We start from the raw sequence: 100564 nt of genomic DNA, 5'->3' as shown, positions 1-100564 counted from the left end.
GACTCAAATTCTAAAAAAGAAAAGTCAATCGATTAGACGGTGGATTTATTATTGTCAAAATAATATAGTCTTTAAAAGGTTTTTATTTCAATAAAAATAATTTGAATTTACTTTGCACTTGATATAAATCAAGTGCTGAAAAACCTGTTATCATTTATGATAAATCGACTTATTTAGCTTAGGATTGTCATGATTATCGAGCGCGGACAGATTCAGCAGGGCGGCAAATGGCGCGGCGCATTGTCTTATGTGTGGGGGATTTTTCCTGCCCTTGCCACGATTGCCGGCGTGTTTGCGCTGTGGCATTTGTCTTACGAGCATTTGGGCGCGCTGATTTTGCCGGCGCCTTTAGATGTATTACGGCGCGTGTTCGGCATTTTGCAGGAAACCTTAGGACGGGAAACTATTGCCACAACGATGTATCACGGCGCTTACGGCTTGTCTTTGGCAATCATATTAGGCATTAGCGGCGGTTTATTGGCGGGCATGAGCCGCACTTTAGCGCTCTTGCTGCGTCCTTTGATTACGCTGTTGCTGGGTATGCCGCCGATTGTCTGGATTGTACTGGCGATTTTTTGGTTCGGCATGGGCTCGACCAGCGCAATTTTCACAGTAGCGGTAACGGTGCTGCCGATGCTCTTTGCTGCGGCGATGATGGGCATGATGAGCATGAGCGAAGAATTGAAAGAAATGCTGAAAGTGTATCGTCTGCCTTTTGCGGCACGCCTTAAGCAATTGTATTTGCCGCATTTAAGCCAGCAATTGCTGCCGGCTTTGATTGTTGCCACCGGTTCGGGTTTGAAAATTACCGTGATGGCGGAGCTTTTGGGCGGTAATCAAGGCATCGGCTCGGCATTGGCAAGTGCGCGCGCGATGTTGGACACCACCGACGTCATGGCTTATGTGATTATCATCATCTCATTGATTATGTTTGTGGAATACGCGCTCTTAGAACCGCTGAAGCGTTGGATTCTGCCTGTCCGCAGTCGGGGAAATTAAGATGCTTATCGCTAACGCTATTAGTATAGAACTCATGACCGCGCCGATTATCGACAATCTGTCGTTTCAGATTGCGCGCGGCGAATGTCTTTGCTTTGTCGGGCCGTCCGGCTGCGGCAAAACCACCGTCTTGCGCGCGATTGCCGATTTGCAAACCCTGAAAAACGGCAGTATCAGCCATGATTTTCAGCGGCTTGCCTTTTTATTTCAAGAACCGCGTCTATTGCCTTGGCGTAATGCGCTGGAAAATGTGGCGATTGTCGCGCCCGAACGGCAAGCCGAAATTGTGCCTTTATTGCAGCGTTTGGGCTTTTCCGCATCGGATTTTGCCAAATATCCGCATGAACTTTCGGGCGGTATGCGTCAGCGCATCGCCTTGGCGCGGGCGCTGATTATCGAACCCGATTTGCTCTTAATGGACGAACCCTTTTCCGCGCTTGACCATCAATTGCGTCGCCAATTGCAGCAGCTGATTGCCGAAAAAATCAGTGCCGGCATGGCGGTCTGTTTGGTCACCCATGACCGCGACGAAGCCGTCTTGCTGGGCAGCTGCATTCTGCGTTTGGACGGCAAACCCGCCACCGCGCTGCAAAGCCTGCATTTGGATATGCCCTATGCCGCGCGCGATGAAGCATGGATACGCCGCCAAGTGCAAAGCCCCTTTTTCGCCCATATCCGCAGTGGTGAGGAAATTCCCCTGCTATCCGATGCCGAGGATAAATCATGAATCATTATTGGCAGAAAAGCCTGCAACACCCTTTCCGCCTGTTTTTCCCCTTGATTAGCTTTGCCGTGCTGATTGCCCTGCTGCCTTGGCTGGCACTCAGTTTTCTACCGAGTCAGGCGGCACATTTTCCCCTGCATTGGCACGCCTTTGCCTTTGTTCATCTGACAGGCGGCGCGGCATTTGCGGGGTTTCTGCTGACCGCCTTGCCCGAATGGACGGACGACCGCCGCAAATTGCACGCGCACAGCATCCGACTGCTCGTTTTATGGGGCATCGCTTTGTGCGGACTGTGGCAATTAAGCATCGGCGCATGGCTGATTGTGCCCTTTTGGGTTTATCTCTTCGCCTTAACCGCTTCTTTTGTTTGGCGTAATAAAGACAGCCGCCAGCTTAGCCTCTTATTCTGTCTCAGTCTGATTATCGTGCTGGCGATAGCTTATGCCGCTAACGGCGAAGGACGCTATCTGCATGCCGGCGTGGACGCCATGCTGCTGGCGGTCGCGATTATCAATTTTCGCGTGGCGCGGGCAATCGGCAACCAAGCCTTAGAAGACGGCGGACGGCTGGACGAACGTTTTATCCCCAATCCTTATTATAAAAATCTTTCCTGTTTTTGGCTGGCGGCAGCGACCGCATCCGGCCTAGCGGCAAGCCATAGCGTGCAAGGCTGGCTGTATCTGGCGGCAGGCACGGCATTTGTCGCCCGTCTGCATGATTTTCATCATCTGCGCCTGCTGCGCTTTGCCTATGTGCGCGCGCATTATGCCGTCAGCCTAAGTTTGGCACTGGGTTACAGCGCTTTGGGCGCGGTACTACTTTTGGTACCGGCTTACAGCAGTTTTGCGCGGCATTTTTTGGCAATCGCCGTCTATCTGTTGATGATTTTGACCATTATCAGCATTGCGGGACAGCGACACAGCGGCGTAAAACTGCATTTTCATAGCGATATCCGCCTTGCGCTCACGCTGCTGCTTATCGCCGCCTGCGCGCGCGGCATCTATTCCGCCTTTGAGCCGAATATAAACGGCATCTACCGCCTGCCTGCCGTGGCGATTGCTGTCGCTTTTATCGTTTATTGCCTGCGCTATCTGCGTATTTTTGCCCGCAATGAACCGCGTTAGTAAGGATTGTGTGGGCAACTTATTGCCCAGGCAGTTTGATACACGCCGCGTTATTTTATTTTTTTCAGATCGGATTGAATCCGAGAACTATGGTTTAAGCAATGTCGGATACGAGTATCCGACCTACTATAGGTCATAAGTTTTGCGACAACTAAAACTAAGCATACAGTTAAAACAGATAACCAAAAAGATTTTATAGTGGTTTTGAGTTCTTTAAGCGCTTCTTTGGGACGAATGCCCGTACCAATAATAGTAAGAATAATGGTGATAAAAATAGCAGTACCTACAACAGAAACTAAGGAGATGTTCAAGGTAATAGGTGCGCCACTTGGGGTGGTTTCCAATAGTTGGAAGGAGAGATTGGTAAATGCAAAAGGGGCATCAGTTTTAAATAGGGCTTTAAAAAATGGCATGCCCCATAAAATCATGAATGCGCTTAAAACACTAAAGGGAGCCCAAGCTTTGAAAATAGTTCCATACGATGGGAGATTTTCTTCTGTATCAACTTCAGGTTGGCTTTGTGTTTGTTCTGAATTTGCATTAATGCGAAAAATACACGCTGGCTGCCAGTTATGTGCTAGGAATGCGAGCGCAGCAAGTGTTGATAGAGAGGCGCAAAGAGCGGCAAGCTTTGACCCTAGAAATTGCATAATGCTAACTTGTAACGTAGTGAAAACAATAGAAGTTACTAAAATAGCAGGTAGAGTCTCTTTTATGCCACGAATGCCGTCTAACAAGAAAACAAGTAAAAAAGGCACGCTAAAGTAGATAAATGGCAAGGTTAGATTGGTAGCTTGTGCAAATCCTTGAACAATACTTGGGAGAACTGCTTCGACTGGGAGTTTAAAAGTAAATACAGCTATGACTAAACTTACAATAGCTATAAGCCCAGCTGCGTTATATCCTTTTAATTTTAATAGAGTTAATCCAATTAAAAAAAATAATAATTGGAATACAAGCAATCGCTGCTGAAATAAAAATATTACCAAAGGGATTAAAATAATCTAACTGCATAAATACTCCACTTATCTAAAATTAAACGCTTGTAAAAACTGGTAGTAAAAAATAAATTTATATCTAATTTTTACTTTATCTTATTTTGTTAATATTGTGAATATTTTGAGTGAAAATTTTGTTAGTCTTTTAATCTACAGTGAAAAGTTTTGCTTTTAGGGGTGAAAAGAACATGTGATGGCAGCAACGAGATAGGCTAATATTACTTTTGTAGCGTAGATTTAAAAGGGTAAAGATATGAAAATAATGGCTTCTTAAAAATTTAGTCTTACAAATGCAATTATTAGGTGATGTATATGATATCTGCAGGATACTTTGTGCGTTAGATATTTTAGATTTGAGTGGGTTTAATATTTTTTAGAAGAATATAACTGTATACTAAATACTAAAGTTTATCTAAAGCCCAACGCGCTTTAACATTAATTTCTAAATTATCATCAATGCCACGTGGATATTGCAAACTAGCAGCAAAGGCAATCATTAGGGCATTATCTGTTGAGAGTGCTTGTTCAGGAAAAAATACTCGTCGCGTAGTATTGTTCACTTCATTTTGCAATGTTTGTCGCAAAAGTTTATTTGCACTAACGCCTCCAGCAATCACTAAATCACGATAGCCCGTCTGCTGCCATGCACGCCGACATTTAATCAAAATAGTATCAATAATTGTCTGCTCAAAACTAGCGGCAATATCGGCGCGTATTTCTGCCATATTAGGTTGGTTTTCAATAAGTAGTCGAGTTTGTGTTTTTAACCCACTAAAACTAAAGTCTAATCCTGGGCGGTTAGTCATAGGACGGGGTAATTTGAATTTCTTTGGATTGCCTGTCTCTGCTAATTGAGCTAATTCAGGACCACCAGGGTAGGGTAATCCCATTAATTTTGCGGTTTTGTCAAAAGATTCACCTACTGAATCGTCTAAAGTTTGCCCGAGAATCTCATAGTTTCCAATAGCTTTAACCGCTACTAGTAAAGTATGCCCACCAGAAACAAGCAAAGATAAAAAAGGAAATTCAGGTTGTTCTTTAGCATAAAGAAGCGGAGATAATAAATGCCCTTCCATATGATGGATTGCCATAACAGGTTTTTTTTGTGCAAAAGCTAAACCTTTGGCAAAGGTAGCTCCAGTCATTAATGCCCCTAATAAACCAGGGCCTGCTGTATAGGCAAAAATATCAATATCAGTAAGCGAATATGTACCGCTCTTTAATGCTTGTTGCAATAAAAGAGGCAAACGGCGCAAATGATCACGCGCTGCAAGTTCAGGAACTACGCCACCATATTCACGATGCAATGGGATTTGTGAATAAATCTCGTTGGCTAATACACCTTTTTCAGAGTTATAAATGGCAATAGCAGTTTCATCACATGAAGACTCAACAGCAAGAAAAGTAAGAGAAGAATTAGGCATAAATCATATGTCCAAAATAAAATAAGCTAATTTTTTCAAATTAGCTTATTAAAAATCAAGTAAACCAAAAATTATTAGCTTAATAATAACATTCGCTTAGCAATTCGTTCAGCAGCTTTATTTGCGCCATGCAGCATATGTGCAAGCATAGTAGCTTTATTGGCTTTAACCATTAAAATCAAAGAACTATCTTTATTAGGAGAAATTTCTCTGATATAAACTTTCCCTTTACTACTATCAATGGTAATTGCACTACATTCTTCTAAATCAAATTCACTGACTAGTGAACTACCTAGGGCAAATAATGAACTCCCCACAGCAGATAATTTATCTCCAGATTGATTATCTACATTATTTGTAGCAACAGCAAAGCCATCTGATGTAGCTAAAATAACATCTTGTACACCGTTAGTATCTTGTGCAAATTCTGCTAATACCTGTGTGCAAAAGTCAACAAATGCTTTATTTCGATAAGATTCTAAAGAAGCCATTTTCTCCCCTTAATATAAATCTGCTTCAATGGAAGCAACTAATGTTTCAACTAAAAGCAATACATCATCGCGCTGGCGTGCATCTACTTCAAAAATTGGGAATGTAAAATCTCTTTTCTGCATAATATCAAAACATTCATCCATAGTAAGATGACCTTTTAAATCAGTATGGGTAATGCCGACAATGATTTTATCCATGCCATGTTTATGAAAGTAGTCAATATAATAAGGCAGCTCTTCTGGAGATTTTTCTGAGGAACTATCAATTAAAATAATAACACCCAAAGCGCCTTCTGTAACAATGCGCCAAACAAGCTCAAAACGCTCTTGCCCCGGTGTACCATATAAACCTATTTTAGTATCTGGTGGCAGTAAAATCTGACCATAGTCAATACCGACAGTTGTTAATAATTTACCATGAGACTTACGGTCAGTATTTGAAACATCAGTTGATACGACTTTTTCATCTGAAAGACTACGGATTGCAGTGGTTTTCCCTGCACCCATACTTCCAGCAAAAATAATTTTAAATTCTTGCATAATAATTTACTTCCTACGTCTTAGCATGATTACTTGGTGATTTATTAATTATTTAAAATCCAAGAGTTTTTCTAAGGCGACTTAGTAACCCTTTTTTCTGTTCTACTATTTCTTTATTTTCTTGTTTAACAGCAACTTTATTTGTAGTTACATTATCAGCTTCTTTTTCACTAATTGCTTTTGCCTGACCTGCATTTTCTGTTGCGTATAAAAATTTACGAATAAGGTCTAAATCATAATGCGTTTTTTCTTGTAAAATTTTAGCATTTATTGGGGAATGTTGGGAAGAGGCTGCTAGTCTTAGTGCTTGACTACGTCTAGACTTACTCAATGGCTGAGGCCATCTAATCATTTGGTAGTATGTTTCAGATTTTATGTCTTCGCTAAGAGTGGAATCTGATTGCCATAAGCTTTCAAATAACCATAAATCTAATTTCAGATGACGTGCTGAGTCAGGGATATCGGAAGAACTAACTTCCATCCATTGCCATCTTTCAATTCCTGGCGTGTTTTCTCTAGGATAGTTGATAAAAACGGTTTCTTCTGAGGGAGAAATCCATGCAATGCTATCATTATGCTCTGCACGAATAGTGGTATTTTTTTCGATAAAATCAAATCAAGTAGCTCTCTATAAGATGAAGACTGAGTTCCTTGATTTTTTAAACTAGAAGTGTTGGTTGTACTATAATTTGAGCCTAAGAGCTTACTCAACCAGTTTTTAATGGTATTTTCATCATTCGTTCGAAGATCTAATGCTGGAATATTAGAGTATTCTCGAGCAGACTCGTGTCCTGCATCTGTATTGTAGGCGCTAACGACAGGTGCTTTTACAACTTTTATATATTTATGAATTTGAGGGGTATCTAAAAATGATGCATTAATAACCACACCAGTAAGTTCTTTAGCGGTAGCAGTAGTCCAAGTTAATGAAGGAACAGAATATTCTTTCATAACAGCCTTAATCCTATCTTCGGTGGACTTGGAAAACCCTAGAAGACAAATAAAATTACCTTGCATGTTTTTATCCATTATAAAACAAAAGATACTGCCCTACAGTATTATCTTTACTAGAGCAGTATCAATTTTACGATTAACTTATGAGAAATCTAATTCTTTCTCAAAAGAACGCAATTGGTGACGAGCCATTGCAAGGTTAGCACGACCACGGTCTAACACAAGGTACAAGAAAAGAGTACTATTACGCTCTAAAGGGCGAAGTAAGTGGTAACCTTTGCCTAAAGTGATAAGTAAGTCTTCGATATCATCTTTGAGGTCTAGTGTAGCAGCTACACGACGTTTGGCGTTTAACACTTCTGTGTTACCAGCAGCAGCTAATTCTAAGTCAAGGCCACTACCTTCGGTTGCTAAAGCAAGACCACTTTCAGTATCAACTAAAGCGCCAGCTTTAAAGCCATCGATTTCTGTTAACGGCGATAAATCAATTCTAGCCATATTTACTCTCCTAAATTTAAAAACAAAATAAATCAAAAACTAAAAAATAGCCTGCTTCTGCTCATTACTGTAGCTTTATAAACAAACTATACTTTAATTTTTACATAACCGCTAGCTTAAGCTAATCCTAGTGTATGATATCTGTTAGGTATCATGCTTACAATTTTATCATTTTATTTTATTTTTATGAAAAAAATTATAACCACGCAGAAAAAAAACTTAAACAAGCTGAGCGCGATTATAGCACAAACATTGGGAAGTGGCGTAATCTTTTTGTATGGAGATTTAGGAGTAGGGAAAACTACTTTTGTGCAGTTTTTTTTACAGAATCTGGGATACACCGATGTGGTAACAAGCCCTAGCTATGGACTTTTGAATGTATATCAAGTACGCGGTAAAAAAATATTGCATGCTGATTTATACCGTTTATCTGAGCCAGAAGAGTTGCTTTATTTAGATGTTACTGAATGGCAAGATATGGCTGATGTGATTTTTGTGGAATGGTCAGAAAAGGGTGCTGGGTTTCTACCACAACCAGATTTAGAGATTTACTTGTACTTACTAGATAATGGAGAGAGAGAAGTGGTTCTTTCGCCACGCTCTGAAAAATGCCTTGCGCTTTTTAAAACGATTGATTTTAGTGGTATTAATGAGAATGTTTAGTTTTTGAAGAGGTTTTGACGTTATAATAGCGTCCTTTTATCTTTCTAGTTTAGAAGTTTTTGCTGATACTTTGTATAGGATGGTCAAATGTGGTTGCATATTTTTAGGTTATTAGCGCCGTTATGGCTTGTTTTGTGGATGCTCCCTGTGCAAGCGGTTGTAATTGAAGGGGTGCGTTATAATCGTTTGCCCGATAAAGTTGAAATAATCTTTGAAGTTTCTGATAAAACTTCATTTAAGCAGTTTGATTTATCAAATCCTCCACGAATTGTACTGGATTTTCCAGCTTCTGCGGGGAAAAGTCATGATGGTTTGACTATTAATCAAGGGGCGGTTAAGGGGGTGAGGATTGGTTTGCGTGATAAAAAAACGCTTAGAGCGGTTGTAGATTTAAATAGTGCTGCAAAAGCAAATATATACACGCGTCCCAATCAGAAAAAACGTACTTTATCAGTAGTGGTAGAAATTTACGATAATATCGCTACTTCTGCATTGGCATTAGAATCTATGCAAGAAAGGCGCGCGCCTGAGTCGATATTTTCAGGTGGGCCACTACCTTCTGCTCAATCTGTGCAGAATGCTTCTTTGTTTGATAGCGCTTCAATTGTTAGGGAAAATACCTTATTGCCTTCTGCTACTAGCCAACCTATTCAAGTAGAAACACAAGTAAATTCACAGGGAAAAGTCGTTCAACAAACGCTTACCAATCCCCCGCCAGCCGTGCCTATTACTAGAAAAACGATTGTAGTTGCAATTGACCCGGGGCATGGGGGAAAAGACCCTGGTGCGCGTAGTGTGGCGACTGGTCTATTAGAAAAAGTTGCTGTTTTGCAAATTGGCAAACGATTGCGCGATGCGATTAATGCTAAACCTGGTTTTAGAGCAATTATGACGCGTGATAAAGATGTTTATGTTGAATTATCACAACGTCGCGCGATTGCACGCGCTAATAATGCAGATGTTTTTGTATCCATTCATGCCGATGCAGTGGAAAATAATTTTAATGCGCGGGGTTCATCTGTTTATATCTTATCAACAAAAGGCGCAACCTCTCAGTTGGCTAAGTATTTGGCTAAAAAAGAAAATGCGGTTGATTTGCGCTGGGGGGTAGATGTTAATCGCTATGATGAGGATGTGCAGCAGGCGCTTTTGGATATGCAACAAGACGCAACTTTAGAAGCCAGTCATATTTTAGCGAAACAAACTCTTGAAAAGCTTGGAAAAATTGGAAGCGTGCATAAGTCTAATGTAGAGCGTGCAAATTTTGTGGTGTTGCGCTCACCAGATATTCCTTCGATGTTAGTTGAAACGGCGTTTATTTCTAATCCCAGTGAGGCTAAATTATTGGCTTCTCCTAGTTACCAGCAAAAGCTGGCGCAGGGAATTGCAGATGGAATAGAGCTTTATTTTAAAGAGCATATGTCTTTAGGTCGATAATATTTTGAAATGTTAGCGCTTTAAGATGTTTGAAAGACTGTTTGATTAATTAACTTATTGCATTCATATAAAAGTCAGGGATTTATGGCATCTATCGGCATAGTCATTCAAACGTATTTGGTTCGTGTGCTAGGTTTATTTTTCCCTATGCGACATTGGTTTGGGCTGATTAATGCTAAGAATTTGCGAAGAGATTTTTGGGCAGGGCTTACAGGTGTGGCGATGGTATTGCCACAGGGAATTGCTTTTGCGCTAATTGCGGGTTTGCCTCCTGAATTTGGTTTGTATAGTGCGATTGTGGTGCAAGTCATTGCTGGGTTATTTGGCAGTTCTCGGCATATGGTTACTGGCCCAACAGTTGCTTTATCGATAGTAATTCCAGGAATTATCGCACCTTATGCGGTTATTGGCAGTCCACAATATATTGGTTTGACATTGACGCTAATGTTTTTAGTAGGGGTCATTCAATTATTATTTGGTTTGTTTCGTTTTGGCAGTTTGGTTAATTTTATTTCTCATACGGTTATTATTGGGTTTACGGCTGGAGCAGGATTGCTCATTATTTTGGCGCAGCTAAAAACTTTCACAGGCATTCGATTGCCTTCTGGTTTATCACCTTTAGAAACGCTTTTGGCATTGCAGGCGCATTGGCAGGAGTTTCATTATTTAAGTATTTTTATTGCAAGTGTTACGTTGGTTAGCGCGCTTTTGTTACGTAAATTCAAACCACGTTGGCCAGGAATGTTATTGGGCTTATTAATCGGTGCATTGGTCAACTATCTACTTGCGGGAGCGGAAAAAGGGGTTGATATGTTGGGCGTTTTACCAGCTTCTATGCCACAAATGACGCTCCCTTATTTAAGTTTTCCTTTGATAACAAATTTATTACCTAGCGCTTTTGCTTTAGCATTGCTGGGTTTGATTGAGGCGGTATCGATTGCGCGCTCAATTGCGATACGCTCGCATCAACGTATTGATGGCAATCAGGAATTTTTTGGGCAAGGTTTGGCAAATGCGATTGGTAGTTGCTTTTCTTGTTATGTGGGGTCAGGGTCATTTAATCGCAGTGCCATTAATTATGATGCAGGCGCAAAAACCCCAATTGCGTTATTGATTACCTCAGGATTGATTTTATTAATTTTGATTTTTATCCCTCAGATTACACGCCATTTGCCAATGCCTGCGGTAGCGGGCGCTTTAATGTTGGCAGGATATAACTTGTTTGATTTAAAGCAGATAAAAATTATTGCTAAAACCAGTCGTAATGAATTGACCATTATTTTGGTTACGTTTTTATCAACATTGCTATTAAATTTGGAATTTGCGATTTATGTAGGGGTGATTTTGTCGTTGGTGTTTTATTTGCAAAAAATATCGCGACCAGTGGTTAGCTTGGTGGACTTCTCGCAGGTCTATGAAAAAGATGAAACGATTGATGATTTTCCTTTAACTGCTTTGCGCATTGATGGCTCATTATTTTTTGGCTCGATTGACCATGTGCAAAATCGTATGATTGAATTGAGTTCTAATAAGGAGTGGAGAAATGTGGTGATTTTAAGTGAAGGGGTAAATCAACTTGATATTGCTGGAATTGAATTTTTACTCACAGAACGAAATAAGCTGCGTAAACGTGGTGGAGACCTTTATATTATCGGTATGAAATCGCATGTTCGTAATAAATTGCGCGCTAGCCTTATTGGGCGATGTTGTCAGGTAGTGATAATCTTTTTGAGAGCACTTATATAGCTTTTCGTAAAATTTGTAAGCGTTTAGGGATTGAGAACTATCGACAATATATGAAACATTTATTTAAAGACTACAATCGTTTATAGGCGTTTGAGTTTATCTATTTACTGGAGGTTTTATGAAAAGATTGACCGCAATAGTAACGCTATTAGTAGCTGGTTTTGCCTTAGCTGGTTGTCAGAGTGCATCTACTGCTAGCTCTAAACAACAGAATAAAACCGATACAACAATGCAGGTTAAAGATGCAAGGCATACTTTGGACTGGAAGGGCACTTATCAGGGGGTCTTGCCATGTGCGGATTGCGAAGGGGTGGCAACCATGTTGGTATTAGAGCCATCTCTGGAGTATTCACTGCGTACGCGTCTGTTAGGTAAAGAAGATTTGGATAAGAAATTTGAGGGAAGTTTTTCTTGGCAGGACGATGCGCATATTAGTCTCTTACCTGAGAATGGTGTTTTGCAGGTTTATCGTGTCCATGAGGGCTTTTTGGAGCTAGCATTGCCTGATGGCGGGCGTATTCCAGTGCAAAATATTGAGTCTTATCGTCTTTATAAAACCAATTAATTATTGCCAAATAGGGGTTATATAAAGTTTATAGATTTGATTATGGGTTGAATTTGTAGGATTTATTTTATAAGAAATTAGGAATGCTATCGGATTGGGCGTATTCGCTTAGCTGGTAGCGGTTTCGGTGAAGATAATCCAACCAAGCATGAAGCGCTTGGTTGGATATTTTTTTTGTTGGCGCATTTGTTTGATGGGGGGGTGTTTATCAAGCAGTGCTTCGCATAATCGGGCATCATGATAAATGCGGATAATGTGATTGGGGGTAAATTTTTGTGGTTTTTTGTGATGAAAATAATGCCCTAGAAGCCATTCGCTGGTGTAATTATGTAGGCTGATGCGATGTAAATAGGCAGGAGGGCGGTTGGCGCTTTTAAGAATATGCCAGCCCGATGTTTTTGGTAGGTCAGGCAAGATAAGGCGGAACAAAATATAGTTTTGCTCGTATAAATGGAGAAGAGAATGGGGTTTGGGTTGGTAATAAATCATTTTATTATCAATAAATTAGATTATAGATTGCGTTGTTTTGTTATGCGCCATAAATTCAAGAGTCAGGATGTAGGGTTTTGATATAGGTTCTTGAATTGCGTTGATAGTTATAAGCTTGTTTTTTAACGCTGGGGAGTTCATCAAGATTAGCGGGTTGAAATCCACGTTCTTCAAACCATTGTGCGGTATGGGTGGTGAGAATAAATAATTTTTCAATATTCTGCTCACGTGCTTTGCATTCAAGGGTTTGCATAAGATTATCAGCACGTTGATTTTGCCGATAGTCTGGATGAATAACAACACAGGCAAGTTCTGCCATTTTTTCTTCGGGATAGGGGAATAAAGCAGCACAACCGATAATCGTGCCATCGCGTTCAAGAACGTAGAAATGCTGGATTTCATTTTCCAAATGTTCGCGTGAGCGTTTAACGAGAATGCCTTGTAATTCTAGGGGGCGGATAAGGTCGAGCAGTCCGCCGATATCATCAATTTGTGCACGGCGCAGATGGTCGTAGTGGTCGCTGGTTACCATGATGCCGACACCATCTCGGGTAAAGAGTTCACAGAGTAGCGCTCCTTCGCGGTCGCGGTCGATCAGGTGAACGCGTTTAATGCCTTGTTCGCAAGCGTGGGCAGCGGCATTTAGGCGTTGATTCATCCATTGTTCGCCGTTGAAAGTGCGCGCTTGTGCGGGGGTGAGTTGGCGTAGTTGCTCACTGAGTTTGTAATGTTCAACGCCATCGCTAACGTATATTAATTTATCAGCATGGATGTTAATGGCGACTTGGCTGGCGATGTCTTCTGCGCTTAGATTGTAGATGTAACCTGTGGGGGAATAACCCAGTGGGGAGATAAGGACGATTTCGCCTAGCTGGAGATGATGGCTAATGGCTTGAGCATTAATACGCCGTATTTCACCTGCAAAACCAAAATCTTGTCCATCAATTACGCCGACTGGTTTGGCAATAATAAAATTACCGCTGGCAACGCGTAATGCAGCGCCTTGCATAGGGGAATTAATCATGCCCATGGAAAGGGTGGCTTCAATGCGCAGACGCAAACTACCAACCGCATCAAGAATTTCAGGCATCATGGCTTTGCTGGTGATGCGTTTATTGCGGTGAAATTGAGAGGCTAACCCAGCGCGCTGGAGGTGAACATCGATTTGATGGCGCGCACCATGCACAAGAACTAAATGCACGCCTAAACTGTGCAAAATAGCGCATTCATGCAAAAATTTTTTTAAAGGTGCGGCGTTGATGTCGCCATCAAAATACAAAACAAAGGTTTTATTGCGGTGAGCGTGAATATAGGGGGCGGCTTGTAGGAAAAACTGCAGAAACTGGACGTTATTCATGGCTATGGTTAGTTTGCACTGGGGGGAGCTGCTTTTGCTTAATTTATCTAAAATACCATTGATGAATTTATAGCTTTCTTGTGCGCCAAAGCGTTTGGCAAGTTCAATGCTTTCGTTAATGGAAACGGTGGGATGAATATCAGGTCGGTTAAGAATTTCATAGGCGCCAATCCATAAAATCGCCCGTTCAACGGGGTCTAGCGTATGGAGTTTTCGGCTCATTAGGGTTTGATAATGCGCCTCTAGTTGCTCTTGGTTTTGGGTAATGTATTCATAGGCTTCATCAAAATAATGTTGGTCAATTTTTCCAAGACGGAGGTCAATAATGCGATTGTGATAAATACGCTCAGGGGCATCATCAGCTAGCTGCCATTGATAAAGCAGTTGCAGAAGTTGACTGCGTGCGCGGTGGCGTTGTTCAATGGCTTGGCGTTTGAGATTGGGTTTTGTATTCATGAGAGATGTTTAAAAGTTTAATTGTATGGGGGTATCGCCTGTTTGCATATGCCCGATAATAAAGGCTTGTTCGCCTTGCTGGATAAGGGTTTGCATAACGGCATCGCTTTCACTTTGTGGAACAATAAGCACAAACCCCACGCCCATATTGAAAGTGGCGTAGCATTCTGTGCGCTCAATATGAGCAAAAAGTTGTTCAGCTAGGGGCAGAGGGGGGATAGCGTTGGTCTCTACAATAGCGGTTAGTCCTTTACCATAGGCGCGCGGAAGATTTTCAGGTAGTCCGCCGCCTGTGATGTGCGCTAGCCCATGAATGCGGTGATGTTTTAGCGCTTCTAATACGGGTTTGACATAGATTTTGGTTGGGGTAAGAAGAAATTCACCAATAGTAGTGGGGTTTTCTGCATCAATCGGAGCTTTTAAATCAGTGAAAATTTTGCGCAATAGGGAATAGCCGTTGCTATGAAATCCTGAGGCGGCGAGCCCAATTAGAACATCCCCTGCTTGCACACGATTGCCGTCAATGAGTTGGTCTTTTTCAACAACCCCAACAGCAAAGCCAGCAATATCATATTCACCTTGCTGATAAAATCCTGGCATTTCTGCTGTTTCACCACCGATTAATGCCGCTCCTGCTTGTTGACAACCTTCTGCGATGCCTTTGATAAGGTCTGCGGCAATAGTTGGTTCAAGTTTGCCACAAGCTAGATAATCTAAAAAATATTGTGGTGTGGCGCCATGGCAGAGGATATCGTTAACGCACATGGCAACGGCGTCAATGCCAATGGTATCGTAGCGCTCAAGGGCAAAGGCAATTTTTAGTTTTGTCCCCACGCCATCTGTGCCTGAGACGAGAATGGGATGTTTATAACCCGATAAATCATAAAATGCGCCAAATGCGCCAATTTGTCCGAGCACTCTGGGATTATGCGTGGCTTGGGCAAAATCTTTGATGCGTTGAACTGTTTCGTAGCCTGCCTCTTTATCAACACCGCTAGATTTATAATCCATGCTCATACCTGCTCCTTAAATTGTTGTAAGCGATTTAGGATCTCTTGATAGGCTTGGGTGAGTGTAAGTCCATCGAGATTGCGACGGAAACGGTCTTTATCGAGCTTTTCTTGGCTTTGGCTGTCCCAAAGACGGCAGGTATCAGGTGAGATTTCATCGGCAAGAACAATGTTGCCTTGGCTATTGATTCCAAATTCAAGTTTAAAATCAATTAGGCGTACACCGCAGGCAGCAAATAGGGCGACAAGTAACTGATTGATTTGGCTGGTGAGTTCGTAAATGGTATCGAGTTGTTCATAGGTGGCGGCCTTGAGCGCGACTGCGTGGTCGTCGTTTATCAAAGGGTCGCCTAGGGTGTCGTTTTTGTAGCAGAGTTCAAAAATGGTATTGGGGGGTTCTTGTCCTTCTTCAAAGCCTAGACGTTTTGCCATTGAACCTGCAATGATGTTGCGGGTAATTACTTCTAGCGGAATGATTTGGACTTTATCGCAAAGTTGTTCGCGCTCGTTTAGACGCTGATGAAAATGCGTTGGGATGCCAGCTTGATTGAGTTGTTCGTAGAGAAGTGCGCTGATGTGGTTATTTAGAATGCCTTTGTCGGTGATGATGTCGTGTTTTGCGCCGTTACCCGCGGTGGCGTCGTCGTTGTAATGAATGATAACGCGCTCTGGGTGGTCTGTTTGATAAACGGATTTGGCTTTGCCTTGATAGAGAAGAGTTTGTTTTTGCATGAGGGGTCTCGTTGGGTTAGAGTTGAGCGTTTTGGGTTGCGCCGTAAATGAGATAGGCATTGTAAGCGATAAAGAGGATTAATAAAATCCACCTTCATAGCGGTTGATATGCGCGCGACGTTTGTAGAATTTAAAGCTCATAAACAGTAGCAGTAGTGTTAAAAAGCTCATCACGAGAATATCACGCGAGAAGACTTCCCCGCTTAGACGGATGGGATGAATAACGCCTGCAATGCCAACGACGGCGAGGGTGTTGAAAATATTTGAGCCGATGATATTGCCAAAAGCAAGGTCATGTTGATTTTTGCGCACTGCGGCAATAGTGGAGGCGAGCTCAGAAGGAGGCATGCCTAATTTATAAGCAACAACGCCTGCGCCTTCTACAAAATAATCAGCACTCCAAACTAATAGAATTAATCCAATGATGATGGCGACAATGGCTAATAACATAATTTTTCCTTGCTTGAATTTTGCTTAAATAATGAAGGCGGTTACGCGCTGTGCGGGTCGGCGATTATAGATTATGCTAGGGGTTTTTCATAGCGCTGGCGTTAGTCATGGCAGGATTGGCTGTTGATTTTGATATGCGGTGCGATGAGATAAGCCAGTGCAATATCATCAACGCAGGAGCTTTCGCCTGAAAAGACGAGGGTGTGTCCGTCTCCTTCGCGCGTAATAAGTGGGGCGTGGAAGAAATTAGCCATAATTTGAGCGTTGTGGTGAGGGGTTGTGGGGTCGTGTCGTTGTGCAACAAAAAGCAACGGCGGGAGTTGGTCGCTGACTTTGGGCGCAGCGGGGGTATCACTGCCATTGGTTGGCCAATAAAAACAGGTGTCTAGATAATCATCGTCTTCTAGTGAGGCATAGTTATCGTAGGGAGAGGCTTGATCAACTATTTTGCTCTGGGCGATATAGTCGCGACGGTTGCGGTTTTTTGGGGCATCATCAGTGCAGTTGATGGCAAAAAGTGCGATATAGCTGTTGTCAATGTAGGCAGTGTCGCTTTCATCTGTATCATCGCTATCTAAGAAATTTAGTTCATTGTAGAGCTTGGTTTTGCCTTGGCTGAGTTGGTTAAGTAGGTCAATATTATCTTGCCAGTGGTATGACCATAGGAGGTTGTCTTGCATAAGAAATAGAACATCTTCAGCACTAATGGGTTTTCCAGCATTGTCTTCAAGTTGTTGTTCGTCTATGTGTGTAAGCAGTTGGTGCAAGCTTTTATTGGGGTTTTTATTAGGGCTAAATGGGCAATTGTTTTGGCTATAACAGTACTGAACAAAGCGTTCAAAAGTTTGTTGGAATCCTTTTTCTTGGGTGATTAAGGCGCTGAAGTAGTCTTCGCTGGTGTTAACAACGCCATCAAAGATGGCAGCACGAATGGCGCTGGGGTAGCGCTCGCTGTAGCGGGTGAGGACTTTTGTGCCATAGGAATAGCCTAAAAGGGAGAGTTGTGGTTCGTCTAGCGCTTGGCGGATGGCTTCGATATCGGTTACAGCTTCGCGAGTGCCAATATGGGCGAGGAGGTCTTTACCGCTTTGTTTGATGCAGGCGTTGACGAGGTTTTTAGCGTTGTTTTCTTCGTCCTCTTCAAGCTCACAGGAGAGACTAGGGGTGCTGGGGCTAATGCCACGTGGGGCATAACCGATGATGTGAAAATAGTGCCAGAGAGCGCTATCTTCTGCTAGGTCGTTGAAAATACCTAAAAAATCAAGGCTGTGCTCCCCAGGCCCGCCTGCAATGATGAGTAGGTTGCCAATAGGTTGGTCAGATTGGGCAGGTAGACGAGTGAGGGCAAGTTCGAGAGAGGGGGAGTGGGTTGCGTTGGGATTTAGGGGAACTTCTAGGGTGGCGCATTCTAAAATATCGGCAAAATTTTCAATTGGCCAATCATTATAGGTTGTTTTGCTATCGCAGGGTTGCCAATCTAATTTTGTGTTTGGGGCGGCATGTGCGAGAGGATTGAGAAAAAAATTGGCAATAATGAAGATGAACGCGCATGGGTTGAATTTGGTTTTTAGGGTCATGGTTGTTCCTATTTGAGGCAATGAAAGGGGGAATTTTATAATTTATTTTTTATGATGTTTTGTCTATTTTTAATTTGTTAACTAAATTTACTTAGGAGAGAGAGCGCATTTTGCGATGCCGCAAGCGGCTGGCTTCTTTATAGCGGATATTGGCTTGGTCGATGAATTGCTGTTGGGCGCTGGGGTGGTGTTTGGGGTTTTTGCGACGTTTATAACTGCCATCAGGTTGCATATGCCATGCACTGGGGTCGTTGAGTTGGGTGGTGAGAAAGTAGTTGAGTTTGTGGCGGATGTGGGGCGCGCAAATGGGAATAAGAACTTCAACACGACTTTCAAGATTGCGGTGCATTAAATCCGCTGAGCCGATGAAATAGTTTTCTTGCCCTTGATTGTAAAAATAATAAACGCGGGCGTGTTCTAAAAATCGCCCTACGATGCTAATCACGCTGATATTTTCTGAAAGCCCTTCCACGCCTGCGATGATACGGCAGCTATCGCGGACAATGAGTTGCACACGACAGCCTGCTTGTGAGGCTTGATAGAGTTTGTTAGCAATATCAACGTCTTCTAGGGCGTTGGTTTTTAAGCAGATGGCGGCTTTTTTCCCTGCTTTGGCCTGTTCGATTTCGCGCTCAATATAAGACAATAGCGCGGGTTTCATTTGTTTGGGGGCGGGGAGGATTTTTTGGTAGTGGCGGTTGGGCGTGTAGCCAGTGGTGAGGTAGTTAAAGAGTTCGGTAAGATCTTCGCCGATTTCTGGCTCGGCGGTGAGAATGCCAAAATCACTATATAGGCGGGCGGTGCCACTGTGGTAATTGCCTGTGCCGATGTGGGCGTAGCGACGCAGTCCGTCATAATCTTGGCGGATAACGTGAATGAGTTTGGCGTGGGTTTTCAGTCCAACGATGCCGTAGGTAACGTGAATGCCAGCTTCTTCTAAATGATTTGCCCAGCGGATATTGGCAGATTCATCAAAACGAGCCTTAACCTCTACCACAACGGTAACTTGTTTGCCGTTATGAGAGGCATCGATAAGGTAGTCGATAATCTTAGAATCTGCGGAGGTGCGGTAAAGCGTCATTTTAATGCCAAGAACTTTGGGGTCTTGGCTGGCATCTTTTAAAAAGCGCTCAACGGAGGATTTAAACGATTCATAGGGCAGTTGAATTAAAAAAGGCCCAGAACGACGGATGGCATGGAATATGTTGTCTTCGCCATGGAGATGTTCGTGGTCTAGTGGGGTGTGCGGTGGGTCTTTGAGGTCGGGGCGATTTAGGCTATGGAGTTCGAGTAGGTCGCGTTTGGCGATAAGCCCTTGGACTTCAAAGGTATCTTTGTCTTCATTGAGATTGAGTTCGGCGGCAAGCATGCCTTTATGAATGGGGTCAATGCCACTGGCGTATTCTAAGCGCACGATAGGCGCAAAGCGACGTTCACGTAGTTCGTCTTCAATAAGCTCTAGAAGGTCTTCTGCTTTTTCTTCGTTTTTTTCTGTAACGGCATTGCGCGTGACTCGAAAGAGGTCGACTTTTTCAACAATCATATTAGGGAAAAGAAGGTCTAGATTGCTAATAAGAAGGTCTTCTAAGGTAATAAATTGAGTGTTTTCATCTTCTGTTGGCACATGAATAAAGCGCTTGCCCCCTTGTCCAACAGGGACTTTAACGCGCGCCATGGAGGTGCGATTTTTATCAGGGTAGCGAAGTTTAATCAGTAGATTGAGCGAGAGATTGGAGACAAAAGGGAAGGGATGGGCTGGGTCGATGGCTTGTGGGGTAATCAATGGATAGAGATTGGCGATAAAAACTGGCGCAGGGTGTTTTGTTGTTCGGGATTGAGTTGGGCAAAGCGGGTGATTTCAATATGGTTTTTCTTTAATTGGTTTTGAAGGGTTTGCCAGATTTTATGCATTTGGCAGATAAGTGTTTCAATTTTGGCGTATGCCTGTGTGATTTGTGTTTGCGGGGTGCGCCCATCAGCGCTGAGGCTGGTGAGATTGGCGCCAATTTGTTGTTTGAGCCCCCCAATGCGCTTCATAAAAAATTCATCAAGATTGGCATGGACGATGGCTAAAAATTTCAAGCGTTCTAATAAAGGATTATGCGGATCGTTGGCTTGTTGAAGAACGCGACTATTAAAATCAAGCCAAGTTAATTCGCGGTTTAGATAGATGCTTTGAGGGTCGGCGCTTTCAAGGTCTATGAGATTCATAATGAATTGGCTTTATTTGGGTTGATGCTATCTAGCAGGGTTTGATGGGCTTGTTGTTCTTGCGCATTGAGGGTAGCGCTGCGCCAGTTGTGAGGTTTGAGAGGCGCGGTGTGGGCGTTGCTGTGGTGAGTGTGTTGGAGATTAAAACTAAGGTCAGTTTGTCCGCCTGTGAGTTTTAAATATACCTCGGCAAGCAGTTGGGCATCTAGCAAGGCGCCGTGAAGTTCGCGTTTGGAATTATCGATATCAAATCGTTTGCAAAGCGCATCTAGGCTGTTGCGTTGTCCAGGAAATTGTTGGCGTGCGAGGGTGAGGGTGTCGGTTAGGGTGAATTGTTTTTCTAGCTTGGTTGGGTTGCCAATGAGTTTAAATTCTTGATTTAAAAAAGCTTGGTCAAAGGGGAGATTGTGGGCAATCAGTTCATCGACGCTTTGTAAATAGACGAGAAAATCATCGGCAATTTGTGCAAAGGTGGGTTGTTTGGCAAGGAATGTATCGCTTAGTCCGTGGACTTTGAAGGCTTCTTCGTCTACGGGGCGTTCTGGGTTTAAATAAACATGAAAATGCCGTCCTGTTGGACGGCGATTTTCTAGTTCAATGCAACCAATTTCTATAACGCGATGGTCTTGGCAGACGGCGCCTTTTTCAGAGCGCCCTGTGGTTTCGGTGTCAAAAATAACTTGGCGCATGTTTATTCAATGGGCTGTATTTGGCGGCGGCGGATATGGAGTTCGCGCAATTGTTCCTCGCTCACTTCCGCTGGGGCGTCGGTGAGTAGGCAATAGGCGGTTTGCGTTTTTGGAAATGCCATTACATCACGGATAGAGCTGGCTTTTGCCATGAGCATAATAAGGCGGTCAAGTCCAAAAGCAATGCCACCATGCGGAGGGCAACCGTATTTGAGCGCATTGAGTAGGAAACCAAATTTTTCTTGTGCTTCGTCAGCGTCAATGCCTAGACTTTTGAAAACGCGCTGTTGCATCTCTTGGCGGTGAATCCGAATCGAGCCGCCGCCAATTTCTGTGCCATTTAGCACCATATCATAGGCGCGTGAGTTAACTTTGGCTGGATTTTGGTCGAGTTCGTCGAGGTCTTCGGTGTTGGGTTGGGTGAAGGGGTGGTGCATGGAATACCAACGGTTGGTCTTTTCATCAAACTCAAACATGGGGAAGTCGGTAACCCATAAGGGCGCCCATTCATGCGTGAGTAGGTTAAGATCATGCCCGATTTTTACGCGTAATGCGCCTATGGCATCGTTTACAATGCTGGTTTTGTCTGCGCCAAAGAAGATAAGATCGCCATCTTGTGCTTGAACACGCGCTATGATGGCAAGGGCTACTTTATCTCCTAAAAATTTGACGATGGGCGATTGTAGACCTTCCACGCCTTGGCTGAGGTCGTTTACCTTAATATAGGCAAGACCTTTTGCGCCATAGCGTCCAACAAATTGAGTATAGGCATCAATTTCTTTGCGCGTGAGTTTGCCACCTTGTGGAATGTTAAGCGCAACAACGCGTCCATTATCTTGTTTTGCAGGGGTGGCAAATACGTTGAAATCACAATCAGCTACCAAATCATCAATATCTTGCAACTCTAGCGGAATGCGCAAATCAGGTTTATCAGAGGCGAAACGGCGCATGGCTTCGGCATAGGTCATGCGTGGGAAGGGCTCATCTAAAGAAACATCAAGATGGTCTTTAAAGACACCGCGCATCATCCTTTCCATTAAATCCATTAGGGTTTGTTCGTCGATAAAAGAGGCCTCAATATCGAGTTGAGTAAATTCTGGTTGGCGGTCAGCCCGTAAATCTTCATCACGAAAACAGCGCACGACTTGATAGTAGCGGTCAAATCCGCTCATCATGAGCAGTTGTTTGAAAAGTTGTGGCGATTGCGGTAGGGCGAAGAATTTGCCTGCATGTGTGCGCGAGGGGACGAGATAATCACGCGCGCCTTCGGGCGTGGCTTTAGTGAGCATGGGGGTTTCAATATCTAAAAAGCCATGTTCATCTAAGTAGCGACGCAATGAGGCAATCACCCGACTGCGCAATATGAGATTTTGCTGCATGGTTTGGCGACGCAAATCGATGGTGCGATGGCGTAGGCGCACTTCTTCAGAAAGGTCTTTGTCATCAAGTTGAAAAGGTGGGGTTTCAGAGCGCGATAAGATGGTCAGCTCTTTTGCGAGAATTTCAATTTTACCGCTAGTGAGGTTGGCGTTGGTTGTGCCTTCAGGGCGGGGACGAACTTTGCCTTCAATGGTTAAGCAGTATTCATTGCGCACTTGTTCTGCGTTGGCAAATGCTTCTTCTGTGTCAGGGTCGATAACAACTTGCACAAGTCCTGAGCGGTCGCGTAAATCAATAAAAATAACGCCGCCATGGTCGCGACGACGATGAACCCAACCGCTAACACGGACGATTTCACCGTTTGCTTGTTCTGTTACTTCACCACAGTAGTGCGTTCTATAGTTCATTGTGTTTTCCTATCGCTAAATCGAAAATAGATAAAAAATAATAGACTGGTTAGACTGAATGCTCCGAGAAGGGCGCTATAAACAATGAGTGTGTTCATGCCGAGAAAATCGTTATGAAACAATTGCTCAGGAAGATGTATAAGATAATCAGACCAACTTAAATATAAGCGCATAATCTCAGGTGCAAACCAATAACTTAATGCTAATCCCAAATAACTACCCATTATCATGCCAATCAGTGTTAGACAGGCGATACTGAGTAGGCGTTTGATATTGAGCGTTCTATTAGGCATGAGGCTTGCAAAAAGCTAGAGATTATACCGCTTTCAGAGTTAATGTATAGGGTGGCGCTTAATGCAGAGAATTCAAAGACGGCGCAAAAAAATCGGCGCCTGATAAAGCGCCGATGGTTGGGAGCGTTTATTATAAAATTAGTTTAGCGCTTTTCCGCCCATAAAGCCGATATGGTTTTGATCAAATTGATAGCCATTAATGGTTTCGCCTGTTTTATTGATTTGCTTTAAAACGCCTGAAATCTCTTCAGCGTTTTCGCCATAAAGTCCAGCGTTGTAGACCCAGTTTTCGCCTGTGCCAGTTGCGCCGCCTTCAAGTTTATTGCCTTGTAATTTGGCTTCGTTTAGGCTGAATTTGCCATGTTTTCCGCTTTGTAGTTCCCCTTTACCAATTTTTTTATCAAAATCGATGGTGTAGCTAAATTCGCCATTTTGCGTGCTTCTGTCAAATACTGTGCCGACGTATAAGGCGGTGCCTTTTTCGGGCATGTGTTTTACAGGAATACCGCTATAAAAGCCTTCACTGCCTAGGTTGTGATAAAGATTGGCGGCAAAAGAATGTAACCCTTGATAGCTTCGTAAGTGTCCTTCGCTTTTCTTTTGTTTGTTTAGGGTTTTTGTATAGGGTTGGTCATTAAATCCAGATTCAATGATGTGTCTAAAATCAAGGGAGGCATAACCATCGGCTAATCCTTCGCTTAGTGTTTTGCCATTGACAATCACTTTTTCGCCTTGTTTATAGTTTTGGTTGTGGTCTAGAAATATTTTGGCGCTATCGAGATGGGCAATTCGCGCCAGTTCTTGAGGAGTTTGTTGGGGGATTTGGGGAGGGGTTTGTTGGCTCATGTCGTGATTGTTTGAGCCACCGCAAGCGCTTAATCCTAAGGAAAATGCGCAGGCGAGGGTTAGGGGTAGGGGATTTTTTATATTAAACATGTGCGACCTCTAATAAGCTAAAAGGGGGGTCATGATACCGAAATTTCTGCTTGGGCGGTGGATTTTTCTGTTGGCTTGACAGAGGATAAATTGCTCGTAATGATGGCGATTTTAACCACACTACTAGAGGAATGTATGCAAAGAAGACGTTTAATTAAATTAGGGGCGGGGAGTATTTTGGGCTTGAGTGTGGCGCGTTTGTCTTGGGCGGAGGTTTCGGCGGCGGCAAATCTGCGCATTATTGCAACGACGGATGTGCATAGTTTTTTAACCGATTTTGATTATTACCGCAATGAGACAACCGATAAATTTGGCTTCACACGAGCCGCGACATTAATTGCTAAAGCGCGTGAGGAGGTGGTTAATAGTGTGTTGGTGGATAATGGTGATTTGATTCAGGGCAATCCAATTGCAGATTATCAGGCGGCTGTGGGGCATGAAAAAGGAGAACCGCATCCTGCGGTGATGGCGCTTAATGCAATGAATTATGATGTGGGCGGTTTGGGCAATCATGAATTTAATTATGGGTTGGATTATTTGGATACGGCGACTTCGCAGGCTAAATTCCCAATTATTAACACCAATGTGATGCGTGCGGATACGGGAGAGCCACGCTATCAGCCTTTTTGGATTGAGAAAAAATGTTGCTAGATGAAAACGGCGCGCAACAGGAGATTCAAATTGGGTATTTGTCTTTTGTGCCGCCGCAGATTATGTTGTGGGATAAGGGGCATTTAGACGGTAAGGTTGTGGTGCAAGATATTGTGCAGTCAGCGAAAAGTTATGCGCCTAAGCTTAAGCAAATGGGGGCGGATATTGTGATTGCTTTGGCACACACTGGGTCTTCAAGTGAGCCTTATGAGGTGGGCGCGGAAAATTGCGCGTTTTATTTAGCGGATGTGGCGGAGATTGATGCGGTGATTTTTGGGCATGCGCATCGGTTGTTTCCGCATGAGGAATTTGCCGAGGTGGAAGGGGTCGATATCAAAAAAGGTACGGTTTACGGCACGGCGGAATCTATGGCGGGATATTGGGCTAATCATGTGAGCGTGGTGGATTTGTCGTTGGCAAAACATGAGGGTCGATGGGTGGTGATGGACGCGCGTGCGCAACTCTATCCAATCTATGATGCGCAAAATAAGGTGGCGCTTACACAAAATCACGCGGAAATGGCAGCATTATTAGCGCCTGTGCATGAGAAGACGTTGGCTTATGTCTCTCAGTCTATTGGGCGAGCCAGTGCGGATTTATTTAGTTATTTGGCGTTGGTGCAGGCTGACCCAACGGTTGGCATTGTCAATCAGGCGCAGACAGACTACGCGCAAAAAGTGATGGCACAATTGCCCGAGTTGGGTGGATTGCCCGTGTTAAGTGCGGCAGCGCCCTTTAAAGCGGGTGGGCGTAAAAATGACCCTGAAGGCTATACGCAAGTAGAAAAAGGCGCCTTGACGTTGCGCAATGCAGCGGATTTGTATCTCTATCCTAATACGCTGGCTGTGGTGAAAATTACAGGCGCGCAATTGAAGGAGTGGTTGGAGTGCAGTGCTGGCATGTTTAATCAGATTGATAAGGAGAGTACACAACCTCAGACGTTGATTAATTGGGAGGGGTTTAGAACGTATAATTTTGATACGATTAGTGGCGTGCGTTATCAAATCGATGTAACGCAGCCTGCGCGCTATGATGGTGATTGTCAGTTGATTAATGCTAATGCAGAGCGGATAGTGGGGTTGTCGTATCAGGGGCACGCGGTGTTACCTGAGGAGGAATTTTTAGTTGCAACCAATAATTATCGCGCCAATGGGGGTAAGTTTGCAGGGACTGGGAGTGAGCAAATTGTGTTTTCCGCCCCTGATGAAAATCGCCAGATTTTGGCTAATTATATTAGCGAGCAAACGCGGTTACAGGGTGAGGTTAATACAGCGCTGGAGAACAACTGGCAGATTGCGCCCATTCAAACACAGGTGCCGTTGGATGTGCGTTTTGAAACAGGCGCAAGCGCGCAAGCAGAGGCGTTTATTCAAGATAATGCGCATTATCCGTTAGAGCGGGTGGGGCAAGACGAATTGGGATTTGCTATTTATCGCATTGATTTGCGCGCAAGTCGTTAGGTTGAGATTTTGTTGACGGAATCGGCGCTGATGGGCGCCGATTTTTTTATGCGTGTTGCAAACGCGGTTGGTTAGGGCGTTAGAAGCGCATGCAGGCGTTTTATGAGCTCATCGGCGTTGTCTTTGCTAAAAATAAGCGCGGGGACAAGGCGGATAACTTTTTCTGCAGTTACATTTAAAACAAGTTGTTGTTCATGCAATGCTTTATGAGCAAGCTGGTCAATGCTTTGTTTGAGTTCGATGCCGAGCATGAGCCTTGTCCGCGGATTTCTACAATATTGGGATGGGCGTTAAATTGTTGTTGCAGTTGGCTGAGGAGGTAGGCGCCTACGGTTTGGGCGTTTTCGATTAGTTGGTCGCGTTGATAAATCTGTAGGAGGGTGTTGACGACGTGCATAATCAGCGGCGAACCGCCAAAGGTGGTGCCATGGTTGCCAGCTTGAAAGAGTTCGGCGGCAGAGCCACGCGCTAAACAAGCGCCTACTGGGAGTCCGTTGCCCAGTCCTTTGGCAAGGGTGAGTACGTCGGGGGTAAGGGAATAATGTTGATACGAAAACCATTTGCCCGTCCGTCCCATGCCTGCTTGGATATCATCAATTATCATCAGCCAATTGTGTTGGGTGCAAAGTTGGCGGATGTGTTGGATAAATTGAGGGTCGATTAGATGGATGCCACCTTCACCTTGTACGCATTCTAAGAGAATGGCGACGATGTTTGCATTGTCAGATACGCGTATAAGCGCTTCGAGATCGTTATACGGGAGGTGGAGAAATTGGGGAAGCAGTGGGGCAAAACCTTGCTGGATTTTGCTATTGCCTGTGGCGCTCATTGCGCCAAAGGTGCGCCCGTGAAAGCTATGAGTGAAGCTAATCACAATGGGATGCTCGATGTTGTGTTTGCGCGCGTGTAGGCGTGTGAGTTTAAGCGCGGCTTCGTTGGCTTCTGTACCAGAATTGCAAAAAAAAGCGCGTTGCATGCCGCTGAGTTCGCAAAGGGTTTGCGCGGCTTGTTCTTGTGCAGGGATAGGGAAGAGGTTGGAGGTGTGCCATAGGGTTTGCGCTTGGTGATAAAGTGCTTGGGTGAGTTCGGGGTGTGCGTGCCCGAGTCCACAAACGGCAATGCCTGAGAGCGCGTCTAGGTAGGCGCGCCCGTCATTGTCGTATAACCAAACGCCTTCACCTTTGACAAAGGTTTGATTGAGGCGGTTGTAGGTGTGCATAAGGTGGGTCATGGTGGCGCTCTTTTTCATTGTTGGGAATTTGTGTATAGTAATCACTCCTTATAGAAAAACCAAGAGGTGGCGATGGATACGGTAGCAAGAATTAAAGAGCAATTAGAGCAAAATCCTGTATTGTTATATATGAAAGGGACGCCGCAATTTCCGATGTGTGGCTTTTCAGCGCGTGCGGTGGCGTGTATGAAGGCAGAAGGTCAGCCGTTTGCTTATGTCAATATTTTGCAAGACCCTGAAATTCGTGCGCAATTGCCTAAATATGCCAATTGGCCAACATTTCCGCAGTTGTGGATCAAGCAGGAGTTGATAGGCGGTTGCGATATTATTGAAGAAATTCATGAAAATGGTGAGCTTGCGCAATTGCTTCAGGATATTGAGTGGCCGTCAGCGCAGGAGTGATGCGTTAGGCTAATGGAGTGATAAATAGATGAAGCCTCTAGTTTTTAGGGGCTTTTGTTTTACTGGGATAAAGGTGGTGGGATGAAAAAGTTAATGAAGTGGGGAGCGATTGGTTTAGTTGTGGGCTATGCGGTGGTGGCTTTGGGGGATGGCTTATGCAGTTGGTGGGCAACTATACGCGCAGGTTAGCCAGTTTTTTAGCGCAAAAGAGGTGGTGTTGGTACAGACGGCGCAAGGGCATTTGGTGGCGGCGCTTAAGGCTTATGATAAGGGGATTTTATCCTCTAATGCAGAGGTGGCGGTGTCGTGGCATCGTGAGGATGGGGTGGTGTTTGCTCAAGATTTTGAGCTGGTGATTGAGCATGCGCCGTTTAGCACAACGCTATTAGATTGGTTTGTGGTTAAGGTGCAGGGGATTACGCCGCCAAAGGGAGAGATTGGCGAGCTGTTGCCACAGGATTTTATCCATGCGCGCTTTTCCAAGGCGGTGTTTGCTTCTATGACGGATCAATTACAAGTGGAATTAACGCCTTTTGTGCGGTCTTTGCCAGAGGATATGGTGTTTGATTTTAAGGGGATGCAAGGGCAATTTGTGGGGTCGGTGTTTGATTTAGGGCGCTCAGAGTTTCAGTGGCATGGGAATGGATTGGGGTTGACCTCACAACAGCAGCAGTGGGAGGTAGAGCCTTTTACGGTATTAGCACAACCATCACAAGCACAAGCCATACAGCTGGATTTACCGCATTTTGCGCTGGTGTGGGGAAATGCTGGGCAAGAAGAGCGCTGGTCGGTAGCAATTGAGCAGGCAAGGGTGCGGGCGCAGGCGTTAGCAGACGCTCAACATGAAATGCCATGGGTGGAATTTGAAGCGCAGGCACTTACTCTAAACACATACGAGAGGCAAGCGATGCAAAACTTAAATGCCGCATTTGGCTTTTATCCGCAAGATTTAGGCGATTATGCCTTGAAATGGTCGCTTAAGACAGATTTCACGCTCTCTGATGCGCTGGTTAATCATGGATTGGCGCAGGTGGTGGTAGCGCAGCTCAATGAAGTGGAGATGCAGGCGTTGTTGTATCCTTTTGAGGGCAAATGGTTGCAGGCGCGCTTAGCCAATCAGCTACCGCAGTTGGCGCAAGGGTTGGCGAGGGGAGGATTGCCGTTGTTGCAGGATTGGTTGTATGGGTTGATGCGTGAAAATAGTTTGAGCCAACCAATGCAGGCGGATTTGGCGCTACGCTTGGCAAAAGATGGGCAAGATAAAATGAGTCTACGCGCAAGCATTGAGGAACATTGGCAAAGTGAGAGGCAATGGCAAGAGGCGATGCAAAATCATGAGCAAGTATGGAAGAAATATTTATACGGTAGCACAATAGAATTGGCGATGGATAAGCGCTTGATGAAGAAAATATTTTGTTCTTCTGCAATGAAAACGTCCTTACTTTGTAAGGCGCAACATTGGTTGGGATTTCAGTGGTCGGGTCAGGAGGTTGCGCAACTAAAAGCACAGATTAATCGAGAGGCTATTTTACTTAATGGGCAACGAATTTTGCTTAATGGACAACGGATTTTGTAAAAATAGCGCAGAGGGAGGAGGATTAGAATGAAAGCGGTGGTATTGGCTTTTTTTCGCGTAGGGGTGTTGCTATCGGCAATGGGCGCTGGAGCAGCATTTTTAACTTTGGAAAATGTGCAATTGGGTTTTATTTTACTGGGGTTGATTATTGTGCATTTGGTTATTGCGATGTGGACGGCTAATAAAGCCACCAGTTATACCGCCTATGAAGAATGTTTTGCAGATATTGTAGGCGATATCATGGGTTATAGTCTTTTAGTCTTGGCGCTGGTGGCGTGGTTTGTTGCGCCATTTTATGTGGTTATCCCCATTACGTTGATGCATTACTACATGATTATGGGATTTCTAGCGGTGATGATGTGCATTGCGCTTTTTGAAATGATGATGACCATTCGCGCGTGTTTGATTGCACTTGAGCGCCAAAATCCTGTTGCAGCTTCTGGCGCATTCAATTAAGTAGAGGTTAACAATGAGATTGCAGATAATAAGTGAAAGTTATTATTATTTCAGAAATCTAATTGCTACTGCTAAATCAAATAAGATTGTTTCCCATTAACTTTAAAAATCAATTAAAAACAATAGGTTAAAAATAATCTTTTTATCTGGATAATCATTTATCATAAAAATTTGACAGCCTAAGGAAAGATTCTATACTCAGCGCCTTTTAACCCTTATGGAGAATTTTATGAAAGGCAATCAAGAAGTTATTGACTATTTAAATCAGCTAATCGCAGGTGAACTGGCAGCGAGAGACCAATATTTTATTCATTCGCGCATGTACGCTGAATGGGGTTATAACAAATTATTTACAGCGACTGACCATGAAACCGAGCATGAAAAACAACATGCAGATACGATGATTCGTCGGGTGTTAACACTTGAAGCCACGCCTGCTTGCGCCCCTCATGAGCTTAATATAGGCCGTGATGTTAAAAGCATGTTGGAAAATGATTTGGCGCTTGAATATAACGTGCGCGATGCGCTTAAAAAGGGCATTGCATTGTGTGAAAAGCATCAGGATTATGTTACGAGGAATTTACTTGTCGCGCAGCTAAAAGATACAGAAGAAGACCATGCGCTCTGGCTTGAGCAACAGTTGCGCCAAATTGAGCAAATGGGATTGCAAAATTATCTGCAATCACAGCGCTAAATCAAGGGGGATACTATGAATATTCAACCACAGGTCAATGAAACGCTGAATCAATTGTTGCGCTATGAATTGACAGTGATTAATCAGTATTTTCTTCATGCGCGCTTATTAAAACACTGGGGCTATAAAGGACTTGGGCAGCGCATTTATAAGCAGTCTATTCAGGCGATGAAAAATGCAGATGATTTAATTGAGCGCATTTTTTTACTCGAAGGGTTGCCCAATTTGCAAGACCTTGGCAAGTTGTTAATTGGTGAGGATATAAGCGAAATATTGTCTTGTGATTTGAACATTGCTAAGGCTCAGCATGAGGCGCAAGTTAAAGCGATTGCGCTATTAGAACAGGCGCAGGATTATGTGTCGCGGGCGCTGATTGAGGCGTTTGTAGAAGAGCAAGAAGAATATATTGATTGGTTAGAAACACAGCAAGAAAGCATTCAATCTATTGGCTTGCAGAATTATTTGCAGCGCGCTGTGGATTATGCGGAATAATTGCTGTGATTAGTTTGTAAATAATTTTTAAAAGCCACTGTTTTTAGTGGCTTTTTTTATGAACGGTTTTTTTGGGATAGGGCAGTGGTGGAATAGGGGACAGGCGCGTTTGAATCTCTTGCCACGTCCAAAGACGAAAATTTGGGTGTGCATCTAGTCCAACGTCTAATGCAGCGCCTTGTAATTGCAGGGCGCCGTGGGTGTGTCCATATAAATGCCAGCTGCCACGTTGGGCGTCGCGCCATTGGGCAATGGGGTAGTGGCATAGGACAATGAGTTGATTGTCGATTTTTTCTTCGTGGTAGGGTTTAACCCATTTAAAGCGCTCTTGCAGATAGGGATTGGCGAGAATTTGGTCATCATGATTGCCTGTAATCAGGCAGATTTCACCGTTGAGTTCGGCAAGTAGACGGAAGGTTTCCGCTTGGGTGCCAAAGGAGACGTCGCCTAGAAGATAAACGCGGTCGGTTTTTTGCACTTGCGCATTCCATTGCGCACAGATGGCGCTATTCATGGCGTGGGCGTCGGCAAAAGGACGGTTGCAATGGTGGAGGATATTGCGGTGAAAAAAATGAGGGTCGGAAGTGAAAAAATAACGCATGATGGTTTTTAGCTAAAAATTTGAGAGATTGTAGCCGATTTGATGGGGGTTGTGAGGGTTAGAGTAGGATGGCGGTGTTGGGGGTGGTTTGGCGGATGAGTTCGTAGGTGGCGATGGCGACGCTGTTGGAGAGGTTGAGGCTTCGGGAGTTGGGACGCATAGGGAGGCGTAGGGTTTGCTCTTGGCTGAGGGTTTGGTGGATTTCTGCGTTCAGTCCGTGGGTTTCGCTGCCAAAAAGTAGGAGGTCGTTGGTGCTAAATTTGGCGCTGTAGAGGCTTTGCTGGCTTTTAGTGGTAAACGCCCAAATGCGATGTTGGCGGGTGCTGTGGTAGAAGCTTTGCCAGTCGGGGTGGTGATGAATGTGGGCAAATTCTTGATAGTCGAGTCCAGCACGGCGTAGGCGTTTGTTATCCCAAGTGAATCCTAGGGGATGGATGAGATGGAGTTGGGCGCCTGTATTGGCGCAAAGGCGGATGATGTTGCCAGTATTGGGGGGGATTTGGGGCTGAAAAAGGGCAATGTGCATGATAGATTGTGGAGGTTATAAGAGGGTGGGCATTATAGATTGTCTTGCTTTGACTACCAAACGGTTATGGTGGGAATTTTTTAAAATTTAGGTGGAGAATTGTGCTCGATTGGTTAAAATGGCGCGGTTTATTTTGTAAACGGTTTATTAGATTGTTTTGTAAGGAGGATGTTATGTTGAAGGTTTTTTCATTGGGTTTGGCAGCGGTTGTTTTGGTGGGGTGTGTGTCTTCGCCTCAGGTGAGCAATGAGGGGAAGGTATTAAATGCGCAAGCCCCTGATGCACCAGCTTATTCAGCTTTGGATCAAGGTTCGATTATTACTTCTGGACACAGGCAGTATCGGGCGCAACCTTCTGCGGGAGAGCCACTAAAAAATGCGGCGCGTGGAACGGTAGTTGGTGGGGTGGCTGGAAATCTTTATGGTGGCAATTCTACTAGCACGGTCTATGGCTCTGTAGGCGGTGGGTTGATTGGTTTGGGAATGGGGATGTATGCGCGTTAATAGGCGATTTTTATAAAAGAATAAGCGCTGGCTTTTGAGCTGGCGTTTTTTTTGGGCGGCGTTTGATGCGCTCTAGTAAGAGGCATTGGGTGGTTAGGGGGTAATGGTGTCAAGGAGGGTTTGGGTGTGGGCGATTTGTTGTTCTAGGGTTTCTGGGCTGGGGTCTGGATGGTAGCTGAGGCTGTTTTGTGTGCGCATTTTGTATTGTGCGTGGTCATTTTGTAGGCGTTGGAAGAGGGCGTTGGTGTTGAGGTTGGGTTGGTCGTTAAACTGGATTTCGCTATGGTCTTGGTGGATATGAAGGCGGGTGATGCCTAGGATTTTGGCTTGCAGGCGGAGGTGGTTGTGGGCGATGAGGTGGCGGGCAGCGGGGGGGAGACTGCCAAAGCGGTTGATAAGTTCAATGGTGAGGGTGTCTATTTGGGAGTGGGTTTTGCTGGTGGCGAGGCGTTGGTAGTAGCTTAGGCGGATTTGTGGGTCGTGGATGTAGTTGGCAGGTAGAAGGGCGGGTTCGCTGAATTCTATTTCTAGGCGGTTGGGTTCGCTGAGTTCTTGTGGGGGTTGTCCGTTTTTGAGTGCTTCAACGGCGCGCTCTAGGAGGTCAAAGTAGTAATGAACGCCGATTTGTTGGATTTGTCCACTTTGTTCGCTACCAAGGATTTCGCCTGCACCGCGGATATCAAGGTCATGGCTGGCTAGAAGGTAGCCTGCGCCTAGGGAGTCGTGGCTGATGAAGGCTTCAAGGCGACGTTGGGCGTCTTTGCCTAGGGTTTGCCATGAGGGGGTGAAGAGGTAGGCGTAGGCTTGGTGGTGGGAGCGGCCTACTCGTCCGCGGAGTTGGTGGAGTTGGGCGAGTCCGAGTTTATCGGCGCGGTTGATGAGAATGGTGTTGGCGTTGGGGATGTCAATGCCTGATTCGATGATGGTGGTGGCGATGAGAAGGTCGTAGTGGCGGTTGTAGAAGTCTTGCATGATTTGTTCGAGTTGGCGTTCGGGCATTTGTCCGTGGACGATGGCGATGCGTAGGTTGGGTTGATTGTCTGCGATGGTGCGGGCGATGCGTTCGATGCTGTCGATGTCGTTGTGTAGGAGGTAGATTTGTCCTCCACGGCGCAGTTCTCGTTCGCAGGCTTCTTCAATGGTGGCTAAATTCCATTCGCTGATGATGGTTTGTACGGATTGGCGTCCGCTGGGTGGGGTGGCGATGATGGAGAGGTCGCGTAGTCCTGAGAGGGCGAGGTTAGGGTGCGTGGGATTGGGGTGGCGGTGAGGGTGAGGAGGTTGACGTTGGCGCGTAGGCTTTTTAGGCGCTCTTTGTGGCGTACGCCAAAGCGTTGTTCTTCGTCGATAATGACGAGTCCGAGGTTGGCAAATTGTACGTCTTTTTGTAGGAGGCGGTGGGTGCCTATGATGAGGTCAAGTTGTCCGTTTTTTAGTTTCTCTAGGCTGGCTTTTTGTTCTGCCGTGCTTTTAAAGCGTGAAACGAGGTTGATGGTTAAGCTGTAGTCGGCAAAGCGGTCTAAAAAATGGTGATAGTGTTGGTTGGCTAGGAGGGTGGTGGGGGCGATGAGGGCGACTTGTTGTCCGCCTAGGACGCTGGCGTAGGCGGCACGCACGGCAACTTCTGTTTTACCAAAGCCGACGTCGCCACAGATGATTCTGTCCATGGGGCGCTCACTTCGAAGGTCGCTGAGGACGGTTTGGATGGCTTGAGTTTGGTCGGGGGTTTCTTCGTAAGGGAAGTTGTCGGCAAATTGTTGCAAATCTTGTGGGTCGTAGTCGATGGCGATGCCTTGGGCGTTTTCTCGTTGGGCGTAGATTTCTAGGAGTTCGCTGGCGGTGTCGCGGATGCTTTGTTGGATTTTGCGTTTGCTTGTTTGCCATTGTTTGCCGCCAAGTTCATGGAGGGGGGCGGTTTCTGGGTTGGCGCCACTGTAGCGGGTAATGAGGTCTAGGTCGGTGATGGGGACGTAGAGGGTGCTGCCTTTGGCGTATTCGATGCGCATGAGTTCGTCGCTTTCTGGACTTAGGCGGGTGAGTCCTTGATAGCGTCCAACGCCATGGTCAATGTGGACGATGGGGGCGCCTAGGCTGAGGGTTTGTAGGCTTTCGATTTGCGCGCCTGCGTGGGGGTTTTTAGATTGGTGGAAGTTGGGGGTTTGGTGTCCTGCATGGAGGTCGGCTTCGGCTAGGTGGGTGGCATGAGGGCTATGAAAGCTGTATTGCAGGGGGGATTGTATGAGGGTGAGCTGGGCGGGGCTTTGTTCTTCAAATGGGGGGGTGATGTCGAGTAGTTGTGGGTTGAGTTTTTGTTTTTGTAGTTTCTCTAGCCAGTGTTCGCGGTTGCCTTGGCTGGTAAAGTGGAGAAAGAGGGGTTTGCTGGGGTGGTGTATTTGCTTGAGCCATTGTTGTTTGCGATCGTATTCGTCGCCGCTAAAGTCGATGTTGTCTGCGCTTGGGTGGTAGGGTTGCGCGGGGAGGGTGTTGAGGTGGGTCTGTATGACGTTGGGGCTAAACCATAGCGCTTCGGGGGCGAGGAGTTGGTTTTGGCGGAGTGCGTTGAGGCGTTGGTAGCGTTTTTGGCAGTAGTTGTGGTGTTTTTCTAATGCGGGTTGGGGGTCGGTTGGGCTGATGAGGTGGGTGTTGGGTGGGAGGTAGTCAAAAAGAGAGGCGGTGTCGTCAAAGAAGAGGGGGAGGTAGTATTCGAGTCCTTGGAGGGTTTGTCCGTCGCTGATGCGTTGATAAAGGGGGCTGTGGATGATGTTCTCGCCAAGTTGTTGGCGGGCGCTTTGGCGAAAACAGGTGCGCCCTGTTTGGGTGAGGTCGAGTTCGCTGGTGGGTAGGAGGCTGAGGCTTTGGTGTTTTTGGTGGGTGGTTTGGTCGTCTAGGTTGAATTCGCGGATGCTGTCTATTTGGTTGTCAAGCCATTCTAGGCGGATGGGGTGGCTGGCGTTTAGGGGGTAGAGGTCTACAATGGCGCCGCGGGTGGCGTATTCGCCTTTGGCGTTGATGTGGGCGGTGGGTTGGTAGCCAGCGTTGATGAGGCGTTGGATGAGGGTGTCGCGGGGTTGTTGGTCGCCAACGCTTAGATGGATGCCGTGGCGGTCAAGATGGGTTTGGGGGGGCGAGGCGTTGTGCGATGGCGGCGATGGTGGTGATGACGATGCCATGCTGGCGGGTGGGGAGTTCGGCTAGGGTGCGCAGCGTTCGCCAATGAGGTTGGGGTGGGGGGAATATTGGTCGTAGGGGAGGGTTTCCCAGTCGTTAAACCAATAAATGGGGTAGTTTTTGGGTAGCCAAAAATGTAGGTTGTGGCGCCAATATTCTGCCCATGGGGTGCTGGGGGCGAGCAGGAGAATGGGGTGGTCGGTGGTGAGGCTGTTTTTGAGGTTGTAGGCGAGATGTTTGATTTGGGTGTTCATGGTTAGGTTCTCTTGGTTTTGATTGGTTGGCTTAATTGTGAAGGCGACGTTGGCTACTGGCGGGGATGTTGAGGCTTTCTCTGTATTTGGTGATGGTGCGTCGGGCGAGTTGGTGTCCTTCTTCGGCTAGGAGGGCTTGTAGGCTTTGGTCGCTTAGGGGTTTTTGGGGGTTTTCTTGGGTGATGAGTTGTTGGATGCGAGCTTTTATGGCGGTGATGGAGAGGTTGTCGCCGTCGCTGTTTTCAATTTCGTTGGCAAAAAAATAACGTAGTTCATAAAGCCCTTGTTTGCATTGTAAATATTTTCCGTTGATGGCGCGGGAGATGGTGCTTTCGTGAAGGTCTAGGCGTTGGGCAATTTGTTGACGGGTGAGGGGTTTCATGGCGCTATCGCCTTGTTGGAAAAATTCTTGTTGTTGGGCAACGATGGCGCTGGCAACGCGTCTAATGGTGTCAGCGCGTTTTTGTAGCGCGTTTAAGATGAATTTGGCTTCTTGAAATTGGGCATTTAAAAGGGTTTTGTTTTGTCCTTTACTTTGTTTGAGCAGTTGGGCGTATTCTTTATTAAGGCTGAGTTTGGGGAGGAGTTCTTCGGTGGTTTCGATGTAGCTGATGCCGTTTTTTTTCTAAAACGATGATTTCAGCTTGGTATTGTATAGGGAGGTCTGTTGGGGTGTAGTGTTGTCCAGGTTGTGGGTCAAGTTTGCGCAGGAGTTCTAGGGCGTGTTGGTATTCTTCTTCGTTGATGTTTAAGTTTTTTTTGATAAGTTGTGGGTTTTTGCCAATGTAGGGGAGATAGCGAGCGATAAGGTGTTTGAGGGTGTTGAGGTGGGGGGTGTCTGTGGGGAGTTGTTGTAGTTGGAGGGTGAGGCAGTCTTGTAGGTCGGTTGCGCCAACGCCTGTTGGTTGGCATTGGCGGATTAGTTCGAGACCTTGTTTGAGTTGGGAGATGGGGAGGTTGGCGCTTTGTGCAATGGCTTTAAGTGTGTCTCTAAAGTAGCCATCAGAATCTAAATTGTAGGCAATTATTGTGGCGGCGTTAAGCAGTGTTGGGTCGTTGCTTAGGGTGTGGAGTTGTTCGATGAGGTGTTCGCTTAGGGTTGGGGTGTGGAGTTGTTGCTCGAGGAGTTCTTGGGAGTCGTAGGAGGGGTTTGGCTCTTGCCAGTCATTTTCTGGGTCGTTGTAGGGGTCGTAGTCGATTTGTTCATCAAAATCATTAGGTTCGTCGGTGGTGGTGAGTTGGTAGGGGCTGTCTATGTTGAGCATGAAATTGTGGTTGAGGATTTGGTTGAGTTCTTGTTCGAGTTCGAGGCGGTTCATGCCGAGCAGTTCGATGGCATGCTGTAGTTGGGGGGTGAGGGTGAGTTGTTGGCTTTGTTTGAGTTGGAGGTGTTGTTTGTTCATGGCGTTAGCTGAGGCTAAAGTCGTTTCCTAGGTAGGCGCTTCTGGCTTGTGGGTTGTTGATGAGTTCCTGTGGGCTGCCTGAGGCTAAGATGCGACCTTCGCTTAAGATGTAGGCATGGTCGCAACTTTTGAGGGTTTCGCGGACGTTGTGGTCGGTGATGAGGATGCCGATTTGTCGCTGGCGGAGGTGGTCGATGATGTGGCGGATGTCGGCAACGGCGATGGGGTCTACGCCTGCAAAGGGTTCATCTAGGAGGATGAAGCGGGGTTGGGTGGCGAGGGTGCGGGCGATTTCGCAACGTCTGCGTTCGCCGCCTGATAGGCTGATGCCTAGGGTGTCGGCAAGATGGCTGATGTTGAGTTCTTGCATGAGTTGGTTGGCATATTGAAGGCGTTGTTTGCGTTTGTGGCGTCCTGTGAGTTCTAGGATGGCGAGGATGTTGTCGCGGACGCTGAGTTTGCGAAAGACGGAGGCTTCTTGCGGAAGGTAGGAGAGTCCAAGTTGGGCGCGTTTGTGTATGGGGAGGGGGGTGAGGTTGGTTTGGTCAAGGTAGATGCTGCCACTATCTGGGCGAATGAGTCCGATGGTGAGATAAAAACTGGTTGTTTTTCCTGCGCCGTTGGGCCCAAGTAGTCCGACGACTTGGGCGCTTTGCACGCTAAAGCTGGCGCCGTTGACGACGGGGCGGTTTTTGTAATGTTTAATGAGGTTGTGGGCGGTGAGTTGGCTGGTCATGAGGTTTTGGGTTGGAAGGTCATGTGGACACGGCTTCCTTGGACGATTTCTTTTTTGAGGTGGTAGGTGAGGCGCTCGCCTTGGGTGTGATGTTCGCCTTGACGAACGTGGGCTTGTTTGTCGATGGTGATGGTGGCGCTTTCAAGGTCGTAGATGAGGTGTTGTCCTTCGCCATCAATGGCTGGGTCTTGTTTGGGTTGGTAGTGAAAGGTGGCGAGATTGCCCCATGCTTCTATGTGTTCGACTTGGCTGTTGTTGAGGCGGATGGTGATTTTATCGCCTTGTAGGGTCATGGCGCCTTGGCTGATTTTGACGTTTCCTGTGTAGGTGGCGATGCCTTTTTGTACGTCATATTCACCATGGTCGGCATTGAGTTCTATGGGCAGGGTTTGAGTTTGTGCCTGTAAAGTGGGTGGGAGAAGGAGGAGGCTTAACAGTAGTTTAGAATTTAGGCGCATAGTGGCTCCGTATGGCTTGCTTTAGGGTGATGGTGGGTTGGTTGATTATCCAATGTGCGCCTTGGGCGGTGGTTTGGCTTTGGGGGGTGTTGAGTTCGATGGGGGCGTTGGTGTCGAGGGTTTGTTGCTCTATTTGATAGTTAAGTTGGGGGGTTTGTAGCCAGTATTGGCGTTGGTTGTGTTGTGTGCTTTGCACTTGTACTTGCCCTTGGAATTGGAGTTGGGTTTGGGCTTGGTTAAGGTGGGCTTTTTGGGCGGTGAGTTGGATGTGTTGTGTGTCGGGGGTGTGGTAGTCGATTTTAGGGGTGTGATAGGTGGTGGCGCGTGGGTCGTTGTAGTGCGTGAGTTGATTGGCGCTTAGGATGAGGTTGGCTTGTCCTTGAGTGTCGTAGTGTATGGATATGGGATGCTCTAGGATGAGCAGGGGGGTGTCTTGGACGCTGATTGGCTGTACTTGGGTGGGGCGGTGTTGGTTGTGCCAATACCAATAGGCGCTTAGTAGGCTTAGGGCGATTAGTGAAAAGGTTGTGTAGCGCATTAGGCGATTCCAGCACTGAGTAGGTCGTGAATATGAAGGATGCCGATTAGGCGGTTTTGCTCTAAAACTGGGAGGCTGGTGATGTGATATGTTTCCATAAGTTCTAGGGCTTGGGCTGCGAGTTGGTCTGTGGTGGTGTGATGAGGGGTGGGGGTCATGAAGGTGCTGATGGGTTGGCTTAGAAGGTCGGTGTGTTGGGTTTTTTCAAGAGTACGGCGTAGGTCGCCATCGGTGTAGATGCCAAGCAGTTGGTCATTGTCGCAAATAAGGGTTACGCCGAGTTTTTTTTCTGTGATTTCAAATAGTACTGTTTTGAGGCTGTCTTGGGGTGGCTTTTAGGGATGGCTGTTTTGGTGCGCATGAGGTCTTTGACGGTGGTTAGGAGGCGTTTTCCTAGGCGTCCGCCTGGATGAGAGCGGGCAAAATCTTCGCTAGAAAAGCGTCGTGCTTCAATGAGTGCAACGGCTAGGGCGTCGCCTAGCGCTAGAGTGGCGGTTGAGCTTGAGGTGGGGGCAAGTCCAAGGGGGCAGGCTTCTCGTTCGATTATAAGGGGGAGGTGGATGTTGGATTGTTGCGCTATGGCGCTTTGGGGATTGCCTGTGATGCTGATAACGGGGATGCTTAGGCGTTGGATGATGGGAAGAAGGGTGAGAATTTCGTGGCTTTGTCCTGAATAAGAGAGTGTGAGAAGGCAGTCTTGTGGGGTAATCATGCCGAGGTCGCCGTGTTCAGCTTCTGCTGGATGAACAAAAAAGGCGGGTGTGCCAGTGCTGGCAAAGGTGGCGGCTAGTTTGGCGCCAATATGCCTGATTTGCCCATGCCCATAACGATGAGATGCCCTTTGCAATCTAGGATGGTTTGGCAGGCGCGAATAAAATTTTGGTCTAGGCTGGCACTTTGCGCACTAATGGCTTGCGCTTCTATGCTTAGGACGTTTTGCGCAGCGATGAGCCATGGATGATTAGGGGTGGTCATAGGCATATCTTTTAATGGTCGATGGTTGATGCTCGTTTAGAGCTTGCTCGTATAGGGGGAGAATATCAGTTGGCTGTTTCCAATGAGGTTGGGCGTTGGGGAATATGTTGCGGTTAAAAGAGGTGTCTATCCAGCCAGTATCGATGATAGAAATTTGTAGGTTGTCGTAGGTGCTGTGTTCGTTATGAAGGGTGGTGATGAGTGTATGCAATGCGCTTTGACTAACGCCAAATCCATGCCAATAGGCGGGTTGTTGTTGATGTTGGTCATGGGTGGTGAATAGTATTTTAGGCTGGGCGCTTGCTTGTAGGCTGGGCAGCAGGGTTTGAATAAACCATAATGGTGAGGTGAGGTTGATTTGTAGGGTTTTTAGCCATGTTTCTGGGTCGCAGTGGATAATAGGGCGTAGATTTTCAACATACATTTGCGTGAAAATAAGACCGTCAAGGGCTGGATAATCTTCTGCAATTAGTTGGGCAAGGGTTTGATATTGGGTGTAGTCCGCTGCCCAAATATCAAAGGGAATGAGGGTATGGTCGCCGTTAAGCTGAGCATCTAGAGATTCAAGCAATAGTTGCTCTTGATCAAGTAGGAGCAAGGTATGTCCTTGTTGGTCAAGATGGCGAGCAAGCTCACTGCCTAGGTCTGAGGTAGCTGCTGTAATGAGGATGGTTTTTTTCATATTAAGGTTTTTGGATTAGGCGTTTTGAGAGATTTTTTGTGCAACAAGGAGGTAGTTCACCCCTACACGGCGACTAAGCGTTGCGGTTTTTAAGAGAGGGTGATAATCCAGTCCGCTAATCGCCTTGACGCGTAATCCTGCCTGCTCACACATATTAACAAGCTCGCTGGGTTTGATAAACCAGTCGTGTTGGTGAGTGCCTTTGGGGACGAGAGAGGTGAGGTTTTCGGCAACAATGATGGCGAGGAGATAAGCCGTGAAGGTGCGATTTAGGGTAGAAAAAAATGCAAAACCATTGTCTTTAAGAAGGGCGTGAATATCTTTTAAGATGGTGCTAGGGTCAACAACATGCTCAAGCATTTCCATGCAAGTAATAATGTCATATTTTTCATTATTTTCAACACATTGAGAGCTTGATATACAGCGGTAGTCGATATGATAAGGTTGGGTTTTTAGATGGTCTTTAGCAGTTTGAATAACTGTTGGGCTAATATCAATCCCACTGACTTTTGCACCTTTAGAGACCATCGCTTCACTTAGTATGCCTCCTCCGCATCCAATATCAAGCACTTGTTTGTTGGTAAGGTTTTGATAGCGTTCGATAAATTTTAGTCGCGCAGGGTTGATGTGGTGTAGGCTTTTATAGGGACCATTGGGTTGCCAAAACTGATGCCCATGTTGTTCAAAACTTGCGATGCTGTCATTAAGAGGCGTTTGTTGTGTTGAGTTGGGCATAATAATTCCTAGGTTGCCAGAGAAATAATATAAATTCTAACATGATTGCATTGATTTGTTTTTGCGGTGGTTAGAATAAAATCAGGGTTAAAGCGTGTGTCGTTTTAACCTGATTTGTTTGATGTCGGCAAGAAGATTTAGTTGTCTTCTTCATCTTCACCTAAATAAACCCCGTAGAGAATGAGACTGTGGTCGTCTAGACTAAAACCATGCTCTTCAGCAATTTCTTTTTGACGTCTTGCAATAATTTCATCATAAAACTCCACTACTTTTCCTGTTTTTACACAGATAAGATGGTTGTGATGATCGCCAGAGTCAATTTCAAATACGCTATGATTGCCTTCAAAATTATGGCGTTTGAGGATGCCTGCTTGTTCAAATTGAGTGAGCACACGATAAACGGTGGCAAGTCCGATATCCTCGTCAGCTTTTAAAAGGATTTTATAAACATCTTCTGCACTTAAATGCTTATCGTTAGAAGAAGTCTCTTTTTCCATAATATCTAGAATTTTCATGCGTGGGCCGGTTACTTTTAATCCAGCTTTGCGAATCTGTTGGCTCATTACAAATACTCTCGTGGTTGTTGGTTATAAAATTTGGTGTTTAATTTGTAGCCATGCTTAAGCGCAACTGTTTCATTGCTTGTTGCTCAATTTGGCGAATACGCTCAGCAGAGACATGGTAAGCATCAGCAAGAGATTGAAGAGTGGCTTTTTTGTCTTCATTCAACCATCTAGCTTGAACGATTTCACGACTGCGCTCATCAAGTTGTGCAAGCCCTTGTTGGAGCTTGTCGTGCATCAGGGTTTTTTGCTCGTCTTGTGAGGCGATATCAGCAGGGTCAACACTTTGTGCGCTTAGCCATGCTGACGGGCTGTAATCGTCGCCTTCGCTGTCTTCTGTGGGGTCAAAAGAGATATCTTGCCCGTGAATTCTACTTTCCATTTCAAAAACATCTTTGGTAGAGACGTTAAGTTCATTAGCAATATGTTGCGCTTCTTCATCGTTTAACCAAGCAATACCTTTTTTCATGCTACGCAGATTGAAGAATAATTTGCGCTGTGCTTTTGTGGTGGCAATTTTAACCATTCGCCAGTGGCGGATAACGTATTCGTGTATTTCAGATTTTATCCAATGCACGGCAAAAGAAACTAGGCGCACGCCACGGTTGGGTTCAAAGCGTTTAACTGCTTTCATCAGTCCAACATTTCCCTCTTGGATAAGATCCCCGATAGGTAAACCATAGCCACTAAAACCTCTTGCAATATGAACAACAAATTTTAAATGATGAACAATAAGCGTCTGAGCCGCTTCTAATGAATGTTCGTTGCGCAGTTTATGCGCTAAACGCAATTCCTCTTCGGCATCAAGGACTGGGATCTGACGAACTTTCGCAATATATTGTTCGATATCGGTTGCGGGGGTAAGCCATTGTTCATTAACGATGAGAGCTTGAGAAGTCGTAGATGAATTATTTTTAGTTATCATAGTATGTACCTACATTAAATTTTACTCGTTGTATAATAGCGCATTTACAAAATCCATGGCGTTAAATGGTCGTAAATCTTGCGGTTGTTCGCCTACGCCGATAAAGCGGATGGGGAGTTGTAGATTGTGCGTGATGGCAAAGAGAATGCCCCCTTTGGCAGTGCCATCTAATTTAGTAATACTGATGCCATCAATGTTCATGGCTTGGTGGAATTCTTGAGCTTGGCGCAGGGCATTTTGTCCATTACCAGCATCTATCACAAGCATGGTTTCATGGGGAGCTTGGGGGTCTAGTTTTTCTAGCACGCGCTTGATTTTTTTAAGTTCTTCCATGAGATGGTTTTGGGTGTGTAGGCGTCCTGCAGTGTCAATAATTAAAATATCAATTTGGCGGGCAATGGCAGACTGCAGGGCGTCGTAAGCAACAGAAGCAGCATCAGCGCCAGTGGCTTGAGCAATGACGGGGATGTTATTGCGCTTACCCCAAATTTGTAATTGCTCAACTGCAGCAGCACGGAAAGTATCACCTGCGGCAAGCATAACTTTTTTGCCTTGAGACTGATAATAGTGAGCGAGTTTGCCAATAGTTGTGGTTTTACCCGCACCGTTAATACCCGTCATTAAAATAACAAAGGGTTTGTGAGCCTCTGTGTTAAGAGGTTGTGCATAAGGAGAAAGGAGTTCGTGCATATGCGAGAGCATAGCTGTTTTAACCGCATCAACATCTTCAACTTCATTGCGCCTTATCAGTCCGCTAACTTTTTGAATAATTTTCTCGGTTACCTCAATGCCTACATCGGCGGTGAGTAGTTGCATCTCTAGTTCATCAACCAGTTCTTGGTTAAGCGCTTTTTTGCCTAAGAATAAGTCCGCAAAGCCATCACGAGTTTTGCTTAGTCCTTGTTTTAGGCGCTGAAGATAGCTTTTGTTTTCTGCTGGTCTTACCTCTTGCTTTAAATGTTGACTTACAACAGTATTTAAATTTTGTTGGATATGTTTTGGTAGGTTAGGGGGAAGGTTAAGATTGAAAATTGGAGTATTGGACTGTGCAGCTGGGCTGGTGTTTGTAGGCTCTTCGTCTTCTAATAAATCATCTATAGAGTATTCGTTGGTTACGACAGAATTTGGCTCATTAGTAAGAGAGTCTGCGCTATCGCTATGGTTGGATTGAAGTTGTTCGATTTGCTCATCTATGATTTGAGGTTGTGCGGTTTCTAGCTCTAGGATTTGAGGTTCATGATTTTCTTGCTCAGACTCTATATGAATCGTTTCATTAAGCTGTGGCTCATGGAACTCTTTTGAGGTTTCTTCTTTTTCCTCTATTTGGTCGGTGCTGATTTCTTCGTTGGTTTCATTATCTCTGGTGGTGTCTTTGTCAGAGGAATTAGTGAGTTTTTTAAACCATTTAAAAACCATGAGAGCTCCGTTGAAGATGGGGATTGTGGCGATGGTTGCCGATAATGAGCGCGTAATATTAAAATTATTGGCTAGCAATGTAAACGGTTATTTATTTACATAGGAAGGGTCGGATGAGAGAGATTGTGAGATTTAAGATAAATGCTAGAGTGTTATTTTTAGCGGCAGTAAGTGGGTTTCTTTGGGTGGCGTTCGGTGCGGCGACTGGACATGAGGCGCTGGCAGAACCTTTTACGCGCTATTTAGAAAAAGCACAACGTTATCACGTGGTCCATACTTTGGTGCTGTTGTTTTTGAGTTTGCAGGAAATAGATGTTTGGCACTGGTTGATGGTTTCTTTGTTTGTGCTGGGAATGGTGTTTTTTTGTGGAGCGCTTTATTTAATGGCGATTTATGCTTTGGCGCTAAATATTTTAGTGCCTATCGGAGGGGTGTGTTTTTACTGGGGTGGGCGGTGTTGGCTATACAAGCGGTAAAAATAGGGCGCAATTGAAGATTACCGTGTGGCGACGATTTAGATGCTTGAGTGAGTTTGGTGCTACACTAGGCGAGTTATTTTTGCGAGATAATATGATGTTAAAACGAACGGCAGCGATACTTTTAATGAGTTGGTCAATTGTTGGATTTTCTCAGGATATTGATAATAAAAAATTTTTTCAAAATAAAGAGGCGCTCCCTGCAGAGTATACAATTTCATCAACGCAAAAACGCGCATATCGTCTTGCAAAAAATTTATTGGAAAATCATCATTATCGCCGTTTATCAACAAAAGAGATGGCTCAAGAAATACAAGATGATTTTTTAAATGCGCTTGACCCAAGCCATTTGTATTTTTTACAAAGTGATGTTGAAGAGTTCGCAAATCGGTTGGCGCAAAATGAGGGGAGGGATGCGCAGGATGATTTGAGTTTGCCGATAGATATTTTTAGGCGTTATCAGCAAAGGTCGCGTGCGCTCAATGATTGGACGCTCGCACGATTAAATCAGCCTTTTGATTTTGGTTCTTCTGAAAGCGTTACTTATCCTGACGAAAAAACACGCAAAATGCTCCCATGGTTAGCAGATGAGCAAGCAGCGAAAGCACAGCAAGAAAAGCGCTTATTAGACCAAATTATTCATTTGAAACTGGCGGGGCGCTCGACTGAAAAAGCAATTGAGACTTTAAGTAAGCGCTATAAAAGCACTCAGAAGCAGTTAGATAAATCTAAAGTCAGTGATGTTTTTGATTCTTATATGAATGTAATGGCAAGTCGTTTTGATCCACATACGGGATATTTGTCCCCTAAAATGAGTGAAAATTTTGATATTAATATGCGCTTGTCCTTAGAAGGAATTGGCGCGGTGTTAGGTTTGAAAGATGACAAAATTACCGTGCGAGAAGTGATTACTGGCGGTCCTGCAGCTAAAACTGGAAAATTATTTATTAAAGACCAAATTATAGGTGTGGCACAGGGAACAGATGGGGAGATGGTGGATGTTGTGGGCTGGCGAACAGATGAGGCTATTGAGCTGATTCGTGGCAAGAAGGGGTCGTTGGTGCGACTTTTGGTTGAGCCTGCAAACGCTGCTAAGGGCGTGCATGAGGTGGTAATCCAACGTGATACTGTCGCACTTGAAGAGCAGGCAGCACATGCTTACGTAGAACAGATAGATGGGCATAAAATTGGAGTGATTAAGTTGCCTTCTTTTTATATGGATTTTAATGGTGCGCGAAGTGGTAAAAGTGATTTTCGTAGCACAAGCGAAGATGTGAAAAAATTGGTGCAGGAATTGCAGGCGCAAAAAGTTCAAGGGATTGTTTTGGATTTGCGTAATAATGGCGGAGGGTCTTTGTATGAAGCAGTTAAAACGGTTGGATTGTTTATTGACAAAGGTCCTGTGGTTTCTATCGCGCAACCCAATAAAAAAGCACGCGCTGAATTAGATGATGAGGCGGGGATGGTTTATGATGGCCCTTTGGCAGTTATGATTAACCATTACTCAGCCTCTGCCTCAGAGATTTTTGCTGCTGCGATTCAGGATTATCAGCGCGGAATCATCATAGGCAGGAATAGTTATGGGAAAGGTACTGTTCAAACTATGACAGATTTAAACCGCTTTGTTTCTAAAGACGTTGCACCACTTGGGTATGTTAAACATACCATTGCGATGTTTCACCGCGTCAATGGTGATAGTACACAGAAAAAAGGTGTGCAGGCAGATATTACTTTGCCTGAAGGATTAGGAATTGATAAAGTAGGCGAAATGGCGGAGGAGTATGCCTTGCCATGGAAAAGTATTGCAGCAGAGAAATTTATTAAAGATGGTAGAGTAAAAGAGCCATTGCTAACCTATTTAAGAGACCAACATAAACAGCGAATGGATACACTACCAGCTTTATTGCGTTATAGTGATTATATGAATAAAGTGGCTGAGCGTAATGAACAGCAAACTTGGTCTTTAAATTTTAAAGAGCGTGAGGCACAATTTAAACAGTGGAAAGATTTTCAAGATGCTTATAATGAAAGTCAGCAACAAGCATTACCTAAATTAGCATCTGATGAAAAAGTCTTAGAACAAGTTAAAAAGAGTAATGAATTTGTTGAAGATGAAGCGGATAAAATCGATTTTGTGCCTGATATCGATTTGTTTGAAGCTTTAAATGTGATGCAAGATTATATTCAATGGCTAATCCACGAGCAGTTACAAGAAGCAGCTTAATTAATAAGGAAGATTTATGACAAAGCATAAGTTAATGGCAAATGCAATTAGAGTTTTAGCAATGGATGCGGTTGAAAAAGCCAGCTCAGGTCATCCTGGCGCCCCAATGGGGATGGCGGATATTGCAACTGTTTTATGGCGAAAGCATCTGCGTGTAAATCCTGCTGACCCCAAATGGCATAATCGTGACCGTTTTGTGCTTTCTAACGGGCATGGGTCGATGTTGCAGTATGCATTGTTGCATTTGACTGGTTTTGATGTAACTCTTGAAGATATTAAGGCTTTTCGTCAGTTGCATTCTAAAACTCCTGGGCACCCCGAGGTAGATGAAACACCAGGCGTGGAAACAACTACTGGTCCTTTGGGACAAGGAATTGCTAATGCGGTTGGCTTTGCTTTGGCTGAAGCGCATTTGGCAGCACGTTTTAATAAAGAGAATCTGACCTTGGTCGACCATTACACTTATTGCTTTTTAGGCGATGGTTGTTTGATGGAAGGGGTTTCTCATGAAGCTTGCTCTTTTGCTGGAACTTTGGGCTTAGGAAAGCTTATTGCTATTTATGATAGCAATAATATTTCTATTGATGGTGAGATTGAGCCTTGGTATAGCGAAAATGTAGCAAAACGTTTTGAAGCATATGGCTGGCAGGTGATTGATGGCGTTGATGGCATGATGAGCAAGCAATCGATGAAGCAATTACCGTGGCAAAAAATAATCAAAAACAGCCCACGTTAATTATTTGCAAAACTATAATTGGTTATGGTGCTCCTAATTTGGCTGGGAGTGAAAAAAGCCATGGCTCACCACTAGGCGCTAAGGAAATTAGCGCATTTAAACAAGCATTTGATTTGCCAGATGAGCCTTTTGCGATTCCTGATGAGGTCTATAAGGTTGCAGATTTGTCAGAAAAGGGCAGTTTGGCTCAAGATGAATGGGATAGTATTTGGAGTGAATATGAAACTCGTTATCCTGAGCAAGCAAAACTTTATCGGCGTGTGATGTCTGGGACATTACCAACAGAGTTGGATGCGGTGGTGGAAAAAGCGCTAGAGCAGTTAAATGAGGAAGCTGAAAAAATGGCTACTCGTAAAGCCTCACAGCAGGCACTAGACATTTTAGCGCCTTATTTGCCTGAATTTGTTGGGGGCTCTGCTGATTTAACTGGTTCAAATAATACTAACCACAAAGGCAGTCAAGCGATTAAACCTCATGATTTTGTTGGTAATTATATTCATTATGGCGTGCGTGAATTTGCTATGGCAGCGATTATGAATGCAATGTATTTGCACGGTGGCATTCGTCCATACGGCGGAACATTTTTAGTGTTTTCAGATTATATGCGCAATGCAATGCGCTTATCTGCATTGATGAAATTGCCTGTGGTGTATGTGTTAACGCATGATTCAATTGGTCTGGGAGAAGATGGGCCAACGCACCAACCTATTGAACAGATCGCTTCGTTACGTTTAATTCCTAATTTAAATGTGTGGAGACCTTGTGATACCAGTGAAACATTAGTCGCTTGGCATGCTTCTTTAAACGATAGTACGCCAACAGCATTGGCGTTGTCGCGTCAGGGATTGCCAGCATATACACGTGATGCAAAGACTCGTGAAAATATTGCGCGTGGCGGATATGTATTGCAGGCACAAGAGAATCCTGATGTGGTTTTAATCGCCACTGGTTCTGAGGTGGAGCTGGTTATGCAGGCGGCAGAACAGTTGAGCAAAGAAGAGATTAAAGCGCGTGTGGTTTCAATGCCGTGTGTGGAAATTTTCTTAGAGCAAGAGCTCTCGTATCGTCAGGCTGTGCTGGGTGAAAACTTACCAACATTAGCTGTTGAGGCGGGCGTTGAAGATTATTGGTATAAGATAGTAGGTGCAAAAGGATCAGTATTGGGGATCAATACTTTTGGCGCTTCTGCCCCTGCTGGAGATTTATTCAAACATTTTGGGCTAACGCTTGAAAATGTTTTAGATAAGGTTCGTAGTTTGTTAAATCGATAGGAGAAGTTATGACAATTAAAGTAGGTATTAACGGCTTTGGACGTATTGGACGTTGCGTTTTGCGTGCCATTTATGAGCGCGGTTTACAAAACGAAGTGGAAGTTGTTGCAATCAATGGTCTTAAAGATGAAGGAACACGCGCGCACTTATTAAAATATGATTCAACACATGGCATATTTAAATTTGATGTGAGCGAGACAGAGAGTACATTGACTATTGATGGTCATACCATTCAATCACTTTATCATGCTAACCCAGCAGATATTCCTTGGAAAGATTTGGGTGTGGACTTGGTATTGGAGTGCAGTGGTGTATTCAATAGTAAAGCAAAAGCTTATCCGCATATTGAAAAAGGAGGCGCAAAGAAAGTATTGCTTTCAGCACCTGGTGCAAATGATGTGGATGCGACAATTGTGTTTGGCGTAAACGAAGATACATTAAAAGCTGAGCATGAAGTCGTGTCTAATGCATCTTGCACAACCAACTGTTTAGCGCCAATTGCTAAAGTATTGCATGAGAAAATTGGTATCGAAACAGGTTTGGTAACAACTATTCATGCATACACCAATGATCAGCGCATTTTAGATACTCCGCATAGTGATTTGCGTCGTGCGCGCGCTGCTGCTGTTTCAATGATTCCAACTAAGACTGGCGCTGCAAAAGCGGTTGGACTAGTATTACCTGAGTTAAATGGTCGTTTAGATGGTATGGCAATTCGCGTGCCTACTAATAATGTCTCAATTGTAGACTTAACCTTTACTGCCAGCAAAGATGTTACTAAAGACGAAGTAAACCGTGTATTGAAAAAAGCAGCTGCTGGTGATGATAATTTGGCTAAAATCTTGGATTATTCTGATGAGCCTTTGGTTTCAGTTGATTACAATCATAACGCTGCCTCTTCTACGGTAGATTCGCTTGAAACGCGTGTACTTGGTGAGCGTTTGGTTAAAGTATTGTCTTGGTATGACAATGAATGGGGTTTCTCAAACCGCATGGTTGATGTTGCCATCTCAATGATGAAGGTTTAAGCTTAAATGATAAAAAACGCTGGTTCACCAGCGTTTTTTTATGGGAGAAAGAGAATGCGTAGTTTGCAAGATATTGACGTAAAAGATAAAAAAGTATTAATGCGCTTGGATTTAAATGTGCCGATTAAAGAGGGCAAGATTACCTCCGATGCACGGATTCAAGCGGCATTACCCACAATTAAAATGGCATTAGAAAAAGGTGGCGCAGTGATGATTATGGCGCATTTAGGGCGTCCAGTTGAAGGGGAGTATGATGAGAGCTTTTCTTTAGCGCCTGTCGCATCTTATTTGAGTGAGGCGTTAGCACAAGAGGTTAAGCTGGTTAAAGATTATTTGGATAATGCGCCGCAAGTGCAATCTGGTCAGGTCGTGTTGTTGGAAAACGTGCGCTTTAATAAAGGTGAAAAGAAAAATGATGCGGGCTTGGCAAAACAATATGCACAGTTGGCAGATGTTTTTGTAAGTGATGGTTTTGGGGTGGTTCACCGTGCACAAGCTTCAACGCATGGTGTGGCAGAATATGTTGAAATTGCTTGCGCTGGTCCTTTGGTTGCCAAAGAAGTTGAAACATTAAAATCTATTTTGCTTAATCCTAAACGCCCGATGTTGGCGATTGTTGGTGGGGCAAAGGTTTCTTCTAAGTTATTAGTGTTAAAAGCATTTATCGATAAAGTGGATACGCTAATTCCGGGTGGTGGGATTGCTAATACATTTATGGCCGCTAAAGGATATAACGTTGGTAGTTCGCTTTATGAGCCTGATTTGTTAAATGAAGCGCGCGAGATGCTGGCATTAGCAAAAGAAAAAGGCGTGAATGTGGTTTTGCCCATGGATGTTGTCGTGGCTGATGAGTTTTCTGAAAATGCTAAAACAGCGACTAAGTCTATTGAAGATGTGGCAGAAAATGAAATGATTTTAGATGTTGGCCCACAAACAGCAGAATTATTTGCCCGCGTAATTAGTGAAATGCAAACCATTATTTGGAATGGTCCAGTGGGGGTATTTGAAATGAAGCCGTTCTCTCAAGGAACTCAGCGATTAGCGCAAGCCATTGCAGAGTCTGAAGGGTTTAGTTTTGCTGGGGGGGGCGATACTATCGCAGCAATTAATCAATTTAATATTGAGGATAAGGTTGATTATGTTTCTACTGGTGGTGGTTCAATGTTGGAATATATTGAAGGAAAGACATTACCTGGACTTGCAGTATTAGAAGATTGATTATTTTCTATGCACGATAATCATTACACCACCGCTTCGGTTGTCGCTATCGGTTATGGAATGGATAGCGCCAACTGCGGGGTGGTGTAACAATAAATCTAAAACAGCGTTTTTTAAGGGGGCTTTGTCATAGCTAGGTGAGCGATTGCCTTTGCCGTGAATAATAAGCCAGTATTGCAGACGATGATTTTTTCGCTCGCTGAGTTTGTCATTTAAAAGACGCAAGGCATCATTAACAAATATACCGTGCAAATCAATAATTTGATGAGGGTTGAGATGTTTGTTTTTTAAGGCATTAAATTGTGGTGCTGGGAGATTATCAAGATTAAGCGATAATGTATGTGAGGCAATGGGTCGCTGAAATTGGCGCGTGTGTTGGGCTTGAATATGGCGTTGTTGTCGATTGTTAAATGCAGTTTTTAGAAGCTGTTTAGATTTAAGCGCATCCTTATAGTGATGTTGAGGCTTTTGGGTGATGCGTTCGACTTTGCCGATGAGTTCTGCAAAGCTTAGGGGTTGGTCTTCATTCATGTACAATCACTTGATGTTCAAAAAAGGTGCTTTATCATACACTGCTTATCTATAGAGGGAGAAACCGATGAAAATTGGGATTCATGGTATTAATGGAAAAATGGGACGGGCGATTGCACACGAGTTGGTGCATTATGAAGATTGTCAGTTAGGAGCTGCGTCGGTGCGTAGTGGGCATGCGTGGGTAGATAAGGCGTTGGGAGAGGTCAGTGATTTGCCACAAAAAACATTAAAGCCCACCGCTAATATTGAGTATTTTGTCAGTCAAAGTGATGTGGTAGTTGATTTTACACGTCCTGAGGCGGTGTTGGCTTTGCTGCCGATTTGTCAAAAATTAAATAAACCGTTGTTGATTGGGACAACTGGATTTAGCGCTGAAGGGCGTAAATGGATTGAGCAGGCGGCGCAGTCAATCCCCATTATTTTAGCGGCTAATACAAGTTTGGGGGTTAATGTGTTGCTAGAGATTGTGCAACAGGTGGCAAAGGTGTTGCCAAAAGAGATTTGGGATGTGGATATTTTTGAGGCGCACCATCGCGATAAAATGGATGCGCCTTCTGGTACGGCGTTGCGGTTGGGTGAGACGATTGCTAAGGCGCAAGAAAGTGTTTTCAATGAACGCAAGCTTTATCCTTATACACAAAAGCGCAAACCTGAATCTATTGGTTTTTCAGTGGTGCGAGGCGGTGATATTGTTGGGGAGCATACGGTTTATTTTGCTAAACAAGCTGAGCGTTTAGAGTTTACGCATCGCGCAACTGATAGACGTATTTTTGCAGAAGGCGCGATTAAAGCAGCGCGATGGTTAAAAGGTCGTTCGTCTGGATTGTATACGATGGCGGATGTATTAGGGTTTGGGACTTCTAGCGAGTTATAACTTAGATTAATTGAGGATTAAATAATGCGAGTTATTAATTGGATTTTATTGATTGTTTTGGTGGTTTGGTTTGCGTTATTAGGTATTTTTAATAGTGCAAAAGTGCAATTTGATTATGTGTTTGCGTCTGCTGAATGGCCGTTGGTGGCGGTGATGACTGTATGTTTTTTATTCGGAGCATTATTAACACTACTGCTATTTGGGGTGAAGAGTTTGTATTGGAAAGCACAGGCACGCGCTTTACAGAAGCAGTTAATTGATGAGCATCGTCAGGCGCAGGAGCTTGCTGTTCAAGCACAATTTGAGCAGGTGCAAAAATCCTAGATGGGACAGTGGCTGTTAATTGTCTTGCTGCCGTTTGCGGCGTGGTCAGGGTGGTGGTTAGGTATGCGTAAGGAAGCGCGCGAACTAAGGCAAAATAAATCGCGTGCAGCATATTTTGAAGGCATTAGCCATTTGCTTAATGATGAGACTGAGCGCGCGGTTGAGGTATTTATTTCAATTGCAGATGTTGATAAACAAGCGGTTGATAATCAATTGACGCTGGGACGATTGTTTCGTAAACGCGGTGAGTTGGATCGCGCTTTGCATTTGCATCAGCAGTTAATGAAATATGAGGCGCTAGATGAGGTACTCAAGCAGGCGGTACAGTATGAGTTGTCGCTGGATTATGAGCAAGCAGGGATGATTGCACAAGCTCAGGAATTATTGGTGGTTTTGGTGAATCATCAATACCGTTTGCAGGAGACATTACCCATTTTATTGCGCCTTTATGAGAAAACTCAGCAATGGCAGGCGGCGATTGAGTTGGCGCAACTGTGGCAGTTGAGCGGTCATGGTAATTTGTCAGCCAAGGTGGCGCATTATTATTGTGAACTGGCGTTGATTATGGATTCTAGCGCTAGGGAGGAGTGTTTGGCGTTATTGCATCAGGCGTTGCAGTATGACCGCGATTGCGCACGCGCAAATTGGATTTTAGGGGAGTATTATTTGCAAACTGAGCAATATGTAAATGCGATTCATGTGTTGCAATCTATCGCTAAGCAACGCTTAACCTTACTGCCAGATGCCTTGCCAATGCTTGAGCGGTCGTATCGTGCATTGGGGCGCTTTGATGAGTATGTTCAGTGGTTAAGTTTAATTGAGGCGCGCTATCAGAAGGTTCGTTTAACACTAGCTTGTGCCAAGGTGTTGCCTCAGGCGCAAGCCGTTGAGTTGCTACAGCAACGATTGCAAAAACAAGGGAATTCCTTATTGTTTGCAGATTATTTAAATTATCGTTTGGCAGAAGCGGATAATGCGCTGGATTTACCAGCATCATTTATTCAAATGGTCGCGCCAAAGACAATTTATCAATGTGAGGCGTGTGGATTTCGTCAGCAGCGTTTAATTTGGCATTGTCCATCTTGTGCAGCGTGGGGAAGTTTTTACGCGGTAATAGAACTTAAGATAGCCCAACGGTAGGAATAATAATGCAAAAGAGTTCGATTATTGTTGCTTTGGATTATGATAGTGCGGACAAAGCTTTGGTCTTGGCGGAGCAATTAAATCCTCAGCAGTGTTTATTGAAAGTGGGTAAAAGTTTATTTACGCGCTGTGGTCCATCATTGTTGCGGGCATTGGCGGATTTAGGGCATCGAGTATTTTTAGATTTGAAATATCATGATATTCCTGCAACAGTAGCTGGAGCGGTTCAAGCGGCGGCAGATTTGAATGTATGGATGGTTAATGTGCATGCAAGTGGTGGTTCGCAAATGTTAGAAGCCGCTGCTCGGGCATTGGCAGGTTATCATCAACGTCCGCTATTAATCGGGGTAACAGTGCTTACCAGCATGAATCAGCAAACATATCAATCTTTGGGTTTTGTGCGCTCATTGCCTGAGCAAGTCGCACATTTAACCCGTTTGACGATGGAGGCAGGATTAGATGGCGTGGTCTGTTCGCCGTTAGAAGTGCAAGCAGTTAAAGCGCGTTTCCCTCAGGCGGTTACGGTTACCCCAGGAGTGCGCCCATACTGGGCTAGTCAAGACGACCAAAGTCGGATACTTACCCCAAAGCAAGCATGCGAGCGCGGAAGTGATTTTTTAGTCATCGGACGACCAATTACAACCGCTGCTGAGCCACAAACAGCACTTTTAAAAATTATTGAGGAACTTGGTGAATAAATTACTAATTCTAAAACTATTGAGACGTAAAAAGAGGGTGTTGTTAGAGTGTTTTTTGCAAAAAGGGTATGATTCTTGCAAAAAAAGGAGCAATAATGCGCGGTTATAAAACAATTTATATTTTGCCAAACTCAATGACGACAGCAGCGCTATTTTGTGGGTTTTATGCCATTTTAGCTGCAAATGATGGGCGCTTTGGTTTTGCGGCAATGTTGATTTTTTCGGCGATGATTTTTGATGGTCTTGATGGCAGGATTGCGCGCTGGACTAAAACAGAATCTAATTTTGGTGTGCAATACGATTCGCTTTCGGATATGGTGTCATTTGGAGTTGCGCCAGCGTTAGTATTGTATGAATGGTCTTTGCATGCAGTGGAAACAACGCCCTTTTTACCAGCCAAGTTAGGTTGGATGTCAGCATTTATTTATGCAACTTGTGCCGCGCTACGTTTGGCGCGTTTTAATGTTCAGGCTGCAGAGATGGATAAAAGCGTTTTTATCGGTTTGCCTAGCCCTTCAGCAGCGGCGATAGTGTGTGGTTATGTATGGGTGGGGGCGCGCTATCAGTGGCAGGGTGAAGCGCTGGTGGTAGTGTCTTTAATCGTGATGTTGTTGGCGGGCTTATCAATGGTAAGTAATTTTAAATACTATAGTTTTAAGACTTTTAAATTACAAAGTCGCCTACCTTTTTCACGCGCTATTTTACCCGCGGCATTATTAGCCTTATTGTTTTTAGAACCATCCCCAGTATTGTTTACTTTATTTGTAGCCTATGGTGTGTCAGGGCCTATCTGGAGTATTTGGCGCTTGATAAAAAAACGGCAACTAAATAATAAATGAGCGTGGCGGTGTATTTGGAAAATCAACACATTGCGCTAGAGCTTTTGGGGTATCAATATTGGCTATCACGTGCTCAATTGCGTGATAAACACTTTAGGCGTAATCCTCAATCCGCAGAAGAGAATTCTCAAGAAAAGGTCATTCCCCCAACGCCTCAACCTGCTGTATTTAATGCACAACCTGCCATCAAGGAAGAAGATTTTATAAAAGATGAGGGCGCTAGCGTTATTGATTTGGGAAAGCAACATACTTTATCTGCTTATGGCAGCGCTACTTTTCTCACCTGTATGGTCAATAGGCAAAAAGTAATCTCAGTCTTGCCCCCACTTTGGGGAGCTGGGTCGCATTTGAATTTATGGCAGTCTCCATTGGAAGGTCAGCTATTAGACAATGCATTGCGTTATTGCCATTTGCATGAGATTGCAGACATGTTCGTAAGGGTTAGTGAGTATCTAAATACGCAGGACATAAGACTCAATTTAACGATGCAATTGCCAATCCTTGAGGCAGATTATTATCTTTTATGGACAAATTGCGCTAAACTAACCGCCTTTGATGATACTAAAACCATGAGCATTATCCATCCATATCAGTGTTTGTTCCTTCCTGAAAATAAAGCCATCTTGTGGCAACAATTACGTAGTTTGCAGGCTAAATTATGTTGAAAAAAATTGCATTGGGTTTAACGTTTATAACAATTTCGGCAGGCTTTGCACAAGGGGTAGCAAATTCGCAAGATGAGGCGTGGATTAGTGACGATTTGCGCACCAGCATTAATGATGCACCAAATGTTGGTGGCAAGTTTTTAGGCAGCGTGAGCGCTGGTACGCCAGTTAAAATTCTTGCAAAAAGCGATGATGATAAATACGTTCAGATTAAAACAGATGAATTTAAAGGCTGGATTCCTATACGTAATATCATGTATACCCCCTCAATTCATGCGCGCTATCAACAACTACAGCAACAATTAGAAACACTTAAAGTGCAAGCGCTTGAGAATGAAAACAAGCTACAAAACAGTAGTAATGTTATTGAGCAATTGCAAAATGAGTTGGTTAGTTTACGCCAGCAAGAAGCACAGGCTCAGGCTGATTTGGTAGCAATTAAACGCATTTCAGGCAATGTGGTGGCAATGGATACTCGTAATCGCGAATTACAAGCAAGCGTTGTTGAGTTAGAGCAAAAAAACTTAGAGTTACGCCATCAAAATGCACGATTAGAAGAGAAAATTCATAATCGTGAACTTTATATTGGGGGAGCGCTCGTATTGCTTGGATTTGTGTTGCACTGGCTGGCAGTTGGTTTTTTTAATCTTAACCGCAGTCAGTCGCGCTTTAATGATTTTTAACTAGGAGAGAAAAAGATGAGTATTGATATTCAAAAAATGTTAGGTGATGAAGCAGATAGCTTATTAAATTACACTTGCGAAGGCATCAAAAAAGAAGATTTATATTTGCCAGGTAAAGATTATATCGACCGAGTCTTTAGTCAAACAGACCGCTCACCCGCTGTATTGCGTTCTTTCCAACAAATTTTAGACACTGGGCGTTTAGCTGGTACAGGTTATGTGTCGATTTTGCCAATTGACCAAGGCATTGAGCACACTGCTGGCGCATCATTTGCACAAAATCCAATGTATTTTGACCCTAAAAATATCGTTGAGCTTGCTATTGAGGGGGGGTGTAATGCAGTTGCCTCAACCTTTGGTGTATTAGCAAGCGTTTCACGTCGTTATGCGCATAAAATTCCTTTTATGGTTAAACTCAATCACAACGAAACCCTCACCTTGCCTGCAAAATACGACCAAACATTATTTGCGCAAGTTGATCAAGCATTTGATATGGGGGCAATTGCAGTTGGGGCGACTATTTATTTTGGTGCGGAAGAATCTAGACGCCAAATTATGGAAATTTCTGAAGCATTTGCGCGTGCGCATGAATTAGGAATGGTAACAGTGCTATGGACTTATACGCGCAACCCTGCCTATAAACATGATGGTGTGGATTATCATACCGCTGCTGACTTAACTGGTCAGGCTAATCATATTGGTGTAACCATTGGTGCAGATATTATTAAACAAAAACAAGCAACTAACAATAATGCTTTCGGCAAAATCAAATTTAGCCACACACATGAAAATGTCTATAGCAAGCTCACCAGCGACAATCCTATTGACTTAACGCGTTATCAACTGGCTAATTGCTATATGGGACGCATTGGACTAATTAACTCTGGTGGGGCATCAAGTGGAGCAAATGATTTAGAAGAAGCCATTCGAACAGCTGTAATTAATAAGCGCGCAGGTGGCATGGGCTTAATTTCTGGACGTAAATGTTTCCAACGCCCATTTGATGAAGGCGTTTCACTCTTACAAGCCATTCAGGATGTATTCTTAGATGAGCGCATCACCATTGCTTAATTAGATGTTTGCTAAAAATTTACTGAGCGCTTGACTTATCAGGCGCTTGGCTTTGTTTGAGAAAAATCATTAATTAAATGCACCTTGTGCTATCATCCCCCACCTTTTAACCGCTATTTCCCATGATTCAATATCCACAAATCAGTCCCTATATCGTCGAGTTTGGTTTTTTTAAGCCAACATGGTACGGCATGATGTATGTCGTTGGTTTTTTGTTGGGTTATCAATTGGCAAAATTTCGCACAAAAACAAACCCACAATGGACTGAAGAAGAGGTGAGCAGTTTGCTTACTTACATTATGTTAGGCGTGATTTTAGGCGGAAGAATTGGCTATGTGTTGTTTTATGGTCTGTCTTTTTGGCGTGAGGATATTTGGTATCCACTGCGCATTACTGATGGTGGCATGTCCTTTCATGGTGGATTATTAGGTGTAATGATTGCCTGCGCGTGGTTTGCGCGTGCCAAAGATAAAACCTTTTTACAAGTTGGGGATTTTATTGCGCCACTGATTCCTGTTGGACTGTTTTTTGGGCGTATTGGTAATTTTATTAATGGCGAACTATGGGGACGTGTAACTGATGTGCCTTGGGCAATGGTTTTTCCAACAGGCGGATCTTTGCCGCGCCATCCCTCGCAATTGTATGAAATGTTTTTAGAAGGGTTGGTTTTTATTTATTATTTTATGGCTTTATAGTGCTAAACCGCGCTATCGTGGGCAGGTTTCAGGATTATTTTTATTAGGTTATGGCGTGTTTCGTTTTTTAATTGAATTTGTGCGCGAACCCGATAGCCATTTACATGATTTGGCGCAAAATTGGCTCACAATGGGGCAATTGCTGTCTTTGCCAATGATTATTGGGGGTTTGTTTTTAATCTTTCGCAATAAATCCAAAGTGCAGTTATGAAAAATTATCTTCAGCTCTTAGAGCAAATTTTACAAGAAGGGCAAAGCAAAGATGATCGCACAGGAGTGGGTACGCGTTCGTTATTTGGCGCGCAAATGCGCTTTGATTTAAAAGCAGGATTTCCTTTAGTAACGACTAAAAAAATTCATTTAAAATCTGTTATTCATGAATTGCTTTGGTTTTTAAAAGGCGATACCAATATTGCCTATTTAAAAGAAAATGGTGTGCGTATTTGGGATGAGTGGGCCAATGCAGAAGGGAATCTTGGCCCCATTTATGGCAAGCAATGGCGCAATTGGCAGGGGCAAGATCAAATCGCTACACTCATTGATACCCTTAAACACGATCCAAATTCACGTCGTTTATTGGTCTCTGCATGGAATGTAGGTGAGCTATCGCAAATGGCACTGCAACCTTGCCATGCTTTATTTCAATTTTATGTAGCCAATGGGCGGTTATCTTGTCAGTTATATCAGCGTTCTGCGGATATTTTTTTGGGTGTGCCATTTAATATTGCCAGCTATGCATTGCTAACTATGATGATTGCACAGCAAACACATTTAGAGGTTGGCGAGTTTATTTGGACTGGGGGAGATGTGCATTTATACAATAATCATGAAATACAGGCTAAAGAACAACTTACGCGCACACCTTATCCATTGCCCACCATGCAGATTGAGGCGCAAAATAGCATTGATAATTATCGCTATGAACATTTTACGCTGAGCGATTATCAGCATCATCCCGCTATTAAAGCCCCTGTTGCCGTTTAATTGAAAAGGTTGTTTTATGATTGTATTGCTTAAGATGATTCGCAACTTTTTTTATTTTGGCGTTGTACTGGCTATTTTTGGTGTGATATTGGCGTTTTTATATGCACTGAAGTTGGAAAAAGAATACAACCTAAGCGACCAAGATTTAGGGGGCGCACTTTGGGCTATACCAGCAAGAGTATATGCCCGCCCATTAGAATTATATGTTGGCGCTTCGCTAACCCCAGAACAGTTAAAAGCAGAACTGACACTTTTAAATTACACCGCGGTCGATGATATAACGCGCCTACATCAGTATAAGCAAGCGGATAATGTTATTGAATATTATGCAGATGCCTTTGCTTTTTGGGATGCAACGTTAGCGCCAAGACATATGAAAATTACTTTTTCTGGTGGCGCAATTAGCAAGATTGAAAATTTAACCACGTTAGAAGAGGTGATATTAGAGCGCTTAGAGCCTCAACGTATGGCGAGCATTTATCCATCCCACAATCAAGACAGAATTTTGGTGCATTTAGAAGATGTGCCAGAGATTTTAATTGATAGTTTAATGGCAGTAGAAGACCAGAATTTTTGGAAACACCCAGGCATTGACCCGAAAGGGATTGCCCGCTCAATTTATGTAACTTTTATTGCAAGAACAGGTTATCAAGGCGCGAGTACGCTTACTCAGCAATTTATTAAAAACCACTATTTAAGTAACGATAAGACTTTATCACGCAAATTTAAAGAAATGCTTATGGCGCTGGTGCTAGAGCATTACTCCAGTAAAGAAGCAATCTTAGAGGGTTATTTAAACGAGATTTACTTAGGACAAGATGGACAGCGCGCGATTCATGGATTTGGTTTGGCCTCTGAGTATTATTTTGGTAAAGATTTACAAGATTTGGGACTTCATGAAATTGCTTTATTGGTTGCGCTGGTGCGTGAACCAGGTAATGCTGATCCATTGCGCCATCCTGAATATGCCTTAGCGCGTCGTAATTTAATTTTAGATGTGTTAGAGCAACGCGGGCTGATTAATCAAATAGACAATGAGCTTGCCAAATCTTTGCCATTGGATGTAGATACCTCACAAAAACAATCAGACCGCATCCGTTATCCTGCTTTTGTTGATTTGGTTTTCCAACAGCTCAACCAGCTTTATAGTCAAGAGGATTTAACCAAAGAAGGGCTAAATATTTTCACCACACTTGACCCACAAATCCAGCATCAAGCGCAAAGTGCTTTAAGCGAAGGTTTGAGCGTTTTAGAAAAAAGACATGGACTGAAAACTGATTTTCTACAATCAGCATCAGTAGTGGTCAATAGTCATACAGGGGAGATTCTAGCGTTGGTTGGCTCAAGGGTTATGGGTGAGCAAGGATTTAATCGCGCGGTGTCGGCTAAGCGTCAAGCTGGCTCATTGATTAAACCCGCAGTATATTTAAGCGCTTTGGAATATCCTCAACTTTATACGTTGGCAAGCATTATTGATGACAGCGAGTTGACCTATCGTAGCGGTAGTGGGCAGAGTTGGTCGCCTAAAAACTACTCTAAGCGCAATCAAGGCAATGTTATGTTAATGGACGCGTTGATTAAATCCTACAATATTCCTACCGCACGTATTGCGCTAGATTTGGGAATCGACGATATCATCGGAACGTTGCGCCGCTTGGGCGCGCGTAATGATTTGCCACCTTATCCTTCATTATCTTTAGGTGCGGTGGAGATGACGCCTTTAGAAATGGCGCAAATTTATGAAACATTTGCTAATGGTGGGTATTACACCCCGTTGCGTAGTATTCGTGAAATCACTACTCAAGATGGTGAGGTGGTCAATCGTTTTGCTATGAGTAGCATTAAAGCGATTGAACCAACGCCGTATTATTTGTTAGTGCGAACCTTGCAAGAAATTCCACGTCGTGGCACAGCGGCTAGCATGAAAGAAAAAATTTCACCTGAATTTAATATTGCAGGAAAAACAGGCACAACCGATGATTATCGGGATAGTTGGTTTGCGGGATTTAGTGGTAATTTGTTAAATGTTGTTTGGGTGGGGAACGACCAAAACAAACCCACCAAACTCTCTGGTAGCACGGGGGCGTTGCGTATTTGGATGGATATCATGCGCCAGTTGCCGTTAGAACCGCTTAATTTGTACCAGCCTGATGGTATTGTGATGCGTGCTATTGATAAGCGCACAGGATTATTAGCAGGTGGGTTTTGTGATTCAAATGAGGTTGTTGAATTGCCCTTCATTCAAGGTTCTGAACCGACCACATATAATGATTGCAGTATAGTGATTGACCCATTTTTTGGTGGATACGACAACTCATTTTATGCCCCAACAGAGGACAATTTACCGCCACCGCCTACTTTAGAATTACAAAGCCTTCCACAGGAATCTGATTCATCAGGATGGTTTAATCATTAGCCGTTTTATTTTAGAATATTCATTATCGTGCGTTTAAGAAATTGAGGAAAAGTATATGAAAAACATTTGGTTTGCTCTTGGTGTGTCCACCTTATTAACAGGCTGTACTGGAATGATGTATGGCAGCCGTAGCGCCCCTGTTAACAATCAAAATATTTATCAAGGCAACAATGTGGCAGATGTTCATCGCGCGCCGATTCAAAATAACGCACTATTTACGCCTGCAGTGCCAACAGGCATTACAGCACAACCTGTGTATCGCAATAATCAACCAGCGCAAGTAACCCCATATGGACAAAATCCTACTTTAGCGCAACAAGCAGCCAGACCTGTGCAACTAACCCAGCCTGCTTATGCACCTCCTGCTCAACAAGCTAGACCTTATACACCCACCCAGCCTGCTTATGCACCTCCTGCTCAACAAGCTAGACCTTATACACCCACACAGCCTGCTTATGCGCCCTCAGCAAGTAATGATGGTTGGGCGGTTGCGCCTAATGCTGGCGTATATGACCAACCTAAAGTGAACGAAGTTGATGCGCGTGCACAAGCGCAAGCGTTGCGTCCTTCGCAAAATGCCACAACAAGCGTTAACAATGGGGGCACTATTGCAACTACATCTGAACCTGTATACGCACAACCTGCGCAAGTTATGCAAGAGCCCACAGCGCAAACGCCCCCAGCGCAAGCAACAACAGCTCCTGAGCAATCTCAGCAAGTTGCTTCTGCAGCGCGTCCTGATACATCAGCGAATAATGCAGGGGAGAGTACAGCGGTAGGGTCGTTACTCAAGAAAGCTTCTTCTGCCATTAGTAAAGGGGATTTAGATGGCGCGGTGGCATATTTAGAAAATGCACAGCGTATGGAACCGCAAAACAGCAAAATTTTATATGATATTGCCAATATTCGTTATCACCAAGGCAAGCATCGCGAGGCGGAATCTTTTGCCAGTCGTGCGGTACAAGTCGGTGGGTCTAATCAGATTCTTAAAAAAAGTTGGTCTTTGATTGCCAGTGCGCGTAAAGCCATGGGCGATAATCAAGGTGCTATTACTGCTGCTGAAAAAGCAACCTCTTTATAATTTAGTTTGGATTTTGCCCTCAAGTGGCGAATACTCACGACACGCTATTTGCCCCGAATGGGGCATTGGCGTCTGCGCTAAAAGGTTACCATCCGCGTGCAGGGCAATTAGCGCTTTCTCAAGCCATTGATGAAAATTTTAAAACTAATGGCGTCTTGCTTGCTGAAGCAGGTACGGGGACGGGTAAAACATTTGCCTATTTACTGCCTGCATTAGCAAGCGCTGATAAGGTGTTGATTTCCACAGCAACTAAAAACTTACAAGAACAAATTTTTATACATGATTTGCCGATTGCAAAAAAAGCATTGCAATCACCGGCAAAAAGTGGCACTGCTTAAAGGTCGGCAGAATTATTTTTGCCATCATCATTATGAGCAGATGCTACAACATCCAGCGCAAACTAAATTAGAACAAGCTCAACGGGCGGAATTGTTGCATTTTTTAAATACAACGCGCGATGGTGATTTGGTGGGATTGTCTGGTATTGGTGAAGAAGCGGAGATTTTAAGAAGCATTACCTCTACAGCGGATAATTGTTTGGGGCGTGAGTGTGATTTTTATGAGCAATGCTTTTTACAAAAAGCGCGTTTGCGCGCAAAAGAAGCGGATGTAATCGTGGTTAATCACCATTTACTCTTGGCAGATTTGGCGCTACGCAATGAGGGATTTGCTGAAATTTTGCCTGAAGTGAGTGATTTTATTATTGATGAGGCGCATCATCTGCCAGAAACGGCGATTCACTTTTTGGGTAAGCGCTTGTCTGTGCGTCAATTAGCGGGATTATTAGGCGATGTGCAAGACGCGCGCTTGCAAGAAGCGCCAGATGCACTGGATTTGAATGAAGGGATTGCACAGGCGCTTAAGAGCACGCATGATTGCTTGTTAACGGTTCATACTAAAGAAGAGGCGCGATTATTAGAGGCAAAACTGGAGCAGGCAGAGGATTTTTGGCAGGCGCTGGCTGGGGTATTGGAGAAATTTCAGCAGGTTTTTGAGAGGTTGGCTAAGGCGCGTGAGCGTGGGAAATTGTTGGCGAGTGTTTATGAGCGGGTGGGGAAGGTGTGCGAAGAATTGCAGTGGTTTTTGCATCAGCGCGTGTATTTAACGCCAGCAAAAGCGCTGGCGCGCGCGCAAGCGTTGACTGAACAGGCACCAGCAGACAAAGAGATAGAAGAAGAAAAGACAGCCTCAGAGGAGGTCGAAAATGGGGGTGGGCGGACGATTCATGCGGTTTGGTTGGAGACGAGTGCGCGTAATTTTACGCTGTGCGCAGCGCCTGTGAATGCATCAGGCAGATGGCAGGTTGGATTCGCCGTAGTGATGCGAGTTGGACGTTTTTATCCGCAACGTTGGTCGTTGATGGGAAGTTTGAGCATTTTGCGCGTCAGTTGGGTGTTTTTGAATATAGTTCGATTGTGTTGGGGAGTCCGTTTGATTATCGCAAGCAGGCGCTGTTGTATCATCCTGAGGGGTTGCCTTCTGTGAAAAGTGAGGAATATACGCAGGCGTTAATGCAGGCAATGTTGCCTGTGTTGGCGCGAAGTGGTGGGCGCGCGTTTTTATTATTTACCAGCTATCGGGCGATGAATGAGGCGGCGCAATTTTTAAAGGCGCAAACGAAGGATTATGCGCTATTTGTGCAGGGGCAAGCACCTAAGGCGCAGTTATTGGAGGAATTTCGGGTGGCGCGTCGGGCGGTGTTATTAGCCACAGCAAGTTTTTGGGAGGGGGTGGATGTACGGGGGCAGGCGTTGGTGTGTGTGATGATTGATAAGTTGCCGTTTAGTGCACCAAGCGACCCTGTGGCGAAGATGCGCCATGAGTTGTTACAACAAAAGGGGTTGTCGCCATTTATGCACGATAGCTTGCCTCAGGCGGTGATTGCGTTAAAACAAGGTGTGGGGCGGTTGATTCGTGGGGAGCAGGATTATGGGGTATTGGTGATTGGGGACCCAAGGTTGCGCCAGATGGGCTATGGTAAGATTTTTTTAGAGAGTTTGCCTGCGATGACGCGCACGACGAAGTTGGCGGTGATTGAGCGTTTTTTTGCTTTTCATGAGAAGGCGTAGGCATGTTGGCGTTGATTGTTGTTTAGGAGGTTGTGATGGGGGAGTTGGAGGCGAAGTTAGGGGAGATTGAGGGGGCGTGGTTGGCAATAGATACGGCTACACCTGCTTGTTCGGTGGCGCTTTATCGTGAGGGGGGGGTGTGGGATAAGTTTTGCGCTGATGCGCGTAAGCATACGCAGACGTTGTTGCCGATGGTGGAGGCGGTGCTTGATGAGTCGGGTTGTGCGCGGGAGGATTTATCTGGGGTGGTGTTAAGCGCCGGCCCAGGGGCGTTTACAGGTTTGCGGGTGGGTGCTTCGCTGGCGCAGGCGCTTTCTGTGGCGCTAGGGATTAAGTTATATGCGGTTTCGAGTTTGGCGTTATTAGCGGCTAGTGCTGGGGCGTTGACGGGACGGCGTTCGGTGGTGGCGTTGTTGGATGCGCGTATGGGGGAGGTGTATGCAGGCTGGTATGTTAAGGAGGGGGGGCGATGGCTGATGCGTGGTGCAGATAGGGTATGTGCGCCTGAGGCGTTGCCAATTCAATGGTGGGCGGATGCGCCGTTGGTGGCTGGGAGTGGGTTGGTCTATGAGGCTCAGCTGTTATCGGCGTTTGCACAATTGGCAGATTGTGAGCGTCGTGCTGAGATGGCGCTTAAGGCGCAATACTTGTTTGAGTTATTAGAGGATGCGGAGTGTGTGGCGATAGAGTCGGGGGTGCAGTTACGTTATTTGCGCGATGAGGTGGCTCAGGTGGGTGGTCGATGAGGCGCTTGGAGGCAGTTGAGCTGGTGGTGCGGGTGGGCGATGTTAATTATGGTCAGCATTTGGGGCATGACGCGCTGGTGAGTTTGTTGCATGAGGCGCGTGTACGCGCTTTTAGGCAGTTAGGAGGTGGGGAGCAGGATTTGTATGGGGTGGGGTTGATTGTAAGACGGTTGGAGGTGGTGTATTTGGCGGAGGCTTTTTTAGGCGAGGTGTTGAGCGTTGAGTTGGCGGTCTCTGGGGTAAAGGGGGCGCAGTTTAGCTTGGATTATCAGGTGCGCTGTGCTGGGCGTTTGGTGGCTCAGGCGCAGACGTTGATGGTGGGGTTTGATTATCAAGTGCGACGAATTCGGGCATTGCCAGAGGATTTGCGTGCGGTGTTGTTGGATTTAAGCGGGGGGTTGATGAGTAAAGAGGGCAATGTTGGGGTGGTGCGTAAGTTGATGTTGTTGTTGATGACGCTGATTGTGTTGGTGGTGTTGTTGATTGTGTTTCAGTTTACGGATGTGGCGTTTCGGGTTTGGGATCGCTTGCAACAGACGTCAACGGGGTTTTTGTTGGTTTATGCAACTGGGGTGGGGTTGATTGCTTTGCTTGGAGCAGGGCTTGCGTATCGCATTTGGACGGTGGGGCGGCGCTCAAGACGTAAGCCAGCAATGGCGCGAACGTTGACGCTTGAGGCGTTGAGGGCGCGTCGTGAACAGGCGGTGGCGCAGGGGATTGATACGAGTGCGGTGGATAGGGAGTTGGCGCAGTTGGCGTCAAAGGAAGTGTTGACGCAGACGCTGGAGGTGGCGTTTTTTGGGCAGATTAGTACGGGGAAAAGTTCGTTGATTCAAACGTTGTTGCCTCAGGCGAGGGTGGAGACGTCGATTATTGGGGGCTCTACGGCGTGCATTGAGCGCTATGTCTATGAGGATGAGCAGGGGTTGAATTTGGTGTTGCTGGATATGCCGGGACGCATCAGGCGCTGGCGTTGGAGGGGGTTGAAGAGGCGGTGCTTGAGGTGACGCGACGGGTGCATTTGGTGGTGTATGTGGTGGATAAGGATATAACGGCTTCTGATGCGCAGGCATTGGCGCAGTTGGCGGGATTTAATAAGCCGTTGGTGGTGGCTTTGAATAAGGCAAATTTATATAACGAGGCGGATTTGGTGTTATTGAAGGCGCAGATTGCTAAGCGTCTGCCTGATGAGGCGAGGTTGGTGGTGGTGGAAAGCGCTCATTGGAGGCGGGTGAAAGTGGTGAATGCTCAGGGGGAGGCGCAGTGGCAGGAACGTTTGCAAAAGGGGCAGGTGCAGGCGTTGTTGGAGGCGCTGGTGGCGTTATCTGGGCAAAGGGAGATGTTGGCGTCTAAGCAGCGTCAGGCGTTGTTGGCTTTGGCAGATGAGCAGTTGTCGCTGAAGGTGGGGGCGTATCGAAGGGAGCGGGCGCAGGCGCTGGTGAAGGCTTATGCGCGTAAGGCGATGGTGGGAGGGGTGGCAGCGGTGGGTCCAGGGACAGATGTGTTAATTCAGGGCTATTTGGGGTTGGATATGGTCAAGGAGCTGTGCAAATTGTATGAAATGCCTGTGAAGGAGGTGGATTTGCAACGCTTGGTGGATTCGGCTAGTTCGAAGGTGCGGGGGCATATGACGGTGATTTTGGCGCTGGCTGGGAATGTGTTTAAGGCTTTTCCTGGGGTGGGGACGGTGATGGGTGGGGCGTCGCATGCGCTGGCGTATGGGTTGATTTTTGAGAGTTTGGGTAAGGCGATGGTGCAGACGTTGGAGGGGGCTCAGGCGGAAAATTGGTCGAGCCAAGCGGTAGTGGATTCTTTTGAGGAGCAGTTGCAATATGATTTGGAAAACAGGGCGCAAGATTTGGTCAAAATCGCTACGGCGGGAAAGCTCTTCACCAGAAGATGATGGCTTGAAATATAGCGAGGGGAGGTCGTGGGAGGCGCGTTCGGGGGCGCATGTGGATAAGGCAAGAGGTAGTGTGGCTGCGTTGTTGGAGGATGAGCGTTTGCCCGAAACGGCGCGGGCGCGTTTGCATGAGGATTATCAGCAGTTGCAACGCTTGTTTGATAAGTTGGAGCGTGGGCATGTGCATGTGGCGGTGTTTGGGCGCGTGAGTGTGGGAAAATCGGCGCTGTTAAATGCGCTGGTTGGTGAGGAGGTGTTTGCCACGAGTGTGTTGCACGGCAAAACAAAACATAGCGCTCAGGCGCTTTGGCAGGAATATGATTCAGGTGGGGTGTTTTTATTAGATACTCCGGGGATTGATGAGGTGGATGGGCAGGAGCGAACACTTATTGCTGAAAATGTTGCAAAACAGGCGGATATTATTTTATTTGTGGTGGATGGGGATTTGACGGATGTGGAGTTTGAGGCGCTAGGGGCGTTGCATCAGGTGGGGCAGCCGATGATTTTGGTGCTCAATAAAGCCGACCAACTAACAGATTCAGCAAGGCAACAGTTGCTTTCTCATTTACAAAAGCGGGTGAGTGCGCAAATCGATAAGGATTTTGTGGTGGCTACGAGTGCTAGCCCTGAGCCTTATTTGCAAATTATTGAGCGTGAGGTTGGAGAGGTATTTGAACAGTGGGTGCGTCCTCAGCCAGATGTGCGCGCGCTAAAGGGTGTATTGTGGGGGCTTTTGAAGGCGGGGGGGCAAAGTTATGCGGCGTTAAATGCAAGTGTATTTGCCAGTGCGTTATCAGAGAAGGTGGGGCTGGAGATTGTGGCGGCGCGTAAGGAGATTGCAGAGCGTATTATTCGGCAATATGCGTTGTTTAAGTCGGTGGGGGTGGCGGTCAATCCAATTCCTGCGGTGGATTTGTTGGCGCTGGCGGCGGATGCGTCCATGGTGGTGCATTTATCGCGTGTCTATGGCATTGAATTAACGCGTAATGAGGCTGGGCAGTTAATCCGCACAATTGCAGTGCAGATGGGGATGTTGATGGGGACGGTATATGGGGTGCATGCGTTGTCGTCGGTGTTAAAAGGCTTGACGGCTGGGTTGTCTACCATTATTACAGCAAGCGCTCAGGCGGCTGTGGCGTTTTATGGCAGTTATGTGATTGGTAAGGCAGCGGAGCGCTATTTTGCTCAGGGGGCGTCGTGGGGTTCTGTTGGTGCAAAACAGGCAATCCAAGAAATTTTGCAGGATTTTGATAAAGAAGAGTTGATGAAAGAAGCAAAAATTGCGATTAATCAATATTTGCATAGAACTTCTAACGAGAAAACAGGGCGCAACACATGAGGCTTAAGGCAATCCAAGACGATGATTATTGGATGACGCTGGCGCTGGCGCAGGCGCGTTTGGCAGCAGATTATGGAGAAGTGCCGATTGGCGCGGTGTTGGTAAAAGAAGGGCGATTGCTTGCCGCTGGGCATAATTTGACAATTAGCGCACATGATCCAAGTGCGCATGCAGAAGTGGTGGTTATGCGTAGAGCTGGAGTGGCAGTAGGAAATCATCGCCTAATAAAATCAACGCTATACGTTACATTAGAACCATGTGTGATGTGTGTGGGGGCGCTATTACAGGCGCGAATTCAAAGACTGGTGTTTGGGGCGTATGATAAACGCGCTGGCGCTTGTGGGAGCGTGTTTGAATTGCATCATCATACGGCACTTAATCACCGCGTAGAAGAATATAAAGGCGGGGTGAGAGAGGCAGAATGTCGCGAATGTTTGCAGAATTTTTTTCGTAAAAGGCGGTAGAGGAGCATTATCATTATAATTTTTATAACCTACCTAGCCACCACCGTATTATACAACCCCACATAACCCTCCTTTTTATCAATCCCTGCATATTCAAGACTGGCATCTTCATAACGCTTAAATTTATACACCGCATCATTCATCACCGCTTCATCAAAAACATTTAAAGAGACAAGCAAAGAAAAGTCCGCCTGTGATAAACCTGTTACCTTAGTAAATAAATCCGGCTCTAATTCCTGAATTACGTCTTTTAAACTGTGTTCTCGATAATCGCTTAAATACATAAAAATCGGAATGCGTGTGGCAAATTTAATTAGTTTTTCTTGGATTTGTTTTCGCTGGGATTTTTGTTCCTTTTCTTCATCGCTTAATGTCTTTTTATCTTCTTTTTGACAATTCACCATCATTTTTTGGCTTTTTTCTTTTAAGCCTTTTGATTTTTTCAGAGCGGTTAATCAACACTTCAATATCATCATTTAGGTTTCTAAACTCTTCAATTTTCATCAAAGCGTCCATGGCTTCTTGATTGTTCATCAGATTTTTTAAGGTGATGTCATCAACATTGACCAATAACGCACTTTGCCAGCGTCTTGCCAATAGCGTGGCGGTTGTACCGCTCATCGCCATATCCAACAATAATTTGGCATCCACCTGTTGCATGGCACTGCCGTCATAGGCAAGCACCGGCAAAAAGGCAATAAATTCGGCAACTTTACTCTCTGGATTGCCCTCTTTTGGGTTTAGTTGATGGGCATAATCAGCGATTTGGCGTAAGGCACGATTGGGGGCAAAGTCAAAAATATAACATTGATATTTAATCACAGTTATCCCATCATCGCCTTGCACTGTCCAAGGCGTTTGCACCCGAAATCCTGCCTGAAAATAAGTCTCAGGGCTGGCACAATTTCTGAGCATAAAAATCCCCGTCCACGCAGGCACGCTAACGCCCGTCATCAGCTTACCGCAAGATAGGGTGATGGTTTTTGTACTCAAAGGATTATTGCCAATGGCATCATTAACAGGGGCTAACGCCCTATCGCCCATGCCTGCCTGATTGCCTGCCGCCACAATGATTGTGTAGTCATGATAAAATTTATTATTGGGGGCTTTTAATAAATTTGCCATGGCATAACAACTGGCAACACTTGGCAAAAACCAAAGTGTGTGCAATAAACTGTTTAATAAATTATCATCACTAAATGGCATGATTTGGTGGGTTTATTGTCATTGCTTTTTTTACAGGTCAGCTTGGCAATATGCTCAAATTTGCCATGAGTTCTGCGTTTGTATCTGCGCCTGTTTTTGCGTGGCTAAACTACTCTTTGGTACGCTCAGAACAAAAGCTGTCATCTGGCATTCAAGCGTTGTCAATCATCGGTTTTATGTTTTTGCTTGGATTTGCTTTGTTATATGTTGCCAATACTATGGGCATTTTTGGCTAGCAAGCAAATAAACTAAAAATAAAAAAAGCAGAGCTGATGATTAAGGCTCAAGCCGAGATTGGGCAGCCAAAGGCGTGCGATTGGCTGGCGTGGAAGTGATTGTTACCAAAGGCTTTGAACGCATTCACAGAACCAACCTTGTGGGCATGGGCGTGTTGCCATTGTTAATTTGGCGAAAATCGTCATACGCTCAAATTGGACGACACGAAAATTTATGGCGTAAAAGGCGAAATTAGCCCCATTGTGAATTGACGCTAACCATTGAACGCACCAATGGCACGATTGATGAAGTGCCTGTAACTTGCCGACTAGACAGCGACGCCGAAGTCAAGACTTATAAAGCAGGCGGGGTGTTACAGCAGTTTGCAGGGGAGTTTTTAAAGGGATAAATTTAAGTTAAGCCAATGAAAGAAAGGCGGTTTTTTGGTAAAATCGTCTTGTTTAAATTAGGAGGTTTTATGAAAAATATATCAGGATGTTGGAAAGCTGGTTGGGCGTTAGATGTACATACAATTCGTAGTACACCCAACCTGATGGAACATTTAATAATGTCCGTACCAAGCTTTGGTAGATTTTTTAAAGACAAGAATGGTTTTGCAATATATTGATGTTATCATCGCAACACCACCATCTCAAAATAGGGATTTTCAACCTGTGTTTGAAATAGCTAGTAGGGTTGCTTCCCAATTGGGGAAATCAATTGATTTTAACTTTGTTTTAAAAAAAAACCTACTACCCAGTTAAAATCTATTACAGATATTAATGAAAGGCAGCAAACTATATCAGGTGCTTTTGCTGTTTCTGACCCAAATAAATACCGAGATAAAAAAGTGCTAATTATTGATGATTTATATCGTTCAGGAACAACACTAAATGAAATTTCCAAAGTGCTTTATGAGCAAGCTTATGTAAACAATGTCTATGTTGTTACCTTAACCCACACAAGGAGCAATCGCTGATGTCAGGCAAAGTTTTTATCTCAGGTTCAATATCAATTAAACACATTCCGGAAAAAGTAAAAGAAAGTTTGGGTAAAATTAGTCAGGGTAATCTTACGGCACTTATTGGTGATGCAGTTGGCATCGATATTCTAATTCAAAAATTTTTCAAAAATATCGCCTATTACAATGTAAAGGTATATTCAATTTATACCCATCCAAGAAATTTAGCTACCAAACATTTTGAGACAGAAAGTATTTTTGTATCCCAAGACATTAAAAGTGGAAGAGACCGTCAAGCTTACAAAGATGCTGAGATGTCTAAGGATCGCGATTACAATCTAGTAATCTGGGATGGAAAAAGCAAAGGGAGCTATAACAACATTTTAAGAGCAATCGAGCAAAAAAAGTCTGTAAAAGTTTATTTATCCACAATTAATGATTTTTTGCCACAAAATCAGGTTAATGCAAATGAAATTCAATATATATTCTACGAAAATAATGGTTACACCGCTGCTGAAGTTGTAGAATATTTAAAAGAAGATGGTTGCGATTTCTTTAAAAATACTAGAGAATTGAATAAATATTTATTAGATAATAACATTTTAACTAAAATTGATGGTGCTTATAAACCTATTTCAATGCAAGAGCTATTTTTAATTGAAAAATATAAAGGCAAAAAAAACAGGTATTAAATTCAAAAATCCATTTATAGATTGGATTAAAAACTCTATATCAAAGAGCAATTCTGCCAAACAAGATGATTTGTTTTAGCTACAAGATAAGGAGTATCCATACAAACCCCAACCCCAGCCACCTACATGCGTGGCGGTACTTCAAAAGGTACATTTTAACCTAATCAATTTACTCAAACCATCCAAAAATTACCAAGCAGCAATATAAACACAGATTTATTTGAGCCAACCTGATCAAAACAAGGCACTAAATAGATGAAAAAGACCATTTTTAACATTGCCAAAATGGACTGCCCGTCCGAAGAGCAGCTCATTCGCATGCGTTTAAAAGATGTATCTGATATTTATGAATTACAGTTTGATATTGCTGGGCGGTGCTTAACCGTCTATCACGATAATCAAGATACAACGATTTTACAAGTACTTGAACCGCTTAATTTTGATAGTCATATCATTTCCACCGAAGTGATTGTTGATAAGATAGTGTTTAACAAGCCTGATGAGCGCTTAGAAAAAAGATTATTATATCAAGTGCTCATGATTAACTTTGTGTTTTTTATCATAGAGTGTTCGGTTGGTATTTTTGCTAATTCTATGGGGCTGATTGCTGATAGTCTAGATATGCTGGCGGACAGCTTTGTCTATATATTGGCGCTATCAGCCATTGGTATGACGCTGGCGTATAAAAAACGTGTGGCATTTTTGGCGGGGATAACGCAGATAATATTGGCGTTATTTGGGGTGATAGAAGTGATTAGGCGTTTTATCGGTGCTGAGCAGCTGCCCAATTATCAACTGATGATTGGCACGGCATTTTTGGCATTGATTGCAAACTGGCTGTGCTTATATCTACTGAGCAAAAATCAAAATAAAAGAAATCCATATCAAAGCCAGCATGATTTTTACATCCAATGACATTATCATCAATATCGGTGTGATAGCGGCGGGAGCATTGACGTTATTGACTCATTCTAGCTATCCTGATTTAATCATTGGCATGATTATCTTTGTCATTGTACTATTTGGTGCCAGAAATATTTTAAAATTGGCAAAATAATTCCTTTCACCAGCAAAGGAGTTTTTATGCAAATATCGGTCAAAGCTACCTACATACGTGGCAGTACTTCCAAAAACTTGATTTTTTAAAATGTGGTTAATGCGAGTTTGTTTATCTGGTATTTGATTTTTTAAGCCTTTATCCAAGCGTTTGACGATTTCACGCAAAAATACCCCAGATTTACACACAGGGTCTAAGAATGTCGCCTTTGGATTTGACCAAATCTCAGACGGCAATAAATCCAGCATTTGATTGGCAAGTTTTGGCGATGTGAAAACCTCATCATTAGACAGACTGGATAAACAGTCCAGCACATCAGGGTTATAGCCCAATTCAAATGGCGATAATTGACCTTGATGAATGGCATCTAGGTCTTTTGTGATGTTGCTGTCTATTTGCAAGTTGACACTGTCCATGTTATTGCTCGCTTAATTTTAGATAATGAATGGGCGGATAATCTTGAATGTGTTTGGGAATAAATCCTTGATTATCGGTCAATTGGTTGTTGGTTTTTTCTACTAAGTTTTCATAGACATAATCACGCCTTTGGATAAGCGTTTCGCTGATGAGCTTCCATTCGCTAAATACAATGGGATTTCCATTTAAATCTTTTAGCGTTAACGCATTGCCACCCACGATATTTTTTGATAATAAAAACCTTGCCGTGTCAATAACAGCAGGGTCTGTTTGTTTAAAATGGCTTTGGTAATGGTCTAGGAATAAATCCAGCAATCGGCGACGGCACTCATCACAATTATCCGCCAAAAGCTCAATGCCATAAATTGATGATATGGCACAAATGGCGTGTTTTTCATAATGAAGTTGGGCATATTTGGGGGATTTTTGGCTTTTGTTGATTTGGGAGAGTCTTAGGGCGGTCGCAAGTTTTCGCCTGAGAATTTCTGCCAAAAAATTACCTGTGCCACAGGCAGGCTCTAAAAAAGTGCTGGCGATTTGCTCGGTTTGGATTTTGACCAAATCAAGCATGGCATGAACCTCACGCTCGGCGGTAAATACTTCGCCAAAATCGGCAACTCGTTTTTTGGATTTGATTTGTTGCTTGTCATCTTGTGCTTTGGCGGCATCAGTCATTTTGCACCACCTTTTGGACACAGTTTAGAGACGAAAAAAGCCCACATAAAAGCAGGCTTTGGTAGAAAAAGAAAAATTAGGGCGTTAAGGGGTTGACAAGTTATGTCATGTGCAGATAATCGTTGACGCTTGACGCTTGACGCTTGACGCTTGACGCTTGACGCTTGACGCTAATAAAAAATTCAATTATCTTTTTGTAAGCATCATATTGATTTTCAATGAAAAATTATATTTTGTTGGATTGTCTTTATATCGGTTTTAGGTCGATATGGCGACATTTTACGTATATTTTCTTGTTGGCGCTAGTTTGATTATGTAATTAGTTTATGGAAGATTTTATCACCTGTTGATTGTGGGTTTGATATATAAGTTATTTAGTGATTCTGGGTAATAGAGGGGAGGTTTTAATGTTGTCTGATGATTTTTCAAACAGGCTTTAATCCGCTGGATTGATATCTTTTAGATAGCGCCTATCTTATAATGAAGCGTTTTTATCTTTTTTAATTATTATCTGTATTTTTTGAGTTTAGTTATGACAAATGGGTCTGATAAAGCTGTTTTCGCTGTTGAACTGTTATGCCCTGCTGGCACATTTAAGAACATGCAATATGCTTTTGCTTATGGGGCAGATGCGGTGTATGCAGGGCAAGCCCGTTACTCTTTGCGGGTGCGTAATAATGACTTTGATGAAGAAAATTTGGCAAAGGGCATTGCCTACGCCCATTCGCTTGGCAAAAAGTTTTATGTGGTGGTGAACATTCAAGCACACAACGCCAAATTAAAAACCTTTATTGAAGACATTCGCCCTGTCATTGAGATGAAACCTGACGCGCTTATCATGTCCGATGCTGGCATGATTATGATGGTGCGAGAAGCCTTTCCCCATCAAGTCATTCACCTATCAGTACAGGCCAATGCCGTGAACTGGGCAACGGTGAAGTTTTGGCAGCAGATGGGCATTAGCCGTGTAATTTTAAGCCGTGAATTATCACTCAAAGAAATTGAGCAAATCATCAAAGAAGTGCCTGACATGGAGATTGAAGTTTTTGTCCATGGGGCGCTGTGCATGGCGTATTCTGGGCGGTGCTTGCTCTCTGGCTATATCAACAAACGAGACGCCAACCAAGGCACTTGCACCAATGCCTGTCGCTGGAATTACAACACTTATAAAGCGGTAGAGAATGAAACAGGTGATGTTGTTCCTGCCAACCCAGAAGTGTTCGTCCCCAGTCAAGGCGAGATTGGCAATGTCAACCTAAATGGTGATGTCGTCATGGACGATGATTATGTAGAAAAGCCGTCCGATGAGGTTGTACTCATTGAAGAACAAGGTCGCAAGGGTGAGCTGATGGCGATGTATGAAGACGAACACGGCACTTATATCATGAACTCAAAAGACTTGCGAGCGGTGGAGCTGGTGCCTGATTTGGTCAATATGGGTGTGCATTCTTTAAAAATTGAGGGGCGTACCAAATCGCATTATTATGTCGCTCGTACCGCTCAGGTATACCGCCAAGCGATTGATGACGCTTTGGCAGGCAAGCCTTTTGATACAGGACTCATCACCGCCCTTGATGGGCTTGCCAATCGGGCTATACCGAAGGATTTTTACGCCGTCATGTCCATTCTGACTATCAAAATTATGACTATGGCTCATCTAAGACCGACAATCAGCAGTTTGTCGCTGAAGTGGCGGACATCAGCGATGAGCGCTTGACTTTGACCGTCAAAAACAAGCTGATGGTGGGCGATACCATTGAAATCATGACTCCGCAGGGGAATGTTAGCTACACGCTAACTGAGATGTGGGATAAAAAAGGCACGGTGATGGATGGTGCGTTAGGCTCTGGTTGGGTGTGTCAAATTGCCAATCCCTTTAAGGATATGGATAAAGACGTGCTAAAATTTGCCCTAGTGATGAAAAGCGTGAGCGAACCGATTTATACTTGATGAGGATTTATGGATTTTGCAAATAAGAACGTGGCTTTGTTTATCGATGCTGACAACGCCCCTGCCAAAAAGATTGAATTTATTTTAAGTGAATTGGCAAAATTTGGCTCAATCAATATCCGTAAAATTTATGGAGATTGGAAAAATCACGGTCTGCAAGGCTGGGAGGATATCTTGTTGGATAATGCTTTAAAGCCAGTTCAGCAGTTTGCGTACACCAAATCCAAAAATGCCACCGACATGGCTATAACGATTGACGTCATGGATATCTTGCACAAAAATAAAGTCGATGTGTTTTGCCTTGTATCGTCAGATAGCGATTTTACGCCACTGGTGATGCGACTGCGCCATGAGGGTAAGGTGGTCATTGGGTTTGGCGAACAAAAAACGCCAAAATCACATGTGCAGGCATGTTCAAGATTTTTATATTTGGATGGCGAAAATACTAATCAAAATCATACAGGCATGTCCAAAAAGTCAAGTAATGAGCTGAAACAAGATACCAAGCTGATGAATTTACTGCGTCACGCCATTTCAGAAGCTCAAAATGAGAAGGGCTGGGCTTCATTATCGTCAGTGGGCAAAATCATCAAAAATCAATCATCGTTCGATAGTAAAAATTATGGCTATAAACAATTGAGCGATTTGGTGAAAGCCATTGATTTGTTTGAAGTTCAACTAAACGGCAGTGATTACATCATTAAAAACAAAAAATCGCCTAAAAATTCAGCTAATACCTAAAACTATGGCACTAAAAATCACCTCCGACTGCATCAACTGCGACATCTGCGAACCTGAATGTCCCAATATTGCAATAAGCTATGACCAAAAAGGGCAAAAAACTTACGTTATTGATCCTGAGCTCTGCACTGAATGTGTGGGATTTTATGAGGAACCAGCTTGCGTTAACGTTTGTCCTATTGACTGCATTGTTAAAGACCTTAACCGCATAGAAAGCCCAGAAGAACTCAAAGAGAAATCTCAAAAGATTTGGGGGAAATAATATCAAGCCCGCTTAATGCAAATTTATTGACTTACTGGATGATGAAATAATCCATTTATGCAATGATTAAACCATGGCAAGGCGTGGTCGGTTTTTCAGTTTTAAGAATGGCTTTAGGGTTTTGAGTCAGTAAGTAGAGTATTACTGGCTTAAATTCTTTTTTGATTGGTTCTGCTGCTTTATCAGCTGTTGGCGCATCCATTCGGACGCCTGCTGCAAGTCTTGCCTGAGCGATTCGATCTCGGAGGGTGTTAACATCAGTGACGGCAAAGACGTGTCCAGCTTCGGATTGTGTGAGTTCGTTGATTCCATATCCAAATTCCTTGTTCCAAAATTCATTCATAGCATTGCCATGCTTCTGCTCTATATTGTTTAACATTTCTTGTGAAGGTGCAAGTTGCAATGAGCGCTGTTAAGCACATATACCCCTTACTTATTATCCTAATCGATAGGTATATAGTTTACCCTAAAAAGTGCTAAGCAGTAATAATCACACGTGCCAATGTTCAAGAAGATAAGGAACGTATTTACTCGCAAAAGCAAAGTCAAGACAACATGCAAAAAGAAAGAGAAGTTAGAAAACAAAAACTAGAAGAAAAAGAGGCGCGAGGGAAAAAACGGGGTTTATCAATATAGTAACTACGCCAAATTTACGCCAATAAAATTATTTCTTTAATATAATTAAAGTGGTTTGGTGCCTAAGGAGAGACTCGAACTCTCACGGTATCACTACCGGCGGATTTTGAATCCGCTGCGTCTACCAATTCCGCCACTCAGGCTGAGTGAGCGGCGATTATATCTATTTTTAAAAAAAGTGCAAGGTTTTATTGAGAAAATGATATTGGATGTTTTGGTAAGATACTTTAATTTTTGTTTTTAAAGACTTTTTAACTAATCGTGCGTAATTCTCCATCTAAATCAAAGATTATAGGTGGCGATGTAATATAGCAAGCGTTAGCTGATGCACTAGGACTTAGTGTTGTATAAAGAGTTCACCAGTACAAGACTTATCAGCGTAAGAGTATTGGAGAAAGATAGCAACTTAGGTTGTTATGGATCGCAAAGATTCCCCCCATTATATCCTTTGATTTAGTAGGGGGGTGGGTCAAAATTGACTTTCAATATAAGGATAAAATGGTTTGCCCCAGTCTTTTTGTGGATTGTCTTCAACAATTCTAATCATGACGGGCAATAAATCATCAAGCAATGCGCAGGCATCAATAAGTTGTTTGCGATTGGCTGAGCTGTTAAAAGAAGCGCCACCATGTATGATTTGATTGCGAAGGGTGTAGATGCGTGCAAACAAAATGGTTAGAATTTTATCAGTATCTTGCTGAGCCAATGCATTTTGTATTTTTTGATTGGCTTTAGAAAAAGCTTCGCGCCATGATTCTTCTGAGATAAAACCATTATGAAAATCCCAAAAGGGCTGAAAAACATAGCGGTTTTGAATAAGAGTACGGATATTATTAGCAAAGCGTTTCCAAACAAGGTTATAAATAACCTGCTCAGAATCTAGCTGGCAGACTTGTGTAATAAATCGTGTGAGTTCGATTTTTTCGGTTGAATATATTCTTGAGAGTTCGCGCGCATATACGGCATTAAAGCTAATCCATAGTGCTATAAACTGAGTATCGCTATCTTGCGCCTGAGAGGCTTTCGTCAGCCAGCTTTTAGCGCGGTAAATGCGCAAAAAATGCGGGTCAGAATTAAAAGTTTTTGTCATTATTTTTCCTTGCCAAACAAATTATTAATATCTGTTATATCATTTGTCATAATCGAAATAGCTTGCCTAGTAATGAGACTTCCTTAACACGAACCTCAAAATCATCATGCTGACAACGAGGGCAATAAGGGGGTCTTTGAATAAAATCTGTATGTGGAGGAGATTTCCACTTGCATTTTTTACAAGATAAAAAACGATAAGAATTAGGATTTCCAAACATATTACATCTTTTAATAAAAAAATAATCTTATTTATTAGGATCGTTATCTTGTAATTTTTTACAGATATCGCTATTTATTTTAATGAATTCTTGCCAAGTTAATTGTTTTGTTAAGTAGGCTTTATAATAGTCTTTTACTCTACAAATTAATGGACGTTCGGAATATATGGTGCATAAATTGCTTTGTACATCTAAATGCTGACAAATGCCATCGCCTCTATCTAAAAAAGCGGTTTGCGGATTAGTGCCGACAAGTCGGCAACATAATCCGCAGGCATTACAAGGAAAATCTTCTTCTATTTTCACAAGAATTAAGAAATTAATTTTCTGTTTTTTCTATATCAAATTTTAACTGATTAAATTTATCAGCGGCTGATTGAATTAGATTACCTTCTTTATCTAAAATAGGCGTTTCTATTGCTGCTTTAATGACTTGAGTGATTTTAGCATTTTTCATCACAATATCTTTAGCTTCTTTATCATATTTACTATAGTCTTTGCCTTGTTCTTCAATGACTTTTTTAAGTTCATTAAGATTGCGGCGAGAATGTTTACTTAATTGCGATAAAATTTCAATGCCTTTGCGTGCTACATCGCGGATGCCATTGCTAACGGCATTGGCGGCGCGAACATCTGCAGCATATTTTTCTGCTTGTGCTTTATTGCTGTAAGCATCATTTAATTTTTCTTCGGCTTTTGCGCCCATATACCAGCCAGCAACCAATAGAGCGGGTCCTGCCGCAAGTGCGCCTAGAGCTAAGGTTCCAGCAGCAACACCACCGCCACCAGCAGCAATGGAGCCACCGCCTAGCCATGCTAAAGTAGCATTTGTTGCTGCTGCACCGCTTAAACTGCTAATGGCTGTTCCTGTGCTTGCAGTTGCAAATGCCATAGTAGCGCTATAAGCACCAAAGGCGGTTATAGCGCCACTTGCTACCCCTCCACCAACACCTAAGCCTGAAGAGATAATGAAAGAGATATTTTCTTGCATTTCTTGCAATATATAGTCAAATTCTTTTAAATCAAAGTTGTCTATATTTTGCTGCTCAGCTAATTCTGCTCTACCATATATTTGTTTAAATACATCGATAAAATTCTTTATGTTAATTCTTAAAATATCAGCCTTACGTTTGCCAAGTTCATCTAGAGTCTCTTTGCACTCAGTACGAGAACGTTCCAAACGCTCTTCAGCTTTATTGACAATGGACTGTGCTGATTCGTTGACGTCGTCTGCAGTACTATTATCTGAAATGGCTTTACCTGCTTTATATAATCCTACTGCACCAACAGCAACACCGATAAGTAAAGGGATGGGCATAAATACTCCTTATTCGTTAATTATTTGATAAGCTTCTAAATTAATTGGCAACATGCGTTGTAATATATCTTCAAAATCATTTATGTATTGAAAATCAACAGTCAATAGATTGCAGATTTCTTCAATAATAAAACGTTCTTCTTGCTCAAATTGACCACTACTATAGCCTATGCCAATGAGTTCAAAAAGAAGTATTTTTTTATCTTTAGTAGTTAGATAACGGTCTTTATTCTTTATTAATTCCCTTGCAGATTTTGTAAGGATTTGTTGCCTCACTTCTGGTAGTAAAAGAATAATATGCTGAATAAGCTCTGGTGTAATATTAAATAAATCCTCTTTTTCTGAGGCGAGCACCTGCATGGCTTGTTGTTTAATTTGTGGATTGTCTTTATATTGCTCTAAAGTATCCTCAGATATTCTATTTATTATTCTTTCAAGAAAATTCCCATCATAGTCAAAGCTATTATAACTGTCTCCATCAAAACTTCCGCTATTTAATTCAGACCTATACAATAAATACATATCAATTTCTTCTTGACTAATTGCAACATAAAATTGCGTGTAATAGTCTTCATTGTAAAAATATTTATCCTTAGCTTGTAATTCCTCTTTTACAAAATCAGCAGCAGTTTCTTTATCACCACTTGCCATACAGACAATAAGAGATAAATCCCCAAATAACTGTTTCGCCTCATTACTGGATAAGTCTTTTAAAAACATAATTCCTCCTATAGTTTGATTTAAAAAATTAAGGGCTCATCAGATAGCATAATAGCGTCTAGTTCAGCTATGCTATTAATACTTAGTTTTTTGCCTAGAATATTGGCAAAATCATTCATGGCAGTAGTAAATTCCTCTATAGAGCTGTTAGGATTATCTAGTGCTGCAAACATTTTACTGCTGTAGTGTTCAAGTTCTTGCACACGTTGTGCAAAAATATCTTTGACTCTTCGCTCGAATTCTAAAGCCGATTGTTTGGCAATTTCGCAATCTTGTTCTATTTGTCTTCTGCGTTCGATAGATAAATTTTTATTCTTTAATACATCAAAAAAACTTTGATAGAACGTGTTGGTTAATGTGTAGCCAATTAGACTGCCAATCATTGCTCCTAAAACAGGCACTGGAATTGCAAGTTGTCCGATAGCTGCAAAAGATGAGGCGGATAACATGCCTGAGACGGTTAAGCTCATTTCTTGCGTCATTTCCGTGGCATTAATTTCACCTTCGGCATATTTACGAATGCTTCTACCCGCTGCTAAACAGGTTGACACCACCATGGCAGGAAATGAGGTATTAGAGAGTTTTTTAAGCCCTTGATTGGTTGATTGTTGTAGAAAGGCTTTTATGGTTGAACCTGAAAAATTGGTGCCATATCCAACGCCTGCAGCAATAGCGGTTTCTTTAGCGCTATCTAGGATGGCTTCTTTTAATTCTTTTTTACCAGTACTTGTGGCTATTAGGTTTGTAAGTATACTAATGCTTCCACCAATCAAGGCGCCCGTTTTTGCCCCTTCTATTCCAGATTGATGGCTAGTTTTTATTATTTCTTTTGCGGTGAATGTTTTAGGATTAAGACGTGCATAAATAGCTTCATCTGTTGTGAGTTTTGAGTCTCTGATTTTATTTTCTAAAGATTGATAATTCTCTGCATCTTTTTTTTAAACTATTTGCAAGATCGATATCGCCCTTGAGCTTTGCATGTTCAGCTTGTTTGAATAAAGATTTTTGCTTCTTTCTGGCAAAATTCTTTCATCTCTTCCACTTGTTCTGACGGAACATCTAAATAATCAACTTCAAGATATCGGGAAAAATCAGTTTTTCCACCGCCTTTGCCTCTGGCTATTTTTCTTAGTAGCGCTTTGGTGTCAGTTACAAATTTTTGCTGAGATCTGGCAATAATTTCTCCATTTTTTGTTTCAACTATATCAACAATATTGTGATTTTTTCCAAATCCTGATATGTCTTCGCTGCGGGAAGCGAATATACCATTCCCATTAATTTCGCTTTCTGCATTACGTCTTGCTGTGCTTATTGTCTCTGCTGCGTATCCAGCTTGTTGCTTTATATTTTGTTTTATAAAATCTGGATTGATTTTGTGGGTATATATTTTTTTTAAACTACTTGCCATAAATTGGTCGGTCTTTCCATCGTAGCCACTATAGGCAACTAAAGACTGCCTTGCGGCTTCTCCAAAGCGTTGAATGGTCTGGATATTTGCAGTGGCAGTTAGGATATTAACAGTGTTGCCAGTTTGATTATCTTCTGTTTTTTTGCGGAGAGTAGTTTTTTATCTTTCATTTTTTTCCTTGAATTTAATAATTTAAATATTGTTTTAATGTGTTTTCCATCTGCTGTTGGATTTCACTGGGGCTGATGATGTGTGCATGGGGTATCCAATATTGCACAATAGGGACAACTTCCATGGGGCTGACGTTTTTGCAGGCAAGTAGTAGGCTGCCGTCTTCTAGTTCGCGGATGGTTTCTTGGTTTGGCAGGAGGTTTCTGCGTTTAAAATAGCCTGCGGCTCTAGGGGCAATTTTAATAATAATTTCGCTGATTTGACTGCCAAGAAAAATACTGTCAGTTTGGCGGATTTTATCGAGTAGGGCGGTATCTAAGGTGAAAGTTTGCTTTTCTAGCGCAAGATTGCTGATTTGATTAAAACAGAAGCTTTTTTCTTTCCCATTATCAAGCCCAACAAGATACCAAATGCCATTTTTATTAACGAGGTGATAGGGCTCTATTTGATAGGTTTTGCTGTCTTTGGAGCGGACTTTGGTATAGGTAAAGTTAATATATTGTTGTTGTTTAATGGCTTGAGTGATGGTGTCGAATTCTTTTTGTTTGTGGCGGATATTTTCGTATTGAAAGCCTTTTATGGTGATGCTTTGTTGGAGTTTTTCTTGGAAAAAGCGTCGGTCTACTTCTGGGAAGAGTTCTTGTATGCTGGCAAAACGTGCAATGCGTTTGATTTCTTCTTGATTTAAATGACCTTGTTTGTTTTTGTCGATGCGGTAGTAGCGCGGGCCTGCTTCGGTATAGGCTAGCATGGTGAGGCGCTCATTGAGGTCGCGTTGTAGGGTGCGGATATGAACTTGATATTCTTGCGCTAGGGCGTGAATGTCGATGCGTTCGCCTGTATTGAGCTTTACGAGAATATCTCCTAGGCGAAAAGCGAGCGTATCGTGTTTTTTAGAGGTCATGATTCTTCAGTGGTTCATTAGATTTGTATAGTGTAACAAGAGGGAATGACAGGTTGTGTCGCTTGTTAGAAATTTTTTTGCGTTTTATGTGCAAGTAAGGACAAAACATGAGGCTATTTTTAAGAATTAAAGTCTTAGTATAGAACTTATACTCACTGTTTATCAAGTCGTTAATGTCCAATGATGTTGCCTAACTTTTAGGGAGGTGAGCTTTGCGGCAGGATTATTCAGAATCAATAAAAGAAATTGGGCGCGCTATTGCAAAATATCGTCAGACCGCTGGTTTGACTCAGGCACAAGTGGCGGAGTTACTCAATATTAGCAATGATGCGGTTTCGCGTATGGAGCGTGGGATAATTGTGCCTTCGGCTATGCGTTTATTGGAGTTGGCGGATATTTTTCAGTGCGATGTGGCTAGTTTGTTAGGCGATGGAAGTTTTTTGATGGGTGATCAAGCAAGGCGGATTATGAGGTTATTAACAGGTCTTGAAGAGAGGGAGCGTTTGCAGCTGCTTGAGATTGTTGAGGCGATGGTGTTGTGGTATCACAAAAGAAAGTAATTAAAAAAGCAATGCGTTGTGGCATTGCTTTATAGAGATGATGGCGATACATTAGTCGTTTAATGCATCTTTTAGTTTTTTGCCCGCTTTAAAGCCTGCTGAGACGCTGGCTGGAATTTTGATGGCTTCTTTAGTTTTAGGATTGTGTCCATCACGAGCTGCGCGTTTGCGTGGTTCAAATGTACCAAAACCAATTAAAGTGACTTTGTCGCCTTTTTGTAGGGTGTTGGTGATGTTATCAATAATTGAATCTAGTGCTTTGCCAGCTTGCGCTTTGGTGATTCCTGCATCTTCTGCAATGGCGTCTACGAGTTCCGTCTTATTCATATCCTGTTACCTTTATATGGAGTTAAAAACTTGGTTCGATGCTTGGCATCGACGGGGTGGATTTTATACCGATTAGGGGTTGTTGTGTCAAACTTTTTTTACTTTCAAAGACTAAGCAAAATGAGCTGAGATTTTTTATTGGCGTGTTGCTAAAAAGTCAATGATTTTAATGGCAATAAAATCAAATGGCTGTCTGTGGAATTTTGCCAATTTATGCGATTGTTTTGCTTAGTCTTATATGGATTTAATGATGTTTATCATTCCTTGTTTCAATGGGTTTTTTTAGGGTTTTATGCTTGCCTATGCGCTCTGTTAGGGGGAGTGCGTGAGGCTCTAGCGCGTGCTCAAAGACTTGTTCAATGCTTTTAACGCTAATAATTTCTAGTGCATTAAGGACTTCTTGGTCGATATCGCGCAGGTCTTTTACGTTATCTTTTGGGATAAGTACTGTTTTCATTTTGCTTCGTTGTGCGGCAAGGAGTTTTTCTTTTAGCCCACCGATGGCAAGCACATGTCCATGTAGGGTGATTTCTCCTGTCATGGCAATATCGCCCCGCACTGGGATTTCTGTAAATGCAGAGAGTAGGGCGGTTGCCATTCCAATGCCTGCGCTGGGCCCGTCTTTGGGGGTGGCGCCTTCTGGCATGTGCATATGGAGGTCGTGGTCGTTAAATTTAAAGGTGGGGTCATGTTTATCAAGATAACTTCTAACGACAGAAAGGGCGGCATGAACGCTTTCTTTCATAACATCGCCCATCTGTCCTGTAAGTTGGAGTTTGCCTTTACCTGAGAAAACTGCCGTTTCAATTTGAAGGAGTTCGCCACCAACAGAAGTCCAAGCCAGTCCGTTGACGCTACCAATACGATTTTTAAATTGTTCTTCGTTGCGCTGGTATTTGGCAATGCCTAAAAAATCTTCGAGATTGTCGTGGGTAATGGTAACGCTGTTAGTTTCTTTTTGGTGCAATTTGCGTACGGCTTTGCGTGCGAGTTTGCCTATTTCGCGCTCTAGATTGCGCACACCCGCTTCGCGCGTATAGTTTTCTATAATGGTTTCTATGAGATTATCTTTTAGGATAAATTCTTTTTTGTTTAAGAAATTTTCTTTGCGCTGTCTAGGGATAATATAGCGCTCAGCAATTTGGATTTTTTCTTGTGTGGTGTAGCCTGCTAGGCGGATAATTTCCATGCGATCTAGCAAAGGCGCAGGAATGTTGAGTGTGTTGGCGGTGGCGATAAATAACACTTTGGAAAGATCCACATCAGTTTCTAAATAGTGGTCATTAAAAGTATTATTTTGTGCAGGATCAAGTACTTCTAAAAGTGCTGAGGCAGGGTCGCCACGGTGGTCATGCCCTATTTTATCGATTTCATCAAGGAGGATAACGGGGTTATTACTGCCCAGTTTGCTGAGTTTTTGTACAAGTTTTCCAGGCAGAGCGCCAATATAGGTGCGGCGATGTCCGCGGATTTCCGCTTCATCGTGTACGCCGCCTAGTGAAATGCGGTCAAAATCGCGTCCTGTGGCTTCAGCGATGGATTTTCCTAGTGAGGTTTTACCAACCCCTGGAGGACCAACAAGGCAGATGATGGGCGCTTTACTGTTGTTTTTACTGCGTTTTTGCACAGCAAGATATTCAACAATGCGCTCTTTGACATCTTTTAGCCCATAGTGATCTCTTTCAAGGACAGTTTCTGTACGCTCTAGGTCATAATGAGCGCGCCGTTTTTTTGACCAAGGGAAATCAATCATCCATTCAAGATAGTTACGAATCACATTGGCTTCTGAAGACATGGGCGACATTTGCTTAAGTTTATTAAGTTCTGCAATGGATTTTCGGTGCGCTTCTTCGGGCATTTTTGCATCGATAATATCTTGTTCGAGTTGCTCGGTTTCATTGAGCGCTTCGTCCATATCGCCTAGTTCTTTTTGGATGGCTTTCATTTGCTCGTTGAGATAGTACTCACGCTGATTGCGTTCCATTTGTTGTTTGACGCGCTTGCGGATGCTTTTTTCTAGCTCGGTTTTTTCAAGCTCTTGTTCAAGTAATACAAGTAGACGTTCTGCGCGTTCCTGAACATCTAGTAGCCCTAAAATATCAATGCGTTGCTCAACTTCTAACTCAAGGTGCGCAGCAATGGTATCTACAATGCGTGCAGGGCTTTCAAGTTGTTTTAAGGTTTCAATGAGCGCATCGGCATTTTTATCGCGTTCTTTTAAATAGCGCTCGAATTGTTTAATAGCGACATGGGTTAATCTTTGAAATTCTTCGTATGAGGCGCTATCTTCACGTTCGTTTAAGCTAAGCGTGTTAGCGCTTAAGAAGATATCGTTATCTCGCCAATTTTGGATTTTAACGCGCTCTAATCCTTCAACAAGTACTTTAATGGTGCCGTCGCTTAATTTTGCCATTTGTACGATGCGCCCAAGTGTGGCGAGGGTGTAGAGGTCATCTATTTCTGGTTCTAGTTGTTTAGGGTCGCGTTGGGGGACAAGGAGGAGTTGTTGGTCGCTCTCCATGCAATGATCTATGGCTGCAATAGATTTTTCACGTCCAATAAAAAGTGGCACGATAACATGAGGATAAACAACAACATCGCGTAGAGGGAGTGCGGGATAATAATTTTTACTCATAAGCGGTTCCTTTAGGCGGTTTTGCGGATAATGGTGGGGCTGGCGGTATTGTTAATGCTGGTTTCGGTGATGATGATTTTTTCAATATCAGTTTGGTCTGGAAGATCAAACATGGTATCAAGTAGCGTTTGCTCGACAATAGAACGTAAGCCTCTGGCGCCTGTTTTGCGCTCTATGGCTTTTTTGGCGATGGCATTGAGCGCTTGTGGTTCAAATTCTAATTCGACATTTTCATAACCAAAGATTTTTTTAAATTGACGGATAATGGCATTTTTGGGTTCGGTGAGAATGCGGATAAGTGCTTTTTCATCTAAAGTATCAAGTAGTGCAATGATAGGCAGACGTCCAACAAACTCTGGATTAACCCAAACTTCACTAAATCCTCTGGCTCAACGCGTTTTAAAACGTCGCTTGTGGGGTTATCTAGAGCATTTTTACTTTGCACAGTAGCGCCAAAACCAATACCGCCTTGGTCGGTACGTTTGGCAATGATTTTTTCAAGTCCAGCAAAAGCGCCCCCACAAATGAATAAGATATTGGTGGTGTCTATTTGTGTAAGCTCTTGCTGAGGGTGTTTGCGTCCGCCTTTTGGGGGGACCGCAGCATTTGTGCCTTCAATGAGTTTGAGTAGGGCTTGTTGCACGCCTTCACCAGAGACGTCGCGGGTAATGGACATATTTTCGCCTTTGCGCGCGATTTTATCGATTTCATCAATATAAATAATGCCTCTTTGCGCTTTCTCTACATCATGATCACAGCTAACTAATAATTTCTGTAAAACAGTTTCCACATCCTCGCCCACATAGCCCGCCTCGGTGAGTGCGGTAGCATCAGCGATAGCAAAGGGGACATCTAAGCTTTTGGCCAGTGTTTGGGCAAGAAGAGTTTTGCCCGAACCTGTAGAACCAATCATTAAAATATTACTTTTGCCAATCTCTACTTCATCCTCTATAGATTTGTCTTGATTGAGTTTTAAACGTTTGTAGTGATTGTAAACGGCAACAGCCAGTGCTTTTTTGGCTTGAGTTTGTCCGATAATGTAGTCGTCTAGATAGTTTTTAATTTGTGAGGGAGTTGGGAGAGATTTTAGATTAAACGTAAAAGCTTCTTCTTTATCATCCATCTCAAAGGCTTTAAGGTCTTCACTGAGCATTTTTTCACATAAAATGATACATTCATCACAAATGCAACTGCCATCAGCGCCTTCAATCAGGCGGTTGACTTCGTCTTTAGATTTTTGACAAAAAGAACAGGTTGGTTGGCTCATAAGTGCTCCGAAAAGAATAATGTATCAATGAAAGCCTTAATGGGGATTAGGCAAAAGATTTCAAGGAGCAAGACAAAATAGACCGCTCCTTGAATAACTATTGAGAGATTAATTACTGGCTGAGTTCGCTGCGTTTTGTGATGATGCTATCGACAAGCCCATATTCTTTAGCACGTTCAGCGCTCATAAAGTTGTCGCGCTCGGTGTCGCGTTCAATCGTTTCTAATGATTGTCCAGTATGATGGGCAAGTAATTTATTGAGGCGTTCGCGAATGTAGAGAATTTCGCGGGCATGAATATCGATATCACTTGCTTGACCTTGGAAACCGCCTAATGGTTGGTGAATCATCACGCGGGAATTGGGAAGCGCTTGACGTTTTCCAGCTGCACCTGAGGCAAGTAAAAATGCGCCCATACTAGCAGCTTGTCCAAGCACCATAGTGCTAACATCAGGCTTAATAAATTGCATGGTGTCGTAAATCGACATGCCAGCAGTAACAGACCCGCCCGGTGAATTGATATAAAAATGGATGTCTTGCTCAGGGTTTTCTGCCTCTAAAAATAGCATTTGCGCAACAACTAGGTTAGCGCTTGCATCATTAACAGGCCCGATAAGAAAAACCACGCGCTCTTTAAGTAAGCGTGAGTAGATATCGTAGGCGCGCTCACCTCGTCCTGTTTGTTCAACAACCATGGGAATAGGTAGATGGTTATAAATATCCATAGCAACAGCTCCAAAAATGAAAAGGACGGGCGATTATACCGCTATGAGTGAAGATTGGCGAATATTGGCGGTTTCGTATGTTATGAAAGAGAAAAGGATAGAGTAGCGCATTGCTACAAATAAAAAAGGTGATAACCAAGTTATCACCTTTTAAGCGCCAAAAATACCGTATTAGTTGCGTAGTTGACTATTAAGCGTCATTACTTCTTGGAAGGTTTTATCTTCATGACTGATATTGGCTTTTTCATACAATTGGTCAATGAGTTGCTCTTCTAAAATAGAAGACTGAAGATTCATTTGCGCGTTTTGGTCTTGCTGATACCATTGGCGCACTTCTTCTGGGTCTTCGTAAGTTGCAGCAATAGACTCTAGACGCTGTTGAACGCGCTCTTGGTCAATTTCAATATTGCGCTCTTCAAATAATTTTCCAAGCAATACACCAAGACGAACGCGACGACGTGCTGTTCCATCAAAGATTTGCTGAGCAATTTTCTGACGTTGTTCAGCATCAGCAATTTGTTGTTCAAGTTTCATTTCACGGCTCATGCGCTCAATTTCTTGCTCAACTGCACCTTCGGCAATTTGTTGCTCGCTATTTTTTTCTAGTAGCGCATCAAATAAACGTTCGCGCTTAATACGGCGTAGTGCATTTTCAAGTTCGCGCGCCATGTTTTCTTCAATAGCTTTACGGAATGAGGATTCATCAGCGCTATTTAGACCAAAACGTTTGATAAATTCTTCATCAACTTCTGGGAGGTTGATTTTTTCAACTTGTTTAACTTGTACGTTAAATTGCGCGGTTTTTCCAGCGAGATGTTCTGCAGGATAATCTTCAGGGAAGGTAACGTCGAAGGTTTTGTCATCCCCTTGTTTGGTGCCTACGAGTCCTTCTTCAAAATCAGCCAGCATTTGTCCGCTTCCTAAGGAAACTTTTACGTCTTCACCGCTACCGCCTTCAAAGACTTCACCGTCTAATTTTCCAACAAAATCAACTGTTACGCGGTCATCTTTAGCAGCAGCTTCTTCTGTTTCGCTAAAGGTTGCTTGTTGGCGACGCAATGTTTCAATCATAAAATCGATATCTTGCTCGCCTAGCTCACTTTGTGGAAGGGTGATGTTTAGTTCTTCTAGACCTTTTACCTCTACTTCAGGAGCAATTTCAAAGATGGCGGTAAATTTTAGGGGCTCGTTGCTTTGAAAGCCAGATTCAACTTCTAATTTGGGAGGGGCGACAGGTGTTTGTTGATGCTCTTCTAGTGCGTTGCGGTAGGCGGTTTCGATGGTATCAGAGAGGATTTCACGGCGAATATCATTGCCATATTTTTGTTTAATGACGTTAGGGGGGACTTTTCCAGGGCGAAAACCGTCTAGGCGAATGCGTGGGCGGATTTCTTTTAAGCGTTGTTCTACTTTGTCGTCAATCTGCTTGGCGGGAATTTCGATGGTGAGTTTGTGTGCGAGACCTTCTAACTGTTCAACCGATGATTGCATAGTGTCCTCAGTAATTTTATGTGTCTGATTCAAAAAAAAACGCCTTCAATGAAGGCGTATCAATTAATGGTGCGAAAGGAGAGACTCGAACTCTCACGCCTTGCGGCACTGGAACCTAAATCCAGCGCGTCTACCAATTCCGCCACTCTCGCTAAATTTGAGCGCGGATTAAATCATAGTTTTGTTAGCGATTCAAGTTTTTTATTGCATTTTTTCTGTGCGTTTTGTTTTTGGGGTGGCGTGATTTTTTGTAGGGTGTTGTTTTTGTTATTTTAGTTTGGGATTTGTAGGTGGATGAGGTTGGGGTTTGGGGTAATGGGATGTTGGTGGCTGGCGATGATGAGAAGTCCATGTTGCATGTGGTGTTGGAGTTTTTCTAATAATTGTTGAGCGTTTTCGGGGTCGAGTCCTGCAAAGGGTTCGTCAAGTATGAGAATGGGTTTGGGGATGAGGAGGTGGCGCGCGAGTGCTAGGCGTCTGGCTTGTCCACCTGAGAGGTTGAGACCATATTCACCAAGTGGGGTGTGGAGGTGTTTGGGTTGTTGGGTAACCCAATGAGCAAGGTTGACAAGTTCTAGGGCTTGCCAAAGCTGTTGGTCGCTGGCGTTGGGATGAGCGAGGCGAAGATTTTCGCTAAGGGTGAGGTTGAAGATGTGGATGTGTTGGCTGTGGTAGGCGATATGCTCTGGGGTGTAGTGGTGTAGGGGATGATGATTTAGATAAAGGGTTCCGCTTTTTGGGGGATTTCTTGCGCGAGTGTGGTGAGGAGGGTGGTTTTACCGCTGCCGCTTTTTCCTGTGATAAGAAGGGTTTGTCCGCTTTTTATGATGAAGTTGAGGTTGGTTAGAGGCGCGATGGCATTAGGATATTGGACGCTCAGTTGATGGGCGCTTAGGGTGAGGTTTTTGGTGGGGATTGGGCGTTTGGGATGGGTGTGGTGTGGCGGGATTAGGAGTTGGTTTAGGCGCTGTTTGGCGCTGAGGCTTGTGCCAAGGCTGGTGAATTGGCTGGCCAGTGGGGTGAGGATTTCATTGAGTCCTAGGAGGGTGAGGCTGAGGGCTAGGAGTATGGCTGGGCTGAGCTGGGCGTGGCTTAGGGTGTAGAGGAGGGTGAGGGCTAGGAGGGTTTGTTGGCTGGCAATAAGGAGGCTGGCAAGGTGTTGTTGGCGGGTTTCTAGTTGGTCAAATTGTTGTTGGCGTTGTTGGTAGGTGTGTTGATAGTCTTCCCAGCGTTGCCAGAGTAGGAGTTGGGTGAGTGCTTGGAGGGGTTGGAGGAGGGTGTGGCGTCGTTGTTCGTTGAGTTGGCTGTGGCGTCGGGCTAGGTTGATGCCAAGGCGCTGTCCTAGTAGAGGAAGGAGGAAGCTGGCGCTTAAAAGAAGGATGGTGCTAGGCCATAGAAGAGTGGGTTGGAGGTGATTTAGGATGAGTAGGTAAATCAGTAGAATGATTTGCGCCCATGCCCATGGGGCGTAGGTGCGCAGGGGGAGTTCGTTGAGTTGGTCGATGTCGGTGGTCAGGCGATGGAGTTGGTGTTCGCTGTGTAGGGTTTGTAGGGTGTGTTGGATTGGGGCGTGGGTGAGGTGATGAAAAATTGGTAGCGGAGGGTTTTGAGGAGGTTTAGAGTGGCTTGATGGGAGAGGAGGCGTTCGCCGTAGCGTCCTGCTGTGCGGAGGATGGCGAAGGTGCGGATTAGGGCGGCTGGGTGGAGGTAGTTGAAGGTGAGGGTGCTGCTGAGTAGTCCTGCAAGTGCGGCGGCGCTTATAAACCAGCCTGAGACGGCAAGCAGGGCTAGGGTGGCGATGAGGGTGATAAGTCCTATGCTCCATGTGATAAGCCATAGGTGGGGGGTGTGGGTGAGGAGATGGCGGAGTTTTAGTGGGGTATGCATGTTGGTTAAGATTACTTGGGGGTGGGTAGGTGGATGTGTTGGTTGAGCCAGTTGAGTTGGGGGGTATTTAGGAGGTGGTGTTCGTCGTGGGTGATGAGGATTAGGGTGCTGTGGCGGCTGAGTTGTCCGATGAGTTGGTAGAGTTCTAGAGCGGTTTGGGGGTCGAGTTGGGCGCAGGGTTCGTCTAGCAACCAGAGGAGTTTGGGCTGGAGGATGAGTTGAGCTATGGCGAGGCGTTGTTGTTGTCCGCCTGAAAGTCCTTGTCCATGTTCGCCAAGTGGGGTGTGGATGCCGTGAGGGAGTTGTTGGATGAGGGGTTGGAGTTGTACGGCGTGTAGTGCGCGGTGGAGTTGGTCGTCTGTGGCGGTTTTGTGGGCAAGGCGGAGATTTTCGGCAATGGTGAGTGGGAGAAGGGGGGGATGTTGGGCTAGGTAGGCGATTTGTTGGCGCAAATGGGCATGGTCTAGGGTTTGATGGGGGTGCTGGTCGAGGGTGAGGCTGCCTGTATGGATTGGGCAGTAGCCGAGGATTGCTTGCAGTAGGCTGGATTTTCCACTGCCACTTGCGCCGCTGATGGCGATGCGGTGGTTGGCGGGGATATGGAGGGTGGTGGTGGGGAGGCGTAGGCGGTTGTCGTGGCTGTAGAGGGTTAGGTGTTCTAGGGTGATGCTGGGGGGGCGGTGAAGGCTGTGGCGGATGTGGGGGGCGTTTTTTTCTGTGGGGGCGTTATGATGGTTAAACCATGGGGCTAGGTTTTCTAGGGCGGTTTGCGCTTGCGCTTTGCTGTGATAATCGCTGCCTAGTTCTCGAAGGGGGGCGTAAAATTCTGGCGCAAGAAGGAGGATGAATAGGGCGCTTTGGTAGGGGACGGGGGTGTGCCCTTTATTCCAAGGGAGGAGTTCGAGTAGTCCGAGTCCTAAATAGACGGCGATTAGGGCGATGGAGAGGGAGGCAAAGAGTTCTAATACGGCGGTGGAGAGAAAGGCTAGGCGTAAGATGCCCATGGTTTTTTGCTGATATTCTTCGGCGCTGTGGGCGATGGTTTGTTGGGCGTAGGGGGTGGCGTTTAGGCGTTTTAGGGTGGGCATGCCACGGATGAGGTCTAGGAAGTGGCTACTGAGTAGATGGAGGGTTTGAAGTTGCTGTTGGCTTTTGTCGCGCGCATTTTTGCCTACTAATATCATAAAAAGAGGAACGAGCGGAGCGGTGAGAAGGAAAAGTAAGGCGGCAAGTGGGCTGTGATAGTAGGTTAGGATGAGGATGATAAGGGGGGTGATGAGGGCAAATTTTTGTTGGAGATGGTAACGGCTGAGGTAGGGGTGGAGTTGGTCAACTTGTTCGATGATTTGGGTGCTGAGGCTGCCGTCGCTGCCTAGTTGGTGGCGTTCTGGTCCAAGATGTTTGAGGGTTTGTAGGAGTTTTTGGCGTAGGCTGTTGCGGATATTTTGGCTGATGGTGTGGAGGGTGATGGTTTGGTAGTGGTTGAGCCATGGGCGCAAAAGTAGGCAGGCACTTAGGTAGGGTAGTAGGGGGGTGAGTGGGTCAATGAGGTTGGGGGTGGGTTGGGCGCTTTGCTTAAGCCAGTGTGCAAAAAGATTGGCAAGTAGGGCATTTTGCAAAATGAGAAGGATAAGAGATAAAAGAGCGCTTAGATAGGCAAGATTTAGGCGGATGCGGTGTTGGGCAAGATAGGGGTGGAGTTGGTGTAGGGGGTTTTTAGAGCGCATGGGTGGGTATGGGTATTTTGCTAGGGTGGCATGGTATCATATTGTTTTATAGGGTTTGTGGCTATCTTTAGCAGGTTTTTGGGCTATATAGGCGCTTTTTTTTGGGGTTTTTGCAGGATGTTCTTATGATAACTTTTGAACAAGGTATTGTTTTTTCAATTATTTTTATTTTCTCTGGTGTTTTTTATTTGGGGGCGCTGGCGCTATGATGTGGTGGCGCTTTCGGCGTTGATATTGGCGGCTCTAACGGGGGTGGTGCCGATGAAGGAGGTGTTTGTAGGGTTTGGGCATCCTGCGGTGATTACGGTGGCGGCGGTGTTAATTATTTCTGAGGCGGCGATGAGCGCGGGGTTGGTGGATATTATTGCGCGCTTATTGTTGCGGGTGAGGGGGAATTTGGTGATGCAGATTATGGCGCTGACGTCGTTGGTGACGGTTTGTTCGGCGTTTATGAATAATGTGGGGGCGTTGGCATTGATGATACCTGTGGCAATTTGGTTGGCGCGGCGCTCGGAGTGTTCTCCTGGGTTGTTTTTGATGCCGCTGGCGTTTGGTTCGTTGTTGGGGGGGATGTTGACGCTAATTGGTACGCCACCAAATATTGTGGTGTCGCAATTTTTGCAACAGGCAACGGGGCGTCCGTTTGCTATGTTTGATTTTTTTCCTGTGGGGCTGGTGATTTGTGTGGTGGGGGTTGGGTTTATTTCTCTTGTGGGTTGGCGGTTGATTCCTAAGCGCGGGGGCGCTGCGCCTGATGCGGATTTGTTTTCTGTTGAGGCGTATATGACGGAGGTGGTGATTATTGAGGGCGGAGGTTTTGTGCGTCGGACGTTGCATGATTTGTTGGCGGCGGTGGAGGATGAGGCGGATATTAGTGTGATTGCTTTGATTCGTGGGGAGAGGCGGATGACGTTGCCGTCGATGTATGAGGTGTTGCGGGTGGGCGATATTTTGATGATTGAGGCGAGCTCGGAGGCGTTGAAGGTGTTGCTGGCATCAACAGGGGTGAAATTGGCGGCGGATGTGGTTGAGAAGGGTGGTGAAGGGGTAGAGCAGAAAAAAACACAGGATTTGGACGCGCTTAGGTTGGCGGAGGTGGTGGTTTTGCCTAAGTCGATGTTGGTGGGGATGTCGGTGTCGCGGTTGGCGCTGCGGGAGCGTTATGGGTTGAATGTGTTGGCTGTGGCGCGTCAGGGTCAGCGTTTGCGTCGGCGGATGAGTCGGGTGAAGTTTGTTGTAGGGGATATTTTGCTGATTCAGGGAAAGGCAGATGGTTTGGCAGATACGTTGCGGGTGTTGGGTTGTTTGCCGTTGGCAGCTAGGGCGTTGAGCTTTGAGCGTCCACGTAAGATTTTGATCACTTGTTTGATTTTTTTGTCTTCGATTGGTTTGATTTCGTTTGGGATATTGCCCGCAGCGTTGGCGTTGGTGATGGCGGCGTTGTGTATGGTGTTATTTGGTGTGGTGGCGGTGAAGGATTTTTATAAGGGGATTGATTTGCCAGTGATTGTGTTGCTGGCAGCTATGATTCCTGTGGGAGGTGCGCTAGAAACTACTGGGGGTTCTCAATTGATTGCTGAGGCGCTACTAACGCTGACAGGAGAGTTGTCGCCTGTGTGGATGTTGGCGTTGTTGATGTCGGTGGTGATGGCGCTGACGAATGTGATTAATAATACGGCGGCGGTGATTTTGGCGGCGCCAATTGCTTTGAAGATTGCTGAAGGGATGGACTATGCGCCTGAGCCTTTGTTGATGGCGGTGGCGGTGGCGTCTTCTAGCGCTTTTTTAACGCCAATTGGGCATCAGTCTAATACGTTGGTGATGGCACCAGGGGGATATGCTTTTTCTGATTATTGGCGGATGGGATTGCCTTTGTCGATTTTGGTGTTGTTGGTGTCGATTCCTGCAATTTTATGGGTGTTTCCAATTTAGGTTTGTAGCCAAAAGGTGACGGGGCCGTCGTTGGTTAAGTTGATTTGCATGTTTGCGCCAAATTCTCCTGTTTGTGTGGCTGGGTGTTGTTGGCGAATGTGCTGGCAAAATTGTTGGAAATATTGAGCAGCCTGTTGTGGAGCCATGGCGCAATCAAAGCTGGGGCGATTGCCTTTTTGGGTGTTGGCGGCAAGGGTGAATTGTGAGACGAGAAGGATTTCGCCGTTAATTTGTTGGATGTTGAGGTTCATTTTTCCTTGGCTATCGCTAAAAAGGCGGTAGTTTAGGAGTTTGTGGGCGAGCTTGTGGAGGGTTGCGTCGTTGTCGTGCTTTTCAATGCCAATGAGTGCAAGTAGTCCGTAGTTGATACGGGCGATGGTTTGCTGGTTAATTTGGACGCTGGCGTCGTTTACGCGTTGTATGAGGGCAATCATGAGCGGTTCTAGGCTAAAAAAATGGCATAATGCCAAAAATTTTATTTTTAGCAACTCAAGGGGGGAATCAATGGCTTTAGTGGGACAGCATGTTTTATCTATTGACCAATTTAAGCGCGCACAATTGGAGTCTTTATTAGAAGTGGGCGCAATGGTTGAGCCAATTGCACAGCGCAAAATGCGTTGTAATGTCTTAAGCGGGGCTGTAATGGCTAATTTGTTTTTTGAAGCCTCTACGCGTACGCGCCTAAGTTTTCATACTGCTTTTGCACGATTGGGAGGCAGTGTGAGTGATACGACAGGATTTACTTTTTCATCCATTTCTAAGGGGGAATCTTTGCGCGATACGGCGCGAGTGATTGCAGGCTACGCAGATGCCATTGTCATGCGGCATCCTGATATTGGTTCAGTCGCTGAGTTTGCGCGTGGGATTTTAGTTCCTATTATTAATGCAGGCGATGGCGCAGGAGAGCATCCAACACAAGCATTATTAGATTACTACACGATTTATAAAGAGTTTTCACGCTTAGGTAAAAAAATTGATGGCATGAGCATTGCTATGGTGGGGGATTTAAAACATGGGCGAACCATTCATTCTTTATGTAAGTTATTGCAATGTTTTGAAAACATTCGTTTTCATTTGGTTTGTCCTGATAATTTGCGTTTGCCTAAGGTATTGATTGAGCGTCTAAAGCAAGCAGGGCATCGGGTGTATGAATACGATAATTTACAGCAAGGGTTAGCAGGGGCAGATGTGATTTATGCTACGCGTATTCAAAAAGAGCGCTTTGCTAATCCACAAGAAGAGGATATGAGTTATGGTGAATCATTGCGCATTCATCGCGATAGTGTGGCGCGCTATGGAGAAAAAGAAGTGGTGATTATGCATCCTTTACCTAGAGATAGTCGAGAAGGGGCATTTGATTTAAGCGAAGATTTGGATGAATTGTCGCAGCTCGCTATTTTTCGCCAAGCAGATAATGGCGTAACAATGCGTATGGCGCTCTTTGCTTGTGTATTAGGGGTCGAAAATCAATTAACACGCTATTTAACCCCCAATCGCTTATTTGTGCCAACGCGCTACAGTGAATATGATGCGCCATTTTATCGATTTGATGGATAAGTGCGTAAAGACATACAAAATATATATCAATATATTATCTTGACAGCTTATGTCTGTGATTTGAAACATTGTGATCGCAAAACATAGGCTGTGTTTTTTTATGGATTTTCCCAATAAGGAAACTTAGCATTACTTGGAAACTGATAATTATCTACCCACCAAGGCACAAACGCGGTGTTAGTTTTATCTTGTAACCCAATCATAAAGCGCAAATTATCATCTAACTGAGTGGCATCAATGGCTTTATCTTGGTTTGCGCCTTTGGGTAACGCAAGTTGGTTGTGCCACAACATCACAGGTATGCGATAACCTGCTTGCGTGGTTGAGCTGTGTCCTGCAAAGTCTTTCACGTGCCCCACTTCATTGCCATGGTCGGACAGGAAAATCAAGCCGCGTGATTCAGCTTTGTCTTGCTTGAGCATCGTGAAAATGTTGTTGAACACCCAATCTTGATAAGCGACGCTGTTGTCGTATTTATCGCGCAGATTTTTTGTCCACGAGCTGGCGTTGATTTGCGCCAATTGCGCTTGAACGGGCTGTTCTTGTGCATTGTCTTGGGTGGGGAATAGTTTAAATTTGTCGGTGTATCGCGCGGAATAATTGGGGTGCGAACCAATCAAATGCACCACAATCAGTTTTTTCGGTGCGCTATCTGCCAACGTGTTTTTCACCAAGGGGAACAGTTCTTCATCTTTAGCAAAACTGCTGCGCCCTGAACGTTTGTTGTTGTAAATCGCTTGGTCGGTAAACGCGCCAAATAGGGAGGCGATGTAGCTGTCGTCTTGGTTGCTTAGCCAAAAGATTTTGAAACCTGCGGATTTTGCGTCTGCGAGAATGCTTTTGGTTGGTACGTATTCAGGTTGCGCGGCTGGCACATCGGTTAAGATGGATTTCACTGCGTCTAATGTGGACGGATAACCTGAATAGGCATTGCAGAAAATCGTCAGTTCGTTTTGTGCGGCGAACATATTGGGATTGGTGTGGCGTGGGTAGCCGCAAGAATGTAAATTGTAGCTGGTTAAACTTTCGGAAATAATCAGGATAACGGTTTGTTTTTCTTGAAAGTTGGATAGCTTGCTGATGTTTTGTTGGGCGTATTGCGTCCAGTTGTGTTGCCAGTTTTTGTGTTCAACCAATTGGGCTTTGAACTGCTGGATAGATTTGACGTAGTTGATCCAAAAAATGGGGGGCGACACGGCGCGAATGGGTTTGATTGCCCATGCGGTTACGCACAGCAAACCGATGATAATCGGCAAAATCCATGTGCTTTTTTGGTTTTTTTGGACAAGTGGGCAGTCGCGGTTGTAGATTTTGGTGAACAGGAAATAGCTCAGCACGCCCAAACCAACAAATACGGCACTGGCGACACCTAAATAGGGCAAGCTGTGCGTGAAATATTCTGTGGCTTCGTTGAGCGATGTGTTGGCGATGGATTGAACGATGAAATAAGCGTTGATTTTGCTGTTATACAGCAGCCATGTAGCGGACAAAGTCATGCTGTGAAGCAGGAATAGGGCGTACCACAAGATTGCCAGCACGAGATAAATTTTGCTGCGTTTTTTGTGGAATAGGGCGATGAATGCGTTGCCCAACAAAGAGAGAAAGCCGATTTTTAAACCGTCTGTTATGTCGCCTGAATAGGCAAGCAAACCGCCGATGATGATGGACGGTAAGAGCAAGATAAGATAGTTGATGAAATATTTTTTGTTCATTTGGGGAAATCCTTTGTTTTTCAGA

92 protein-coding genes, 2 tRNA genes and 14 pseudogenes are annotated in these 100564 nt (G+C 44.3%); 51 read left to right on the top strand and 57 right to left on the bottom strand.

Annotated elements, in window-relative coordinates:
* Positions 1–189: 189 nt before the first annotated feature.
* From A5N84_RS02705 to A5N84_RS02695, 3 genes are read left to right on the top strand one after another with little or no spacing between them, the layout of a single operon-like run.
* On the top strand, positions 190–999 hold the full coding sequence (locus tag A5N84_RS02705) for an ABC transporter permease (RefSeq protein ID WP_072281179.1): 810 nt from the start codon (positions 190–192) through the stop codon (positions 997–999).
* Between the two features lies 1 nt (position 1000).
* Entirely contained in the window at positions 1001–1726 is a 726-nt protein-coding gene (locus A5N84_RS02700) for an ABC transporter ATP-binding protein (RefSeq protein WP_072281178.1), read from the top strand.
* Positions 1723–2847 carry an NnrS family protein gene (locus A5N84_RS02695; protein WP_072281177.1) on the top strand — a complete coding sequence of 375 codons (1125 nt, stop codon included), beginning with the start codon at positions 1723–1725 and terminating at the stop codon, positions 2845–2847. The genes A5N84_RS02700 and A5N84_RS02695 overlap by 4 nt, the downstream gene beginning before the upstream one ends.
* 50 nt (positions 2848–2897) lie before the next feature.
* Here A5N84_RS02695 and A5N84_RS02690 read toward each other — a convergent pair whose 3' ends face one another.
* From A5N84_RS02690 to A5N84_RS02660, 7 genes are all read right to left on the bottom strand, one after another.
* Positions 2898–3809, bottom strand: a complete 912-nt coding sequence (locus tag A5N84_RS02690) for an L-lactate permease (protein ID WP_158008622.1) — start codon at positions 3807–3809, stop codon at positions 2898–2900.
* A 437-nt stretch (positions 3810–4246) separates the two neighbouring features.
* On the bottom strand, positions 4247–5269 hold the full coding sequence (tsaD, locus tag A5N84_RS02685) for a tRNA (adenosine(37)-N6)-threonylcarbamoyltransferase complex transferase subunit TsaD (RefSeq protein ID WP_072281175.1): 1023 nt from the start codon (positions 5267–5269) through the stop codon (positions 4247–4249).
* A 74-nt stretch (positions 5270–5343) separates the two neighbouring features.
* Positions 5344–5760 carry a roadblock/LC7 domain-containing protein gene (locus tag A5N84_RS02680; protein WP_072281174.1) on the bottom strand — a complete coding sequence of 139 codons (417 nt, stop codon included), beginning with the start codon at positions 5758–5760 and terminating at the stop codon, positions 5344–5346.
* Between the two features lie 9 nt (positions 5761–5769).
* Positions 5770–6300 (bottom strand): GTP-binding protein, encoded by a 531-nt coding sequence (locus tag A5N84_RS02675; RefSeq protein WP_198923725.1) that lies wholly within the window; start codon positions 6298–6300, stop codon positions 5770–5772.
* A gap of 52 nt (positions 6301–6352) precedes the next feature.
* Positions 6353–6781, bottom strand: coding sequence for a hypothetical protein (locus A5N84_RS02670; RefSeq protein ID WP_143324796.1), 429 nt, complete (start codon positions 6779–6781; stop codon positions 6353–6355).
* Entirely contained in the window at positions 6736–7317 is a 582-nt protein-coding gene (locus tag A5N84_RS02665) for a hypothetical protein (protein WP_158008621.1), read from the bottom strand. The genes A5N84_RS02670 and A5N84_RS02665 overlap by 46 nt, the downstream gene beginning before the upstream one ends.
* A 78-nt stretch (positions 7318–7395) precedes the next feature.
* Positions 7396–7752 carry a roadblock/LC7 domain-containing protein gene (locus A5N84_RS02660; RefSeq protein ID WP_072281170.1) on the bottom strand — a complete coding sequence of 119 codons (357 nt, stop codon included), beginning with the start codon at positions 7750–7752 and terminating at the stop codon, positions 7396–7398.
* Between the two features lie 153 nt (positions 7753–7905).
* Between A5N84_RS02660 and tsaE the strand changes: the two genes are divergently transcribed.
* The 4 genes from tsaE (at position 7906) to A5N84_RS02640 (ending at position 12163) form a co-directional block, all read left to right on the top strand.
* The gene (gene tsaE / locus A5N84_RS02655; RefSeq protein WP_078055527.1) at positions 7906–8415 is read left to right on the top strand and encodes a tRNA (adenosine(37)-N6)-threonylcarbamoyltransferase complex ATPase subunit type 1 TsaE; all 510 of its coding nucleotides are present in this window, start codon (positions 7906–7908) and stop codon (positions 8413–8415) included.
* An 87-nt stretch (positions 8416–8502) separates the two neighbouring features.
* Entirely contained in the window at positions 8503–9852 is a 1350-nt protein-coding gene (locus A5N84_RS02650) for an N-acetylmuramoyl-L-alanine amidase (protein WP_072281169.1), read from the top strand.
* Between the two features lie 84 nt (positions 9853–9936).
* On the top strand, positions 9937–11598 hold the full coding sequence (locus tag A5N84_RS02645) for a SulP family inorganic anion transporter (RefSeq protein ID WP_072281168.1): 1662 nt from the start codon (positions 9937–9939) through the stop codon (positions 11596–11598).
* Between the two features lie 118 nt (positions 11599–11716).
* The gene (locus tag A5N84_RS02640) at positions 11717–12163 is read left to right on the top strand and encodes a copper resistance protein NlpE (RefSeq protein WP_072281167.1); all 447 of its coding nucleotides are present in this window, start codon (positions 11717–11719) and stop codon (positions 12161–12163) included.
* Positions 12164–12271: 108 nt separating this feature from the next.
* On the opposite strand, the gene A5N84_RS02635 is transcribed toward A5N84_RS02640, so the two are convergent.
* The 12 genes from A5N84_RS02635 to A5N84_RS02585 all read right to left on the bottom strand — a co-directional run bounded on the left by A5N84_RS02635 (position 12272) and on the right by A5N84_RS02585 (position 24150).
* Entirely contained in the window at positions 12272–12652 is a 381-nt protein-coding gene (locus A5N84_RS02635) for a DUF1249 domain-containing protein (protein ID WP_072281166.1), read from the bottom strand.
* Positions 12653–12707: 55 nt separating this feature from the next.
* On the bottom strand, positions 12708–14465 hold the full coding sequence (gene argA, locus A5N84_RS02630) for an amino-acid N-acetyltransferase (RefSeq protein ID WP_072281165.1): 1758 nt from the start codon (positions 14463–14465) through the stop codon (positions 12708–12710).
* A 9-nt stretch (positions 14466–14474) separates the two neighbouring features.
* Positions 14475–15482, bottom strand: coding sequence for a phosphoribosylformylglycinamidine cyclo-ligase (gene purM, locus A5N84_RS02625; protein WP_072281164.1), 1008 nt, complete (start codon positions 15480–15482; stop codon positions 14475–14477).
* Positions 15479–16207 carry a phosphoribosylaminoimidazolesuccinocarboxamide synthase gene (gene purC, locus A5N84_RS02620; protein WP_072281163.1) on the bottom strand — a complete coding sequence of 243 codons (729 nt, stop codon included), beginning with the start codon at positions 16205–16207 and terminating at the stop codon, positions 15479–15481. Before purC ends, purM begins: the two co-directional genes overlap by 4 nt.
* A gap of 78 nt (positions 16208–16285) precedes the next feature.
* Positions 16286–16657 carry a sodium:calcium antiporter gene (locus A5N84_RS02615; protein WP_072281162.1) on the bottom strand — a complete coding sequence of 124 codons (372 nt, stop codon included), beginning with the start codon at positions 16655–16657 and terminating at the stop codon, positions 16286–16288.
* 101 nt (positions 16658–16758) lie between these two features.
* Entirely contained in the window at positions 16759–18234 is a 1476-nt protein-coding gene (locus tag A5N84_RS02610; protein ID WP_072281161.1) for an alpha/beta fold hydrolase, read from the bottom strand.
* Between the two features lie 91 nt (positions 18235–18325).
* Positions 18326–20017 carry a polyphosphate kinase 1 gene (gene ppk1, locus A5N84_RS02605; protein WP_198923724.1) on the bottom strand — a complete coding sequence of 564 codons (1692 nt, stop codon included), beginning with the start codon at positions 20015–20017 and terminating at the stop codon, positions 18326–18328.
* Complete coding sequence (locus tag A5N84_RS10495; RefSeq protein WP_198923723.1) at positions 20014–20445, bottom strand: polyphosphate kinase; 432 nt, start codon at positions 20443–20445, stop codon at positions 20014–20016. Before A5N84_RS10495 ends, ppk1 begins: the two co-directional genes overlap by 4 nt.
* The gene (dnaQ, locus tag A5N84_RS02600; RefSeq protein ID WP_072281160.1) at positions 20442–21134 is read right to left on the bottom strand and encodes a DNA polymerase III subunit epsilon; all 693 of its coding nucleotides are present in this window, start codon (positions 21132–21134) and stop codon (positions 20442–20444) included. Before dnaQ ends, A5N84_RS10495 begins: the two co-directional genes overlap by 4 nt.
* 2 nt (positions 21135–21136) lie before the next feature.
* Positions 21137–22921, bottom strand: coding sequence for an aspartate--tRNA ligase (gene aspS / locus A5N84_RS02595; protein WP_072281159.1), 1785 nt, complete (start codon positions 22919–22921; stop codon positions 21137–21139).
* Positions 22918–23214, bottom strand: a complete 297-nt coding sequence (locus A5N84_RS02590; protein WP_143324795.1) for a hypothetical protein — start codon at positions 23212–23214, stop codon at positions 22918–22920. Before A5N84_RS02590 ends, aspS begins: the two co-directional genes overlap by 4 nt.
* A gap of 138 nt (positions 23215–23352) precedes the next feature.
* Positions 23353–24150 carry a factor H binding protein domain-containing protein gene (locus tag A5N84_RS02585; RefSeq protein WP_072281157.1) on the bottom strand — a complete coding sequence of 266 codons (798 nt, stop codon included), beginning with the start codon at positions 24148–24150 and terminating at the stop codon, positions 23353–23355.
* 135 nt (positions 24151–24285) lie between these two features.
* Between A5N84_RS02585 and A5N84_RS02580 the strand changes: the two are divergent.
* Positions 24286–26261, top strand: a pseudogene (locus tag A5N84_RS02580) (bifunctional 2',3'-cyclic-nucleotide 2'-phosphodiesterase/3'-nucleotidase).
* Between the two features lie 175 nt (positions 26262–26436).
* Here the strand turns inward: A5N84_RS02580 and A5N84_RS02575 are convergent.
* Positions 26437–27492 carry an aspartate aminotransferase family protein gene (locus A5N84_RS02575; protein WP_198923720.1) on the bottom strand — a complete coding sequence of 352 codons (1056 nt, stop codon included), beginning with the start codon at positions 27490–27492 and terminating at the stop codon, positions 26437–26439.
* 72 nt (positions 27493–27564) lie between these two features.
* Here A5N84_RS02575 and grxD point away from each other — a divergent pair, with 72 nt between their 5' ends.
* From grxD to bfr (A5N84_RS02550), 5 genes are all read left to right on the top strand, one after another.
* Positions 27565–27894 carry a Grx4 family monothiol glutaredoxin gene (grxD, locus tag A5N84_RS02570; RefSeq protein ID WP_072281156.1) on the top strand — a complete coding sequence of 110 codons (330 nt, stop codon included), beginning with the start codon at positions 27565–27567 and terminating at the stop codon, positions 27892–27894.
* A gap of 148 nt (positions 27895–28042) precedes the next feature.
* Positions 28043–29470, top strand: a complete 1428-nt coding sequence (locus A5N84_RS02565) for a hypothetical protein (protein ID WP_072281155.1) — start codon at positions 28043–28045, stop codon at positions 29468–29470.
* A gap of 27 nt (positions 29471–29497) precedes the next feature.
* Positions 29498–29926: a hypothetical protein gene (locus A5N84_RS02560; protein WP_072281154.1), complete on the top strand. Its 429-nt coding sequence runs from the start codon at positions 29498–29500 to the stop codon at positions 29924–29926.
* Between the two features lie 229 nt (positions 29927–30155).
* Positions 30156–30620 carry a bacterioferritin gene (gene bfr / locus A5N84_RS02555; RefSeq protein WP_072281153.1) on the top strand — a complete coding sequence of 155 codons (465 nt, stop codon included), beginning with the start codon at positions 30156–30158 and terminating at the stop codon, positions 30618–30620.
* Positions 30621–31112 (top strand): bacterioferritin, encoded by a 492-nt coding sequence (bfr, locus tag A5N84_RS02550; RefSeq protein WP_072281152.1) that lies wholly within the window; start codon positions 30621–30623, stop codon positions 31110–31112.
* Positions 31113–31155: 43 nt separating this feature from the next.
* Here bfr (A5N84_RS02550) and A5N84_RS02545 read toward each other — a convergent pair whose 3' ends face one another.
* The gene (locus tag A5N84_RS02545; protein ID WP_072281151.1) at positions 31156–31713 is read right to left on the bottom strand and encodes a metallophosphoesterase family protein; all 558 of its coding nucleotides are present in this window, start codon (positions 31711–31713) and stop codon (positions 31156–31158) included.
* A 58-nt stretch (positions 31714–31771) separates the two neighbouring features.
* Entirely contained in the window at positions 31772–32239 is a 468-nt protein-coding gene (locus A5N84_RS02540) for a tRNA (cytidine(34)-2'-O)-methyltransferase (RefSeq protein ID WP_072281150.1), read from the bottom strand.
* Positions 32240–32412: 173 nt separating this feature from the next.
* Here A5N84_RS02540 and A5N84_RS02535 point away from each other — a divergent pair, with 173 nt between their 5' ends.
* Positions 32413–32742, top strand: coding sequence for a hypothetical protein (locus tag A5N84_RS02535; protein WP_072281149.1), 330 nt, complete (start codon positions 32413–32415; stop codon positions 32740–32742).
* 93 nt (positions 32743–32835) lie between these two features.
* On the opposite strand, the pseudogene mfd reads toward A5N84_RS02535, so the two are convergent.
* From mfd to ftsY, 12 genes and pseudogenes are all read right to left on the bottom strand, one after another.
* A pseudogene (mfd, locus tag A5N84_RS13605) lies at positions 32836–36164 on the bottom strand (transcription-repair coupling factor).
* Between the two features lie 31 nt (positions 36165–36195).
* Positions 36196–36645 carry an RNA polymerase factor sigma-54 gene (locus A5N84_RS09420; protein ID WP_233119873.1) on the bottom strand — a complete coding sequence of 150 codons (450 nt, stop codon included), beginning with the start codon at positions 36643–36645 and terminating at the stop codon, positions 36196–36198.
* 82 nt (positions 36646–36727) lie between these two features.
* Positions 36728–37567 (bottom strand): RNA polymerase factor sigma-54, encoded by an 840-nt coding sequence (locus tag A5N84_RS09415; RefSeq protein WP_078055524.1) that lies wholly within the window; start codon positions 37565–37567, stop codon positions 36728–36730.
* A 4-nt stretch (positions 37568–37571) separates the two neighbouring features.
* Positions 37572–38303, bottom strand: a complete 732-nt coding sequence (gene lptB, locus A5N84_RS02520) for an LPS export ABC transporter ATP-binding protein (protein WP_072281148.1) — start codon at positions 38301–38303, stop codon at positions 37572–37574.
* Positions 38300–38761, bottom strand: coding sequence for a lipopolysaccharide transport periplasmic protein LptA (gene lptA / locus A5N84_RS02515; RefSeq protein ID WP_072281147.1), 462 nt, complete (start codon positions 38759–38761; stop codon positions 38300–38302). Before lptA ends, lptB begins: the two co-directional genes overlap by 4 nt.
* Entirely contained in the window at positions 38745–39299 is a 555-nt protein-coding gene (gene lptC / locus A5N84_RS02510; protein ID WP_072281146.1) for an LPS export ABC transporter periplasmic protein LptC, read from the bottom strand. The genes lptA and lptC overlap by 17 nt, the downstream gene beginning before the upstream one ends.
* Positions 39299–40280, bottom strand: a pseudogene (locus A5N84_RS13255) (KpsF/GutQ family sugar-phosphate isomerase). The gene lptC and the pseudogene A5N84_RS13255 overlap by 1 nt, the downstream one beginning before the upstream one ends.
* The gene (locus A5N84_RS02500; RefSeq protein WP_072281145.1) at positions 40261–40956 is read right to left on the bottom strand and encodes an SDR family NAD(P)-dependent oxidoreductase; all 696 of its coding nucleotides are present in this window, start codon (positions 40954–40956) and stop codon (positions 40261–40263) included. Before A5N84_RS02500 ends, A5N84_RS13255 begins: the two are co-directional and overlap by 20 nt.
* Positions 40957–40971: 15 nt before the next feature.
* Positions 40972–41691 carry a bifunctional 2-polyprenyl-6-hydroxyphenol methylase/3-demethylubiquinol 3-O-methyltransferase UbiG gene (gene ubiG, locus A5N84_RS02495; protein WP_072281144.1) on the bottom strand — a complete coding sequence of 240 codons (720 nt, stop codon included), beginning with the start codon at positions 41689–41691 and terminating at the stop codon, positions 40972–40974.
* A 137-nt stretch (positions 41692–41828) separates the two neighbouring features.
* Positions 41829–42254, bottom strand: a complete 426-nt coding sequence (gene fur, locus A5N84_RS02490) for a ferric iron uptake transcriptional regulator (RefSeq protein WP_072281143.1) — start codon at positions 42252–42254, stop codon at positions 41829–41831.
* A 40-nt stretch (positions 42255–42294) separates the two neighbouring features.
* Positions 42295–43179, bottom strand: coding sequence for an RNA polymerase sigma factor RpoH (gene rpoH / locus A5N84_RS02485; protein ID WP_072281142.1), 885 nt, complete (start codon positions 43177–43179; stop codon positions 42295–42297).
* 21 nt (positions 43180–43200) lie between these two features.
* On the bottom strand, positions 43201–44595 hold the full coding sequence (gene ftsY, locus A5N84_RS02480) for a signal recognition particle-docking protein FtsY (protein WP_072281141.1): 1395 nt from the start codon (positions 44593–44595) through the stop codon (positions 43201–43203).
* Positions 44596–44708: 113 nt separating this feature from the next.
* Between ftsY and A5N84_RS02475 the strand changes: the two genes are divergently transcribed.
* The 5 genes and pseudogenes from A5N84_RS02475 (at position 44709) to A5N84_RS02455 (ending at position 51548) form a co-directional block, all read left to right on the top strand.
* Entirely contained in the window at positions 44709–45071 is a 363-nt protein-coding gene (locus A5N84_RS02475) for a DUF423 domain-containing protein (protein WP_072281140.1), read from the top strand.
* 94 nt (positions 45072–45165) lie between these two features.
* Complete coding sequence (locus tag A5N84_RS02470) at positions 45166–47295, top strand: carboxy terminal-processing peptidase (protein ID WP_143324792.1); 2130 nt, start codon at positions 45166–45168, stop codon at positions 47293–47295.
* Positions 47296–47311: 16 nt separating this feature from the next.
* Positions 47312–49302 (top strand): annotated as a pseudogene (gene tkt / locus A5N84_RS02465) (transketolase).
* Positions 49303–49310: 8 nt separating this feature from the next.
* Positions 49311–50330, top strand: coding sequence for a type I glyceraldehyde-3-phosphate dehydrogenase (gene gap / locus A5N84_RS02460; RefSeq protein ID WP_072281139.1), 1020 nt, complete (start codon positions 49311–49313; stop codon positions 50328–50330).
* Positions 50331–50384: 54 nt separating this feature from the next.
* Entirely contained in the window at positions 50385–51548 is a 1164-nt protein-coding gene (locus A5N84_RS02455) for a phosphoglycerate kinase (RefSeq protein WP_072281138.1), read from the top strand.
* On the opposite strand, the gene A5N84_RS02450 is transcribed toward A5N84_RS02455, so the two are convergent.
* A complete protein-coding gene (locus A5N84_RS02450; RefSeq protein WP_072281137.1) occupies positions 51549–52079 on the bottom strand; it encodes a Smr/MutS family protein in 531 nt (176 codons plus the stop codon).
* A 67-nt stretch (positions 52080–52146) separates the two neighbouring features.
* Between A5N84_RS02450 and dapB the strand changes: the two genes are divergently transcribed.
* From dapB to tadA, 20 genes and pseudogenes are all read left to right on the top strand, one after another.
* The gene (gene dapB, locus A5N84_RS02445; RefSeq protein WP_072281136.1) at positions 52147–52956 is read left to right on the top strand and encodes a 4-hydroxy-tetrahydrodipicolinate reductase; all 810 of its coding nucleotides are present in this window, start codon (positions 52147–52149) and stop codon (positions 52954–52956) included.
* 24 nt (positions 52957–52980) lie between these two features.
* Positions 52981–53280, top strand: a complete 300-nt coding sequence (locus A5N84_RS02440; protein WP_072281135.1) for a lipopolysaccharide assembly protein LapA domain-containing protein — start codon at positions 52981–52983, stop codon at positions 53278–53280.
* Entirely contained in the window at positions 53281–54420 is a 1140-nt protein-coding gene (locus A5N84_RS02435) for a lipopolysaccharide assembly protein LapB (protein WP_072281134.1), read from the top strand.
* A 5-nt stretch (positions 54421–54425) separates the two neighbouring features.
* Positions 54426–55121, top strand: a complete 696-nt coding sequence (pyrF, locus tag A5N84_RS02430; protein WP_408633828.1) for an orotidine-5'-phosphate decarboxylase — start codon at positions 54426–54428, stop codon at positions 55119–55121.
* 95 nt (positions 55122–55216) lie between these two features.
* Positions 55217–55960, top strand: coding sequence for a CDP-diacylglycerol--serine O-phosphatidyltransferase (gene pssA, locus A5N84_RS02425; RefSeq protein ID WP_078055523.1), 744 nt, complete (start codon positions 55217–55219; stop codon positions 55958–55960).
* On the top strand, positions 55957–56625 hold the full coding sequence (locus A5N84_RS02420; RefSeq protein ID WP_072281131.1) for a hypothetical protein: 669 nt from the start codon (positions 55957–55959) through the stop codon (positions 56623–56625). Before pssA ends, A5N84_RS02420 begins: the two co-directional genes overlap by 4 nt.
* The gene (locus A5N84_RS02415) at positions 56619–57308 is read left to right on the top strand and encodes a TIGR04211 family SH3 domain-containing protein (RefSeq protein WP_072281130.1); all 690 of its coding nucleotides are present in this window, start codon (positions 56619–56621) and stop codon (positions 57306–57308) included. Before A5N84_RS02420 ends, A5N84_RS02415 begins: the two co-directional genes overlap by 7 nt.
* 15 nt (positions 57309–57323) lie before the next feature.
* Positions 57324–58379: a class I fructose-bisphosphate aldolase gene (locus A5N84_RS02410; RefSeq protein WP_072281129.1), complete on the top strand. Its 1056-nt coding sequence runs from the start codon at positions 57324–57326 to the stop codon at positions 58377–58379.
* A gap of 122 nt (positions 58380–58501) precedes the next feature.
* A pseudogene (gene lgt / locus A5N84_RS02405) lies at positions 58502–59285 on the top strand (prolipoprotein diacylglyceryl transferase).
* On the top strand, positions 59282–60058 hold the full coding sequence (locus A5N84_RS02400; RefSeq protein WP_072281128.1) for a thymidylate synthase: 777 nt from the start codon (positions 59282–59284) through the stop codon (positions 60056–60058). The pseudogene lgt and the gene A5N84_RS02400 overlap by 4 nt, the downstream one beginning before the upstream one ends.
* A gap of 16 nt (positions 60059–60074) precedes the next feature.
* Positions 60075–62474 carry a penicillin-binding protein 1B gene (gene mrcB, locus A5N84_RS02395; protein ID WP_072281127.1) on the top strand — a complete coding sequence of 800 codons (2400 nt, stop codon included), beginning with the start codon at positions 60075–60077 and terminating at the stop codon, positions 62472–62474.
* 55 nt (positions 62475–62529) lie between these two features.
* Complete coding sequence (locus A5N84_RS02390) at positions 62530–63555, top strand: tetratricopeptide repeat protein (RefSeq protein ID WP_072281126.1); 1026 nt, start codon at positions 62530–62532, stop codon at positions 63553–63555.
* Positions 63556–63578: 23 nt separating this feature from the next.
* A complete protein-coding gene (locus tag A5N84_RS02385; RefSeq protein ID WP_072281125.1) occupies positions 63579–63893 on the top strand; it encodes a DEAD/DEAH box helicase in 315 nt (104 codons plus the stop codon).
* Positions 63880–65040, top strand: coding sequence for an ATP-dependent DNA helicase (locus A5N84_RS10195; protein WP_072281124.1), 1161 nt, complete (start codon positions 63880–63882; stop codon positions 65038–65040). The genes A5N84_RS02385 and A5N84_RS10195 overlap by 14 nt, the downstream gene beginning before the upstream one ends.
* Entirely contained in the window at positions 64944–65624 is a 681-nt protein-coding gene (locus A5N84_RS02375) for an ATP-dependent DNA helicase (protein WP_158008620.1), read from the top strand. Before A5N84_RS10195 ends, A5N84_RS02375 begins: the two co-directional genes overlap by 97 nt.
* Before the next feature lie 35 nt (positions 65625–65659).
* Positions 65660–66370 (top strand): tRNA (adenosine(37)-N6)-threonylcarbamoyltransferase complex dimerization subunit type 1 TsaB, encoded by a 711-nt coding sequence (gene tsaB / locus A5N84_RS02370; protein ID WP_072281122.1) that lies wholly within the window; start codon positions 65660–65662, stop codon positions 66368–66370.
* A complete protein-coding gene (locus tag A5N84_RS11395) occupies positions 66367–67377 on the top strand; it encodes a thioesterase family protein (protein WP_233119868.1) in 1011 nt (336 codons plus the stop codon). Before tsaB ends, A5N84_RS11395 begins: the two co-directional genes overlap by 4 nt.
* Positions 67344–68273, top strand: coding sequence for a P-loop NTPase family protein (locus A5N84_RS11390; protein ID WP_233119867.1), 930 nt, complete (start codon positions 67344–67346; stop codon positions 68271–68273). Before A5N84_RS11395 ends, A5N84_RS11390 begins: the two co-directional genes overlap by 34 nt.
* Positions 68203–69612 (top strand): GTP-binding protein, encoded by a 1410-nt coding sequence (locus A5N84_RS02355; protein WP_072281121.1) that lies wholly within the window; start codon positions 68203–68205, stop codon positions 69610–69612. The genes A5N84_RS11390 and A5N84_RS02355 overlap by 71 nt, the downstream gene beginning before the upstream one ends.
* Positions 69609–70076 (top strand): tRNA adenosine(34) deaminase TadA, encoded by a 468-nt coding sequence (tadA, locus tag A5N84_RS02350; protein ID WP_072281120.1) that lies wholly within the window; start codon positions 69609–69611, stop codon positions 70074–70076. Before A5N84_RS02355 ends, tadA begins: the two co-directional genes overlap by 4 nt.
* 29 nt (positions 70077–70105) lie before the next feature.
* Here tadA and A5N84_RS13250 read toward each other — a convergent pair.
* Positions 70106–71282 (bottom strand): annotated as a pseudogene (locus tag A5N84_RS13250) (restriction endonuclease); the annotation flags it as partial.
* A 2-nt stretch (positions 71283–71284) separates the two neighbouring features.
* On the opposite strand from A5N84_RS13250, the pseudogene A5N84_RS13245 reads away from it, so the two are divergent.
* From A5N84_RS13245 to A5N84_RS02315, 6 genes and pseudogenes are all read left to right on the top strand, one after another.
* Positions 71285–71518: pseudogene (locus A5N84_RS13245) on the top strand (divalent metal cation transporter); the annotation flags it as partial.
* Between the two features lie 44 nt (positions 71519–71562).
* Positions 71563–71907: pseudogene (locus A5N84_RS13240) on the top strand (Fe/S-dependent 2-methylisocitrate dehydratase AcnD); the annotation flags it as partial.
* 69 nt (positions 71908–71976) lie between these two features.
* Positions 71977–72126: a hypothetical protein gene (locus A5N84_RS10190; protein WP_158008619.1), complete on the top strand. Its 150-nt coding sequence runs from the start codon at positions 71977–71979 to the stop codon at positions 72124–72126.
* A 141-nt stretch (positions 72127–72267) separates the two neighbouring features.
* Positions 72268–72477: a ComF family protein gene (locus A5N84_RS13235; RefSeq protein WP_078055521.1), complete on the top strand. Its 210-nt coding sequence runs from the start codon at positions 72268–72270 to the stop codon at positions 72475–72477.
* Complete coding sequence (locus A5N84_RS02320; RefSeq protein ID WP_072281118.1) at positions 72477–73151, top strand: hypothetical protein; 675 nt, start codon at positions 72477–72479, stop codon at positions 73149–73151. Before A5N84_RS13235 ends, A5N84_RS02320 begins: the two co-directional genes overlap by 1 nt.
* Positions 73152–73406: 255 nt before the next feature.
* Positions 73407–74208 (top strand): annotated as a pseudogene (locus tag A5N84_RS02315) (cation transporter).
* A gap of 56 nt (positions 74209–74264) precedes the next feature.
* Here A5N84_RS02315 and A5N84_RS02310 read toward each other — a convergent pair.
* Together A5N84_RS02310 and A5N84_RS02305 are read right to left on the bottom strand one after the other, a co-directional pair.
* Positions 74265–74624 (bottom strand): annotated as a pseudogene (locus tag A5N84_RS02310) (hypothetical protein); the annotation flags it as partial.
* A 1-nt stretch (position 74625) separates the two neighbouring features.
* Positions 74626–75300: a restriction endonuclease subunit M gene (locus A5N84_RS02305; RefSeq protein ID WP_072281116.1), complete on the bottom strand. Its 675-nt coding sequence runs from the start codon at positions 75298–75300 to the stop codon at positions 74626–74628.
* Positions 75301–75832: 532 nt separating this feature from the next.
* On the opposite strand from A5N84_RS02305, the pseudogene trhP reads away from it, so the two are divergent.
* The 3 genes and pseudogenes from trhP to A5N84_RS02290 all read left to right on the top strand — a co-directional run bounded on the left by trhP (position 75833) and on the right by A5N84_RS02290 (position 78253).
* Positions 75833–77250, top strand: a pseudogene (trhP, locus tag A5N84_RS02300) (prephenate-dependent tRNA uridine(34) hydroxylase TrhP).
* Between the two features lie 9 nt (positions 77251–77259).
* On the top strand, positions 77260–77991 hold the full coding sequence (locus tag A5N84_RS02295) for an NYN domain-containing protein (RefSeq protein WP_072281115.1): 732 nt from the start codon (positions 77260–77262) through the stop codon (positions 77989–77991).
* 4 nt (positions 77992–77995) lie between these two features.
* The gene (locus tag A5N84_RS02290; protein ID WP_072281114.1) at positions 77996–78253 is read left to right on the top strand and encodes a YfhL family 4Fe-4S dicluster ferredoxin; all 258 of its coding nucleotides are present in this window, start codon (positions 77996–77998) and stop codon (positions 78251–78253) included.
* A 55-nt stretch (positions 78254–78308) separates the two neighbouring features.
* Here the strand turns inward: A5N84_RS02290 and A5N84_RS02285 are convergent, their stop codons facing one another.
* The 9 genes from A5N84_RS02285 to A5N84_RS02250 all read right to left on the bottom strand — a co-directional run bounded on the left by A5N84_RS02285 (position 78309) and on the right by A5N84_RS02250 (position 84720).
* Positions 78309–78656, bottom strand: coding sequence for a hypothetical protein (locus A5N84_RS02285; protein ID WP_072281113.1), 348 nt, complete (start codon positions 78654–78656; stop codon positions 78309–78311).
* A 289-nt stretch (positions 78657–78945) separates the two neighbouring features.
* Positions 78946–79032: transfer RNA gene (locus A5N84_RS02280), tRNA-Leu, on the bottom strand.
* Positions 79033–79358: 326 nt separating this feature from the next.
* On the bottom strand, positions 79359–79979 hold the full coding sequence (locus A5N84_RS02275; protein WP_072281112.1) for a HEPN domain-containing protein: 621 nt from the start codon (positions 79977–79979) through the stop codon (positions 79359–79361).
* A 247-nt stretch (positions 79980–80226) separates the two neighbouring features.
* Positions 80227–80505, bottom strand: coding sequence for a YkgJ family cysteine cluster protein (locus tag A5N84_RS02270; RefSeq protein ID WP_078055520.1), 279 nt, complete (start codon positions 80503–80505; stop codon positions 80227–80229).
* Positions 80506–80518: 13 nt separating this feature from the next.
* Positions 80519–81517, bottom strand: a complete 999-nt coding sequence (locus A5N84_RS02265; RefSeq protein ID WP_072281111.1) for a hypothetical protein — start codon at positions 81515–81517, stop codon at positions 80519–80521.
* A gap of 9 nt (positions 81518–81526) precedes the next feature.
* Entirely contained in the window at positions 81527–82237 is a 711-nt protein-coding gene (locus A5N84_RS02260; RefSeq protein ID WP_072281110.1) for a hypothetical protein, read from the bottom strand.
* Between the two features lie 20 nt (positions 82238–82257).
* On the bottom strand, positions 82258–83010 hold the full coding sequence (locus tag A5N84_RS09410; RefSeq protein WP_078055519.1) for a hypothetical protein: 753 nt from the start codon (positions 83008–83010) through the stop codon (positions 82258–82260).
* A 209-nt stretch (positions 83011–83219) separates the two neighbouring features.
* Positions 83220–83645, bottom strand: coding sequence for a hypothetical protein (locus A5N84_RS09405; RefSeq protein ID WP_078055518.1), 426 nt, complete (start codon positions 83643–83645; stop codon positions 83220–83222).
* Positions 83646–83829: 184 nt separating this feature from the next.
* Positions 83830–84720 (bottom strand): helix-turn-helix transcriptional regulator, encoded by an 891-nt coding sequence (locus tag A5N84_RS02250; RefSeq protein WP_072281109.1) that lies wholly within the window; start codon positions 84718–84720, stop codon positions 83830–83832.
* A 212-nt stretch (positions 84721–84932) separates the two neighbouring features.
* Between A5N84_RS02250 and A5N84_RS02245 the strand changes: the two genes are divergently transcribed.
* Positions 84933–85280 carry a helix-turn-helix domain-containing protein gene (locus tag A5N84_RS02245; protein WP_072281108.1) on the top strand — a complete coding sequence of 116 codons (348 nt, stop codon included), beginning with the start codon at positions 84933–84935 and terminating at the stop codon, positions 85278–85280.
* A gap of 51 nt (positions 85281–85331) precedes the next feature.
* Here the strand turns inward: A5N84_RS02245 and A5N84_RS02240 are convergent, their stop codons facing one another.
* From A5N84_RS02240 to cydD, 8 genes and pseudogenes are all read right to left on the bottom strand, one after another.
* Positions 85332–85607, bottom strand: a complete 276-nt coding sequence (locus A5N84_RS02240) for an HU family DNA-binding protein (protein ID WP_072281107.1) — start codon at positions 85605–85607, stop codon at positions 85332–85334.
* 244 nt (positions 85608–85851) lie between these two features.
* Positions 85852–88242, bottom strand: coding sequence for an endopeptidase La (lon, locus tag A5N84_RS02235; protein ID WP_072281106.1), 2391 nt, complete (start codon positions 88240–88242; stop codon positions 85852–85854).
* 11 nt (positions 88243–88253) lie between these two features.
* Positions 88254–89509, bottom strand: a pseudogene (gene clpX, locus A5N84_RS02230) (ATP-dependent protease ATP-binding subunit ClpX).
* Positions 89510–89621: 112 nt separating this feature from the next.
* Positions 89622–90233 carry an ATP-dependent Clp endopeptidase proteolytic subunit ClpP gene (clpP, locus tag A5N84_RS02225; protein WP_072281105.1) on the bottom strand — a complete coding sequence of 204 codons (612 nt, stop codon included), beginning with the start codon at positions 90231–90233 and terminating at the stop codon, positions 89622–89624.
* Between the two features lie 171 nt (positions 90234–90404).
* Complete coding sequence (gene tig, locus A5N84_RS02220; RefSeq protein WP_072281182.1) at positions 90405–91724, bottom strand: trigger factor; 1320 nt, start codon at positions 91722–91724, stop codon at positions 90405–90407.
* Positions 91725–91791: 67 nt separating this feature from the next.
* Positions 91792–91876, bottom strand: a tRNA-Leu gene (locus A5N84_RS02215).
* Positions 91877–92194: 318 nt separating this feature from the next.
* Positions 92195–93549: pseudogene (locus A5N84_RS02205) on the bottom strand (ATP-binding cassette domain-containing protein); the annotation flags it as partial.
* 73 nt (positions 93550–93622) lie between these two features.
* Positions 93623–95338 carry a thiol reductant ABC exporter subunit CydD gene (gene cydD, locus A5N84_RS02200; protein ID WP_072281103.1) on the bottom strand — a complete coding sequence of 572 codons (1716 nt, stop codon included), beginning with the start codon at positions 95336–95338 and terminating at the stop codon, positions 93623–93625.
* A gap of 128 nt (positions 95339–95466) precedes the next feature.
* On the opposite strand from cydD, the pseudogene A5N84_RS02195 reads away from it, so the two are divergent.
* Positions 95467–97270: pseudogene (locus A5N84_RS02195) on the top strand (SLC13 family permease).
* On the opposite strand, the gene dtd reads toward A5N84_RS02195, so the two are convergent.
* Positions 97267–97704: a D-aminoacyl-tRNA deacylase gene (dtd, locus tag A5N84_RS02190; protein ID WP_072281101.1), complete on the bottom strand. Its 438-nt coding sequence runs from the start codon at positions 97702–97704 to the stop codon at positions 97267–97269. The pseudogene A5N84_RS02195 and the gene dtd overlap by 4 nt on opposite strands.
* A gap of 70 nt (positions 97705–97774) precedes the next feature.
* Here dtd and pyrB point away from each other — a divergent pair, with 70 nt between their 5' ends.
* Positions 97775–98827 carry an aspartate carbamoyltransferase gene (gene pyrB, locus A5N84_RS02185; RefSeq protein WP_072281181.1) on the top strand — a complete coding sequence of 351 codons (1053 nt, stop codon included), beginning with the start codon at positions 97775–97777 and terminating at the stop codon, positions 98825–98827.
* 98 nt (positions 98828–98925) lie between these two features.
* Here the strand turns inward: pyrB and A5N84_RS02180 are convergent.
* Positions 98926–100564 (bottom strand): phosphoethanolamine transferase (locus tag A5N84_RS02180; protein ID WP_233119864.1); only part of this gene is annotated, 1639 nt, incomplete at its 5' end.

The organism is Rappaport israeli, assembly GCF_001888055.1.
Lineage (GTDB): Bacteria > Pseudomonadota > Gammaproteobacteria > Cardiobacteriales > Cardiobacteriaceae > Rappaport > Rappaport israeli.
The sequence above is the reverse complement of the archived record's forward strand: the minus strand, read 5'-3'. Positions and strand labels throughout refer to the sequence as shown.

Coding starts and splice junctions, on each gene's coding strand:
- A5N84_RS02705 (WP_072281179.1), top strand. CDS start 190: ATGATTATCGAGCGCGGACAGATTCAGCAGGGCGGCAAATGGCGCGGC.
- A5N84_RS02700 (WP_072281178.1), top strand. CDS start 1,001: ATGCTTATCGCTAACGCTATTAGTATAGAACTCATGACCGCGCCGATT.
- A5N84_RS02695 (WP_072281177.1), top strand. CDS start 1,723: ATGAATCATTATTGGCAGAAAAGCCTGCAACACCCTTTCCGCCTGTTT.
- tsaD (WP_072281175.1), bottom strand. CDS start 5,269: ATGCCTAATTCTTCTCTTACTTTTCTTGCTGTTGAGTCTTCATGTGAT.
- A5N84_RS02680 (WP_072281174.1), bottom strand. CDS start 5,760: ATGGCTTCTTTAGAATCTTATCGAAATAAAGCATTTGTTGACTTTTGC.
- A5N84_RS02675 (WP_198923725.1), bottom strand. CDS start 6,300: ATGCAAGAATTTAAAATTATTTTTGCTGGAAGTATGGGTGCAGGGAAA.
- A5N84_RS02670 (WP_143324796.1), bottom strand. CDS start 6,781: ATGGAAGTTAGTTCTTCCGATATCCCTGACTCAGCACGTCATCTGAAA.
- A5N84_RS02665 (WP_158008621.1), bottom strand. CDS start 7,317: ATGCAAGGTAATTTTATTTGTCTTCTAGGGTTTTCCAAGTCCACCGAA.
- A5N84_RS02660 (WP_072281170.1), bottom strand. CDS start 7,752: ATGGCTAGAATTGATTTATCGCCGTTAACAGAAATCGATGGCTTTAAA.
- tsaE (WP_078055527.1), top strand. CDS start 7,906: ATGCTTACAATTTTATCATTTTATTTTATTTTTATGAAAAAAATTATA.
- A5N84_RS02650 (WP_072281169.1), top strand. CDS start 8,503: ATGTGGTTGCATATTTTTAGGTTATTAGCGCCGTTATGGCTTGTTTTG.
- A5N84_RS02645 (WP_072281168.1), top strand. CDS start 9,937: ATGGCATCTATCGGCATAGTCATTCAAACGTATTTGGTTCGTGTGCTA.
- A5N84_RS02640 (WP_072281167.1), top strand. CDS start 11,717: ATGAAAAGATTGACCGCAATAGTAACGCTATTAGTAGCTGGTTTTGCC.
- A5N84_RS02635 (WP_072281166.1), bottom strand. CDS start 12,652: ATGATTTATTACCAACCCAAACCCCATTCTCTTCTCCATTTATACGAG.
- argA (WP_072281165.1), bottom strand. CDS start 14,465: ATGAATACAAAACCCAATCTCAAACGCCAAGCCATTGAACAACGCCAC.
- purM (WP_072281164.1), bottom strand. CDS start 15,482: ATGAGCATGGATTATAAATCTAGCGGTGTTGATAAAGAGGCAGGCTAC.
- purC (WP_072281163.1), bottom strand. CDS start 16,207: ATGCAAAAACAAACTCTTCTCTATCAAGGCAAAGCCAAATCCGTTTAT.
- A5N84_RS02615 (WP_072281162.1), bottom strand. CDS start 16,657: ATGTTATTAGCCATTGTCGCCATCATCATTGGATTAATTCTATTAGTT.
- A5N84_RS02610 (WP_072281161.1), bottom strand. CDS start 18,234: ATGACCCTAAAAACCAAATTCAACCCATGCGCGTTCATCTTCATTATT.
- A5N84_RS10495 (WP_198923723.1), bottom strand. CDS start 20,445: ATGAATCTCATAGACCTTGAAAGCGCCGACCCTCAAAGCATCTATCTA.
- dnaQ (WP_072281160.1), bottom strand. CDS start 21,134: ATGCGCCAAGTTATTTTTGACACCGAAACCACAGGGCGCTCTGAAAAA.
- aspS (WP_072281159.1), bottom strand. CDS start 22,921: ATGAACTATAGAACGCACTACTGTGGTGAAGTAACAGAACAAGCAAAC.
- A5N84_RS02590 (WP_143324795.1), bottom strand. CDS start 23,214: ATGCCTAATAGAACGCTCAATATCAAACGCCTACTCAGTATCGCCTGT.
- A5N84_RS02585 (WP_072281157.1), bottom strand. CDS start 24,150: ATGTTTAATATAAAAAATCCCCTACCCCTAACCCTCGCCTGCGCATTT.
- A5N84_RS02575 (WP_198923720.1), bottom strand. CDS start 27,492: ATGACCCACCTTATGCACACCTACAACCGCCTCAATCAAACCTTTGTC.
- grxD (WP_072281156.1), top strand. CDS start 27,565: ATGGATACGGTAGCAAGAATTAAAGAGCAATTAGAGCAAAATCCTGTA.
- A5N84_RS02565 (WP_072281155.1), top strand. CDS start 28,043: ATGGCTTATGCAGTTGGTGGGCAACTATACGCGCAGGTTAGCCAGTTT.
- A5N84_RS02560 (WP_072281154.1), top strand. CDS start 29,498: ATGAAAGCGGTGGTATTGGCTTTTTTTCGCGTAGGGGTGTTGCTATCG.
- bfr (WP_072281153.1), top strand. CDS start 30,156: ATGAAAGGCAATCAAGAAGTTATTGACTATTTAAATCAGCTAATCGCA.
- A5N84_RS02545 (WP_072281151.1), bottom strand. CDS start 31,713: ATGCGTTATTTTTTCACTTCCGACCCTCATTTTTTTCACCGCAATATC.
- A5N84_RS02540 (WP_072281150.1), bottom strand. CDS start 32,239: ATGCACATTGCCCTTTTTCAGCCCCAAATCCCCCCCAATACTGGCAAC.
- A5N84_RS02535 (WP_072281149.1), top strand. CDS start 32,413: ATGTTGAAGGTTTTTTCATTGGGTTTGGCAGCGGTTGTTTTGGTGGGG.
- A5N84_RS09415 (WP_078055524.1), bottom strand. CDS start 37,567: ATGAACAAACAACACCTCCAACTCAAACAAAGCCAACAACTCACCCTC.
- lptB (WP_072281148.1), bottom strand. CDS start 38,303: ATGACCAGCCAACTCACCGCCCACAACCTCATTAAACATTACAAAAAC.
- lptA (WP_072281147.1), bottom strand. CDS start 38,761: ATGCGCCTAAATTCTAAACTACTGTTAAGCCTCCTCCTTCTCCCACCC.
- lptC (WP_072281146.1), bottom strand. CDS start 39,299: ATGCGCTACACAACCTTTTCACTAATCGCCCTAAGCCTACTAAGCGCC.
- A5N84_RS02500 (WP_072281145.1), bottom strand. CDS start 40,956: ATGAAAAAAACCATCCTCATTACAGCAGCTACCTCAGACCTAGGCAGT.
- ubiG (WP_072281144.1), bottom strand. CDS start 41,691: ATGCCCAACTCAACACAACAAACGCCTCTTAATGACAGCATCGCAAGT.
- fur (WP_072281143.1), bottom strand. CDS start 42,254: ATGAGCCAACAGATTCGCAAAGCTGGATTAAAAGTAACCGGCCCACGC.
- rpoH (WP_072281142.1), bottom strand. CDS start 43,179: ATGATAACTAAAAATAATTCATCTACGACTTCTCAAGCTCTCATCGTT.
- ftsY (WP_072281141.1), bottom strand. CDS start 44,595: ATGGTTTTTAAATGGTTTAAAAAACTCACTAATTCCTCTGACAAAGAC.
- A5N84_RS02475 (WP_072281140.1), top strand. CDS start 44,709: ATGAGAGAGATTGTGAGATTTAAGATAAATGCTAGAGTGTTATTTTTA.
- A5N84_RS02470 (WP_143324792.1), top strand. CDS start 45,166: ATGATGTTAAAACGAACGGCAGCGATACTTTTAATGAGTTGGTCAATT.
- gap (WP_072281139.1), top strand. CDS start 49,311: ATGACAATTAAAGTAGGTATTAACGGCTTTGGACGTATTGGACGTTGC.
- A5N84_RS02455 (WP_072281138.1), top strand. CDS start 50,385: ATGCGTAGTTTGCAAGATATTGACGTAAAAGATAAAAAAGTATTAATG.
- A5N84_RS02450 (WP_072281137.1), bottom strand. CDS start 52,079: ATGAATGAAGACCAACCCCTAAGCTTTGCAGAACTCATCGGCAAAGTC.
- dapB (WP_072281136.1), top strand. CDS start 52,147: ATGAAAATTGGGATTCATGGTATTAATGGAAAAATGGGACGGGCGATT.
- A5N84_RS02440 (WP_072281135.1), top strand. CDS start 52,981: ATGCGAGTTATTAATTGGATTTTATTGATTGTTTTGGTGGTTTGGTTT.
- A5N84_RS02435 (WP_072281134.1), top strand. CDS start 53,281: ATGGGACAGTGGCTGTTAATTGTCTTGCTGCCGTTTGCGGCGTGGTCA.
- pssA (WP_078055523.1), top strand. CDS start 55,217: ATGCGCGGTTATAAAACAATTTATATTTTGCCAAACTCAATGACGACA.
- A5N84_RS02420 (WP_072281131.1), top strand. CDS start 55,957: ATGAGCGTGGCGGTGTATTTGGAAAATCAACACATTGCGCTAGAGCTT.
- A5N84_RS02415 (WP_072281130.1), top strand. CDS start 56,619: ATGTTGAAAAAAATTGCATTGGGTTTAACGTTTATAACAATTTCGGCA.
- A5N84_RS02410 (WP_072281129.1), top strand. CDS start 57,324: ATGAGTATTGATATTCAAAAAATGTTAGGTGATGAAGCAGATAGCTTA.
- A5N84_RS02400 (WP_072281128.1), top strand. CDS start 59,282: ATGAAAAATTATCTTCAGCTCTTAGAGCAAATTTTACAAGAAGGGCAA.
- mrcB (WP_072281127.1), top strand. CDS start 60,075: ATGATTGTATTGCTTAAGATGATTCGCAACTTTTTTTATTTTGGCGTT.
- A5N84_RS02390 (WP_072281126.1), top strand. CDS start 62,530: ATGAAAAACATTTGGTTTGCTCTTGGTGTGTCCACCTTATTAACAGGC.
- tsaB (WP_072281122.1), top strand. CDS start 65,660: ATGGGGGAGTTGGAGGCGAAGTTAGGGGAGATTGAGGGGGCGTGGTTG.
- A5N84_RS11395 (WP_233119868.1), top strand. CDS start 66,367: ATGAGGCGCTTGGAGGCAGTTGAGCTGGTGGTGCGGGTGGGCGATGTT.
- A5N84_RS02355 (WP_072281121.1), top strand. CDS start 68,203: ATGATTTGGAAAACAGGGCGCAAGATTTGGTCAAAATCGCTACGGCGG.
- tadA (WP_072281120.1), top strand. CDS start 69,609: ATGAGGCTTAAGGCAATCCAAGACGATGATTATTGGATGACGCTGGCG.
- A5N84_RS10190 (WP_158008619.1), top strand. CDS start 71,977: ATGAAAAATATATCAGGATGTTGGAAAGCTGGTTGGGCGTTAGATGTA.
- A5N84_RS02320 (WP_072281118.1), top strand. CDS start 72,477: ATGTCAGGCAAAGTTTTTATCTCAGGTTCAATATCAATTAAACACATT.
- A5N84_RS02305 (WP_072281116.1), bottom strand. CDS start 75,300: ATGACTGATGCCGCCAAAGCACAAGATGACAAGCAACAAATCAAATCC.
- A5N84_RS02295 (WP_072281115.1), top strand. CDS start 77,260: ATGGATTTTGCAAATAAGAACGTGGCTTTGTTTATCGATGCTGACAAC.
- A5N84_RS02290 (WP_072281114.1), top strand. CDS start 77,996: ATGGCACTAAAAATCACCTCCGACTGCATCAACTGCGACATCTGCGAA.
- A5N84_RS02275 (WP_072281112.1), bottom strand. CDS start 79,979: ATGACAAAAACTTTTAATTCTGACCCGCATTTTTTGCGCATTTACCGC.
- A5N84_RS02265 (WP_072281111.1), bottom strand. CDS start 81,517: ATGCCCATCCCTTTACTTATCGGTGTTGCTGTTGGTGCAGTAGGATTA.
- A5N84_RS02260 (WP_072281110.1), bottom strand. CDS start 82,237: ATGTTTTTAAAAGACTTATCCAGTAATGAGGCGAAACAGTTATTTGGG.
- A5N84_RS09405 (WP_078055518.1), bottom strand. CDS start 83,645: ATGGCAAGTAGTTTAAAAAAAATATATACCCACAAAATCAATCCAGAT.
- A5N84_RS02250 (WP_072281109.1), bottom strand. CDS start 84,720: ATGACCTCTAAAAAACACGATACGCTCGCTTTTCGCCTAGGAGATATT.
- A5N84_RS02240 (WP_072281107.1), bottom strand. CDS start 85,607: ATGAATAAGACGGAACTCGTAGACGCCATTGCAGAAGATGCAGGAATC.
- lon (WP_072281106.1), bottom strand. CDS start 88,242: ATGAGTAAAAATTATTATCCCGCACTCCCTCTACGCGATGTTGTTGTT.
- clpP (WP_072281105.1), bottom strand. CDS start 90,233: ATGGATATTTATAACCATCTACCTATTCCCATGGTTGTTGAACAAACA.
- tig (WP_072281182.1), bottom strand. CDS start 91,724: ATGCAATCATCGGTTGAACAGTTAGAAGGTCTCGCACACAAACTCACC.
- cydD (WP_072281103.1), bottom strand. CDS start 95,338: ATGCGCTCTAAAAACCCCCTACACCAACTCCACCCCTATCTTGCCCAA.
- dtd (WP_072281101.1), bottom strand. CDS start 97,704: ATGATTGCCCTCATACAACGCGTAAACGACGCCAGCGTCCAAATTAAC.
- pyrB (WP_072281181.1), top strand. CDS start 97,775: ATGGCTTTAGTGGGACAGCATGTTTTATCTATTGACCAATTTAAGCGC.